Here is a 115,343-nt window from a genome sequence, read left to right on the forward strand (position 1 = left end):
AATAATTCTTTGCAGTACTTCGTTCACTTGATATGTCATTGCTAATCGTTTCACGGCGGCAAAGGTAAGAAGAATAAATTGAATGGGCAAGGAAAAGAAGAAAAAAAACCTCACCCCCAAGAGGGTATGTCAAAATAGAAATACCATTTTGATAATCTTACAGCTTAAAACAATCCAATAAAAAATGACCATTTCTATACTCGATTTTGAGTAAAGAAATGGTCTTTTCTTTGCTTTTAGGAAAACCTACTTATAGTTTGAAAGTTGTCAAGTTATTAATTTGCATTTTGACACACCCTCTAATATTCTTCTATTGATTCACCTTATTTAATAAGGCTAACAGAACGCTTCAAGAACTTGTCTAATGCAGCTCCCTGAAGCATACCATTCTGAAGCAATGCTAAATCAATGAGTTGATGAACAACCTCATTATCTTTTGCACAAGCCTCAATAACGGTCTTCTTCTTATCTTGCAATTCAGAGATAGACTTTTGCGTATTCTGTACATCGTCCTTCTCCTCCTGTGTCAATTCTTCAGCCTTCTTCTTGCTCTGAGACTGTTGTAAAGCTGCAAGTCGAGCCTTCTGTCCCTTCAACTCACTAGAGATAGGCTCTAACTCCTTGGTTGTACCTTCTGTTACCTCATTCAATACTCTCTTAATAAGTGGATGATCGGCATTCAAAACAAAGTTATAAGCATCTGGCATTTGTGCATAAAAGCCCATCCCTTGCTGGAACTGACTCATCTCCTTCATACGGCGCATATACTCGTTCTGTGTAATGAGCACCGGTTGGAAACTCTCACCCAGAGCCTGCACCTCAATATTGAACTCAGCCTTTTGTATCTTAGGCATCTGCGAACGGAAAGTCTCTGACAGATTGTCAGTCTCTTCTTCTGACAAATTATTCTTAGGTGCATCTTCCTTCTGAATGATTCTATCAATAATATCAGAGTCTACACGAACGTAGCGTGTCTTCTCTAGTTTCTGTTCGAGCATTGACAACATTGGTACATCTAGCTGTCCACTTGCGTCAATAATGCTATATCCCTTTTGTTTTGCAGCCTCGATATAGGTGTACTGCTCTTCTTTATTAGTTGTATAAAGATTGACAAGCACTCCTTCTTTGTCTGTCTGATTATCTTTTACGAGAGTCTTGTACTCATCTAACGTAAAGTATTTGCCTTCTGTATCTTTGATGAGCGCAAAGTCTTTTGCACGATCATAGAAATCAGCCTCTGACAACATACCATAGTTTATAAAGAGCTTCAAGTCGTCCCATTTCTTCTCATATTCCTTACGGTCTTCCTTGAAAATGCTTTGCAATCTGTCTGCTACCTTCTTGGTAATGTAAGACGCAATCTTCTTAACGTTAGAGTCGCTCTGTAGGTAACTACGACTGACGTTCAAAGGAATGTCTGGAGAATCAATCACACCATGTAACAATGTCAAGAACTCTGGTACTATTCCTTCCACCTGATCAGTAACGAAGACTTGATTGCAATAAAGTTGAATCTTGTTACGCTGTAACTCAATGTTATTCTTAATGCGTGGGAAGTAAAGAATACCCGTGAGATTGAATGGATAATCAACGTTTAAGTGAATCCAGAACAATGGTTCATCGTTCATTGGGAAGAGCGTCTGATAGAACTTCTTATAGTCCTCATCCTTTAGGCTTGATGGAGCTTTAACCCACAATGGTTCCACATCGTTAATAATGTTATCCTCATCAGTCTCAACACTCTTACCATCCTTCCACTCTGTTTTCTTACCAAAGGCAACAGGAACAGCCATGAACTTGCAATACTTATTCAGCAACTCCTCAATCTTAGACTTCTGCAAGAACTCTTTGCAATCATCATCGATGTAGAGAACAATATCACTTCCTCTGTCCGCCTTATCTGCGTCCTCAAGTGTATATTCTGGACTGCCATCGCAACTCCACTTTACAGCCTTACTACCCTCACGATAGCTCTTAGTAATGATTTCTACTTTCTTAGCTACCATGAATGAAGAATAGAAACCAAGTCCGAAGTGACCAATGATGGCTTCTGCCTTATCTTGATACTTCTCCAAGAAGTCGTTTACACCAGAGAAGGCTATCTGGTTAATATATTTCTCAATCTCTTCTGCAGTCATACCAATACCACGGTCACTGATGGTTAGTGTTCCTGCTTTCTCGTCCAAGGTGATACGAACGGTCAAATCGCCCAACTCGCCCTTAAAGTCGCCTGTTGCTGCAAGTGTCTTCAACTTCTGCGTTGCATCTACAGCATTAGAGACCATCTCACGTAAGAAGATGTCATGATCTGAGTATAAGAACTTTTTGATAACGGGGAAGATGTTCTCTGTCGTAACCCCAATATTTCCTTTTTGCATAGTTATATTTATTATAATTTTATATTCACGCCGACTAAATTACAAATACCATGCCATAACAGGAAAAGAAACTGATTGATAGTTCTTCGATATACTATAACGAAGAAGAGATTTCCCTCGCAGGGAGGAAAGTCTCTTCTGTATCTAAAGGAAGCCTTACCTTATTTATATTCTAACGACTTCCTTCACACCTTTTATCGTACGTAACTTCTTCATCAGAATGTTCAGCTTAGAGTTATCGTCTAGCATAACAATTAGGTTGCCAGAGAACAATCCGTCATGTGAATCAATATTGATTGAACGCATAACGACTTTCTCATCTTTTGAGATAACATTCGTAATGTTACTTACAATACCTATGTCATCATTACCTATGATTCGTAAGGTGATAGCGTATTGTGACGTTCCCTTCCCACTCCATCGAGCTTTCACAACACGATAGCCGAAGCGTTTACGCATTTCTGGTGCATTGGGGCAATCGCAACGATGAATCTTAATACCGCCATTAACTGTCACGAATCCAAAGACTGAGTCACCATAGATGGGATGGCAACACTTAGCAAGAGAGAAGTCTAACCCTTTGAGGTTTTTATCAATAACTAAAACGTCATCATTCTTCTTCAGAATGTCTGGCGTTGGGTTCTCATACTCAAAGTTCTTTGCACTCTCTGCCTCACGTGGTTGGTTAAGGTTATGAAGATGATTATATATCTTCTGATATTCATCAATGACATAGTTAGGATCTAATTTACCATCAGCTATTTGTTGGTAAAATTCAGAACCTTCCTTAAACCCGAGCTTACGAATAAGGTGCCCCATTGAGGCTTCATCCACATCTATCTTCTTGTTCTTGAATCGACGTTCCAGCAACTCCTTTGCATAGAGTTTATCGTTAGCTTGTGTTTCTTTCAACGCAAGACGAATCTTGGATTTAGCACGTGATGACTTGCAGACCTTCAACCACTCTTGTCGTGGTTTCTGTGTAGACGAAGTAAGAATCTCTACCATATCACCACTATGGAGTTCCGTACGGAAGGACACGTTCTTACCATTAATCTTTCCTCCAACGCACTGGTTACCCACACGTGAATGAATGTGATAAGCGAAGTCGAGCACCGTTGCACCCTTAGGGAACTTCAATAAGTCACCTTTCGGTGTAAAGACATATATCTCTTTGTCATAAAGATCAGATTTAAACTGATCCATGACTTCTAAATTATCTCCTGCTTCAAGGGCTGAACGTATAGAGGCTAGCCAGTCATCCATACCGCCCTCCGCCTTTACACCTTTATAACGCCAGTGAGCTGCTAAACCATGTTCGGCAATCTCATCCATACGCTCGGTACGTATTTGTACTTCAACCCACTTCTTCTCTGGACCTAGCACTGTGATGTGCAAACACTCATAGCCATTTGACTTTGGTACTGAAAGCCAATCTCTTAATCGCTTTGGATTAGGCTGATACATGTCGGTGACTATTGAATAAGCCTGCCAACATTGCATCTTCTCTTTGTCTTCTGGTGAGTCGAGGATAATGCGAATAGCAAAGAGATCATAGATACCCTCAAAGCCACATTTCTGTTTCTTCATCTTTTGCCAGATGGAGTGAATAGACTTTGTACGACCCTTTATATGGAACTTCAATCCTGCTGCTTTCAGATGTTCGCTGACAGGCGTAATGAACCGACTAATGTAAGCATCACGAGCCGTCTTAGTAGCATTAAGTTTATCTTTGATCAGATAGTAAGCATCATGCTCTAAGTACTTTAAAGATAAGTCCTCTAGCTCGCTCTTTAGCTGATAGAGTCCTAGCTTATGTGCTAATGGGGCATATAGATAACTTGCCTCTTCTGACACCTTCTGCCTTGCCTCCGTATTCTCAACGTCTCGTATCTGACGCATGAGGTTAACTCGGTCGGCAATCATGATTAGAATTACACGCATATCCTCGGCAAAGGATAGCAAGAGATTGCGGAAATTCTCACTCTCTATGATTGGTGTTCTTTGATAAAGAGTCTGTATATGAATTAAACCATGAATGATTCTAGAAACCCCTTCACCAAAAAGTTTATTTACATCTTCTAATGACAGATTATCATCCTGCACACTTTGATAAAGTAGAATGGCAATGACAGAGTCACGTTTAAGTCCAATGTCCCTTACGGCAATAATGGCTGTTTGTATAGAGCAAAGTATCGGGTTCAAACCAAATACATTGCGCTGAATCTCATTATTAATAACAGATTCATCAAGATGTTTACGCAACTTTGGAAGGTCACTTTCTGCAAATAATGGCTCAAGAAGTCCCTTCAATTCTTCTAGTAATTGGTCGGATAAGAGTCTCTCTTCTTCCGTGTAAATGAATTTATCCTCCATAAGCATACCCATTATAGTTCGCAGACAAAGGTACAAGAAAAATGACACTTAAAGGAATAAAACTAGTAATTACTTGCTTGTTTACAAATTAATTCGTTATTTTTGCAATTACAAAACAATCTTTTTAAAACTTTATCGAATATGATGAACCCAACTGACCTAAGACAGATTACTAGTAAAGGAATAAGTGAAGAACAAATCAATAGACAGCTTGAAGAGTTTAAATTAGGATTCCCCTATTTAAAATTAGAAGCTGCTGCAACACCAACCAAAGGTATCGTTTTGATGAGTGGTGAAGAGCAAGAGAAGGTATGTAATAGCTGGAAGACTTATCAAAGTGGAGATCATAGAGTTGTGAAGTTTGTACCTGCTTCTGGAGCTGCTAGTCGTATGTTTAAAGATCTGTTTGCTTTCCTTAATGGTGTAAACCAGAAGCCTACAAATGACTTCGAAAGGGAGTTCTTTGACAATATACATGATTTTGCTTTCTTCAATGAGTTGAATCAGAAATGTGAGCAGAATGAAGGGAAGAGCGTAGATGAATTAATGAAAGATGGGGACTATAAGTTGATCGTTGACACCTTATTAAATATAAGAGGTTTAAACTATGGGCAACTCCCCAAAGGTCTACTCTCTTTCCACAAGTATGACGATGGCGTACGCACGCCGATTGAGGAACACTTAGTGGAGGCTGCACTTTATGCTGCTAGTAACAAGCAAGCATACGTACACTTCACGATCTCGCATGAACATCTGGAACTCTTTAAACAAAAGGTAACAGAGAAGATAGCACAATATGAAGCTAAATACGATGTTAAACTGAATGTCTCTTATTCGGAACAGAAACCTAGTACAGACACGATAGCTGTAAATCCAGACAACAGTCCTTTCCGCAACGATGATGGTTCTTTGCTCTTCCGTCCGGGCGGGCATGGCGCATTGATAGAGAACTTAAACGACCTCGAGGCTGATATTGTTTTCATCAAGAACATTGACAATGTTGTTCCTGATCGATTGAAGAAAGAAACTATCGATTGGAAGATGGTAATTGCAGGAAAACTCGTGGAACTACAGAAACAAACATTCGAATACTTACACCTGTTGGATAAGGGCTGTTATACACGTACAGAGCTAGAGGAAATACTAAGTTTCTTACAGCATAATTTATTCTGTGAGAGTTCTGAAGCAAAGACATTAGACGACAATGCACTTGCACAATATCTCTATGATAAGTTGAACCGACCGATGCGTGTATGTGGAATGGTTAAGAACGTGGGAGAACCAGGTGGTGGACCTTTCTTAGCTTATAACCATGATGGGACAATTAGTTTGCAGATTCTTGAAAGCTCACAGATTGATAAGAGCAATAAGGATTATGTGAAGATGTTTACCGATGGAACGCACTTCAATCCTGTGGATATTGTTTGTGCCATCAAGAACTATAAAGGCGAGCCATTTGATTTAACAAAGCATGTTGATAAGTCAACGGGATTCATTAGTTCCAAGTCTAAGAACGGACGTGAACTGAAAGCTTTAGAGTTGCCTGGACTTTGGAATGGAGCCATGAGCGACTGGAATACTATCTTCGTTGAAGTTCCACTTATCACTTTCAACCCCGTTAAAACAGTAAACGATTTACTGCGTGAACAGCATCAATAAGGACTTAAAAGTTAATATCTAAAAGTCTTATCAATAAAACAACTATCCAGTAATTGATAGGGCAACCATAGAAATAGTAATTAGGCTATAATCAACTAGAGATTATAGCCTTTTTTCTTGTCAGATTCAAAGCCTTTTATACGCTAAGTTAAACGACACTTGTACTTTAAGTTAAACGCCTAACGTACTTTAAGTTAAACATCAATTATACTTTAAGTTAAACATCAATCGTACTTTAAGTTAGAGCTTCCTCTTTACTTATATCAGTGTAAGAGCTGAGAATCAATAAGGTTTGATTTCTACCCTTTTTATAATTTTCATTGAGGACTAAGGCAAAAAATGATGTCTTTTCTTGTAGGAGTCAAATAATTATTATACCTTTGCAAGCACAAAAAAGACACATTACTGATGTTTCTCTTTAAGAAACACAACAAATCAAAGATATAATTTCCTACATATATTATATATGTTAAGCAAAGAAGAACTATTAGAGAAAGATGTTTCTGAGCTTGAAACTATTGCTCAGAAGTCTGGTGCAGTATATAATCCAGGCGACGACAAGGATAAGTTGGTTTATGCTATTCTTGACCGTCAGGCTGAAGAGCTTAGTACTGCACGACCATCGGAGTCAAAGCGGAAGCGCACAAGAATAACGCGGAAGGATACCGACAGGGTATATTCCGTGCATGGCGATGAAGGGGAGAACTTCGATGTTAAGAAGAATAAGCCTACAGGAGAAGCACAACCTTCACTCTTTAAAGAGGAAGTAGCACCTAAGAAAGCAAGTGAAACCGAGAAAACACCAGAGGAGATTCTAGCCTCAATGCCTAAGCATAGAGGTAGAAAGTCTAAAGCTGAACTCGAAGCTATCGCTGCCGCAGAAGCAGCACTCAAAGCCAAAGAAGAGGCTAAGAAGATGGAAGCAAAAAGTCAGGAGGAGACTGAACCTGTAGTTGAAGAAACTATACCAGAAGCTATGGAAGATAATTTTATTCCTGAAGACCATTTCTCAAGCATGCCAGTTAAAGAGGATGCCGAGAATAAGGAGGAGCTCTTAGCTCGTTTACAAGAAAAGGTCAATGCACACAATAATACAGAAGTAGTACCTGAAGGGGTTTGGGCTGGTGATCCAGGTGATGGAACGGACTTTATACCTATAGTTGACCTCCCTATTGAGGATCAAGGTGCGGTACCAAACTACGATATGTTTGACCAGCCTACTATGCCAACTCAGACGCCTTCAACACCTGCAATGTATGATGCACCAGTGGTTAGTAATGAGGAGGCTTATGACTTCACTAACATTATCAAGGCAAATGGAGTATTAGAAGTTATGCCCGATGGTTATGGCTTCTTACGTTCAAGTGATTATAATTACCTTTCTTCTCCAGATGATGTTTATGTCTCAAACAATCAGATTAAACAATATGGTTTAAAGACAGGTGATGTCGTTGAATGCTTTGTTCGTCCCCCACGCGCAGGAGAGAAATACTTCCCATTGACAAGTATTGAGATGATCAATGGTAGAAAACCAGCTGAGGTACGTGATCGTATTCCATTTGAGCACCTTACACCATTATTCCCAGAAGAGAAGTTCTCTCTCTGTAATGATCCAAAAACTACCAATCTCTCTACACGTATAGTTGACCTCTTCTCCCCTATTGGTAAGGGACAGCGTGCACTGATTGTTGCACAGCCAAAGACTGGTAAAACTATCTTGATGAAGGACATTGCTAATGCTATTGCAGCAAATCATCCTGAGGCTTACCTGATGATGCTATTAATAGACGAACGTCCTGAAGAGGTTACCGATATGGCACGAACAGTTAATGCGGAAGTGATTGCCTCAACTTTCGATGAACCAGCAGAACGTCATGTGAAGATTGCTGGTATTGTTCTAGAGAAGGCGAAACGTATGGTTGAGTGTGGGCATGATGTGGTAATTTTCCTCGATTCTATCACACGTTTAGCACGTGCTTACAATACAGTTGCACCGGCTTCTGGTAAGGTTCTTACTGGTGGTGTCGACGCAAACGCATTGCAGAAACCTAAGCGTTTCTTTGGTGCTGCACGTAATATAGAAGGTGGTGGATCGTTGACTATTATAGCAACAGCTTTGATTGATACTGGTTCTAAGATGGACGAGGTTATCTTTGAAGAATTTAAGGGTACGGGTAACATGGAGTTACAACTCGATCGCAGTTTGAGCAACAAGCGAATATTCCCAGCTGTCAACCTTGTAGCTTCTAGCACTCGTCGTGATGACCTATTGCAAGACCGCACAACACTTGATAGAATGTGGATCCTCCGTAAGTACATTGCTGATATGAATCCTATCGAGGCTATGAACTCTATTCATGATCGTATGGCTCGCACAAAGGATAACGAGGAGTTCCTTCTTTCTATGAATGATTAAACTTTATTCATATTAGTCAAGCACAATAAACGCTATAAATAAAGGTAGTGCCAATCAACATAGCCTTCTCCTGTAAGTTGCTATTTTGATTGGCACTCTTTCTATCATGATTCGTGGAATAAACTATCTCACCAATCTATAAGTATTCGTTCTTTCCTTACTTTTATAATCAGAAGTATATTAAAGGACAATTAGTAAAAGGGTTGTAGACTGAATTGTATCAAGATTATTGAGATAGTAGAGTTATCGTATTGGGCTACTTTAAATATAATAAAAGAAGTCAGTTGAAACCTTCTTCAACTGACTTCTATTCTATTATAAATAAGTAACAATCAAGAAACCCCGATTGATTCTTAGTTATCAATTACTTACCCATTCCCTTATAAGCTTGATTCATACCTTTTACAACCTCGTTTGTAATGTTGTAAGCAGGATCAGCATATAGGATATTGTCTCCGCTCTTTGCAAGGATAATAGCATACTTCTTATCCTTATTGTATTCTTTCAAGTAATTGTGAACACTATCAGAGAGAGCCTTATTGTACTTAGCAACCTCACTCTGATATTCAGCACCCAAACGCTGTTGAAGAGCATCAGCATCCTGAGCTTGCTTCTGAATACTTGCTTGAATCTGTTGAGCCTGAGCCTGAGTGTACTTATTAGCCTGGGCATTCTGTTGGAAGTTAAGAGCAGCAGTTTGAATAGCCTTCTGCTTTCCAGCTAATGTACGTTGAATGTTAGCTTCTTTAGCCTTTATAATCTTAGTTACATCTTTCCAATAAGTATATTGACTCATGATAGAATCTATTTCTACATAAGCAATCTTCTGTGCCCCAGAGGTTGATGCACTTGCAGTTGTACCTGACTGTGTCTCTGTTGTATCGTTCTTCTGTGGCTGGTTGTTACACGCAACAAAAGCGAATGTTGTCATTGCCAGCATTGCAATACTACAAAATGTTTTCTTCATTATTGTATGTTTAAATGATTATTTTAATAAGCTTTGTTCTTTGCACGAGCTTCTTTGTCTTGGTCTATTACACATCTAATACCTTTCTCCTTTAAGTAGGCATTGTCTGATATGTGTTGTGACTGGAAACTCCCATTCTTCTTTAGCATAACACGCACTCCTAAGAGCAACATGGCAATAGCAATTATTAACAATGAGTATAATAATGTTCCGAGCATTTTCTTTATCTTTGCATTGTTTATCGGCGCAAAGGTAATATAAAAGAGCAAGATAACAAAATAAAATATTATTAAATATGGCGAATATAGAATTAAAACCTGCTCGAGTATTCGAGCAGTTTGCGAAAATTAATCAGATACCACGTCCTTCAAAGCACGAAGAGCAAATGATTAAGTATTTACAAGAGTTTGCGAAAGCCCGTAACCTCGATGTTAAGGTAGATAAGACGGGGAATGTACTTATCTCTAAGGCTGCTACGAAGGGTATGGAGCATGTGCCTACTGTTGTTCTTCAGAGTCACATGGATATGGTTTGTGATAAACTTGTTGACGTTGAGTTTGACTTCCATAAAGATGCAATTCAAACTTATGTTGATGGTGAATGGTTGCACGCAAAAGGTACTACTTTAGGTGCTGACGATGGTATTGGTGTTGCCCTAGAGTTAGCTATTCTTGACTCAGATGACATTAAACATGGACCTATCGAGTGCCTCTTTACTCGCGACGAGGAGACTGGTTTAACAGGTGCCTTCGGCTTAGAAGCTAACTTCATGACTGGGAAGTACCTTATCAACTTAGACTCTGAAGACGAAGGTCAGATCTTTGTTAGCTGTGCTGGTGGAAATAGCACAACGGCTACATTCAGTTTTGATCGTGAGCAAGCTCCAGAGGACTACTTCTTTATGGAAGCTAGTTTGAAAGGGTTAGTCGGCGGTCATTCTGGTGATGACATTAATAAGAAGCGTGCGAATGCAATCAAGGTTCTTGCACGTTTCCTCTATATGGAACAAAACAAATTGGATCTACGTTTGAGTCAGTGGAACTCGGGTAAGATGCATAATGCAATCCCTCGTGATGGTAAAATACTCTTTGCTGTCCCAGCAAACCATAAGGATGAGGTGAAGGCTGATTGGAACATCTTTAGCAAGAACGTTGAAGATGAATTTCACGTAACAGATACCTCGATGGAATGGTCACTTCAAAGTGCTGATGCGGCATTGGTTATGCCTAAACAGGTTTCTCACAATGCCATCCTTGCTCTTCAAGCTCTTGATAATGGTTCATTGACAAATTGTCAAGATGAGGCTTTAGCCTATATGGTGGAAACATCAAGCAATGTTGCTAGCATCCAGACTTCAGAAGACAAGCTCGTCATCGTTAGTTCACAACGCTCTAACGTTATGAGTAACCTTGAGAACATGACGAACACTGTTCGTGCTTGCTTCGAATTAGCTGGAGCCGAAGTTGTTGTAAACGACAGTTACCCTGCATGGAAAATGAATCCTAATTCCGAGTTAGTAAATGTCGCCGTTGAACAGTATAAGAAACTCTTCGGGAAAGAGCCACGTGTCCTCGGTATCCACGCAGGACTAGAGTGCGGTCTTTTCTCAGAGAAGTATCCAGAGCTTGATATGATTAGCTTTGGACCAACATTACGATATGTCCACACACCAGATGAATGTTTGCTTATTCCAACCGTTCAAATGGTTTGGGATCATCTCTTAGCCGTTCTTGAGAACATCGATTAAAGTTTTTCTTTATCCTTTATCTGATATCAATCACATCAAGATAAAGGTATAAAATCATAAGTCACCCTACTTACAGCATATTCAGAATGCAAAGTATGGTGACTTTTTTAGATAACTATAAGTGCGTTGCGATTTATTCATTTCAATGGAAAACACAATACTTTAAAGTAGCTTTCATCTCTCATTTCACTCTCTATGAAACACAAAGTAAAACAACATTCAACCTTTAACTTAAAGTACGATTGACCTTTAACTTAAAGTACAAGCCTCGTTTAACTTAAAGTACAAGCCTCGTTTAACTTAAAGTATGAACCACCTTTAAACAGCACCAACAATCGGGTGCTAATACCTATTTAATTCGCTCTGCATTCTTCCTAGCAAAGTCCTTCCAAGAAGAGTAGTGTTGGGCATCAGTTATAGGGCGACTCATTTGCAAAAAGTGGCAATAAGCAGCAGCAACAGCATCGGTAGCATCCATAAAGTGTGGCATTTGATCATCACGTAGGTGAAGGAGTTTCTGTAACATACCTGCAACTTGTTCCTTGGATGCAGAACCATTGCCCGTGATTGCCATTTTAATCTTTAAAGGAGCATACTCTTGTATTGGTATGTCACGATGAATAGCGGCCGCAATCGCTACACCTTGAGCACGCCCGAGCTTTAGCATTGATTGTACATTCTTGCCAAAGAAGGGAGCCTCAATAGCTAATTCGTCAGGAAGGTACTCCGCTATAATACCAGAAACACGATCAAATATCTTACCTAAGCGTAGATATACATCTTTCTCTTTGCGCATATCTATTACACCCATAACAACGAGTTCCGCCTTATTGCCACGAACACGTAAAACTCCATAGCCCATGACATTGGTACCTGGATCAATCCCTAAGAGAATCTTTTCTGGCGTAACACTTTTCTTTTGCATTCAATCGTCTGCTAATTATCTGTCCATATATGGGTTATGGGCAAGTTCAAACCCAATAGAAGTTTGTGGTCCATGCCCCGGATAGACAATCGTCTTATCTGGTAATTGTGCAAGTTCGCGCAGACTACTAATTATTTGAAACATGCTTCCCCCAGGGAAGTCCGTTCGACCTATACTTCCTTTAAAGAGCGTATCACCAGTAAACAATACATTCTCCTCTGCACAATAGAACGATACAGAGCCAGGTGAGTGACCAGGTGTTCGAATGATTTTAAAGGTATGCGAACCAAACTTAACATCCTCATTTTCGGTAAGTTTCAAATTACCAGCAGGAAGGTCTATATTCAAATCCATCCCTAACATTTGCAAGGCAGCTTCTTTCGGGTGCTGCATGAGCACCTTGTCCCCTTCTGCAACCTCTGGTTGTAAGTTAAATGCAGATAGAATTGCAGCATCGCCAAAATGATGATCTAAATGTCCGTGTGTACCAAGATTATGAATAGGTTTTAAGCCCTCCTCATTTATATACGCAATGACAGCATTCTGTTCGGTGTCAGTAAGCGCACCGCAATCAATGATGACACATTCCTTTGTTTCATCATTGATGACATAACAATTCTCATGTAGAGGATTAACCTCAAAAGTCTGGATTCTTAGCATTTCTTTGGATGTTTATTGTAAGATAGAGTCGTTTGAATAAGGTTCCGATATGACCTACCCCGGTACATAAATAAGATATTTCCCTTTAAACCATTCCTCATCAAACCATTGTGATATCTCTGTCTTCTCCACAATATTCTTATAAGGTTTCAACTCTTCATCAAGGTTTCCTCCTTTAAGAACTATTACACCATTGGGCAAGACATTATGCTGATCACGAGCTATATTCTTTTTGACAATCTTCATTAAATCAGGAAGTGGCATGACGGCACGAGATACAATAAAATCGAACTTACCTTTCTCTTCCTCCCCTCTTAGATGTGCAGGAAGAACGTTAGTAAGCCCTATCGCAGTAGCTACTTCTTGTGCAACACGCACCTTCTTGCCAGTACCATCAATGAGTTTGAAATTAGCTTCAGGAAAGAGTATAGCAAGTGGAATACCAGGAAACCCACCACCTGTTCCAAAGTCTAACACATTAGTACCATCCCGAAAGTTTATAACCTTAGCTATTGCAAGAGAATGAAGAACATGATGCTCATAGAGATTATCAATGTCCTTACGAGAGATAACGTTTATCTTCGCATTCCATTCATGATACAAAGCATTAAGCGCATTAAACTGCTCCTCCTGTTCTGTAGTTAAACTAGGGAAGTATTTCTTTATAATATCAATCATTAGTTGTATTGTTATATGCTACGAAGAATACTCATCAACAGCGCCTGTATCCTTCCTAATTATCAATTAGCGAAGGCAAAGTTACAAAAAGTTTTCGTAACTTTGCATTGTATAGAATATTAATAAGGAGAAAGAATGATAAAAGCTTGTTTGTTTGATTTAGATGGAGTTGTCTTTGAAACAGAGTCATTATATACCTCGTTTTGGAGTGAAATGAAGAAGGAATATTGCCCTGAAATAGCCGACTTTGAATATATCATTAAGGGGCAGACCTTAGTCCAAATCTATGATAAATATTTCGCTGGGGAGGAGAAGAAACAACAAGAAATAACAAATAAGCTGAATGAGTTTGAACAGAGTATGCCTTTCAACTATGTAGACGGCTTTGAGACTTTCGTTAAAGTTCTTAGGTCGAAAGGGATAAAGACAGCTGTTGTTACAAGTTCCAATCGTGAGAAGATGCAAAATGTTTATCGTAAACATCCAGAGTTTCAATCCTATTTCGATGCAATCTTAACATCTGAAGACTTTGAAGAAAGCAAGCCTTCACCAGATTGTTACTTAAAGGCAGCAGCACGCTTTGGAGTACAATCCAAGGAATGTGTTGTGTTTGAAGATAGCTTTAATGGATTGCGTTCCGGTGTAGCATCAGGTGCTCGTGTGATTGGCTTAGCTACAACGAATCCTATACATGAAATAAAGAAATACACGGATAAGGTTATCAGCAATTATATTGGTTTTACTTTGCCAAATAACTAAAAACAAGTACCTTTGCACACACAAACTTAAAATAAGGTAAAAGGTATATATGGGATATTTAACAACAGATAAGAAGAAAGTAACTGCCAAGACACTATTAGAAATGAAGGCTGCAGGTGAGAAGATAACTCAGATGACAGCTTACGATTACACAACGGCAGGGATAATCGACGCTGCTGGTATTGATAGTATTCTTGTTGGCGATTCAGCTTCTAATGTAATGGCAGGTAATCAGGACACAACCCCTATTACTATTGATCAGATGATTTACCATGCACGTGCTGTTGTTAGGGCTTGCCAACATTGCCTTGTTGTTTGTGATATGCCATTTGGCTCTTATCAGGTAAGCCGTGAAGAGGGGATTCGCAACGCTATACGCATTATAAAGGAAACTGGTGCGGGTGCAGTAAAGATGGAAGGCGGTCAAGAGATTGCTAACACTGTCAAAGGTATTGTTGATGCTGGTATTCCTGTCATTGGTCACCTTGGTTTAACTCCACAGAGTATTCATAAGTTTGGTGGTTATGGGCTTCGTGCAAAAGAAGACGCAGAGGCACAGAAACTCATTGACGATGCCTTAGCGTTAGATGCCGCAGGTGTTAGTGCTATTACACTAGAGAAAGTACCATCAGCATTGGCAGCAAAGGTAACCTCAATGGTAAAGGCAGCTACTATTGGTATTGGCGCAGGTAATGAAACGGATGGTCAAGTACTTGTATATGCAGATGCTCTTGGAATGACACAAGTTTTCAAGCCTAAGTTTTTACGCCATTTTGCCGATGTCAATAAGTGCATGACAGAAGGAGTACAAGAATATATTAAGTGTGTAAAGGAGAAGACTTTCCCTTCTATTGAAGAGTCTTATTAAGTCACTATTAAGATACCACAAAGCGTTAAGGCTTCGTTGATATTAAAGGCAGGAATTATGGATACACAGAATACCCCTATTCACGTACGATTATGGGATAAGCACTTTTGGACACTGACAATAGCAAACCTGCTGTTGGTTATGTCATCCTATATGTTGATTCCAGCTATACCGATACAACTGAGGAGTGATGGGTATACGATGCCACAGATAGCGTTGGTATTAGGAATCTTCTTTGTTGGAATGTATCTCTTTGGCAATAGTTCGGCTTATCTCGTGCAACGTTATCGCCGTAAGATGGTGTTCTTACTATCAACGCTATTGCTATTAGCAGTGACAGCCATACTCTATTATTTGGCAACAATGCCTAATATCAATATAGACTACATCTTTCTAGTTGGTTTACGATTCTTACAAGGTTCGTTCTATGGCTTATCACAACTAGTCTTGTTGAGTACACTTGTAATTGATAATGTTGAGGCTGTACATCGCACCGAGGCTAATCATGCAGTAACATGGTTCGGACGTTTTGCACTAGCATTAGGACCGATAGTAGGGTTAATCGTTTATCATTCTATGAACTTTGGTTCCGTGCTATTGGTATCATGTTGCTGTGTAGCACTATCCTTTATCCTTGTTAGCTTTATACGTTTTCCATTTAGATTACCTAATGAAGATCTATGCAGATTCTCCTTAGATAGATTCTTATTGAAGGGTAGTCATTGGTTGTTTATTAACACAACCCTCATCACCATTGTCGTGGGCTTGTTGTTAACGATTGAGCAAACCCCAAGGTTCTATGCTTTTATAATGCTAGGCTTCATCCTTGCTCTATTAGCCGAACGATTTGCCTTCAGTAATGCCGACCTTCGTAGTGAAGCCACAACAGGTTTGTTATTTATGGGAGGAGCGGTCTTATTAATGCTCACAAGGAACCAATCAAGTGTAACTTATATAGCACCTATACTTACAGGTTTTGGTGTTGGTATCATAGGTAGTCGTTTCTTACTCTTCTTTATTAAGCTAGCAGGACACTGCCAACGTGGCACAAGTCAAAGTACGTTTATACTAGCTTGGGAGACAGGAATAGGTATCGGATTAGTTATTTCTTTTGCCTTACTTCATTGTAACCGCATATTGGTTTTATGGGTAAGTTTGACAATGCTTATTATCAGCCTTGTCTATTATACATTCTTCGTTCATAAGTGGTATGTAAAGCATAAGAACCGATAATTTGATGATAGAGTAACCACAGCCATTACTCTATCTTAAATGAGGAATTATGCTATAACTTAAACAGCAGTTAGACTTTAACTTAAACAATAAATAGACTTTAAGTTAATGTAGGTTTGTACTTTAAGTTAAACGACGATAGTACTTTAAGTTAGAGGTGAAATGGACTTTTAGTTAGACATCAATTAAGCCCTCAATAAAAGTGCCCAAACACTTTCATTGAGAGCATTTGGGTACATACAACTAATGTATAGAGAAAGAGAGGAAATGAGTTCTTATTCTCTTATTTTTTATCAAACATCCAACTCTTTTTATTCACATCAAGGTTATCCAACAATCTTGTACTGCCTCACGAAATTGAAACGATTTCATAAAGAGCAGTTAGACTATTTAGAATTGGAAGTAAATAAATGGTTGTACGTCTGAACTCTTCACCTGCATGATGATAAATATCACGATGGTGATAGCTACAGCAGAAAGAACAACCCCACCCTTTTGCAAGAGCTTCACACTATTATTTTGCCAAGAGTTAGGCAAGAAATGGGTAATCAATGCAAATGCCATTAGAGCAAAGACATACTTATAAGCTACAAAGACATCGGGGAGAACAGATGGATTGAATTTCGTAAACATTTGCTTGATCATAATCCATGCACTTTCAAAGTCACGACAGCGGAAGAATATCCATGTAAAACAGAGAATGTGGAAGGTGATCAATACAGAGAAGAAGCGACGAATGCCCGCTGGGTGATAGTGCCGATCATGACGCATTATAGTTTGCGACCAGAACTTATGTAGACAAACAAGCGCGCCATGGATAACGCCCCATAGAACGAAGTTAAGGGAAGCCCCGTGCCATAAACCACAAGCTGTCATGGCGATCATTTGATTGATGTACATGAAGAATGTTCCTCTTCGGTTTCCCCCTAAAGATATATAAACATAGTCGCGAATCCATGTCGAGAGAGAGATGTGCCATCTACGCCAGAAGTCAGTCATGGAATCAGCTGTTAGCGGCGCATTAAAGTTCATCGGTATTTCATAACCCATCAATAAGGCAATACCTATAGCCATATCTGAATAGCCCGAAAAATCACAGTAGATTTGAATGGTATAGCCATAAAGCCCCAACAATACCTCACCACCAGAGAATAAGGTAGGGTTATCGAAGATTCGATCTACAAAGTTTTGTGAGATATAATCTGAAATAACAGCTTTCTTGAACAGACCTATAATGATGAAGAATACACCACGTGCAAACATCTCTGGAGAGATGTGTAAAGGCTTACGAATCTGTGGACCAAAGTCGGTTGCACGTGTAATTGGTCCAGCCAACAACGTTGGAAAGAAACTTACATAGAAGGCATAGTCTAACAATGACTCCATGGGTTGTGCTTTCTTCCTATAGATATCAACTACATAAGAGATCGTCTTGAAAGTGTAGAAGCTAATGCCGACAGGTAAGAAGATGTCCCATGGTTGAAAGTTTCCTCCTATCATCTGTGCGATAAGACCAGCAAAGAAGTTTGTGTACTTGAAGTATGCAAGTAAACCTAAATCAATGAGGAGACTCAAAATTAACCATAATCGTGGATACTTCCCACGTGCTACCCGTCGTGCAATATAGAAGTCGCTAACAGTGACAATTAGAAGTAGGAAGAAATAGAAACCACTACTCTTATAAAAGAAATAGTAAGAGAAGAGGGTTACAAACAATAGTCGTGCATCGACCTTCTTACGCAAGCAGAAATAGACAAGCATAAAGAAGAGGAAGATGAACAAGAAAGCCCCAGAAGAGAAGAGTAAAGGCTCGTGGGGATTATAGAGTAAGATGTTAGCAATCTTGCTGAAATCTAGTGATGCGAAATAGGATAATATATCTTGAATCATTCTGGTAATATACTTTGGATTATTATTTCTGTATAAGTTTCATCTTTCTTGCGTAGTTGTTCTGACCAGCAACTATTGATTTGAAGATACGTGGTGCAACATACTTACCACCCTTAAAATTAATATGTACATAGTCCTTTGAACCCATATTCTTCTCATCAACAAGACGCATCATCGTGCCAGGACCACCCATTGCTTTATAGAGACTATAGAAACCAACCTTACACTCTGAAGCCATTTGGTCTTGGTAACCAACAAGCATCTTAACTCCCTCCATTGTACCATCAGGTGAAGACTTCGAGCCCCTATCTGGCGCACCTATCACAAGTATACTTGCTGTTGGGAAGCACTTATGGAAGAGTTGTATGACACTTTTCATCTTAGAGGTATATGTTTGTAACTCTCTTTCCTTAGATGCCGGAGTGATAGCATTTGCTCCAAATTGGAAAACAATGAGATCATAAGGACGAACTTGAGCAAACTGACGGAGTGTGGTCTCTGGTAGTTTTGATAAGGATAGTCCGTTAGAACCACGCATACTAAAGTTATCAAGAACTATACCACCATTGCCCTCTTGTGCTGTAGCAAAGAGAGTTGCATTAGTACCTGAAACATCTATAGAAGCATGAGAGGTTGCTCCGTTGAATCTTACCATCTGAACATTAGGAGAAGGCGAAACCTGTTCGGTAGTAGACTTACCTCCATCAATATGGAAAGTTACACTAGCACCATTCTTCGCACGCAGATAAAGCTGTGTTGTACTCCACTTTTCAGTTCTTGGATATTCATGAGCCATGAAAGGAGCAAGGGTAATGTTTGCACGTCCAGAAAGAGGATAATAACGTTCCGCTATACCTGCTTGAAGAACATCATAAGAATCAGGCTTCTTCACTAAATGTTCTGTTAGTCCGGTGAACTTCTGAGTTGTTGTATGCTTGTATTGATTAAGGTCATTACCTGCATCTAACCATCCAACGCCTTCTCCACCATAATACTTCTGGAGTTCCTCACGAAGGTCTGCCAAGAGAATATCTCCTTCTATAAAAGAGTCGCCAAAGTAAGCTATACGAACAGGACGACCTAAGTTCTTCTTCTCCTTCAGTGCTGTTAATTGCTCATAGAAGTGCTCCATACCACCTGGCTTACCTTCAGAATAGTCGACGATACGTTCTGTTCCTTTTGGCCACTGCTCTTTAAAGTTAATGACTTTTCCATCCTTCTCCAAAGCAAGGGTTGTAGAAGGAGTTTTAGGAGCAGGAATTACATCTTTCAGCTCTTTCTTCTGCCGTGATAAATCACTTAAGATATCAATTTCTCTCAGTTCTGTATCCCCTATCTTGAATGTTGGTAGGAAATGAAGTAACAAGAGAAAGACTACTACTAAGCATGTTAATAGTAGCGTTTTATATGTGTTAGTCTTCATCTAAATTATCTTTTAATGGAAGTTATTCTTACTACATCTTTATTAGTAAAGGCTGTATTAGCTTTCAGAGAAGTATTGATCCAATAGCTTAATACCCTTATCTGTGCAGACACCTCTAACAAACAACATGATCATAATACGACTTAATTCCTTCATATCATATTTTTTGAAGAGGAAGTTATTCATAACAAACTGCTCTGAAGCAAATGATAGATCACGAACTATATTATAGTTTACATTCTCTAGGAAATAGCCTTCTCTCTTACCTCTTTCTATAAAGTCCACCATCTCAGCCTCTCTGTTTTCATGCAATTTCCTCACATAGCTTAATAGGTTGGGATATTTCTGAAGGTCTTCAAAGAAGAGAGGATTAATCGTGATAAACTCTGATGTTCGCACCCTATAGACCTCAAGAATAATGTTGATAACGTTCATACCAGGCTTATCAAACTCTATAACCTGTTGGCGTTCTATATCTGCCCTACGCTGTAAAACTTCAAAGAGTAAGTCCTCCTTTGTCTCGTAAATCTCATATAATGTACGCTTTGATATCTTTAAATCACTGGCTATATCATCCATCTTAACTTGCTTAATGCCATGTTGATGGAATAATGTAGCAGCAACCTTAAGAATCTTCCCCTTTAGCTTCTGTCGATAGACAGTCTCATTATTTGTATTTTGCATTAATAGTTTCAATTTTCTGCAAAATTACAAAAAACTTTGGGAATGGTATCTGCTTTTTAGGTAGTTTTATTATCTTTGTGGCTACGTATAAAATAATTCACGAGAAAAAATTATATAAGATTATGGTCAAGGTAACAAAAGAGGCCGCTTTGGAATACCATCATAACGGTCGTCCAGGAAAGATTGAAGTTAAACCAACAAAGCCCTATAGCACACAGACTGATTTAAGTTTGGCTTATTCACCAGGTGTAGCATATCCTTGTTTAGAGATACAGCAGAACCCTGATGACGTGTATAAATATACTACTAAAGGCAATCTAGTAGCTGTTATCAGTAATGGTACTGCCGTTCTTGGTTTAGGTAATATAGGTGCAATGAGTGGTAAGCCAGTTATGGAAGGAAAGGGTTTACTATTCAAGATATATGGTGGTGTAGATGTCTTCGATATAGAGGTTAACGAGCAAGACCCAGATAAGTTCTGCGAAGCTGTAGAGAAGATAGCACCAACCTTTGGCGGTATTAATCTCGAAGACATTAAGGCACCAGAGTGCTTTGCTATCGAGGAGCGATTGAAGCGTACACTAGATATCCCTGTAATGCACGACGACCAACACGGTACTGCAATTATCTCTGCTGCTGGTTTGAAGAACGCCCTAGAGGTAGCTGGTAAAGATATTAGCAAGATCAAACTCGTAGTGAATGGTGCTGGTGCTGCAGCTATTTCATGTACGAAGATGTACGTAGCATTGGGCGTTAAGAAAGAGAATATCGTAATGCTAGATTCTAAGGGGGTCATCACTTCAGATCGTGAGAACCTCACCCCACAAAAGGCGTTATTTGCTACTGATCGTCGAGATGTACACACTTTAGAAGAGGCGATTAACGGAGCTGATGTATTCGTTGGACTATCAAAGGGTAATATACTCTCACAGGATATGATTCGTTCTATGAACGAGAAACCTATTGTGTTTGCATTAGCCAATCCAGTACCAGAGATTTCATACGATGACGCTATTGCAGCTCGCCCAGACGTAATCATGTCAACAGGTCGATCAGATTATCCCAACCAGATTAACAATGTGATTGGCTTCCCTTATATCTTCCGTGGAGCATTGGACGTACACGCGAAGGCTATCAACGAAGAGATGAAGATGGCGGCTGTACATGCTATTGCCGACCTAGCTAAGCAAACGGTACCAGACGTTGTCAATGAGGTTTATCATGTAAACGACCTCACCTTTGGTCCTAAGTATTTCATCCCGAAGCCAGTCGACCCACGACTAATTACTGAGGTAAGTGCTGCCGTAGCTAAGGCTGCCATGGATAGCGGCGTAGCCCGTACGCCAATCAAGGACTTTGAGGCTTACAAGCAGCATCTGCGCCAGATGTTAGGGCAAGAGACAAAGCTCACCCGCTCACTCCACGCAACAGCCGCTCAGCACCCACAGCGCATTGTCTTTGCCGAAGGTGGTCACCCTACCATGATGAAGGCAGCCGTACAAGCAAAGCAAGAAGGCATTTGCGTACCTATCCTTTTAGGTAATCAAGACCGCTTGAATCGTGTGGCAAATCGCCTGAAGTTGGACATCAGCGACATAGAAATCATTGATATGCGTGCCGATAAGGAGCAAGGTCACCGCGCCACTTACGCTAAGCATTTAGCCGAGAAGCGTGCCCGTGAGGGATACACCTTCGAGGAGGCATACGATAAGATGTATGAGCGCAATTACTATGGTATGTCAATGGTTGAAAATGGTGATGCTGATGCGTTTATTACGGGTCTATACACCAAATACAGCAATACGATTAAGGTTGCAAAGGAAGTTATCGGAATCCGTCCCGAGTATAAACACTTCGGAACCATGCATATTCTGAATACGAAGAAGGGTGTATTCTACATTGCAGATACCTTGATCAACCGCCATCCAGATAGTGATGTCCTAACTGATGTGGCACGTTTGGCAGCCCACTCCGTTAAGTTCTTCAACGACGAGCCAGCTATTGCAATGCTCTCATTCTCTAACTTCGGCTCAGATAATGGAGGCTCTCCAGAGCAGGTGCGTGAGGCTGTTGCGAAGTTGCAAGCCGAGTGTCCAGACCTCGCTATCGATGGTGAGATGCAAGTTAACTTCGCTTTGAACAAGGAGCTACGTGACGAGAAATTCCCATTCACACGCCTAAAAGGTAAGGATGTCAACACACTCGTGTTCCCCGACTTGTCATCGGCTAATAGTGGTTACAAACTCCTACAGGCGTTAAGCCCAGAGGCGGAAGTCATTGGTCCGATTCAGATGGGATTGAACAAGCCAATCCACTTTACCGACTTCGAGAGTTCCGTTCGTGACATCGTAAACATCACAGCGGTTGCTGCGATTGACGCATACGTGGAGAAGTTGAAGAAGAATAAGTAATCTGTTTTCAAGCACATATTAATAAAGCTCAGACTTGCATAAGTCTGGGCTTTATTCGTTTAGTGCTATATACTATTCATACGCTTTTAAATATTCCCCTAATAACCCACTCGCTTACTTGCAATCATATACTAAACCTATAGACTTACACCCTATGTGCGCCCTTTGACTAATAGGTTTCTGCTTTCTTTCTCACCCGTTCCAACATTCTTTCTCACGTGTTACGCATCTCTTTCTCATGCGTCTTGCGTCTTTGTGTTCCGTGTCTATTCTTATTCTCACCATGGTGAAATGAATGTCTCACCATGGTGAAACGAGTGTCTCATCATGATGAAACTAGTGTCTCATCGTGATGAAACTTGTGTCTCATCATGATGAGACTAACTTTACATACGTGTGTAAATGATGCACAACACGTGAGAAAGAGATGGAGAACGGGTGAGTAAGAATGCAGGAACACGTGAGAAAGAGATGCGCAACACGTGAGAAAGGATGCAGGAACAGGTGTATAACGATTCGCAAACAGATGAGAGAAACTGGGCAAACCTGTTAGAACGAATCGGATATAATAAGTCTTCAGAAGGACAAACCTATTAGAACGAATCAGATATAGTAAGTATTCGGAAGATATTACAATAAACTCACGCTCGTAAGTGCTATTTATTAGAAAGAAGATGAGCCTTATTCAACCACAAGCCTACGTAAGTTAGGAGTCCATTCAACATCAGTAGCTCGTAGCCAAACTTATATCCTGTAGTGTTAGAAACAATCATGTCTAAGGCAAAACATAGGAGTGGACTGGCAATAGCGATAAATGGGACATAGCGATCGTTCACCTTGTGTTTCGTTGAAAGACCAAAGGCGAAAAGACCTAAGAGAGGTCCGTAAGTGTAAGAGACGATTGTATAGACTGCATCTATCAGACTCGTGGAATTGACATAACGGAAAATAAGGATAAACAACACGAACACAACGGAAACACCGAGATGAGACCACTTGCGCAACCGCTCGTCCTTACGCTGGTTACAGATATCAACACAGAAGGTTGTGGTTAGGGCTGTCAGGGCAGAATCAGCACTGGAGAAACAGGCTGCAACAATACCAATCGTAAACAATATTACGACCCATGTACCTAATTGACCGCCTGCAATGACCTGTAACATCAAATCGTCTGATACTGCTGGGAGAGCTTGCCCCACCCGTTGGTAATACATCATCAATAAGATTCCCAAGGCTAAGAACAGGAGATTGACGGGGGCGAATGCGAAGCCATAACAGCACATATCCTTTTGTGCCTCACGCAAAGTCTTACAAGTAAGATTCTTTTGCATCATGTCCTGATCAAGTCCTGTCATCACAATGACGATGAAGATACCGCTAAGGAACTGCTTCCAGAAGTTCTGTGTTGATACCCAATCATCTAATACGAAGATGCGCGAATGGCTATCTGCTGCAATGGCTTGCACGGCTTGAGGGAGATTCAATCCGAGTACATCCACTACCTTATATATTATGAGCAACAGAGCAAGGAGCATACAAAGTGTTTGAAATGTATCGGTCAATACAAGGGTGCGTATTCCGCCCCTCCGTGTATAGAGCCATATCAATGCAACCAACACCACAACGGTTACGGGAAACGGAATGGCGTATTTGTCGAGAACGAATTGCTGGAGTATCATGCAGACAACATAGAAGCGAACGGCGGCACTTGCCATCTTTGACAAGAGGAAGAAGGCTGCGCCCGTCTTGTAACTCCTATTGCCGAGACGGGTTTGCAAATAAGTATAGATAGTTGTCAGGCGTAGACGATAATAAACGGGTAATAGCAGATAAGCCACGACGAAGTAACCCACGATAAAGCCCAAACAGGTTTGCATATAGGTCATATCACTCGTGAGTGTCATACCTGGTACACTTACAAAAGTCACGCCCGAGATACTAGCACCTATCATACCAAACGCCACCAAATACCATGGTGACTTACCATTAGCACGGAAGAAAGTCTCGTTATCGGCTTTGCGCCCTGTAAGCAAACTGATGAGTAAGAGTATGCAGAAGTAGACTGCAATCGTAGCAATTATAATCATGATGTAGATAAAGAGAGAAGATGAGTCCCCGTGTGTTCCGTTTATTTGATTCTAGCAACACGAATACCAATATTCGATGGTCGTGACGTCATATACTGATAGAAAGTTTCGGTAGGTTCTACCACCCTATTGCCGTTCTTCTTAAGACTGGAGGCGTTCATGAGATGGAGTCCGTCCTCATGCCAAACGGCAAAGCCGAGATGAGTTGTATCGAGTTCCCGCTTGTTAGTTACAATAGCTATGATGTCGCCATCATGGATAACCTCTCGCAACTCGTTGTTATTATTCAGCAAGGCAGTAGGGATATAGCGCACCTTTGTTCCGTTACTAGCATCCTCTAATTTCTTGAGTTCAGCCACACGCCTCGGGTTATTCTTTAGCATATCATACGCCTTTGCGTTAAGGCTCATATAGTTTATTTTCAATGTTTGTACCGCTGTAAAAGGTGGGTTAGGCGTGTTAATCTCTTTGACAAATCCCATGCGCACATTGTCCTCCAACCACCAATGGAAATAGTGAAGACGGTTCACATAACTCATCTTACCGCCACGATAACGAATCAGTTCTAATTGGTGTACGTAATCAGAGAACTTATGTTTGCCTCGCTCAGCACATAGCGTTAGAGCCGTCACAGCCTCAACATAAGTGGTGCAATCTAAGCCATGTAAATTGACGACGAGCCTTTCCTCATCGTTCTTATCCAATGTGTGCGCAACGTAAGGAACACCTATAAACTTGTGGGCTATCGTGAGGATAAGTTCCTCATGTGATAGACTATGCCTTTGTGCAGCCATATCTTGTAAGATACCACATACCAACGCACTGTCTGCTTTAGAATAAGAATCAATATAAGCAGGTAAGGCGTCTTTGTTCGCATGATATTCAGCACTCACGGAACTATCTTCTATCTTTTCAGCCACTACCCCCTGCTGTTTATGCTTATTCTCTATTGTCTTAGCTCCACATGCAGTCAATGCTATGAGAAACAAACCAATTATGCTATACTTCTGCTTCATCACTTATCCTTTCTGTTCTTGATAGCCTTCCTTCTTCTTCGCCTTCCTCTTTCCAAAGTTAAAGCCTACATAGAGATTGACACTACCAAAGAAGTTATTTGTTGAGAAGTTACTACGCCTGTAATTGTAAGCATGGAGTATCATGCTCATACCTGCATACCACTTACTATTGTTCCATACAAGTCCAAAACGCCCGATACCATCTATGTTGATGTTATTGAACTTAAAGTCACTGATGGAGAAACGCTTATGTGTCACGTCGCCCGAGCTCTGCTTGTAAGCCAGTGCAACAGACAACGAACTAGCAAGAAGCCAGTTGTGGGCGAAGACCCAATTATAGGCATAGCCTCCACTAACAGATACATCCGTGTACTTTATCTTATCGAACATCAAAGTACTATCTACCGCAACGCTTCCTCCTAGACGATTAGCAACAAGGTTGTTTAGCTCCTTCCAATCAACCTCGAGCGTATGTCTTGTGTAACCGATACCTAATAACGGACTACCCGCAGAGCGACGTTGTATAGTGCTTTGACTGAAGGCTGCAGGATAAGAGAAACGGCGGTGATTGAAGATATAATAGATATTGAAACCTTTGATACTTGAGGTTAATCCGTCAAAGCCAGCCCCCTTTATGGGGTCGGTATTAATAGTCTCACCAAGATAGAGTTGCCGTATCTTATAATCGTTACCAGTCCTTCTGTAATATATGTCAATGCCTAGCATTGAACTATACAGACTTAAATCATATTCTTGTCTGCGCTTATCATTAATCTTGCGTAGTAAATGCGTGATATCGACAGTATAACCTAGGAATATCCACCGCCAACCGAAGTAAGGTCCAATGCGGATATTAGCCTCTGGCGCAAAGGTAATGCTTTGCCCTTTATCGCTCGCTATACGATACACCTCGTAAGTGTTCGTATTCTGCAACATTGTTGTGAAGTTATATCGCTGTGGCTCAATATAGCTTGTGTCTATGTCATTGAACTTATAGCCAGTCTTTCTCTTCTTGTGGTATTCCGTCTTATTCCTATAAGCACTAGAATCTATTCGCATCCAGCGTATCGTGTCAAGTGTGTGTTCCAGGTTACCAACCGCCTTTGTAGAAGTATGTGCATTCGCCATCCCTATTCCCATGAAGAACAAGAGGAATGATAACAAAACACAACGATTAATCAGCAGATTCATTGATAACACGGATTTGAATAATATGTAAATGTAGTAAGGCTTCTATATCTTACCAAGAATACGATCTATCACCCAGTTCGTTGGAGTCGCACTGATACTTGTACAATCGCAGGAACCATATCCCTGCATATCTTCTATGACGGACTTAATGATTGGTAACTGAACGTAAGGCGGATTAGCTACTTCTATATCCTTTTCGCCCTCACTTGTACAGAGGTGGATGGGCGTGTATGTATAGACGGAGAACGACAGACGTCCCTTTGTCCCATAAACCTCAATATAATCCTCACGCGCACTCTCATGAGCGACAAAGCACCAAGCACCACTTCCAGTGAGACCATTCTCGAAACGGAAAACAGCATTTACAGTGTCTTCAACATCATAAAGTCCAGCTCGGTTAGCTGTATAACCATGTGCCTTAACAATAATACCAAAGAAGTTCTGAAGCAAGTCTAACTGGTGGGGAGCTAAGTCGTAAAAGTATCCACCACCCGAGATATTCGACTGTAATCGCCACGGATGTTGCACATTGCTCTTATAATCCAGGTCACGTGGTGGGACGGCAAAGCGTACTTGCACGGTTAGGATATCTCCGATAGAACCATTATCTATTATCTCCTTTACCTTTTGAAAGTATGGAAGATAACGGCGGTAATAAGCAACGAAGCAAGGAACATTCGTCTGTTCTGATATACGATTGATACGAACACAATCCTCGTAAGATGCAGCCAATGGCTTCTCTATGTAACAGGGCTTACCAGCACGCATTGCCATGATAGCGAATGTGGCATGGGCAGCAGGCGGCGTCGCAATATATACGGCATTCACATCAGGATCATCAACTAACTCCTGCGCATCTGTGTACCATTTTCTAATATTATGGCGTTCGGCATAAGAACGTGCCTTCAGTTCACTACGACTGAATACAGCTACTACATGTGAGCCCATAACCTCATTAAACGCAGGTCCTGACTTCTTCTCTGTGACCTCCCCACAGACTATAAAACCCCAATTGATTTGCTTCATTGCTCTTTGCTTTTCTGCAAAATTACTAAAAAACTATCAACTAACCAGCCCTAGCTCTTAAGTTTTTAGTATCTTTGCAACATAGGGTACACAATTACACATAAATCGGAATGATAATTAAGAAATCAGAATTTACTATATCATCGCCTAGTTTATCAAAATGTCCTGATGATACTAAAGCAGAATATGCATTTATCGGACGCTCTAATGTTGGTAAATCAAGTCTTATAAATATGTTATGCAACCATAAAGGATTGGCTAAGACATCAGCTAAGCCTGGTAAGACTTTACTCATCAACCACTTCATCATTAATAATGAATGGTATTTGGTTGACCTCCCTGGCTATGGTTATGCCAAGAACTCTAAGACGGTGCGTAACAAGCTGGAGCAGATGATAGCGCAATACATTCTACAGCGCAAACAACTGGTCAATGTGTTTGTTCTCATTGATATTCGACATGAGCAACAGAAGATAGATCGTGAGTTTGTCGATTGGTTGGGAGAGAGCAATGTTCCCTTCTCTATCATCTTCACTAAGGCTGACAAGCTATCTCCTGCAAAGGCTAAGTCTAACGCATTACTATGGATGAAGAAGTTACAAGACAGATGGGAAGTATTGCCTCCTTACTTCATCACCTCATCAGAAGACAAGACTGGGCGAGACGAAGTACTTGATTATATTGACCAGATAAACGCAACACTGGAATAACCCCTAAATACATGGCACAGATACCTTACCTTGATGTCCAAAACTTAACTAAGAGCTTTGGAGCACAGGTTCTTTTCAAAGATATTTCATTTTCGATAGCTGAAGGGCAACACATAGGATTAGTAGCACAGAATGGTACGGGTAAGTCTACCCTATTATCTATTCTAATTGGAAAAGAAAGCTATGATACTGGTTCTATTATCTATCGCAATAACTTACGTGTAGGACTTCTAGAACAGAGCCCGAAGTTTGATCCCGAAGAGAGTGTGCTAGACGCCTGCTTTAACCATGAGGGAAATCCAGAAAGATTATTGAAGGCAAAGCAAATTCTCACAATGCTAAAGCTCACTAATCTTGACCAACCAATGGGACAATTAAGTGGCGGACAGCAGAAACGTGTAGCACTAGCGAATGTTCTTATCCTCGAGCCTGACTTCCTCATTCTTGACGAGCCAACGAACCATTTAGATTTAGAGATGATTGAATGGCTTGAAGGTTATCTATCACGTGGCAATAAAACAATCTTTATGGTTACACACGATCGCTATTTCCTTGACAATGTGTGTAACACGATACTTGAATTAGACAATAACACGATCTACACCTATCGAGGTAATTATTCTTATTACTTAGAGAAGAGACAAGAACGTATTGATAATACACGTGCCGAGATAGCACGTGCCAATAACCTTTATCGCACAGAGTTAGAATGGATGCGTCGTATGCCACAAGCACGTGGTCATAAAGCGCGCTATCGAGAAGAGGCCTTCTATGAGTTAGAGGCAAAAGCCAAACAACGCATAGAAGAACGACAAGTAAGACTAAAGTCCTCTAACGTTTATATAGGTAGTAAGATCTTCGAATGCCAATACGTATCGAAGAAGTTTGATGAGAAAGTTATCCTCAACGACTTCTATTATAACTTTGCACGATTTGAGAAGATGGGTATCGTGGGAAATAATGGAACAGGCAAGTCAACTTTCATTAAGATGCTTCTTGGAAAGGTAGCTCCCGATAGCGGACGATTCGATATTGGAGAGACCGTTCGCTTTGGTTATTTCTCACAGGAAGGATTAAAGTTCCGTGACGATCAAAAAGTTATTGATATCATCACGGATATAGCCGATTACATCGATATGGGAGGCGGTAAACACATGACTGCTTCTCAATTCTTAAATTACTTCCTCTTCTCTCCTGAAGAGCAGCATAATTATGTTTACAAGCTATCTGGCGGAGAGAAACGTAAGCTATATCTCTGTACAGTACTCATGAAGAATCCTAACTTCCTCGTACTGGACGAGCCAACTAACGACTTAGATATTCAAACCTTACAGATTCTAGAAGAGTATTTGCAAGACTTCCCCGGCTGTGTTATAGTAGTTTCGCACGACCGCTATTTTATGGATAAAGTCGTTGATCATTTGCTCGTATTCAAAGGTGAAGGAGAAATACAAGACTTCCCTGGTAACTACACGCAATACAGAGATTATCAGAAGATGAAATCCAAAGAAGATAATCAAACAAAGCCAGTAAAGAATACGAAACAGGTTAATGCAGAAGCTAAGAACAATTCTTCGATAAATGGGAAGCACAAGATGACCTTCAAAGAGAAACGAGAATACGAACAAATATCAGAGAAGATCAATCAACTAGAAACAGAACAGAAACAACTAGAAGAAGAACTTTGCTCTGGTAATCTCTCGGTAGAAGAATTAACCGAAAAGAGTAAACGATTGCCAATATTAAAAGATGAACTCGATGAGTTAGAACTTAGATGGCTAGAACTTTCGGAGTTAGTTTAACCCGTTTGAGTACAAGTGAAGTTCTTTTATCACACTGGTTATCATTAAATTATTGAAAGCTTTTTCTTACGAAAGAGCTTTCTTTTTTATATATCAGATAATCAGGTAGTTACATATTCACAATAGCTTCCTCCAAAAAGGTACTATCGTTTTCGAGAAAAAGTACTATCGTTTTCATTGAAAAGTAGTATCGTTTTCAGGAAAAGATACTATCGCTTTATTCAAAACATATATACATTTCGATTGTACTTATTCTATTAGTTTCTTCTTTCCTATATTTGAAGTCAGAATAATGTACTATCGGGACATCATTTTCATTACAATTTATGTAACCCTTTACCATTAAGAACGCACACGAATAACATTAAGTAAGCCTTCTGACACACGGAAAAATACTTCCTTTCCTCCAAAAGGCATTATATAAACACGCTCTGGATTGTGTTGATATTGTGGACGAGGATCTTGCGCAAGGACTTCCTTTAAGGCAGAAAGTTCCTCTACTCCAAACTTAGCTGCTATCTCATCAGGAATATAAACCGAAAGTTTCTGCCACTCCTTCTTGTCCGTAAAGCCACCTTTAGCCTCTGGATGACTATCGACATACGGAATATAAGGCTTTATGTCATATATGGGCGTACCATCCATAAGGTCGGCACCAATAACTTCAATTTCACTTTCGGTGATTTGCTTAATAAGAACAGAAGATAAACCAAGTCCGTTAGGGCGGAAAGGTGACCTAGTAGCAAAGACACCCAAGCGCTTATTCCCTCCTAATCGTGGTGGGCGAACAGTAAATTTGATTTCATTAGACGAAGGATTAGCCGAAAATCCCCATATCAACCACAAGTAATCAAAATCTTCTAAGCCACGTAAGGCTTCTTCTCTTTGATATTTCTTTTCAAAGACAATACGCCCCACAAGATTATGGACTAATCCGCTCTGTCTAGGTATCCCAAACTTTGAAGTTAAAGGAGAACGGAAGAAGGCTATAGGTTCTATTTCTTTCACAGTTGCAAAGTTAATATTTTGCTTTTTATTAGGCATTAAATAAACGATTTTATTTATCTTTGCAAACAAATAATACTATTAAACAATGGAAAATAAAACAGAACAAAGTATTGAAATTCCTGAGAATGCTTTCAGAGAATTGAAGGAAGGTGAGGAGTATCACCCTATCATGTCTCCTCAACAAACTTACAGAGAAGTAAGCCCATGGTCTATCACTTGGGGTATCCTAATGACAGTATTATTCTCCGCAGCCGCAGCTTACTTAGGTTTGAAAGTTGGACAAGTATTTGAGGCAGCTATACCAATCGCTATTATTGCTATTGGATTGTCCTCTGCCACTAAACGTAAGAATGCACTTGGCGAGAATGTTATCATCCAAAGTATTGGTGCTTGTTCAGGAGCCGTTGTTGCGGGTGGAATCTTTGTCATGCCAGCTATCTATATGTTAGACTTGCAAGCTGACTTCCTAAAGATTTTCATTGCAGCGGCACTGGGCGGTGTATTAGGAATCTTATTCTTAATTCCCTTTCGCAAGTACTTTGTTAAAGATCAACATGGCAAGTATCCTTTCCCTGAAGCAACAGCTACAACACAAGTTCTTGTCAGTGGTGAGAAAGGTGGAAGCCAGGCAAAACCATTACTTCTTGCAGGACTCGTTGGTGGTTTATACGATTTCATTGTAGCAACATTCGGTTTCTGGAACGAAAACGTAACAAGCAGAATGATTGGTTTTGGTGAAACAATCGCAGAGAAAGCAAAACTAGTATTCAAAGTAAATACAGGAGCTGCTGTACTCGGACTTGGTTATATCATCGGACTAAAGTATGCTTTCATCATTTGTTTAGGTTCACTGGCTGTATGGTGGCTTATTGTTCCTGGTATGGCTCTCCTATTCCCTGACACTGTATTGAATCAGTGGGATCCAACCATTACAACAGCTGTTGGTCAGATGGCACCTGAAGTTATCTTCAAGTCTTACGCACGTTCTATTGGTATTGGTGGTATTGCTATGTCAGGTATCATTGGTATAGTGAAATCATGGGGAATCATCAAGAGTGCTGTTGGATTAGCAGCCAAAGAGATGAAAGGTAAAGGAGGTAATCAGTCAGAGGTTCTTCGCACACAAAGAGACATATCCTTCAAGATTATAGCCTTCGGAAGTATTGCAACGCTGATTATCACCTTCTTGTTCTTTTACTTCGGAGTAATGAACTTTAACCTGCTCCATGCTGTTGTTGGTATTATTCTTGTGACCATCATAGCTTTCCTCTTCACCACTGTTGCCGCTAATGCCATTGCTATTGTAGGAAGCAATCCTGTTTCTGGTATGACATTAATGACACTTATCTTAGCCTCAGTAGTCATGGTTGCTGTAGGTTTGAAAGGCAACGCAGGTATGTTAGCAGCACTTCTCATGGGTGGCGTTGTTTGTACAGCCTTATCAATGGCGGGATCTTTTATAACAGACTTAAAAATTGGTTATTGGCTAGGAACAACTCCAAAGAAACAAGAAACATGGAAGTTCCTCGGCACAATAATTTCTGCAGCAACTGTTGCGGGTGTGATGATTGTCTTAGATAAAACTTATGGTTTCAATTCTGGTAAATTAGCTGCTCCACAAGCGAATGCTATGGCAGCCGTCATCAAACCATTGATGAGCGGTCAAGGTGCACCTTGGATTCTCTATGCTATTGGAGCTGTGATAGCTTTAGTCTTAGACCGCTGCAAGATTCCTGCTCTAGCTTTTGCCTTGGGTATGTTCATACCTCTTGAGCTAAACATTCCTTTGTTAGTTGGTGGTGCTATTAATTGGTATGTGACAACTCGTTCTAAGAGTGAAACCATCAACAAGGCTAGAGGTGAGAAGGGAACATTGATTGCTTCAGGTTTCATTGCTGGTGGAGCATTGATGGGAGTCGTCTCTGCCTTACTGAAGTTTGGTGGTATTGAGTTCCAATACGGTACATGGTGGGAGAATCATCTATCAGAGCTCCTTTCACTCATTGCTTACATTGCACTCATTCTCTACTTTATCGCTGCAACGAAACTAAGTAAGAAGGAGTTAGAATAAATCCTAAGTCATACTGATTGTACATAAAGCCAATTACAATCAGTATGAAAACAAAAGAGGATATGTCTAAATGACATATCCTCTTTTATTATATACATATTATATAAGGTGAATCTTACTCCTCTTCTGCAGGCTTCATATTAGTGTACACATTCTGTACATCGTCAAACTCTTCAAGTCGCTCCACCATCTTATCTATAGTTTCACGCTGTTCAGGAGTAACATCTTTCAAGTCGTTTGGTATACGTGTAAACTCTGCAGAAGTTATCTCGAAACCATTATCCTCTAAATGTTTCTGAATGTCACCAAAGCTAGTTGGCTCACCATAGATGGTAATCTCATTCTCTTCTTCATCTTCATCAAACTCATCATCAACTCCATAGTCAATCAAGTCGAGAATCAATTCCTCCATATCTAAGCCGTCCTTCTTTTTGAATGAGAAGACTGCTTTGTGATCGAAGAGGAAGCTCAAAGAACCTTGAGTACCCAAGTTGCCATTGAACTTATTGAATACAGAACGAACATCGGCAACGGTACGTGTGGTATTGTCTGTCAATGTGTCAACAAACACAGCAATACCATGAGGACCATACCCCTCATAAGGTACCTCCTTATAATCGCTTTGATCCTTACCCATTGCGTTCTTGATAGCTCGCTGGATATTATCCTTTGGCATATTCTCACGCTTACATGTAGCGATAATTGCACGAAGACGAGGATTGTTTTCAGGCTCTGGTCCACCTGCCTTTACAGCAATAGCGATTTCCTTACCTAACTTTGTAAATGTGCGAGCCATGTGGCCCCATCTCTTGAGCTTAGTAGCTTTGCGATATTCAAATGCTCTACCCATTGGATTTTCTTATTAACGGAGTTCTGCTCCTAGTTTATTTGTTAAATTCTTAATTAATTTCTGCATGATAGCATCGATAGCCTTATCGTTGAGCGTCTTTGTCTCATCCTGAAGAATGAAGTTGACAGCGTAGCTCTTCTTGCCTTCTGGTAAGTTCTTACCCTGATAAACATCGAAGAGTTCCACACGCTTCAACTGTTTCTTATCTGTCTGACGTGCTATCTCTTCTATCTGAGCAAACTCTACATTATTATCAACTAATAATGCAAGGTCACGACTTACTGCAGGGTACTTAGAAATCTCGTGGAACTGCAACTTATTCTTACGAGTTGCTTTCATCAAGCCAGTCCAATCAAGTTCTGCATAATAAACCTTCTGGTCTATATCAAAACTCTTCAGAACCTTATGATTAACGATTCCCATTTCTACCAACGCCTTGCCTGCACGTGTCTTCAAGACAAGTGCCTTATCGAAAGCATTATTGTCCGAATTAGTACAAACCAACAAACCTTGTGGTACACCTATACGGCGAAGGATATTTTCAACATAAGCCTTCAACTCATAGAAAGAACTATCCTCGTCAGGATGTGCCCATGATCCTTGAATATGTTTACCTGTTACCCATAAGGCAATGTGATGATCTTGTACATAAGCCTTTACTGGGCTTTCTTCTGACCATTTCTCCTTATCGTACTTATAGACATTGCCCACCTCAAAGAAGCGGAGGTTCTGTGCCTTACGATTAACGTTACGAACAATGCTCTCCAAACCACCAAAGAGTAAGGTCTGACGCATTACCCCCAAGTCAGCTGATAGTGGATTCATCACCTTTACTGTTTCTTCCCAAGGATAAGCATTAAAACCAGTCTCCTCATAGTAAGAAGCCTTAGTTAAAGAGTTGTTCATAATCTCTGAGAAGCCCTCGCCTACAAGCTGCTCACCAATGATATTCTCCTTATGGTACTCTTTATCAGCATCCTCTGCTATCGTCAACGAAGACTTCAATGTGGTTGGGATCTCTACATTATTATATCCATAGATACGAAGTATATCCTCTACAACATCACAAGGACGCTGAACATCCACACGATAGGCTGGAACCAATAAATCTAAACCTTCTGCATCTTCCTTCACTACCTTCATCTCAAGGCTTTCGGCAATTCGCTTAATAACATCATTGCCAAGTTTCTTACCAATGAGGCGATCACAATACTCGTAATTTAAACGAACTGGGAAGTCGGACATCTTTGTAGGATACTCATCACGAATCTCCATACTGATCTTGCCTCCTGCCAATTCTTTACAAAGAATAGCTGCTTGCTTGAGTGCATAGATAACGCCATTTGGATCAATGCCACGCTCAAAACGGAAGCTAGCATCAGTAGATAACCCATGACGACGAGCACTCTTACGTATCCATGTTGGATGGAAGTAAGCACTCTCTAGAACCACGTTACGGGTGGTCTCATAAGTTCCACTACCCTTTCCACCAAAGACACCAGCAATACACATCGGTTCGTCCTCATTACAAATGGCAAGGTCATGCTCACCTAGAATGTGCTCCTCACCATCGAGTGTAACGAACTTCTTTCCCTCGTTATTGTCTTTTACGATGATATGGTGACCCTTCACCATGTCTGCATCAAAGCAGTGCATTGGCTGACCATACGCCATCATGATATAATTAGTAATGTCTACGATGTTATTGATGGGGCGCAAACCAATGACATTCAACTTATCTTTCAACCATTGTGGGCTTTCCTTAACCTCGCAATCGGTAATACTCAAACAAGCATAGCGACGGCATGCCTCGGGATTATCGATAGTTACCTCGATTGGAAGATCATGATTATCAACTACAAAGGCATCACAATTAGGACGATGAAGCGATGTCTTATAGCCGTTCTGTGTGAGCCAAGCATAAAGATCACGAGCCACTCCATAATGACTAAGAGCATCGGCACGGTTAGCAGTGATATCTATATCAATTAGCCAGTCGCTATCCAAATGATAATACTCTGCAGCAGGCTGTCCTACTGGTGCATCTTCTGGTAAAACTATTATTCCATCGTGAGCTGTACCGACACCTATTTCGTCCTCCGCACAGATCATGCCAAGACTTTCAACGCCACGCAGCTTACTCTTCTTAATTACAAATTCCTTGTCGCCATCATAGAGCACACAACCAAGATCAGCTACAATAACCTTCTGTCCTGCAGCTACATTGGGAGCGCCACAAACAATTTGCTGTGGTTCCCCTTTGCCTAAGTCTACGGTTGTAACATGAAGATGATCTGAATTAGGGTGCGCCTCACAAGTCAATACTTTACCAACAAAGAGGCCCTTGAGTCCTCCACGTATCGTTTCAACCTCTTCCAATGCGTCAACTTCCAAACCAGTAGATGTCAGCGCGTCCGCCGTCTCCTGTGGAGTAAGGTCAAAGTCAACGTATTCCTTTAGCCATTTGTATGAAATCTTCATTATCTAGATATATTGTTTATTCCAAAAATACATGCAAAATTACTAAAAAATTAAGATATGGCAAAGGGATGACTGAAAAAAGCCACCAAAGTAAGAGGATTCTACCCGTAAGCAACATCCATACTTAATAAGCAGAAGCATCCACACTATTCTATGAAATGGGTAAGAACATAGTTTACTCTAAATGATTTTTTATTACAGCTAAAGATAATAAAAGTAACTTTCTTAACTATCAAAAGGATTACGAAAGTGCAACAGAACACATGATTAGGAGACAAAAGAACTTCAAAATAAAATACGTTCATATAGTAACATATTGTCCTCTATTTAATTATAACAGATACTTGAGAGAATCAATTACAACACTATTCAATAATCAACTAAAGTTTAGTTAACTTCTAACTTTGAGTACTATTAACGTTTAACTTAAAGTACGGGGGACGTATAACTTAAAGTATAATCAAGGTTTAACTTAAAGTACAAACGACCTCTAACTTAAAGTACAAACCAGTATGAGATATAACTTCAAAAGATATTAGATATAAATAGAACAAGAAAATTAATTTATCCTATCAATCAAGTATTTATAACCTATTTGTTTTACTTTTACTATAATAAAGAAATGATATTCATTTAGCACCTATTTACTCTTCAACTTTAACTCTTGAAATGACACAACGTAGGCTGGAATATTAGTGATAGTTATTGAATATAGTGTAATAAATAATAAACAATTACCCCTTTAACTTGGAAGCGAATCATCCCCTAAATAAAGAGTTTATATAACGCTAATAACATAAAAAAGGTAGTTAGGAAAAACCTAACTACCTTCTATATATAGGATGACAAATTATAAAGTATGACCATCTAAGAAATCCTGTAACTTACTCTTATAACTATCAGATATTGGAAGAACAGCATTACCAATAACGACACGAAGACGATCGACTCCGTCAATATTCTTCATGTGTACAATGTAAGATCTATGAATACGCATGAATTCTGGTCGAGGCAGAGACTCCTCTATCTTCTTCATATTCATAAGGCTCATGATAGGCTCATGATTACCTGTGAGATATATCCTTACATAATCTTTCAAGCCTTCTATGTAAAGAATATCGTCAAACATGATCTTAACTAACTTATAATCACTCTTTACAAAGATGAAACGATCACCGGAAGCGTTCTCTGACTGATGAAGACTATTGAACCAATCTAACGCACGATTAGCTCCAGCCAAGAAATCATCATAGCTAATAGGCTTCATTAAATAGTCAACAGCATTAGCTTTGTAACCCTCTATGGCATATTGACTGAATGCTGTTGTAAATATTATTTTGGTTTCTTTTGGTAGAATCCTAGCAAACTCTAACCCACTTAGTTCAGGCATTTGAATATCTAAGAAAATAAGGTCTACCTTATTTTCACGAATACACTTTATCCCTTCTACAGCACTATTAAATACTCCAACCAGATTTAAAAATAGAGTCTTCTTCGCATAGCTAGCTAATAAACCTGCTGCTAATGGCTCATCATCAATGATTATACAATTTAGTGTCATAGATAATTATTTTAGACGAATATATGTTCATTTTACTATCGTATTTCTTTTTCCATTGATACTTACCTGGGTAAGCTAGCTCTAAACGACGCTCAACTTGCTTAAGCCCTATACCATGTCCACTTCTTTCTTCTTTGGTCTTCGGATGATGACTGTTCTCTATAGCAAAAACTATACGTTCGTCATTCGCATCCAATAAAATGTGAATAAAATTCTTATGACTAGGACTGATTCCATGCTTAAATGCATTCTCAAGAAGAGATATAAATATCATTGGAGCAACTTGTATATTACAAGGCTCAGGAAGGTTGCACTCTCGTTTGATATCAACATTATCGGGTAAACGAATCATCATTAACTCAATATAGTTGTTCAAAAATTCTACCTCCTCCTTCAAACTTACGTAGGGTTGCTGATAATCATAAAGTATATGGCGCAACATCTTTGAAAGATCAATGATTGCTTTCTGCGCTTTCTCCGTATCAAAAGCTGTAAGCGCATAGATATTATTCATTGTGTTAAGTAAGAAGTGTGGGTTCACCTGCTGACGAAGATTAATCAGCTCAGCTTTTGTCATTGCAGTTTCTGCTTCTCTCTTCTCTTCTTCAGCCTTTGACCAGCGTTGCGCCATCAATACAGATGTTGCCGCACCTGCACATATACTAAGATTAAAGATATTGCGAGTAATAAAGAAAAGATGTGGGTTTATGTTTTCTTCCTCACTCTGTAATAACAATTGATAGGAGAATGATATAATATATCGTTCTGTACCTGTATAGTACAACCACTCATGTTGTGCTATGGACAAAAATAAGATGAGGATAACATTATAAATCCAGAATTCTCTCTCATCTCCTTTTAACAACTTGGGAGCAAAAACAAAATAATTGACGTAAGCCACTATCATCATTGACAATGGAACAATATATTGATATAAGCTCTCTTGCCATGAAAATAAACCAAAAGGTGAGTATATGATAGGCACGAGGAACAATGGAAGCCAAAGTACTATCTGACTCCAAAATACCTTTGATGTATAAATTTGTTTCCTCATTATTACTACTTATTAATCGTATCTATCACAAATTCGCAAACAAAGATAATAAAACTTTCTGTAAAAAAAATGTATTATCTGAATATGTGAGTTTATTTTACATTAATCATCTTGAATGTCTATACTAAAACCCCGTAATTAACTAATTTTTATATTATAAGACCTTATTCATACAAAAAACGCATGCCAAAAGACATGCGTTTTTAGACTAAATAACTTGTTTGTTATTTTGATAAATGATATTGTATGCGACTATCATTCATAGTGCTGAAGTCTTGCAATATATTTACCGATTATATCAAACTCAATATTAACGATTGAGCCAAGTTTTATATCCGCAAAGTTCGTATTTTCCTTTGTGTATGGTATAATCGCTACTTTAAAACTATTATCAGTAGGATTACAAACGGTGAGAGACACTCCATTTACTGTTATTGAACCTTTATCTACAGCGAAATAGCCTCTTTGAGCCATTTCACGATTAAGGGGATACTCAAAAGTATAGTATGTACTCCCATCAGCATCCTCCATGTTGATACATTTAGCAGTTTGATCTACATGACCTTGCACGATGTGACCATCTAAACGTCCATTCATCATCATTGAACGCTCAATATTAACCCTATCTCCTACTTTTAGTAAGCCCAGATTTGAACGCTCAAGTGTTTCTTTCATCGCTGTAACAGTATATGTTTCGTTTTCAAAACGAACTACTGTGAGACATACTCCATTATGAGCTATACTTTGGTCTATCTTTAATTCATTTGTAAATGAACAACGAAAAGTAAAATGGATATTTTCCTGTTCGTGTTCTATACGAACCAATTGAGCCATCTCTTCTACAATACCTGAGAACATATAATTAATTCCTTTCTTTTCTCCTTTAGAGGATAGTAGTTGTGCTTATGTCATCTGCCATATAATATAAGGACAACTATCTTTCACATGGAGCTTTTAAGATTTAGTTAATAAATTAGACACATATAAAAAGGTGAGACTCCTATGTAGGAATCTCACCTCAATTCCCTCATCTTGTATAGTTGGGAAATGGAAGAGTCGTATCGATGATGTGATGAAAAGTCCGAGTATCAATGATAAGAGAGCTCCTCGTCTTTGTAATCCACTGACCTTGCGGCTTAGTCGCATAATGCGATTTATGTGGCCCGCCATTAACAAAAGAAGTCATCTCGGGTTTTCTAATTTATTTGATGACTATCCCAATCGAATCGATACGACTAAATCTGTATCCTTTCGGTGTGCAAAGTTAGTATAAAGTTCCTGATCATCCAAACAATTTGTAATTAAATTGTTTATATCTTTATAGGACTTACACTTAATAAACCTCTTATTTCAACCGATTAATGTATCTTGTAATATTTCACTAAGGGTTGGATGAATATGAATAATATCACATATTTCGTCTAATGTAGTATCACGATTCATTAGAGCAGAGAGCTCTTGTATGAGATCTGCAGAATGACTTCCATAAGCATGTCCACCAAGGATTAGACCATCTTCTCCTATCAGGATTTTAATCATACCTTCCGTTTCATTCATACTTAGCGCTTTACCATTTGATCGATAGAAACCTTTTCGTATTGTATAATTAATACCAGCTTCTTTACATTGTTCTTCCGTCTTACCCACACACGCAGCCTCTGGATAAGTGAAGATTGCAGAAGGCATAATCTCAAGACAGATATTGTCCTGCTTACTTAAAATATGATTAACAGCACGGAATCCTTGGAAAGTAGCTGCATGCGCTAACATCTGACGAGCATTTACATCTCCAATAGCATAAACGCCATTAATGTTGGTTTCCATGTTCTTATCAACAGGGATTCCTTTGAGAGAATATTCTATATTTGTTGAATCTAGCCCAATATCCATCACATTAGGTTGTCTACCAGTAGCTATAAGGACTAGGTCTGCCTCTAATTTTATCTCTTTGTCTTTTTTATTAAATACTACAACTGTATCCACATTATCCTCCTCTGTTGGAGGAATAACTTTTTCAACAGCACTTTGCATATAGAATGTTACTCCTCGCTTCTCTAGCATTTTCCTCAGACGTTTTGCAATATCACTATCTATCATAGGAAGACACTCCTTCATGTATTCTACAACAACCACCTGACATCCGAAAGCTGCAAATGCTGAAGCGAACTCCATACCAATAACTCCTGCCCCTATAATAATAAGTCGTTTTGGTAGTTTATCAATAGAAAGAAGTTCTGTAGAAGTAACAACCGAACGCTTAAGCGTAGGATTATTTAAATAATCTTCTCTATTTATAAAAGGTGGCAGCTTTGCTTGAGATCCAGTTGCTATAATAATATTCTTTGCTTCTATTTTCCTGTCACCAACTTCAACAATATGATCAGAAACAAAATGTGCTTCACCTTTTATTAAATTGATATTTGGCTGATTAAGTAATGTATTTATCCCCTCCCTTAACTGGCTAAGTACCCCATTCTTTCTTTCCATCACTTTCACAAAATCAAGTGAAGGAAGAGTGTCAAAAGAAGAAAGAGCTGCTATACGAACCTCTGCATCATGTGCAAGACATTTAGTAGGAATACATCCTGCGTTAAGACATGTTCCTCCTAGTTGATCTTTTTCGATAATAGTTACATGTAAACCATTCTTAGCAGCGTAAGAAGCGGTTCGGTAACCGCCAGGTCCCGAACCGATAATCAATAAATCTGTTTTATCCATATAAATCCTTATTAAATAGATTTATTATATTCAATATAGACTTTTCACAAACACAAATTAAGATTCTTCACTCTCATCATTAATAAGCTGTTGATAGGTCAAGATAGGATGTTTTGCTGCAAGGACATCATCCACTCTTCCAATAGGAGTATTGTGCGGAGCCTCTTTCAAAAGTTCTGGACTCTCTATTGCTTCCTTAGCTATGATATGCATTGTCTTAATGAATCCATCTATGGTTTCTTTACTTTCATTCTCTGTTGGTTCAATCATCATGGCCTCATGGAATAAGAGAGGGAAGTAAATTGTAGGAGCATGATAACCATAATCCAAAAGACGTTTAGCAACATCCATCGTCGTTATTCCCGTACTCTTATCTTTTAATCCATCAAACACAAATTCATGTTTACAGAGCATATCTATAGGAAGCTCATAATCATCTTTCAGGCTTTCTTTTATGTAATTAGCATTTAATGTCGCCAATAAGCCTACTTCCTTTATATGATTCTTTCCTAAAGTAAGTATATATGTATAGGCACGAAGAATAACAAGGAAATTACCTAAATAACCTCCAATATGGATATTACCAAGAGATTCCTCTTCGTCCAACTTTGATTCTGCTATATAAAAACCCTCATCGCTTTTACATACGTGAGGCTTAGGAAGGAATGGTATTAACTTCTCACAAACACCGACAGGACCAGAGCCAGGACCACCACCACCATGAGGAGTCGAGAATGTTTTGTGAAGGTTAAGATGGATAACATCAAATCCCATATCGCCTGGACGCGCTATTCCTAACAATGGATTAAGGTTAGCACCATCATAATATAATAATCCTCCACAATCATGCACTAGTTGTGCTATTTCAGGAATATCCTTTTCAAACAATCCAAGAGTATTGGGATTCGTCATCATCATACCAGCAATATCATCCCCCAATAGTTTCTTAAGATCATCAAGATCGACGAGTCCATTCTCTGTACTTTTCACTTCAACGACTTCAAGACCACATACAGCTGCAGAAGCAGGATTTGTTCCATGAGCAGAATCCGGTACTATAACTTTTTTGCGCTTAGTATCTCCACGTTGAAGATGATAGGAAGAAATAATCATCAATCCTGTTAATTCACCATGAGCACCTGCATAAGGGTTGAGCGTTACATCAGCCATACCCGTAATTGATGCTAATGCACGCTGAATATTATATTCAATTTCCAAAGCACCTTGCACCGTTTCAATAGGTTGACGAGGATGAAGTCCTGTAAAGGAAGGCATTGCGGCAATTTCTTCATTAATCGTTGGATTATACTTCATTGTACAAGAACCAAGAGGATAGAACCCGTTATCCACTCCGAAGTTATTTCCACTATGATTTGTATAATGCCTAACTACTGTGAGTTCGTCACATTCAGGAAGTTCCGCATCCTTTTCTCGTTTACATGATAATGGCAAATTATAACTTCCAAAATTATTTTCAGGTAAACTATAAGCACGTCTACCGGGATGAGACAACTCAAATATTAGATTGCCATATAACTTATTATTCATTGCAACTTATGATTTAGACATTATATAACTAGAATAATTCAATAAAGGAATCGACCTCATCCTTTGTACGCTTCTCTGTAACAGCAATAAGGAGCTTATCTTTCCCAACTTTTATACCTGGGAGAAAACCTTTTTCTATTGCCTTATCAAAGAAAGCATCCCTATCTTGTATTTCAACGAGGAACTCATTAAAGAATTCTTTATTGTAAACTAACTTAGCTTTACCCGTACTAATAAGCTTTTCACAAAGATAATGAGCACCATCATAACTTAACTGAGCCGCCTCTTTCATACCTTCTTTCCCCATAAGACTCATATAAATTGTTGCATATAGAGCCATCAAACTTTGGTTCGAGCAGATATTTGATGTTGCTTTCTGGCGACGAATATGTTGTTCGCGTGCTTGAAGTGTAAGAACAAACACACGTTGTCCACGATTATCACGCGTCTCACCAACAATACGTCCTGGAAGTTTACGCATTAACTTCTGAGTAGAACACATATAACCAGCATAAGGTCCACCAAAGCTCATTGGTAATCCAAGACTTTGAATATCACCAACAGCAAGATCTGCTCCCCATTCTCCAGGAGTCTTAAGCAAAGCTAGATCAGAAGCAACACTGTTGATAATAAACATAGCTTTATTCTCGTGACAAACATCAGCGAAACCAGTAAAATCTTCTATTATACCATAGCGATTAGGCTGTTGAACGATAACACCCGCAATACCTCCTACTGCCATTTGCTTTTTCAATTCATCAAGCGAGGTGGTACCTTCTGTCGTCTCAATAGCCTTAAGTTTAACTCCATGAAAGAACGCATAAGTCTTTAATACCGCTATAATATTCTCATTCAAAGCAGCAGAATAAAGGATAGTATCAGCTTTTTTACTATTATCGAAAGCCACCATCATGGCTTCAGCTGTAGCGGTAGTTCCTTCATACATTGAGGCGTTGGCAATATCCATACCTGTTAACTCCGCCATCATACTCTGAAATTCAAAGATATAATGAAGTGTTCCTTGAGAAATTTCGGCTTGATAAGGCGTATAAGAAGTGAGGAATTCTGAGCGACTCACAAGATTTGGAACAGCACTTGGGGTATAATGGTCATATACTCCCCCACCAGCAAAGCAAGTAAGCATATTGTTCTTTTTTCCGAGTTTATCAAAAAAAGAACGTATCTCAAGTTCGCTCATAGCATTCGGAATATCGTATTCTCCTGTAAAGCGGATCTCTTCAGGTATTTCCGAATAGAGCATTTCAAGATCATTGAAGCCGATTCGCTCTAGCATTTGCCGAACCTCTTCATTTGTATGAGGAAAAAACTTATGGTTCATTTCGTATAGAGTTGTTTAGGTGTATGATATAGATAAAACCATTTATCTGGTATTCTTCTTAATAAGAACGTAATTAGAAAATAATCCTTATCTATCTTTAATCTTCAGAACAGAACTCTTCGTAAGCTTTGGAATCCATAAGATCTTTCAATTCTGATGTATCAGAAAGTTCCACCTTTATAATCCAATTATCAAAAGCATCTTTGTTTAGCAAACCTGGTTCATCCTCTAAAGCCTCATTGATTTCTAAAACTTTACCAGAAACGGGAGCTTTAAGGTCGGATGCTGCTTTCACACTCTCTATTGCGCCGAAATCTTCATCAACTTCAATCTCATCATCTACTTCTGGCATATCGACATAAACGATATTACCTAACGCATGCTGTGCATAATCAGTGATACCGATATAACCAACATTACCTGCAACTTTAACGAACTCGTGTGACTCTGAATAATAGAGTCCTTCAACTACTTTAGTCATAATAATTTATTTTTTAGGTTTTTAATTCAAATCATATCTTATAAAAGCATTACTTCTTATAATGCTTATCGTAGAATTTCTTTTTAGCAACCACTCCAGAGAATGATTTCTTTCGGATTTGTATCTCTAACTTATCGCCCAACTGGATAGAACCATCAACCAAAGCTACAGCACAACTCTTTGGTGTGGATATTAAGCGATAGCCAGTTGTTACCACGCCTACCTCTTCTCCATCCTTCAGCACCTTATATCCATGACGAGGAATAGCGTTGGCATCTAGAACAATACCACGAAGACGCTGGCTTACTCCCTCTGTTTTCTGCTTTTGAAGTGCTTCTTTTCCTATGAACTCTTCTTTATCCAACTTAACAAACATAGATAAACCTGCCATGACAGGAGAGATTTTATCTGTTAATTCATTACCATACAAAGGGAGTCCTACCTCAAAACGCAATGTATCGCGACAGCCAAGCCCACAAGGTGTAACGCCAGCTGCTATGAGTTTATCCCATGCTTCATTGATATATTGGGGAGAACCATAGATTTCAAAACCATCTTCTCCTGTATAACCCGTGCGAGAAACAATAATAATTTCGTCACCTACCTTTACTTGTCTCACTTCATAGAACTTCAATTCTTTCGTACTAAGTCCTAAGACGCTCTCCATTTTCTCTTCTGCTTCTGGACCTTGCAAAGCTAATTGTCCGTAAGCCTCACTCTTATTTTCTAGAATAACATCATATCCTTTCGCGTTTTCCTCAATCCATGCCACGTCCTTTTCTATATTTGACGCATTGATTGTCATGAGAAATACTTGATCATCTAGTTTGCAAATACAAGTATCATCTACTACTCCACCATCTGGATAACACATCATTCCGTATAACACCTTGCCTGCAGGTAGCCCCGTCACATCATTTGTGAAGATATGATTGATATATTTCTCTGCATCATGCCCAGTAACAAGCACTTCTCCCATGTGAGAAACATCAAAAACTCCACAGTGTTCTCTTACAGCGTTATGTTCTTCCGTAATGCCAGTATACTGAATTGGCATATCAAAACCAGCAAATGGTGTGATTAGTGCGCCCAATGCGACATGTTTGTCATATAGGCAAGTTCTTTTGTTATTCATATTTGTTTAGGTTTTAATTTGTACTTCTCAACGATAAATTATCGATTTAGGTATTCATCTTATGGATTGCGCAAATGTACAAAGAAATAAACTCACCAACAAGCTTAACCTGTTAAAACATCGTTAACAAAGTTAAACTATGAATAAGCAAACTTATATCTATATAATAATAAAAGGTGAGAAATTATTAATTTGTATTTTTGCAACGCAATTCTTAGATGTTTAGGATATATTTATGAAGAAGTTACAGCAAGTATTTATATTGATTACATGTATTTTGGTAATCGCGGTTGCAGCCGTACAACGAGATGGAAAGCTATGGGGAGATAGCTTATTTAATAAAGAAAAAACTGCAAAAACCAATAAAATTGATACGCTCCGAACATTAGATGATGGCACAATCATTATTAATACCACTTATCTTGCTAAGGACGTAAAGGGATTCGGCGGGGCTGTTCCACTAGAAATCTATATAAAGAAAGGTAAAATTGATAAGGTAAAAGCATTAAAAAACTCTGAGACACCTGATTTCTTCCAAGAGGCTAGCGAGTTATTGACCCGTTGGAATGGCAAAACGCCGAAGCAAGCACTCGCAATGAAAGTAGACGGTGTGACAGGAGCTACCTATTCGTCTCGTGGAATCATAGGAAATATGAAGGCGGGACTATTATATGCTTCTAAAAACATGGAACGCCCTTCGCTCTTCGATAAGATGGATTTGCGGGCAAAGTCGCTTATCGGTTTGCTGGTCGTCCTAATGGCGGCTATCATTCCTCTGTTTGTAAAAAATAAACGCTATCGCATTTTCCAACTTTTATTAAATGTTGCCATCTTAGGACTATGGAGCGGAACCTTCATTTCATGGTCGGTTCTTGTCGGATTCATGTCTGGTGGTATCAATTTTTGGCTATCACTCATTCCAATCGTAATGCTCATTACCGCCTTTATCTACCCCCTATTTGGCAAAAAGAATTATTACTGTTCAAATGTTTGTCCCTATGGTGCAGCACAAGAATTAGTAGGAATGACGAATCATCATAAATGGAAAATGAGTAAACGACTGGTGCAAAACCTAGATCACTTCCGTAAAATTTTATTCTGGGTTCTAATGATTCTGATGTTAGCAGGCGTATGGTCGAAATGGATGGACTATGAATTGTTCGTTGCCTTCATCTTCCAATCAACAGGTTGGATTGTCATTCTCATTGCAATCCTATTCCTTGTATTGTCAATCTTCGTACCGCGTCCCTACTGCCGCTTTGTTTGTCCGATGGGAAGCCTATTTAAACTTTCTTCGACAACATCGGTTAAAAAACTGATTTGATTTATCAAACTCGACTGGCAAACGGCAGGGATTGTCAGTCGAGCCTCATCGAATAATAACTTCCCAAGGGAGGATTTTTACAAAAGGATAGCTCTCGCACTTTGTAATAATATATTGCTAATTGCAACGCTGTATTTGCGTTTTTAATCAACCAACCTTTATTCCCGTTCAAATATACAATTTTTGAGAGGATTTCATTAGTCCTTTATAACAATCTGATATACAATATTTTACAAAAATCATGCTTACTTCTGAATAAAACATACTATCATTTTGGGCAAAAAGTAGTATCGTTTTAGGTAAAAAGTACTATCGTTTTATTAAAAACGGAGGTATGTTTTACTAAAAATGGAGGTACGTTTCATCAAAAACGGAGGTACGTTTTACTAAAAATGGAGGTACGTTTCACTAAAAACGGAGGTACGTTTTACAAAAAGCCAATATATACGCCAGAAAAATCCTATAATTGCGTTACAAAAATGCTAGAATGGAAAAACTGAATGTAAAAGATATTTCAATCATATCCTGTATGAATTAAGGGCAGACGAAACCGTCTGCCCTTGATTTTAATCGTTACTAATCGCTGGTTTGGGAATGATGAAATTCTATTCATCTATTACGAATTACACCTTTTATATATTGGCGATACTCATAATGTTCGCAAAAACACCTGCAGCCGTCACTGAGGCTCCTGCACCATATCCCTGTATTTGCATGGGATACTCCTTATAACGTTCCGTCGTCAATAGGACGATATTATTTGAACCTTCTAGATTATAGAACGGATGATTAGCAGCTACCTCCTTTAACGCTACACTCGTCCGACCATTATCCATAGTCGCTACGAAACGCCATCGCTTGCCTTCTTCGGAAAGTCTTTGTCGGCGTTGCTCAAAATCAGTATCAAGATTGGGCAAATTCTTCCAGAAATCCTCCAAAGAGCCCTTGAAAAACTCGTCAGGCACAAAGAGATTTTTCTCAACATCCTCTTGATTTACCTTGTAACCAGCCTCACGCGTAAGGATAACCAGCTTGCGAATGACGTCCTTTCCACTCAAATCTATGCGAGGATCAGGCTCACTATAGCCTTGTTCCTTTGCTCGTTTCACGGTTTCGGAGAAAGGAACATCCGCATTAATCTCATTAAAAATAAAATTAAGTGTGCCCGATAGGACTGCTTCTATCTTTAGAATCTTATCACCCGAATTACGTAAATCGTTGATCGTACCAATGATTGGCAAACCAGCACCAACGTTTGTCTCAAAACGGAATTTCACACCACGTTGTAAGGCGGTACGTTTCAGTAATTCATATTCTTCAAATGATCCCGAAGCAGCTATCTTGTTAGCTGCAACGACGGATATATTATTCTCTAACAAAGATTGATACAAGTCGGCAACATCCTTTGAGGCAGTGCAATCCACGAATACAGAATTAAAAATATTCATCTGTAAAATCGAATCACGCAGCTTCTCTGGGTTCGAAGGTTCGCTCGCTTTTAGCTCTTCCGAATAATGATCAAGGTCTAAACCTTCACGATTAAAGATAGCATTACGGGACGAAGCAATGCCAACAACATTCAGTTTCAGATTAGAATGTAGCTTCAATTCTTCGTATTGTTTCTTTATTTGTTCGATAAGCTTACCACCAACAGTTCCAACACCACATATAAAAAGGTTGAGAACCTTGTATTCGGATAGGAAAAACGAATCATGTAATACGTTCAAAGATTTCCTCAAATCGGAGCCTTTCACTACAAAAGAGATGTTCATCTCTGATGCACCTTGGGCAATGGCAATAATGCTTATACCCGAACGTCCTAGCGTTCCAAACAATTTTCCTGTTATGCCCGGCGAGTGCTTCATATTCTCTCCAACGATAGCAACCGTCGCTAAGCCGCTTTCGGCATACATCGGGAACATACGCCCATCCTCAATTTCGAGTTTAAATTCCTCATTTAAGACGTTAACGGCATTGACAGCATCCTCATCCTTAACACCAATTGACGTGTTATTCTCTGACGCTGCTTGAGAAACTAAGAATACGCTGATACCATTTGCAGCCAGCGAACTAAAGATACGACGATTCACACCGACAACTCCCACCATTGAAAGTCCGGTGACCGTAATGACGGTTGTGGCTTTAATAGAGGAGATTCCTTTGATAGGCTTCTGATTGTTCTCTATACTCGATTTGATAATCGTCCCTTTTCCCTGAGGATTGAAAGTGTTTTTCACCCTGATGGGGATGTTTTTTACGCATACGGGATAGATGGTTGGCGGGTAGATTACCTTTGCACCGAAGTTGCTTAACTCCATCGCCTCCGCATAAGAAAGTTCGTTGATGGTATAGGCTTCCTTGATAACACGTGGGTCGGCGGTCATAAAACCATCCACATCTGTCCAAATCTCTAAGACTTCTGCATCGAGCGCAGCAGCAAGAATGGAAGCCGTATAGTCACTTCCGCCCCTTCCTAAGTTCGTTATATCTCCCGTATCACGATCTTCTGCAATAAATCCCGGGACAATCGAGATACGTGGTAGGCTTTTGAAAGTATCTTTTACTAATTGATTGGTGAGTTCTGTATCAAGCCTTTGCCTTCCATGTTCCTTCTCAGTCTTAATAAACTTACGTGCATCCATCCATTTAGAACCACGGATAAGTGATGCCACAATATTAGAACTCAATCGTTCACCATAACTTTCTATCGTATCTTGCGTTTTATGACTGAGATCATGTATGAGGAATACACCATAATATATAGACTGAAGTTGCTCAAAGAGGGTATCAACCTTATTGAATAACAGCTCTCGCTCGCTAGTATCAGTAATGATTGTGTCTATCATCTTATGATGACGATCGACCATCGCATCAAATTCTTTGCGCCAACTTTCGTCTCCTTCACGAGCTAGCAACGAGGTTTTAATCAACTGATCAGTTATTCCCCCCAAAGCACTCACTACAACAATAATTGATTGGTGCTTTGCTTCTTTCTCAACTATCTGCTTTAAACTAAGAATACTTGATACGGAACCTACGGATGTTCCACCAAACTTTAATACTTTCATTACTGATTTATGTGTTGGTTATTATTTGGTATCCGCCTTACAATGGAGGAAATACAAAACTTATGGGCAAAAATAATAAGAAATATTGCAATAGCCAACGATTTTCTCGATATATTTACCTAATTTTGCGCTAAAAAGAAAGCAATATGACAGAGGAATTCCAGATACGAGTCTTACCACAAGTTGCATACAATGAGGCTAATTTAAAGGCATATCTTGCTCAAGAAAAAGGATTTGATCCCGAAACTATTTATCGAGTAAGGGTTCTAAAGCGGTCGATTGATGCACGACATCGTGATATTTATGTGAATCTGAAGGTGCGTGTCTATGTAAATGAGTTCCCACAGGATGATGCTTATGTGAAGACAGAATATCAGGATGTTAGCAATAAACCCTCTGTTATAGTCGTTGGTGAGGGACCTGGTGGCTTGTTCGCATCTTTAAAACTCATCGAACTAGGTTTGCGCCCTGTGGTTTTGGAGCGAGGAAAGAATGTGCGTGATCGTAAGTTGGATATGGCTTTAATTACCAAAACGCAGGAAGTAGACCCCGAATCGAATTATTGCTTTGGTGAAGGCGGTGCTGGCGCATATTCTGATGGCAAATTATATACACGCAGCAAGAAACGTGGTCCCGTTGATAAAATTCTAAATGTATTTTGCCAACATGGAGCGTCGACTTCTATTCTTGCTGATGCTCATCCACATATTGGTACAGATAAGCTCCCACGTGTGATTGAGAATATGCGTAATACGATTCTCGATTGTAGTGGTGAGGTGCATTTCCAAACCAAAATGACATCTTTGATACTAGATGGCAACAAGGTTGTAGGTGTGAAGGCTATTGACAATCGCAATGCGATTAGCGTTACACGAGAGTTTTTTGGTCCTGTTATCCTAGCCACGGGACACTCTGCACGTGATGTTTATCGTTATCTTGCCGACGCTAATATCGAAATGGAGGCAAAAGGTATTGCTGTTGGCGTTCGTCTTGAACATCCTTCACATCTGATTGACCAAATTCAATACCATAATAAGAATGGTAAAGGTAAATATCTCCCTACAGCCGAATATTCTTTTGTCACACAAGCACAAGGGCGCGGGGTTTATTCTTTCTGTATGTGTCCCGGTGGCTTCGTCATTCCTTCGGCAACAGGTCCTGAACAAACAGTAACAAATGGTATGAGTCCTGCCAATCGTGGTACGCAATGGTCTAATTCTGGTATGGTTGTACAACTTAATCCAGAGGATGTTGAAGGCGACGACTTACTTAGAATCATGCATTATCAAGAGAAATTGGAACATGACACATGGTTACAAGGTAACCGCAAGCAGACTGCTCCAGCACAACGTATGGCTGATTTTGTGAATAACCGCCTATCTTATGATCTGCCTAAAGCAAGTTATGCGCCAGGTCTCATCTCTAGTCCACTCCACTTCTGGATGCCGTCATTCATTACCAAACGTCTTCAAGAGGCTTTTAAAACTTTCGGAAAGCAAGCACATGGCTTCTTAACAAATGAAGCGGTTATGATTGCGTCCGAGACACGAACAAGTTCGCCCGTCCGTATCCTACGTAATCGTGAGAATCTCATGCACATTCGATTAGAAGGACTCTTCCCTTGTGCCGAGGGAGCGGGATATGCAGGTGGAATCGTAAGTGCAGGCATTGATGGTGAACGCTGTGCAGAAATGGCATCCGCCTATCTCGAACAAATATAGAAATATATTGCTGGTTGATAAAAAAGAAAAAGTGTCTAAAACAAATGTTTTAGACACTTTTTTCAATAGGTGATTCCGTTGGGGTTCGAACCCAAGACCCACAGCTTAGAAGGCTGTTGCTCTAATCCAACTGAGCTACGGAACCATCATTATGGGTGCAAAGGTACTGATTTAATTCCGTACAGCCAAATTATCAAATATATTTATTGATATTTCTTCAAGAAAGAGTCAGCCTGCGAATTACCTAATTCTTTTGCTTTCTGTATATTCTTGAGCCCCTCTTCTTTCTGCTTATTCTCACATTGGGCTATACCAAGAATCAAATAAGCATCAGCTTGTGAAGGGTCAAGTTGGATAGCTTGTTGAGCTGCACTGATAGCTGCATCCATTTTATTAAGTCGTAACAACAGACTACCAGCCTCAGTTGGATACAATGCTTCTTTGGGATCTAGGCGAGAGGCTATAAGAATATCTTGTAAGGCTTGCTGCCATAAACGCCCCTTTATCTCACATTGTTCACGCATATAATAGAAATCGGCTGATAGGCGTCCTTGATTGAAGTATTCATAAGTGTAATAATCTTGCATTGCTTTACGATACTCTCCCATTTTTTCAAGTTGCTGACCACGCATATAGAAATAAGGTGCAGAAGTTGCAACATAAGGAGTATCGCAAAGTTCTATACTCTTATTGAGCAAATCAAGGAGTTCTTTATCAGAGGCACCAAGATGTTGACGGCTCTGTGCCATTTCAAGATAGAGTTCTGGATTATTAAAATCTGTCTTCGTCAGTGCGTCAAACTCATTATAGGCATTTGCATAATCACCTTTTGCGAAAATAATTTGTGCTTGCAGATGACGATAAGCATTAAGAGGTTTGATTGCATAAGCCCTTTTAACCTGATCTAAAGCCTTATCAAGCGTCCAATCAACTCCCTTCATCTTGTCTTTATTTGCTGGATTTACAGCATTATAATAGATTGCTCTGGCATAATTATAATAAGCCTCATCCTTCATATTTGCTTTCGCAATAGCCATTTGTAGCACTTTATCAGCCTCTATAAAATTTGATTTCCCAATCAATACATTAGCTTGTGAATTGTAGCCATCAGCAACCTGTGGGAATTTAGAAATGAAATCATTGATAGTTTCCTCATGAATATTTGCCGACTTCTCTGAAGATAACATCAACGCAACAAGAGCATCCTCTAATTTACTTGGTAAACCGATTCGAAGATTACACTGATTCATTGTGGCATCATTTTGAGATAGTCCCGTCAATGTGAAGTCCTTTGCATAGTTGACATCAACTGCACTCTTATTTGAGCCAGAAGCATTAAAGAGTCCTATGACCTGCCCTTTAGTATTTACGACAGGAACACCATTCAACTTATCCGTTGCAGAAGATGAAAGGATAGTATAATTATACTTATCTATGAACTTCTCAACACTTGACACGTTAGCCTTTGCTGGAGTTCCACTCTTTGCCATTGGTACGATCCAAGCGTCTTCACCAGTAGAAACAGTATTGGTAAGAGTAGCAGCATTCGTCTTTCCACTAACGCAGAACTTCACAATATCATAGATCTCATTAGCACCAAGTAAACAAGTGACATCATGTTTCTGTCCTTTAGCATCAATGATTACAGCTTTATCAGCCCCTATAAAAGGTCTCCAAGGACTCACTGCAACACCATCAGTACTAATGCAAATACCATTTGAGGTAGCCAAGATACTACCATCAGCTTTGAAGGTTGTTAATGTAAAAGCAGCATCGCCCACTTTCTTCACAGCTGAAGATTGTGCCAAGACATTGAGAGAAACTCCCAATAGTAAGATAAGAGATAGTATGAAACTTCCTGTTCGCATGTTCATTCTTTCTTTCATTGCGTATGTTTAATTAAGGACTATATATTTACTTCTGACCAAGATTTAATAATTCACGGGCATTCTGAAGAGCAGCATCAGAGATATCTGCACCTGAAAGCATTTGTGCTATCTCACTGACACGTTCCTCTTGATTTAATTCTCGCATGTGACTGCGCGTTCCTTCTGCCGTCTCCTCCTTCTCAACCTTATAATGTGATCTACCTAATGCCGCAATCTGTGGTAAATGCGTAATCGAAATAACCTGACGATTATTATTACCCATCTCTTGCATGATAAGTGCCATTTTCTGAGCAATCTTACCACTCACACCAGTATCTATTTCATCAAAGATAATCGTTGGGAGTTTTACAGTTCCACTAATCATTGCTTTCAAAGACAACATAACACGGGCTATCTCACCACCAGAGGCAACTTGTGCAACAGGTTCCATAGCTGTACTTGTGTTGGCAGAGAATAGGAATTGCACTTTATCAGCACCATCCATTGACAAAGGCTTTGAGGTTATATCGACTTTGAAACGGACATTTGGAATACCAAGAGGTATCAATCGTTGACTCATTTCTTTCTCTACAATCCTACCAGCTTTAAGACGTAATTCTGTTAACTTAGCAGCTTTCTCCGTGCATAACTTGAGTTCCTCATCTACTTTCTTTGTCAAGGATTCAAGTTCTTCATCGCTATTATCAATACTCTGTAATTGCTCTGCAATGTTATCACGAATCTCTATCAACTCCTCTTCTGTAGAAACATGATATTTCTGCTCAAGTGTGTTTAACTGATCAAGCTGCTGGTTGATACTATCCAGACGAGATGGATCAAATTCTATATTCTCAACCTCACTACCAACTTCAGTTGAAATATCTTTTAACTCTATATGAACAGACGATAAACGTTGTACCACTTCCTTTGCTTTTGAATAGACATTCTCTATATTACTAAGACTATCTAGACATTCTCCTAACTTATTAATAATTCCATTATCGTCATCATTCAATAAATGATCTGCCTTAAAGTATGCTGTCTTTATATCTTCCGAATGAGATAGAGTCTCACTCTCCTGTTCTAGTTCCTGCTGTCTTCCTTCTACAAGTCCAACACTCTCTAGTTCATTAAACTGAAAGCGCATAAACTCTTCATTCTCCTGTGCTTTTGCAATCTGCTCTTTTAGGTCAGACAAACGCTGTAAGGACTCCTTATAATGTTGATAAGAAGAATGATAAGCTGAGAGAGCTGTACTATCCTGTGCTATAATATCAACAACATTCAATTGGAAATCATCCTTTTGCAAAAGTAAGTTCTGGTGCTGAGAATGGATATCTATCAATTGCTCCCCTAGTATGCGCATCATTTGTAAGGAGACGGGAGTATCATTAATAAAAGCACGTGATTTGCCACTAGCAGTTAGTTCACGACGTATAATAGTATCTTCTGGTTCGAAATCAATATCATTGTCTTCAAAGAAAGATTCAAAACCATAATGAGATAAGTCAAAATGCGCTTCTATTGTACATTTCTTCTCACCTTGTTTAATCTGTTTACTATCTGCCCTATTGCCCAGCAATAAACCTATAGCACCAAGGATAATACTCTTTCCTGCTCCAGTCTCACCTGTTATAACTGAAAAACCAGAGTGAAAGGCTATATCTAACTGATCTATTAAAGTGAAGTTCTTTATATATAGATGTTTCAGCATATACTTGCTAGTTATATTTAATACTTTAGATAATTGTTAAGTTCAGAGATTGAAAGAGATAACTTATTGCTTTATCTTATCCCACGTTATATTCTGACTGGCATTAATTCCGAAGAGAATATCATAAACTTGTTCTTTCTCTTTCTGTGTACCTTTACCTTTATATATATTAGCTAACTCGTCCTTCTTATAGTCTGTCCATATTTGAGGAAGAAGACTTATCGGACGATTCTCATGTGCTTTCTTCAAATCGTTCTCTAATGCAGTCGTAATATTCGTTCTGCCACGTTCAGCATTATTTGCCATTTCGTCTAATCCTGTTCTATAGTAATCATATTGTAGTTGACGAAAGGGCTTCATAGCCCCATCTAAATAATCATTAATGAAAGCAAACCGGTTACGAGAACTATCAAAGGCCTTCCAACCAGTGAAGCTCAGATTCTGTGCATTATTCGTTAAATTCATACAACGAAGTAATACATCTTCTCCGCCCATCGGTGAGAAAGAATCAAGATCTAATCCTATAATGAGATAAGCATAATAAGCAATTAAAGCTGTTAGTTGGTTATCTATATTCTCCTCATTAAAGTCTAGCTGTTCATATTGAGCAAAGGTAAAATTGAAATCACCATCTTGATTATTATAAAGTGTAGAAGTATAGGCGGAATTATAAACAGGACGATTGGCTTGTATCAATGCTGTACAAGTAAACATATTACTGCTTACATCATATTTGCTTATTGTAATATTGAAGTTACAAGCAATACGCTCATTCTTTTGAAACTGATAATGAGTCCATTGCCTCGTATTGATAAATTGTTCCAGTGTCTGTTGAAGATTCTCGAAGACAGACGCATCTGTGCCCTCAATTTGATTATGATTGATGGTTACTTTCGCTTGTAGTTCCTGTGCAGTAATATCCTTGCTAAAGCAAACTAACAAGCTCGTCAATAATATCACGAGCCACTTCTGCCTTTGGTTTCTTGTCATAAACCTTCTTTCTATCTTTACTAATTATTGTGATTTGATTATCATCCGATTGAAATGTTGTACCAGGATTCCTTGTTGAGTTCAACACAATAAAATCAGCCTTCTTCCTCTCTAACTTCTTGCGTGCATTATGCTCTTCTTCATTTGTTTCTAATGCAAATACCACAAGACGTTGCTTCTCGCTTTTCATCTTACCAATAGTAGCAGCAATATCTTGTGTCGGTATCAATGTGAGCGTTAAATTATCCCCTTCTCGTTTAATCTTATGATTTGCTATTTGCTGTGGACGGAAATCGGCAACTGCGGCACACAAGATAGCTGCATCACATTTAGGATACTCCCTAACCGTAACATCATACATTTCATTACAGCTTTCAACATCTATTCGCTCTATAGCAGCAGAACAAGTCAAACTTACAGGACCAGCTATAAGGATAACCTTTGCACCACGCTGAAGACAATCTTCAGCTAAAGCAAATCCCATCTTACCTGAAGAATAATTACCGATGAAGCGAACTGGATCAAGTCTCTCATAAGTTGGACCAGCCGTAATAAGGATTGTCTTACCTTGTAAATCCTTCCTTTCTGTATATTTAGAAGTAATACTTTCTGAGAAGAAATACTCCAAAGACTTCACTATATTCTCTGGCTCCTCCATTCTACCCTTCCCTTCTAATCCACTCGCAAGAAAGCCATTAGCAGGCTCAATAATATAATTACCATAGCCACGTAATGTCTCAAGATTCTTCTGCGTTGAAGGATGTTTATACATATCCAAATCCATTGCAGGGGCTATGAATACTGGTGCCTTCATTGAAAGATAAGTCGTTATAAGCATATTATCAGCAACACCATTTGCCATCTTGCCTAATGATGCAGCTGTACATGGAGCTATTACCATTGTATCAGCCCATAAGCCTAAATCCACATGAGAGTTCCAAGTACCATCCTTCTGAGAAAAGAACTCACTAATGACGGGTTTATGTGTAAGTGCGGAGAGGGTTATAGGCGTTATAAACTCCTTTCCTGCAGGAGTAATGACGACCTGTACCTCGGCTCCTTTCTTTATTAGCTCACGTATAAGCAAACAACTCTTATATGCGGCTATAGAACCTGTTATACCTAAAACTATTTTCTTTCCTTCTAACATCACATTATTTGTTACTGAATTCACGTAAACGAATACGTGTCAACACCTGCTTTGTGTTATAAGTAAAATCACTTGCCAACATCCAACTATAATAACCAGGATCTTTGTGTAATACTTCTGCTACATCCCAACCTTTATACTTACCAAAGTTGAATACTTCATGCTTACGAGCTTTACCAGTGGCATCAAGAAGTGTCTTACCATCTTTATCCTTCATATCTTCCCATACGATACGCCCAGCAAAATCAACAAAGTCATTCATACGCGAAAACTCTGCTAACTCGTCCATATCATTATTGAGGACACGCTCTTCCTCTTGATTGCCAGGTGCATACATGGCAACTTCACCTTGTAACACGCGCCAAGTAGCTTCTGTATCTTGATCTGCCCTATGTGCTACGAAGTCTTCTTCCATCTTCCTTCCACAATAGAACTTATATGCGGCGGCAAGATTACGGCGTTCCATCTTATGATAGATATTCTGTGCATCAATCAACCTACACTTAGAGAAGTCGAAATCAATCCCAGCTCGCAAGAACTCCTCTGCGAGCATTGGCACATCAAATCGATTAGAGTTAAATCCTGCAAAGTCGCAACCTGCGAACTTATCGGCTAACTCCTTTGCCTTCTGCTTGAATGTTGGTGCGTCTGCGACATCCTCATCGGAGATACCTGTCAATTCTGTTACAAGTGCAGGAATGGGTTTACCAGGATTAATAAAGAAATTCTCTCTCTCCTCTTTCCCATCAGTATATACTTTAATATATGAGATCTGAATTATACGATCAGCTACCAAATCAAGCCCCGTCGTTTCCAGATCAAATACTATTAAAGGTTTCGTCAAATTCAATTTCATACGCTTGCTTATAAGCCCTACTACAATTAGAAAGGAGATGGCTATCTATTAGAGATATAGCCATCCCCCAGTAAGATGTATATTAGTAGAATATCCTATTATTCGTTCAACAGCATTGGCATAATCAACATGAGTACATCCTCATTCTCTGGTTGTACGCCAGGAACAATAACGCCAGCTCGTGAAGGATCAGCCAACTGAATAACTACATCATCACTCTCAAGGTTATTTAATATCTCAAGCATGCTTGAGCCTTTGAAGCCTATACTCATTGCATTACCATCGTATTCACAAGTAACACTCTCCTTTGCGCTTGTAGAGAAGTCTATGTCTTCAGCATTCAACTCTAATAAGCCAGTAGAAACATGGAAACGGATAAGCTGTGACGAATCACTTGCAAATGGTAACACACGACGCAGAGCACCAATCAGTGATTTGCGATCAATCGTAATTCTATTAGGATTGTCCTGTGGGATAACACTATTATAATTAGGATACTTTCCTTCTATGAGTCGACAAGACAAATTACCATCAGCAAATGAAATGTCAGCGAAGCGATTGTCGAAGCGAATCACAACATCACCTCCATCCTTAGCTAGGACTGTCTTCAACAATGTTGCAGGTTTCTTTGGCAGAATAAAAGCTGACGGAGTCTCGCTCTTAATAGAGTAGTTCTTATTTCTAACGAGCTTATGACCATCACTTGCTACAATAGCTAGGCTATCACTTGTTAGATCAAAATAAATACCATTCATCACTGGGCGAAGCTCATCTTGCGCTGTTGCGAAGATTGATCGATTAATACTATCGGAGAGTTTCGCAGCATCTATCGTGATAGAAGACGCATTATCAGAGATTGGCTGCACTCTTGGATATTCATCAGCACCGAGAATTGGGAAGTTATAAGAGCCATTCTGATAAGTGATATAAATCTTCATCTCATTGAAATTCACATCAAGGGCGAGAGGCTGATCAGGGAGTTCTTTCACAGCATCAAGGATGGTCTGATTGTTAACTGCGAAGTCTCCTTCCCCTTCACAACTATCAAGAATCAAAGTTCCACACATCACATTCTCACTATCAGAAGATGTAATCGTTAATTGTCCGTTATGTACCTCGAAGAGGAAACAATCAAGAATCGGAAGTGAATTCTTGCTATTAATTACTCGTGAGAGTGTCAACAATCGGCTGCTCAAAGCAGTGCTTGAAAGGTTAAACCTCATTGGTATCTTATTTTAGTTAATATTTCAATCTTTAATATCACGAAGGTAGAACCATTAACAAGTAATATCATAGGCTCTTCGCTTCAACGCACAAAAATACAAAAAAGGATGTGAAAAACAAAATTTAAGTATGAAAGTTTCCGTTTTTAGAACTATTTTATTAATTTCGCAAGCACATTTAAACAAATAAGAAACATATAACAAAGTAGACTATGGAGTTACAAGGAAAAATTATTGCGGTTCTTCCTGCCCGTGAAGGCACATCTGCTCGTGGACCATGGAAGTCACAAGAATACGTAATAGAAACACATGATCAGTACCCAAAGAAGATGGTCTTCAACGTCTTCGGAGCCGATAGAATTGAGCAATTCGCTATTAAGACTGGTGAGGAGGTTATCGTAAGTTTTGATATTGATGCCCACGAATATAATGGTCGTTGGTTTAATAACATCCGTGCTTGGAACATTCAGCGTGTAGATGCTGCCGCTGTTATGGCTGGTGCACCAGCAACGGCTGCCCCTGTCACACCACAACCAGCACAACCTGCTGCACAACAAGCTCCATTCCCTCCTGCACAGGAGAGTACAGGAAGCCCAGAGGATGATCTTCCTTTCTAAGATTAGAAATTAATGCACTATAACGATAAGAGACAGAGCTCAAACATAGAACTCTGTCTCTTTTTTAATTAAACCACTATTGGTGTCCAATAAGTTATCCTGCCACTGGACCAGGGTGCTCTTCACTCCCTTCTCCTTTTGGAGAAGGGTCGGGGCTTTCTGGCTTCTTTCCTTTCTTCCTCGCAGGATTATCCACATCCACCTGCAACTCCTTTAACGCCTTACGCACCGGACTCTTCCAAGTCAATGTTAGCCTCGGAGCTTTAAGGCTCTTAGCACATACGTCCTTCTCTTTTTCCTCCATCTTTGAGGGCACGTTGACCCGCAAAGAGAAGATGTCGCCGAGGTCTAAGCCTGTCCCCATGCGTGCACAGTCCGAGATAATGTTACGCAGCGTGATAATCACGTTCCGTGCATCACCTTCCGTCAATGAGGTTTCACGAACAATGCGTTCCAACACCATTTCGGGCGAGATCTTTTGCTGACCTTTCGGTACGGCAATATACACCGTCTTACCCTTCATTTTTCCCATTGTCGCCTTACGAGGCGCAACTTTGAATTCAATCATTTTGATTTGGTTTTTAATTAAACATTAGATTAATATATCAACATCATTTTGATGTCTTTTTTCATGTGTTTTATACCCAGCGGTTGGGTCGTCTTGTACCCAGCTGCTGGGTAGCATCGTACCCTGCCCGTTGGGTAGACTCCTACCCATTCGCTGGGTACGATCGTACTTCTTCGCTGGGTACAACTCTACCCATTCGTTGGGTACAAAACAAGCCACGAACAACCGCAAGAATCACTCAAACGCCCCGTCAGTCCTGTACCCACCGGTGCGGTTGCTGTTACCCAAGACGACGACCCCACTGTCGAAGTACAGGTTGTACGCATCGCTGGCAAGTGCCGGATTAGCACTTGACGACCAATAGTAACCCCAATCGCCAACATGCTCCAGCTTACCAAAGAAGTAGCACCCCAAGGCGGGCAGGTAGAAGTAATTATCTGCGTCAGCTACGGATGGGAGACCTGAATTGATACTACTGCTGGAGTTAACGTACCGCTTGAAAGATGTACGAACATCGGTTGAACCGTCGGCGGATTTCTCAGTGTCGTAATGATTCTCTGCCTGCAATACTGATTTCTTCTTAAACCACATACCACCTTTATATAAATGACCCATAGTAGTCCATAACTCATCACCATCCCAACGTGGATCACCGTGCATTATATACCAAGACATTTCGTTTGCGTTTGGAAATCCTACGCATGACTGGGTACCATCGAATCTACCCGAACTGCCGACCTCGTGATACCAACGAGAGACATCACCGTTGCTCTGGGCGTAATTAGAGGAACTGTTGTTGTTAAGTGTTGGCTGACCTGTGTTTCCTGGCAAGTTCTTTGTCCATTCATAACCATACCAGTATTGCTGCTGTGCATCCCACATATAGTAATGATCACCGTCATAGGCGCGGATATCAAGGTTGGCTGTCATGTCGTAGTAGGTATTCTTATCGTAAACGAATGAGCCAGGAACTTTTGTGATGGTGCCCTCTGTACCGGTGACGAGGTCTTTCAACCAATAACGAATCTTTAACTTGTGTGTGCCTGGTTTGATAAACATATAGAGCTTGTCAGCTGTGGTGCTGTTGGTAGAGTTGTCCAACTTAAAACCATCAGCGTATGCACCGCTACCTTTAGTGGTGAGGATGATTTGCTTGTCGCTACCTGTGCCCGTAATCTCGCCATTGCTAGGATCAAGGGTGTAATTACCCGCAATATTATTATCGGCTGTAACCTCGACCTTGGTTAGATAACAGTTCTTGAATACAGTATCCTTCGTAAAAGGTTCGAATACGAGAATTGCAGTTTGATGGTCAAGTGTAAAATGGAAATTATTTGCTCTTTTTGCATCAGCAGTACCGCAATCGCCAGATACGCCAAAGTGTGCAGTGCTATTGGGGTCCGTCTGGCTTTGTGCTGCTGGGATAGTTACGTTGTTGTTCGTTCCACTTTTACCTGGGTAATAAACCTTGTAAGATGTCTTATCAGTGAATTTACCAGGAACTTTAAACTTAAAAGATGCGACCTTGCCAGTTGGAGCATTATTACTTACCTGCCAATCACCGTTATCGTCCTGCACGTAAATCTTGTCGCCCGCTTCCCAATAGAAAGCACCATCATTATAGTTCATCGCTGTACGCGTTTCTGGTCTACCACCAACAAACTCGGTGAAATTCTCGCCATTGTCAGAGCCTGTACCACTCTGTACTACATCTTCGCTAACACAAGAAACTACCGACAGTACCATACTACAAAATGCTACAAGTGACAATAGATATGTTTTTAATAATTGCTTTGTTCTCATCATTATTTTGTCTTTTTAGATTCTGTTTATAACTCTCGTTTCTTAATCTTCCCAAGAAAGGATGTTTTGTTCGTCGCTACTCTCTTCTTCCTCTTGCCACATTGTTGCTGCTTTCGCTCCAGCAGGACCAGTTCCATGATGGGCTGGATTATGCTGACCTGGCATAGACGTATCCATCAAATTAGTGGCTTCATTTACCTGAATTATCATACACTCTGGTGCAGAATAACTCTTCTTTACTTGCTTTTTTCTCATTACTTCATTGATTAAAATAGTTGTTATTTCGTTCTTATTTTGCTCTAAACGGAGTTCAAAAAAGGGCATAAAAAAGCGAACAAAGGAAACTCCTAGAAGTCCTTTGTTTACAGGGGTTACGGCACGCTTCGCGCGCGCGTATGCGAGAAGAAAAAATGTGTTATTAGACGCTAGGTGCGAATGTGTGTGTGTGTGTGTGTTAGCAAATTATTTGGATTGACCAAAGATAAAGTGCAAAAAGATGCAAAGAATCGGATAATTCTTTGCAGTACTTCGTTCACTTGATATGTCATTGCTAATTCTTTCACGGCGGCAAAGGTAAGGCTTTCTTTTAATTCAGCCAAATAATCTTAATAAAAACTTTGTTTTATATCGGGATTCAAACAAAAATGCCCAAGACTATTAAAGTCCTGGGCATCTTATAATAAGATTCTAATTATATACTTTATGCAGCTGCTGCAATCCACTCATATACGAAACTGCAAACTCCGAAGAGAAGAATGCCTGCCATACAAACTGCCAAAGCGAACTTCGTATTGCAATCGCTCTTGAAGGTTGGCAATGGATTGTCTGTGCGTACGATATACATTGCTTTCACTATCTTCAAATAGTAGTAGAGCGAGATAACTGTATTAATCAATGCTATGAAGACAACAGCGTATGACCAGGCTCCCATCGTGGTATTAATATCAGCGCCATTAACGCCAGACATAAATACGAAGAACTTTGAGAACATACCTGCGAATGGAGGAATACCACCAAGTGAGAACATTGCTAAAGTCATCAAGAAGCTCAGACGTGGGTTGGTCTGATAGAAACCATTATAGTCGTCAATGTTAGTCTTACCGCCATTATTCTGCTCTACAACAGAGATAATCGTGAATACCGCCATATTAGCAACAACATAAATCAGAACGTAATAGCTCAATGCACTCACCGAGCTAGCCCAGTCGTTGCCGATAGCTGTCAACATGATATAACCTGCCTGAGAGATAGAACTGAACGCCATGAAGCGTTTCAACTCATTCTGACGCACAGCGAAGAGGTTAGCAATGGTGATAGAAAGTACAACGACTATCATCAACAATACGTGCCAATACTCAACGATTGCACCAAAGACATGGAACAGGATACTCAACAATGTAAAGGCGGCTGCGCCCTTTGATATCACGCTCAAATAACCAGTAACGGTTGTTGGAGCACCTTGATAAGTATCGGCAGTCCAGAAGTGGAATGGAACGAGAGATATCTTGAAGCCAAGACCACTAAAGAAGAATACGAGTCCCATGATAGTTAGTGGGGTTGCATGCATCTTAGTTGCTATATCAGCAAAATAAAGCGTACCGAACTCACCATAAAGGAAGCTAATACCATAGAGCATTACGCCACTTGAGAAGGTAGCTGTCAAGATAAACTTAGCTGCAGCTTCCGCAGAGTCATTACGATACATATCGAAGGCAACCGCACATGCCAAAGGAACTGATGCCATCTCAAGCCCGAGGAAGAACATCAAGAAGTTACCTGCACTCATCATGGTGAACATACCGAGCAATGTTGAAACGATGAGCATATAGAACTCACCCTCCTTACCGCTCTTCGCAGCCCATACACGACTCTGAAGGACAACAATGAATGTACCCATAGAAAGGATAGCCTTCATCACGTTTACAGCAGAAGAGGTAACATACATACCACCAAATGCAGTCTGTGCTTCCATAGGGAGCAAACAAACAAAAGTATTTATCAGAAGGAGCACCGAAGCCAGCGGATTGAACCACTTGCGCTCTTCAGTCTTTGCCGTTGCAAAGTCAGCAACGAACAAAACAATCAGGATGGCAACGAGACTTGCCTCCGGAATCATCTTAAAGAAATCACTATAATTCATTACGCTAGTTTATTAAAGATTACCTAATGTTGGTACGTATGTTATGATGTGGTCAAATATAGGATGAACAGCATCAATAATCATATTCTCGAAGAAGAGTGGGCAGAGACCTAAGCCTGCAACGCAGAAGATCAAGCAACCAATAGCGAATCGCTCGTCCCATGTAGCATCGTGTAACTCATAGAACTTCTTGTTAGGTATGGTCTGGAATAGTATCTTACCAACAACACGAAGAATATAAACCGCTGTGATTACAATCGCTGTACAAGCAATGATTGTTGCTACGCGATGGAACATGCCTGCATTCTCAAACGAACCCACGAAGATAGTCATCTCAGCTACGAATCCAGAGAAACCAGGAAGACCAAGGTTAGCAAGACCTGCTACTACATAAGAGACTGCAAGGAATGGAATAACCTTCATCAAACCACCAAGATAACGTACGTCACGTGTTCCAGCACGATGATAAATCATACCAATACATGCAAAGAACAGGGCTGTCATCAAACCATGAGAAAGCATCTGAAGTATTGCACCCGTGATGGCTGTCTGTGTGGTCATAACCAATGCAAAGAGTACCATACCACAATGGGATACTGATGAATAAGCATTGATATACTTCAAGTCAGTCTGTACACATGCAGAGAGCGCACCATAAACAACCGAAATAGTTGTCAGAACTAGGAAGATAGGAGCCCATGTCTGCAAAGCATCAGGCATCAAGAACATAGCAATACGCAAGCAACCATAGCCACCAAGCTTCATCAACACACCAGCATGGAGCATTGATACGGCTGTAGGCGCTGAAGCGTGACCGTCAGGAGACCATGTATGGAATGGGAATAAAGCTCCAAGAACACCAAAGCCAATGAATACGAATGGGAAGAAGATGTTCTGAATATTCTTAGGCATCGCATGCATACGTGCCAACTCTATTACATCCATCGTGGTAGCACCACTGAAGTAATAGATACCAAGAATACCCAATATCAAAAGAGCTGAACCACCCATCAACATCAAAGTAAGCTTCATTGCTGAATATTCCTTTGGACCTGTTCCCCATACACCGATGAGGAGGTACATAGGTATAAGGGCAACCTCATAGAACATGAACATCGTGAACATATCCGTTGAGATAAAGAAGCCAAATACACCCGAAGCCAAAAGTACAAACCAAAGGAAATACTCTTTCTTCATCGGCTCAAGTTGCCAGCTAGCAAAGGTTCCTGTAAAGACAATAATCGCTGAAAGCAAGATCATCACAACAGAGATACCATCGACACCCACCGAGAAGGCAATATGCATAGGCTTGAACCACATCACAGAGTTTGCCAGTAGCATTGCATCATGGTTACCAGCATTACGCTGCTGAACAAAATAGACAGTCAACCAGATAGCACCAATCAAAAGTGCCGTTGAGCCGGCTACCATCACACCACGTACCTGATTATCGTTCTTGGCTACCCATAAGCCACAGAGCATCAGGACGGGGATTATTACAAATACAGTTAATATCCAACTCATTTTATTATATCAAACAAAGTAAGATTAATGTTAATGCTACAGTTCCGGTAATAAACCATACGGCATATTGACGTACATCGCCACTCTGCCAAGAACGGATTGACTCGCCAGCTTCTTGTGTACCCCAAGCCATAAAGTTGAATGTACCATCAATAACATGACGATCGAACCATGCGATTGGAATAGAGAAGCAACGGAATACTATCTTATGTGTGAAGAATTGCCATGCGTTATCTATATAGAATCTATTAAGGGCTGCCTTGTGCAGACGTGGGAAGGTACGCTGTAAGGCATCAGCTACTGGCTGCTTCTTACCCATGTACATCCAAGTAGCAAGGGCTATACCGATAACGGCTGCAATGATACTTGTTGTTGCAATGCTCCAATCTATATGAATATCATAGTTTAAGCCATTGGCACTTACGAAGTGACCAAATGGTATCCAACCAGCACATACAGAAATAGCAGCGAGGAATACCAATGGTCCCCACATTACGAATGGAACCTCTTGTGGACGACGACGATTCTCTGGATCCTGCTCATAATAAGACTCACCCCAGAAGATTACGTAGTAGAGACGGAACATATAGAATGCTGTCATACCAGCTACAAGTGTCATAATCCACTTCAAAGCCTGTCCTTCTACTCCTGGTAAGGTGTTACAAGCTGAGATAATCTCATCCTTAGAGAAGAAACCTGCAAATGGTGGAATACCAGCAATAGCTAAACAACCAATCAAGAAGCAGATGTTTGTAATTGGCATGTACTTGTGCAGCCCCCCCATATACTCCTTGAAGTTGCTACCAATGATAACAATGATAGCACCAGAGCAAAGGAAGAGCAGAGCCTTAAACATTGCATGAGTGAAGAGGTGGAACATTGCTGCCATATAGCCAAGACCACCATGATGGAGGAACTCTGGACTATTAAATGAACCTTCTTTACTATCATAGAAGCAAACTCCAAGTGCGACAAGCATGTAAGCAATCTGTGAAATGGTTGAGAATGCCAAGCCACGCTTAATATCACGTTGAGCACAAGCTACTGCTGCTGCATAGAAGGCAGTAAATGCTGCTATCCAAGCAATCCAATGGAGCTGTTCCTGTGCGCCAAACTGAACATAGATAGGCAACAACGATGCTACTTGGAATACACCAGCAACAACCATCGTAGCTGCGTGAATCAATGCAGATACAGGTGTTGGTCCCTCCATTGCATCTGGCAACCAGATATGCAATGGGAACATTGCAGACTTACCAGCACCACCAATGAACATCAAGAATAGTGATGTTGGAAGTACCCAAGTCAATGCTGAATTTGAAGCTAATGCCGTCAACTTACCAACTAGTTCTGGATTTGTATGAAGGTCATAGTTGAAAGTTCCTACATAGAAGCTGAAGAACAAAATACCTATCAAGAAGAACAAATCAGCAAAACGTGTAACGATAAAAGCCTTCTTACTAGCATGTACTGCAGTATGCTTTGGATAATAGAAACCTATCAACAGATATGAACATACACCTACCAACTCCCAGAAAAGATACATCTGAAAAATGTTGGTTGCCACAACGAGTCCAAGCATAGACATCGTAAAGAGTGACAAGTAAGCATAGAAACGCTGGAAGCCGTGCTCATACTCCTCAAACTTGTAGTTCTCATCACGTTCAGCCATATAACCGAATGAATAGATGTGAACCATAAAGCTGACAGTAGTAATAACGATTAACATCATCACACTGATTGGAGAAAGACGGAAACCAATATTAAAGGTCAAAAGCTCAGTAAACTTTAACCATGTTAGATTAAAGACGGTAACTATTGGATAAGTACCATTAGTTAAACGACCGTCAGTAACATGGAAAGTCTCTCCCATTGCTGTATACTCTCCCGTATAAAAGAAATAGTGATAAGCTGTATAGAGACTGAGCACAAATAACGTTCCCAACACACAGGTGCCAATAATACCAGCAACCTTGCGTGGCATCTTCATTCCGAACAGACCAAGTACAATAGCACTTAGGAACGGGAGAAGAAGTATCAAAAATGCGTAATCAAACATATTTGTTTTCTCTTTATAATTTCATATTTTCAATACTGTTCACCTGATCGCTGTGGAAATGACGGTAAACATTGACAATAATAGCGAGTGCAACAGCTGATTCTGCTGCACTTACACCAATAGAAAAGAGCGTAAAGAACATACCCTCATATCCATCAGGGAAAAGCAGACGATTGAATGCTGCAAAATTAATATCAACGCTATTAAGAACTAACTCTACGGAGATTAGCATTGCAACAAGGTTACGACGAGTTACGAAACCAAATACTCCGATAAAGAATAAGAGTCCACTAAGGACAAAGAAATATCCAACAGGTATCATTTGCTTCCCTCCTTCTTTTTATTATTAAGAATAACTAGGCCACCAATAATACATGCCAAAAGGAATACAGAAATAAATTCAAAAGGAAGTACATATCCATATTTATCTGCACTCATCAAGTTCTGACCAATGGTATCCATCGTTACTTCTTTTGACAACGTATCACCATTAACTATAGTACTATTGATTAAAGCATTCTTTAGCAATACAACAACAACAGTTGCAAAACCTACTAATGCTATTGCTGCTGCAAGAAAAGTACGCTTACCTAACCAGCGTTCAGAGAGTCCTTGCAATGTACGTTTGCTCACCAATTGGATTGCAAAGATATACATCATAGTAATACCACCAGCATAAATACTTATCTGAGCGGCACCAAGGAAAGTATAATCTAGCAGGAAGTAGAGACCTGCAACACCAAAGAGCACAAACAGCAATGCTGTTGCTGCTCGCATGATACGTTTCGTCGACACGCAGAATATAGCTGAAGCTAATATTACAACGGCGAGAATCGCAAACATAATTAATCTTGCCATATCCCTTACTCCTTATTTCTTTTTAGTATTGAATGTTCCAACTTTCCAATCTGCTCCACCCTCAATAAGTTTTGGTAGCGAACCACCATTATATATTTCCTTATCAAGATGAAGAACTAGCTTAGAACGATCAAACACAGCATTTTCAAAATCATTTGTAAACTCAATTGCATCGAAGTTACAAGCATTCACACATAACTCACAAAACATACAATCGCCCAAATCATACTCATAATCGAGAAGTTGCTTCTTCTTCTTACCAGTTTCTGGATTAGTAACCATCTCTGAAGCAATCTTGATGGTTCCATTAGGACAAGCCTTCTCACACATAGTACAAGCTGTGCACTTGTAGTTTTCATTTTCGTCACGTTTAAAGACCAAACGACCACGATGACGTTTAGCAACGTGAAGGGTTGTCTTACGATTCTCTGGATACTGCTCGGTAGACTTTGGTGTGAAGTATTCCTTCATTGTCACCTTCATACCTGTAGCAAGAGTCTTGAGCGCAGAGCCAACCTCACCAAAATATGATTGTTTTTTCTCTTCCATTCTCTTTAACCATTAATAGTGAATGTCCAACCGAATGCTACACAAATAGTCATCAATACAAGGATGACAAGTGACAATGGCATAAGGTACTTCCACTCTAATTTCAGAATCTGATCAATGCGAAGACGTGGGAAAGTCCACTTAATCCACATCAACAAGAATACCACAACGAATGTCTTACCAAGGAACCATACAATACCTGGAATATAGTTCATAACGGCATCAAAGCCTTCAAGACCAATATTCAATGGAGCCCAGCCACCCAAGAAAACAGTAGTAGCTATTCCAGATACAACAAATAGGTTAAGGTATTCTGCAAGGTAATAGAAACCAAATCCCATACCACTATACTCAGTATGATAACCCGCAGTCAACTCACTCTCAGCCTCAGCTAAGTCGAAAGGACCACGATTTGCTTCTGCATTACCGGCAATACAAAATACGAGGAAAGCCAATATTGCAGGGATATGCCCTTGTATAATCAGCCATTGCCAAGGACCTGTTTGTGCTTCAACAATACCTGAAATCTGCATTGTACCTGTGAGAATAACTGCAGAAATTAAACAGAGTCCCAACGACAACTCATAAGAAATCATCTGTACCGCACCACGCATAGCAGAGAGAACAGAGTACTTATTATTACTTCCCCAACCTGCAAGGAAAATACCAAGAACACCAATTGAACTAATAGCCGTTACAAGGAATATACCCACATTAAAGTCTAAGATATTAGCTCCATTATTCCATGGAAGGAAAGAGAAAGTTCCTACTGAAGCAATAATAACCAAAAATGGAGCAAGATAATAAAGCAATTTATCAGCCTTATCAACTGCAAAAATCTCTTTGATTAACATCTTCAATACATCAGCAAAGACCTGTAAGGTTCCCCACCAACCTACTCTAACAGGACCTATACGGCACTGGAAGTAAGCACAAACCTTACGCTCCATAAAGATAAGTACTATTGCAAGTAAAGCATAGGCAAGAAGTATTGCCAGTCCCACCGCAACGCACTCAATCAGAACGGTCCAGAAGTTACTCAAGCCACAAGTGACGCGGAGTAACTCATCGAACCATGTTGTTACTATTCTAAAATCGAACATAGTATGATTTTAATTCTTAATTGATTACTTTAAAGATAACCTTGTTAGCGGTCAATATCTGGAATAACGAAGTCGAGTGCGGCACCAGTAGTCACCAAGTCGGCAATCTTCTGACCACGAAGCATCTTATCCATAGCACCAACAAGTGTCAGACCCATAGGGCGGAACTTCAAACGATATGCAGTCTTGTCACCACGTGAATCCAGATAAGCACCAAACTCACCACTTGCACCCTCAACAGAGAAGTACCACTGACCTTCTGGAACTTTAATAATTGGCTTCTGCTTGATATAGAACTCACCCTCAGGAATATTATCAATCAATTGCTCTATAATATTGAGACTCTGATAGATTTCCTTAATATGACAGAAGTAACGATCCATAGAATCACCATTCGTCAACGTAATCTCTTCAAAGTTCACCTTATCATACATCGCATAAGGATGATTCTTACGAACGTCATTTTTCCATCCGCTAGCACGACCAGCAGGACCAGTCACACCATAGCTAATGCAATCCTTCTCGTCCATTACGCCAACACCCTCAAAACGCTGATGTGTAATCACGTTATCACCAAAGACATCAACATACTCCTGAATCATTGGACGAAGATACTTACAGAGTTGCTTTACATTTGATACAAAGTTTGGGTCAATATCAGCCTGCAAACCACCTATTCTATAATAGTTCTGTATCAAACGACCACCTGTTGTCTCCTCCATTACATTGAGGACATGCTCACGGTCACGCATACCATAAAGGAATGCAGTAAGAGCACCTAAGTCCTGTGCACAACAAGCTGTATAAAGAAGGTGATTGTCTATACGCTGTAACTCATCCATAATAGTACGGATATAGAGAATACGCTCAGACAATTCAATTCCCATACCCTCTTCTATCACACCCACAAGTGCATGACGATGCATCATAGCTGACAGGTAATTCATACGATCAGTCAATGCCAATGTCTGAGGATAAGTAAACTGTTCACAAAGTTTCTCTATACCACGATGGATATAACCTAAGTGTGGATAGATATTAGTAACAGTCTCACCATCTAATACTGTTTGTAAACGAAGTACACCATGAGTAGAAGGGTGCTGAGGACCAATATTAACAACAAAGTTGTCATCAGTAAACAAAGCATGTTGTGTTCCTACGAGTTCACCATTCTTGTTTAAGTTCCACTCTGTTGTTGTATCAAGTTCAACATCGTCTTCCGTAGTATACATATTCTTTGCAGGATCCATATCGTAATCCTTACGAAGAGGATAACCCTTAAAGTCATTGCGTAAGAAGAGACGACGCATATCTGGATGACCAAGGAACTTAATACCATAGAAGTCATAAACCTCACGTTCCAACAAGTCGGCATCAGCCCATAACTTAATAACAGAAGGAATTACATATTCCTCTCCTACCTTCTTTGCAAGCTGCTTTACAGAACAACGCTCATGTGTTTTTGTATTCTCAAGAATATAAATACATCCAAGCCCTTCTTCTGCACCAAAGTCTTCACCGACAACAGTTACAAGGTAATCGAAATGCTTCTCATTCTTCAACCTTGCCATCTCTGTAGCAAAGCTATCAAAACCGAATTCTTTATTTTCTAGTTTCATTCTCGCGTACCTTATATATTATATGTTAGTTGCACTTTCGTCAGCAGCCTTCTTTGCAGCATCTATCTGATCGATTTCCTTACCCAACTTCTCAACATCTTCTTTTGTTACAGGCTGGTTAACGACAATCGTTTCCTTCTTAGGTGCTGCCTCTACTGGAGCAGCAGAAACAGGCTTTGCTGCAGGTTTTGCTGCAGGGCGAGCAGGCTTAGGAGTCGGCTTATGTGCCTCTTCCCATGCAGTTTCACGCTTCTCTTTAATCTCTTCAGGATCAATACCCAATTTCTCCTTAAATATCAGTTCAGCATTACTCTTACCCAACTCACGCTCTTCAGCTGTCTGCTTATGATTAACACCACCAAAAAATTTCTCAACTTTAACCTTACGTTGAAGTTGCATCATTCCGTAAATAATAGCCTCTGGACGAGGAGGGCAACCTGGGATATATACATCCACTGGGATGATCTCATCAATACCACGCATAACATGATAGCTATCTTTGAAAGGACCACCAGAAATAGCGCATCCACCAACAGCTATAACATACTTAGGTTCTGCCATCTCATCATACAAACGTTTCAATGCTGGTGCCATTTTATTAGTAATAGTACCTGCACACATAATCAAGTCTGCCTGACGAGGAGAGTTACGTGTAACCTCAAACCCAAAACGAGAGAAGTCGTAACGTGCACAACCAACAGCCATAAACTCAATACCACAACAAGAAGTAGCGAAAGTCAATGACCACAGAGAATTACTACGCCCCCAATTTATAAGTTGATCCAAGTTACCAAGAACGAGGTTAGTACCACCATCGTTCAGTTCGCTTGCCATCTTACTGAGCGTATCATTGTCCTTCCATTCATCGTATGGAAGAGACTTGATTTTTGGCTTCCTTATTTCCATTCAAGCGCTCCTTTCCGCCATGCATAAGCAAGGCCAAATACTAATACCAACATAAAGAACCCAATGGTAGCTAGTGCTAAAGGTCCAAATGTCTTAACAACAACAGCCCATGGGTATAAGAAAACTGTTTCCACGTCAAACATCAGGAAGAGGATCGCAAAGAGATAGTATCCGATATGCACTGGTAACCAAGAGGTTCCATAAGTCGGAATACCACACTCGAAAGGCTCACCTTTCACCGGATTGTACGAACGCGGACCAATCAACTTAGCTATGGCATACGCTGCCACTACCAAGAATGCGGCCGTTATCAGAACGGTAACAAAAAGTGTGAAATACATAAACTTTATATAGCTATAATTTAAATATGCAATCTTGTTCTTGTGAAACTTGTTTTAAAACAAATGCAAAGATACAAAAATATTTGAAAAGCAAAGCAATTCTATTAAAAAACATACTCTTATTGCAAACTCCACTTTACAAATAATCTGCTAACGGCTCCTTATTACTCATTCATCTTTCTTATTTTTAGCTCACTTTATAGCTAAAGGTAAGAGAGGAAAGACAGAATAAATTAACTATGATAGTCTATCAGTCCATCAATCGGAGAAGCAAGTACTTTAGCAACACTATAACCGAATGATTTAGCGCATTTCCTCAACTGCGTTTCATAAGCAGCAGCAACACCTCCTACAGCCGATATAGAATATACTGAAGCGTTAGAATATCTCATAATATTCTTTTCAAAGAAGTTAGCTAAATTAGACAATACGAGTTCTTCTAACTCTGCCTTCTCCAAATTAGCATGAATAAACTTTGAGATACTAGCTAAATAGCGATTAGCTAAAGGTTGACGATAGACTTTACTGATTATATCTGGATAAGTCAAGCCTGACCATGACAAGTAAGCGTCACCAACTTCTTTGGACAAGCTCCCTTTAAAGATACCATTCAGGAACAGCTTTCCTAACACTGCTCCACTTCCTTCGTCACCGAGGATATAACCCAAAGGTGGAACATTCTCTACAATCTCTTTACCATTGTATAGACAGCTATTAGCTCCCGTCCCTAAGATACAAACTATACCTGCATGATGACCACAAGTAGCTCTTGCTGCACCTAATAAGTCGCTCTGTACCTCTACGTTAGCTAAGGGAAAGGATTTTGAAAGTGCTTTACACACTTTTATTGACAAATCAGCAGTACAACCAGCACCATAAAAGGCGACACTAGTAACCTCACTAATAAGATCAAAAGGCTCGCTGAGTTCCGCACCTCTTATGCTCTCTTTTAACGCAGGTTTCAGCTCCGTTTCTAATACGTTGAAAATTATATCCTCCGATTGATGAAAAGGATTTAAGCCCTGTGTACGAACTTTAAGGACAACATTAAAACCATCATTAGGTGTACCCACTAATGCCCAATCCGTTTTCGAGCCACCACTATCAGCTATTAATATCATTGTATCTTTTTGTATGCAAACTTACACTTTTTTATTGATTTATAAGCATTATGGTAACAGAAATAAGTCCCATGACATATCTTTAGTATCATTTTACATAAACAGCAACTGCAAAATCATAAACTTTGCTTATCTTTGCATCAATTATTGTTTAAACAAACTGTTTATCACCACAACCCAGAAGTATGTATAAAAAGATATTCTTCATTACTATCTTGCTGTTTATCATTACACTCCCAGCAAGTGCCGTATTACAGGAAGATTCATTGAAGAACTCACTCTCCGTTCTCCGTCATGAGTTAATTGCACAACATCTTGAACAAACAAAGCAATTAAACAACTCTAAGTTTATTAGTGAGCAAGTGATGAATCAGCTAAAAGAGATTGGAGAGCACTCTGCCCAGGTGTCGCTCATGCTTTATTCTCAAAAGACGGATAACATCTTTGATTTAACTTATGCCTGCCAAGAGGCTACCGAACTATGGAAGGATTTTCAGAGTAAGTCGCGCCCCTTTCATGACCTTATCACCCAGAGTAAGGAGGAGATTGCTCGTTATGATTCTCTTATCAACGTGCTCAGTACAATGTACACCTTTGGCATGACAGACAAGATGAAGACTGACCGCAACGTTTGTTTAACGCTTGCCGTTAGCATACGTCGAATGTTGCAAGAGCGTAACGACTCTTATCAAGAATATATACAATATTACCAATACAACCAACAACAACTTCAATCGCTCGATACGTATGCACAAAAGAGATATGAAGAGATACAGACGAGCATCTTTACAAATAGCGGAGAAAATTACTTTAAATTCCTACGCAATGCTCCAACACTTATCTCTCAAATGAGTTCTAACCTTTCTGAGAAATACACGCCACAACGAGTCGTGCAATCTCAATGGGATGTAAGGTGGCTCATTACGCTCTTTTCCATGATACTCATCTATGGCTTAGTGGCAATACTCATCAATTATTTAAGCATTCGTTTCCTTGTTACAAAAGTAATGAAGACGAATCGGTTTGAGCAGAAGAACAGTGCTTTTCTTGCCAAGCGAACATGTATTATTATGGTGACATCAATCATTACTTTTAGTATCATTCTCGTCATCATCAAGATTCTTTCGCCCTCCAACTTTGTTCACATGGCATGCAACCTTTTGCTTGAATACACATGGTTACTTACTGTTATCTTTGCCTCATTGTTATTGCGTGTTAGTGGTGCACAAACACACAACACCTATCGCATATATTACCCTCTTATCTTTGTTGGGTTTACCGTCATCACCTTCCGTATTGTGATGTTGCCAAGCTCCATAGTAACACTCGTCTACCCTCCCCTCTTATTGCTCAATGCTTTGTGGCAGGCAAGGATGATTTACAAGCACCGCTTGCAAATTCCTAAATACGACTTATACCTTGCTTATTTATCACTCACGGTATTCGTATTCTCTTTGGTTAGCTCAATAATAGGCTATACCATGCTGGGCGTGCAAGCCTTTATTTGGTGGATGATGCAATTAGCATGTATATTAACAATCGCGTTCTTCCATGATTATCTTGATCAATATAGGGAGAGGTATCCTGAAAAGAAATTGTCAATCGTAAAGACTTGGATTATCAGATTTATATACAATGTATTCATACCATCATCATTGGTATTGTCTTTCATCATCTCAATTTATTGGGCAGCAGATGTCTTCAACCTTAGTGATATAACATGGAGGTTATTCCGTGCTAACTTCATTGATTCTGATAAGTTCAAGATCAGCATCTACTCTATAGCCATGGTTACAGTCCTTTGGTTCATCTTTAACTATCTCAATCATACAATTAGGGACGCTATAAAACAATTCTTAAAGAAGAGTGACCCTACAACAGCTGCAGCTAGAAGTACGATGTTTATCAACGTCTTACAAGTAGTTGTATGGGGCGCATGGTTATTGACAACTTTAAGTATATTCCAAATCAGCAACACATGGCTAGTTGTTGTAACTGGCGGCTTATCAACTGGTATCGGTTTCGCCATGAAAGATATTCTCGAGAACATCTACTATGGTATATCATTGATGACAGGACGAATCAAGATAGGCGATTACATTGTATGTGATGGCATACGTGGACGTGTAAGTTCTATCAGCTATACCTCAACGATGCTTGAAGCACTAGATGGATCAATCATAGCCTTCCAAAACTCACAGCTCTTTACGAAGAACTATAAGAACATGACAAAGAATCATGGATATGAGCTTGACATCCTAGAAGTGGGCGTAGCATACGGTAGTAATATCAATGAAGTTAAGAAAATGCTGATTGATGCCATCACCGCACTAGACATTACTTACAAGGAAAAGAAGGTAATGGTCTTACTAAAGAGTTTTGATGATAGCTGCATTACACTAAAAGTACTTGTATGGGTTAACGTTTTCACACAAGGACTTGATGATAGCATTATCATGGAATGTATTTATGATACGCTCAATAAGAATGGTATTGAAATTCCATTCCCACAACGTGAGATTACAATTAAGAATCAATAGACTCTGAAATATTCACACAATACAAGTCGTATAAACCGAAAGGGTATCCATCAGTTGGATGCCCTTTTTCTAATTGATTTTATGGATAGTCATCGCATTACCATACTTATCCTTTAGAATGAATAAATAGCTTTTCTGAATCAAGGAAGAGGTAAAATTAAGGCTATACTTCTTATTGAACTATTTGTTGATAACTACTTTAAAACAAAGTATTTAACCTCGTTTCATTAATAGTAGATTATCCTATTAATGTCGTTTGCAAGAAAGACAAATAATAGTATAAAACTTTAGGTAAAATAAAGCCAAATTGTCCTAGGAGTTTTTATAAGTATCGACCTTAATTGAACCGAAAAATGACTACTAAATTTAAGTACAGCCGACCTTTAACTTAAAGTACGATTGACCTTTAACTTAAAGTATAATTGACCTTTAACTTAAAGTATGATTGGCGTTTAACTTAGAGTATGGTTTGCGCTTAACTTAGCGTACAAATAAGGTTTAAGTTAAACGATAAAAAGAAGAGGAATATATCACTTAAAGTATCTGAACCTTGAGAGTAATGACTCTACTGGTTTCACTTTAAAGCGATATATTCCTCTCTTTAAATGTTATCTTCTATAACAGAATAATCTTTGTCTTAGAAGTTGTAGTAAACACCGAATGTAACGTTGTTACCATCAAGGTCAACACCCCATGCGTGGTTGTCCTTGCTTTCGCCATCATACTTTACTGACTTCCAGCCAGCGAAACCTACGTGAGCAACGAAGCTAACCTTCTTGTTGAGGTTTACAGATATACCTGGTTTCAAACCAACAGACCATGCATCAGCAGAAGCACCACCTACATGAGCGTGGTTCATATGTGCATAACCGAAACCACCATCAACGAATGCGTTAACGTACTTAGTACGAACGAAGGTGTAACGAGCGTATGGCTCAACTGTAACGTAGTTTTTAGACTCACCCTCAATGCTTACAGGGTTACCCTTACCGAAACCTACTGTTGTACCAATAGCCCAGTTCTCATTGATATTGTAACCAATCTCAGGGAGAACCTTGTAAGTTGTAACAGCATCAGCATTACCTTCCTTTGAAGAAGCAATACCAACATTACCACCAACATAAACTTGAGCGTTAGCAGCCAAAGATACAAAGGCTACAGCAAGTGACATCAAAATCTTTTTCATCTTAAAAGCTTTAATTGTTAATACTAAATATAAAATCTTTCTACCTATAATTATAACCCACATACGGGGTACATAATAACTTAAATCCGCTGCAAAGGTAAAGTGTTTTAATCGGAAAATCCAAATTTTATCAATAAGATTTGGTACATTTACGTAAACAAAGGTTAAAACCTTGTGCGGTAACCTTATTATATATAACTTTGCACAAACACTTACAAGGAGAAGTTCAATTAAGTTATGAAACAGAAGTAGTCCTACTGAATTATGAACAATAAACCCACTTTCATTGCAGGTCCCTGCGTAATTGAGAGCTCAGAGCTCCTCTGTTCTGTTGCAGAAGAGTTGGTTAGGCTTAACGAGAAATACAATATTAATATCATTTTTAAGGCTAGTTTTGATAAAGCTAACCGCACAAGTATAAACTCTTTCCGTGGTCCAGGATTGGAGAAAGGATTGAGTATGCTTTATGATATTAAGCAGAAGTATGGTTTAAAACTACTTACTGATATTCATGAGAGCTATCAAGCAGAACCTGTAGGCGAAGTGGTTGATGTTATTCAGATTCCTGCCTTCCTTTGTAGACAAACAGATTTGTTAGTAGCTGCGGCAAAGACGGGCAAAATTGTGAATATCAAGAAGGCACAATTCTTAAGTGGACGAGACATGAAATATCCCGTGCAGAAATGCTTAGAAAGTGGTGCAAAAGAGATATGGCTTACTGAAAGAGGTAACTGCTTTGGTTACAACAATCTAGTTGTAGACTTCCGTAACATTGCAGATATGAAGGAGATTGTTCCGAATGTTATCATGGATTGCACGCATAGTGTACAACGTCCTAGCGCAGGAGATGGTAAGACAATCGGCGATCGAAAGTTTGTTCCTTCTATGGCATTAGCAGCTAAGGCTTTTGGTGCTACAGGTTATTTCTTTGAAGTACATCCAACACCAGACCAAGGCTTGTCTGATGCAGCCAACATGCTAGAGTTAAATAAGTTAGACGAATTAATTAGCAAGTTAATATGATTGGAGCAGAAGAAAGATTAACACATGTAAGAGACTACGCTATACAATGTATCAAAGAAGAAGCTGATGCGACAATCAATCTTATCAATCAACTTGATGATAACTTTGAGAAAGCTGTCGACTTGATGTATCATTGTACAGGGAAAGTCATTGTGACAGGAGTTGGTAAGAGTGGAAATATTGGAGCGAAGATAGCTGCAACACTTTCTTCTACAGGTACACCTGCTTTCTTCGTTAACCCATTGGATGTATATCATGGTGACTTAGGTGTAATGAAAGAAGAGGATGTCGTACTGGCGTTGTCAAACTCTGGTCAGACTGATGAGTTACTTAGATTTATACCGATGGTTCTTCACATGAATATTCCAATCATAGGAATGAGTGCGAATCCCCATTCACTTCTAGCTAAATATTCCACAGCCCATCTCAAGGTTTGGGTTGAGAAAGAAGCGTGCCCGCTAAACCTAGCACCAACAAGTTCAACAACAGCAGCTTTGGTTATGGGTGATGCACTTGCAGTGGCTTTGATGCGGGTAAGAGACTTTAGACCGCAGGATTTTGCTCAGTTCCATCCAGGAGGTGAGTTAGGTAAGCGCTTATTGACAACTGCACAAGATGTCATGATATCAGAGAACTTACCTGTTATCCCTAAGGAGATGCACTTAGGCGAAGCAATTATCCATGTTAGCAAGGGGAAATTGGGCTTGGGTATAGCTTTATCTGGAAAGAAGATTGTAGGTCTGATTACAGATGGTGATATCCGACGGGCTATGGAAAGATGGCAAGCAGAGTTCTTTAACCATACAGTCAAAGATATTATGACAACAGAGCCTAAGATGGTTCTTCCCAACATTAAAATTACAGAAATACAACAGATTATGCATAGATATAAAGTACATACAGTCTTAGTATGTGATGAAGAAAAGAATCTTCTGGGAGTTGTCGACCATTATAGTTGTATGATTTAACACCTTATATTCTCATTGAGTTAATACCAAGAAAGGAGTATTCCTACAAGAAAATGGCAAAAAGGAAACAAGAAAGTTATAGAAAACTTATCATTACTTGCATTTGTACATTCATAGCCCTACTCTTCCCTTATCATCTAACGGCTAAGACCTTTGAGTATAAGGGTAATGGTAAGGAATTAGCAAATAAGGACGGGAGAGCAGACTCAATGCTTGTATGCCAATTACGTCACAAAGGAATAAGCTTTTCACATAATAACTCGGTTACTCTTCTTTGTACTGGTCAGGAGAAGTTCGACGACTTGTTCAAAGCAATAGACCAAGCACGTTCGAGCATTCACTTAGAATACTTCAATTTTCGTAACGATTCAATCAACGATGAACTCATACGCCATTTAGAGAAGAAGGTGAGACAAGGTGTTGAAGTGAGAGCTATATTTGATGGATTTGGGAATGCCAGTAATAACCAACCCATGAAGAAGAGTACTTTGAGGGCGATTCGCAAGAAAGGAATCGAAATATATGAGTTTAAGCCTATAGAGTTCCCTTGGATACATGATATCTTCAATCGAGACCACCGAAAGATTGTTATCATTGATGGTAAGATAGCCTATACAGGTGGGATGAACGTGGCTGACTATTATATAAAAGGTACGAAAGTCGTTGGCTCATGGCACGATATGCACTGTAGAATAGAAGGCGATGAGGTAAACACTTTACAGAACATCTTTCTAAGAATGTGGTATCTTGTTTCTACGAAACAGGTGCATGGAGCAAAATATTATCGCGGTATATCGAACGCTGACTATATCAAAGGATTAAAACCAGATACTTGTAAAAGTGCTGGTAAAAAGATGGTTGGTATCATCAATCGAGAGCCACAAGTTAGTAGAGATATTATCCGTTACTTCTATGTTAATGCCATTAATGACGCAAAGGATAGTATAAAGATCATCAATCCTTACTTCACATTAAGTCCTACTTTAAAGAAGGCTTTGCGTAAGGCTGTAAAGAGGGGTGTAAAGGTTGAGATATTGTTGAGTGTAAGGAGCGATATACCTTTAACGCCAGATTGTGGATTCTATAATGCTCATCAGCTGATGAAAGACGGATGTACGATATGGTTATACAAGGCAGGTTTTCATCATACAAAGATTATCACAGTAGATGGACAATTATGTACTGTTGGGTCTGCAAACCTCAACTCACGAAGTCTAAGGTGGGACAGAGAGGAGAATGCAGTTATCGTTGATAAATGTACAACCCATGAATTGGATACTCTCTTTGAGAATCAAAAGAAAGATAGTTTCAAGCTAACAGAGAAGCTATGGAAACAATGGCGAACTCCATGGCAACGCTTTAGAGGATGGTTTGCACATCTTCTGTCACCTTTCTTATAAAAGGAAGGGGAAAGTTGATTAGTATTAATAAGGTAAAAAAAAGACAAGACTTAATAGAAAAGTCTTGTCCAGGAACTATAAGAATTTATCATTCTATATCTTATTAATGTCAATGTAACCATGCATAACAGCATAGATAGTCAGTGCTGACACGCTTTTCACACCTAACTTATCCATAATATTCTTTCGATGTGAAATAACCGTTGTCAAGCTTATGTTAAGTTTCTCGGCAATCTCTTTATTAATCATTCCTTGAACTATCAAAGATAAGACTTCTATCTCACGATTGCTCAATATCTTATTCTTCAACACTTGTGGAAGTTCAGGTAAGTTCTTTCCACCCGAATGTCCATACTGTTCTATCTTTAAAATTGCTTTAACAAGTTCCTCCTCGGGCACATTAATACAGAAACTATGAAAGCCTGATAATTGAGAATTAGGGTTCTTGGTAATTGTTAGTACAATTGTCTTATGTATGCGTTGAGAAAAGAACTGCCTATTTTCTAAGACTATTACTTGTGCTACAAAATAGTGATAGAATGAATCTGGTTGAGCCTCTTCAAACTCTTGGAATGAAGAAAAGGTCTCTACAGACATGATTGGTATCACATTCTGCAATATCTGTTTTAAGCCTAGGACTGCAAGTGTATTAGGGTCTACGATAGCCATCTTTGGGCGACCCATTTTCTTCATTTCTACATTCTCCATACACACTGACCAAGATATAAATTAATTTTAGAAAAGGATAGTAAGAAGAAACATCATATACCCTATCTATAGATAATTATAATTTCACACTACTTATATCCACCAAATTGTTGACAATAGCATAGATAGTCAAACCCGCAGGAGAATGTATCTGTAATTTCCTTGCTATATTCCGACGATGCGTAATGACAGTATTCGTTGATATACAAAGATGGTTGGCAATCTCTTTATTAGTCATTCCTTGAGCAACAGAAACGATAACATCTTTCTCACGATCGCTAAGAACTTCATTCGATTCTGGACTCTGTGTTATCATGTTAGAGATCTTTACACTAACATCATTTTGCTTACTCTTCTGTTCTAATCGTCTAATAACAGGAATAAAGATATCATCCTCAACTAAAGCATGCTGGTCGAGCCATTCCTCACAATTATATATATCATATAATGTGGCAGTGAGACGATTATTATGATGGGAGTCAGAAGGAAGATACTTTATGATAATACTCTTTAACTCACGCAACTTATCATCTGTTTGGCTATGATGTTTAGAGTAGGTTTCTACATCATAAGTATCATTAGTCTCACCTTTCAATAAAGAGTCAACATAAGGGAAAACATTCTTTTCCTCATATTGCATATGATTACGAATAGAATGGGCATACTCGTCATAAAGGCGAAGTATGAGTCGAGCAAGGTTATCATTTTCATCCAAAGCACCCGTCAATTCTCTTCGAATGAAAGGCAATTCGTAGTCAAGATAATAAGTGTGACTCGCTCTGAGATACTGCATAAGAGTGGGTATTGATAACCTATCAAGATCATCAAACCCTTTATAACCATTAATAGTATAATTCACAACTGACAAGAACGTATATGTATCAACATTCTGGTCATTACAAACTTCTCTTACCGTTTTATCTCCAAAGCCTAAGCTAATGCCAAAACAACCTAAACTCTGTAATAGACTATAGTTGTCTTTGATAAGGTTGATCATCTTATCATCAGGCTCATACATCTTTTGATTCTTCATCTTGTCTTTCCGTAATGATATCGTATGCAAAATAACAAAAAAAAGTTCAATAACACAATAGGAATCATCAAGTATTTAACCTAATATCCTAATTTATTAGTATAAAAAGCAGAAACAACCTTCCCTAACACATGACTTGTATAGCTCAAAACGTACAACAAAGTACAAACATTTAGCGAAGTAATCTAATACTATATCTAGTTAAAAGACAACATAATACATTGGATCTCATGAAGAAAAGCCTTACAATAAACAAATACAACAAAATCATGAAATATTAAAGGTACTCTTTTACGTTAGAAAAGAGTACCTTCTAAAGGCAAAAAGAGCATCTCTTTGCCCTAAAAAGAGCATATATACGAAAGAATAACAATATTATCAATCCCAAAGTTTAAAATGGAACAAATACAACAATACCTATTAATTGTGACTCAACAAATGAGTTTTTCGGTCTAAAGTAATACTAAAATAGATAAAAATTCAATAGATATAGGTATTGCCTTATTCAATAAAAGAAAGTAACTTTGCAAACGAAATAATAATAAATAATAGACAAGAACTCTATGAATAATTTTACATTCGGGATTATCTTTGGAGCACTCCTAGCAGGAACGACTACTGCACAAGCACAAGTAAACGCTGCTGACTCTGTAATGAATCATGTCAAAGGAAACAAATTAAGTCTTGGTGGTTATGGTGAGGCTGCTTACTCACGCAACTTCTATAGCGATAATGGTAATCGTTATACAACACCTAGTCTCTATAAGAAAGACCCAAGTCATGGTCGATTTGATATTCCTCATGCAGTTATCTACCTTGGTTACGACTTCGGTAAAGGCTGGTCAATGGGTAGTGAAATAGAGTTTGAACATGGTGGTTCTGGTTCTGCTATTGAATATGAAGCAGATGAAGCTATTGAGTTTGAGCACGAAACAGAGAAAGGTGGAGAAGTAGAGCTGGAACAGTTCTGGTTACAAAAATCATTCGGAAAAGCTTTCAATATCCGTGCTGGTCATATCGTTGTGCCATTCGGCTTAGTGAATGCTCATCATGAGCCATTAAACTTCTTCACTGTTTATCGTCCAGAAGGAGAAAACACAATTCTTCCAAGCACATGGCATCAAACCGGTATATCTTTCTGGGGACGTAAGGGTGACTTTAGTTATGTAGCACAAATGATTGCAGGATTGGATGCCTATCACTTTAGTCGTGCTAACTGGATACAGAAAGGTACGTCAAGTCCTTTCGAGTTTGAGGTCGCAAATAAATATGGTTTCCTTGCACGTGTAGACAACTACACTATCCCTGGTCTTCGCATTGGTATCAGCGCATACGCTGGACAGGCGATGCACAACAACGTACCACACGATAGCGAGAAGGGTGCAAAGAAGAAGATTAAGGGTAACGTCTATCTTGGTAGCTTAGACTTCACCTATAATAAATACAACTGGATTGCAAGAGGTAACATCGATTATGGTTACGTTAGCAATGCAAAAGAGATTACACAGCTTTCATACCCTAATGTACAATATGTTAAGCCTTATGAGTCAGGGAATGGTAAATACTTCGGAAGTCATGCAATGGCAATGATGTTTGAGGTAGGTTATGATATCTTCTCTCAGATTCACAAGATGCGTGCCGACAATCAGAAGCTTTATGTCTTCGGTCACATTGAACATTATGATTCTTATATTCACGCTACAACAAAGCAGTGGACTAACAGAACTATCCTTGCAACAGGTATCAACTACTATCCTATCCCACAGATAGCTATCAAGGCAGAGTACAACTATCGTAATCTTAAGAAAGGATACAACGATGAACCTTCTATAAATATAGGTATTGCATACGAGGGCTTCTTCCTATAAGAGAAAACACTATTATAAATTATCATTAAATAAAGATTGTAATGAAAAAAGTAACAAAACTCGCAATGTTCCTTCTTGCAGGAACATTAGCTACAGGCTTCGTATCATGTAGTAGTGATGATGATGAGCCTATTAACACAACAATTCTCACACCTGAACAGCAATCTGCTTTAAGCCAGGCTGCAAGCGAAAGTAGAGCAAACGCTAATAAAACAGAGATGGGCAAGGTTGTTGCCAACTACATTAATGAAGTTGTTAAACCTACATATTTAGACTTGGCAGAGAAGTCTGATATCCTTTATAAGGCTTGCCAGAATCTTTATCAGAAGCGTAAAGCAGGTACTTTGACTCAGAGTGATATTGATGCAGCTTGTGAGGCTTTCAAAGGAGCACGTAGAGATTGGGAGCAGAGTGAGTCATTCCTTTATGGCGCAGCTTCTGACAATGAAATCGACCCACATATCGACTCATGGCCACTCGACCATGATCAGTTGACAAGAGCATTGAATGATGCTTCCGTTATTGCTGGTATCAATGGTGAGAACCCAACCAAGTATGTTTATGACAACAATGGTAACTTCGACTCTGTGTTAGGTTTCCACGGATTGGAGTTCGTTCTCTTCCGTAATGGTAAGAATCGTACAGTAGCAGACTTCAATGCTGAGAAAGAGACAGAACAAGGTCTTACAAGTGTAAGTACTGTAAACGAAGCAGCCTTTGCAGCAGCTGTCGCAGGTGACCTCCGTAACATGACTTACCTTTTGGAATATGGTTGGTTAGGTACAAGTATCCCAACATCACACTTGAATCAGCTTGCAAATGCAATGTGGGTAGTTAATGGAACACGTCACAAAGGACTTTCTCCAAAGTTTATTCCATACCGTGATTACTCACAGTTCGCCACAAAGGAGAATGGTATGTTTGCTTCATGGCATGAGACATTGAACAATATATTCATTGGCGGATGCTCTGGCATCTGCGAAGAAGTTGCTTCACAAAAACTTGGTCAGGCTTATCGTAAGGCTACAGGTACTGGTACGGCAGACGATGCAGCTAACTACATCGAGTCACCATACAGTAAGCGTTCATTCCAAGACTACCAAGATAACATCTATTCTATCAAGAATTCACTCTATGGCGTACGTGGTACAGAGACAATCTCTACCCCAGCCAAGTACTCTATCATGAACTTCTTGAAGAATAACAACTATCCTAATTATAATGAATTGAACACTGCTCTTAACGAGGCAATTGCAGCCTTGGAGACAGCTAAGAAGAGCGGTATTGCATTCATTGACCAACCAGGTAATCCACAGGTTAAGACTTGCATTGATAAGGTTGATGCCTTGAACGAAGCACTTAATGCAGCTGGTACATGGATTAATCAGCAGACTGACAAGTAAATCAGTACTTGTATATCTGAAAATCAAAGATAATTAAAAACGTAGCTTTGTCCTCTTTAGGCAAGGCTACGTTTCAAACGTAAATTTAACTATAAAACATTATGAGACACAACAGCTATAGCAAATTCTTACTTGCTGGAGCGCTATTATGTGCATTTGCTGCTTGTTCTGACGACAATGTTTCGCCAGAAAAGCCACAGCAACCATCAGAACCTGAGACAAAGTACATTGGTCAGGCAGTAGGTAATTTCTCTGCAGACGAATGGTACCCAGGTGGCAAACTTGGTACAACTGAGAACACCGCAGCAGGTGGTTATGAGGACAACACACCAGCTATCGACGAACAAGGGCTAACAGATCTCTTCAACCAAGGAGATATGATGGCAAGTGCTAAGTACACCCTCAGCACCGAGCCATACAAAGGTTGGGGCCCTGTTGCATCCCGTCGTTCATGCGAGTATTGCCATTCTGGAGGTTATGCTCACGGTCATAGCCGCAATGACATGGAGCCAGTAAAGGGCAACGGTTACATTGTTTCTGTTTATACACCTGATGCTCCAGGCAGCAACAATGGTACTCCTATCAATCAGCTCACAACATTCACAATGTTGCAAGCCGTTGAGCCATTCTTGCCTCCTGTTGATCCGAAGCAAATACACATCACATGGCATGACGTAACATCTATGCCAAGTGGTTTGCCAATGCAGTTCCCTGATGGTGAGAAATATAATCTTCGTTATCCATCAGTATCTATTCCACAGTCAGCATTCAACACAGACCCAGTACCAAGCAACTATGAGGTACGCTTGATAGCATCTTGTAACTTCCAAGGACTTGGTTTGATTGATGCTATCTCTAATGAAGACCTAGAGAAACAATACAAGGCAGAAGGAAAGTACGTAGAGTTGAACCCAGAGTTCTTCGATAATACAACAAAGCAGTTGAAGCCTGAGGCATGGGCAGAAGATGCTTTTGGTAATAAGTTTGTAAAGCGTTTCAACTACGACTTACTCGATGGTTGTCTTGAGAACGACGTTGCTCTTTGGGACGAGTTGAATGTTCTTCGTTCAGATATCAAGCACATCTGTTCTACAGAACCATGGGCAAAGGCAATGTCAGAGAACGAAAACGTAATTAGTTACATCCAACAGCATGGTAGTGATCCAAACTCTTACGTACATCCATACTACAACGATGGAACTCGTGAAGGTATCAAGAAGGCTGTTCGTTATTTGCTTTCACCAAGCGACAACGTAAACCTCTACAACAATCCTTACTTCAACTTCAAGCCAGAGGTGAGCGATGATGCCTATCACGCATTCATGGTATGGCATAGAGGTATCGCTGTTCCACGTGCAAGAAACTTGAACGACAAGGACGTACAGCGTGGTAAGGAACTCTTCACAGGAGAGTTAGGATGTGCACACTGCCACAAGGCATCTTGGACAACAGGTGCTGATAACCACGGTTCTTCAGTAATCCTTGGCAACAAGCAGTTGCCTAAGTATGCTAATCAGAAGATTTATCCATACTCTGATTTCATACAGCACAAGCTCGATATGAAGAACGACATCCACGGATCATGGTGCCGCACTACTCCACTGTGGGGCAGAGGTCTTTCACTAATAAACTCTGGTGTAGAAGACCGTCTACATGATGCTCGTGCTCGCAATGAGATTGAAGCAATCATGTGGCACGCTTATAGCAAGAACAGTCAGGCTTATAAGGCAGCTGTCAAGTTCTACAACTTGCCAAAGAAAGATAGAGACGCTGTAGTTAAGTTCATACGTTCTATCTAATGAATAGCAATTAACCAAACATTAATAAGAAGAAGATGGGATTCGCAAAAGAATTCCGTCTTCTTTTATCTTACAATAATGCGAACAAAAAGATTACTTGAGATTGTGTATATTCTCATTGTTGCCATAATGGCGATAGGAACAGTTATAGGGAAATACACAAGTCTTGATTATGTTTCAGATAATATCTTCGGTTCTTGGTGGTTCATCCTATTATGGGCAATAGGTACAGCTACAGGAATCATTTATTTTATTAAGCGGAAAGTCCGCCGCCCTATCATCGTCTTATTACATTTGTCATTCGTCATCATTCTCCTTGGTGCTTTACTCACTCATCTAACAGCACACAAAGGAATGATACATCTAAGACAAGGGAAGCCCGTAAGTACATATATAACAAAAGATGGTAATAAGGCACAATTACCATTCTCGGTTGTTCTAAATAGATTCAATATTACCTATCACGCAGGCAATATGGCTGCAATGGATTATGCTTCTGTGATTACTATAATAGAAGGTGAAAGGAAAGAGGAGTTTCAAGTATCTATGAATAAGATATATTCAGGCTATGGCACACGTCTTTATCAAAGTAGTTTCGATGAAGATATGAAAGGCTCATACTTATCCGTCAATTCTGATCCATATGGAATCCCCGTAACATATATAGGTTATGCCCTACTCTTCCTTGGACTCATTGCCATGCTTATCGAACCCAAAGGGAACTTCCGTCGCTTACTTCGTAGTAATAGTGGTAAAGCCATTGCGTTACTCTTACTACTCCTAGCAGGAACATCACCTATCAGTGCACAACCATCATTAACACGTGAGACTGCAGATGAGTTCGGAAAGGTTCTTATTGTTTATAATGGTCGTATCTGTCCTATGCAAACCTACGCTATTGACTTCACAAAGAAACTATATGGTAAAAAGAATTACAAGGACTTCACTCCCTGCCAAGTACTAACTGGCTTCATGTTCTGGGGTAAGGAATGGATGAAAGAACCTATCTTCAAGATAAAAGGAAGTGAGCTACGTAATAAATTAGGGCTCAATGAGTATATATCCCCTATGAGTCTTTTCGGACAACAAGGATATATCCTCGGTCCATATCTTGAAGATGCACAGAGTCAACCTAACGATGCTGTCGCTAAACAGATTCTTGACACTGATGACAAGATGATGTTATTAATGGATCTTATGCAAGGCAAAACGCTCAAGATATTCCCTTATACATCAAACAAAGGAAATATTGACTGGTTTGCACCTACCGATCGTATGCCCAAAGCTATGCCTAAGGCACAACAGCAATACATTCATACGATTCTCTCCTTAGCAAGACAATTAGCCAACCAAGGAAACACTGGAATGCTGAACGAACTTGCTCTAAAGTTGCAGAAATATCAACAAGTTTATGGTGGTAATACGATCCCTACACCAACAGAAATAAAAGCAGAGAATATCTATAATGCTTGCTCGTTCGCAACGATTCTCTTCATCGCCAATCTGACGTTAGGACTTTTATCCATCTTATTCTTAAACAAAAAGAAGAGATACAGAATTTTCACCTGTCTCATGGGCTTATCATGGCTTGTCCTCACATTTACATTAGCTTTAAGATGGATTATCAACGGGACGATTCCTATTGCAAATGGCTATGAAACAATGCTTTTACTCTCATGGCTCATTATGATTGTATCAATCCTTACAACCCATAAGATGCAACTAATGACCACTTTCGGACTACTCATGAGTGGATTCATGCTACTCGTAAGTCATCTTGGTGAGATGGATCCGAGCATCACGCCACGTATGCCCGTACTAAATAGTCCGTTGCTGAGCATACATGTCGGTATTATCATGATATCTTATGCCCTATTTTCTTTGACATTCATCAGTGCTATTGCCTATTTCTTTACAAAAAAAAGTAAAAAAGCAAGTATCATTCAGATTAATAAGCAACTGACAACGCTCTCACAAATATTCCTCTATCCTGCTATAACCACCCTTGGATTAGGAATATTCATAGGTGCAATTTGGGCAAATATCAGTTGGGGTACTTATTGGGGATGGGACCCGAAAGAGACATGGGCACTCATAACATTCATGATTTATGCTATTCCATTGCATAAAGCAAGTTTACAATCATTAAGAAGTGAGAAGAAATATCACATCTTTATGTTTATTGCATTCTTAAGTATCCTAATGACTTATTTCGGTGTCAATTACATTCTTGGTGGTATGCACTCTTACGCTTAGAAAAAGCATAGTAGCATCAAGTGCTTTCGTTCTACCTTACAGACTTTCAGTGAGTAAGTTCTGAGACGATTCCATAAGATAAACAAAGAAAAGTTCGCAAACAAAATCGAAATTGTTTGCGGACTTTTTTCATATTGTCTGTAAACAATTCTCCGTATTTCATAGCTCTATTATCATCCTTCTAATGATTGAATTTCTTATTACAGCTTAGCAAATATCCGCCACATCGCTAGGTTCATTTTTCATGCTAATAGATGTACCATGAATGGTAACAGAAATCGTCCCGCTTAATTCTGGAGAGGAGCTTAGCGAAATCCTATCTTCATCACAAAAATATATTACATTTAATTTTATTATTCTAGTGTATTCTAGAAAAAGATTTATCAATCAAACACGTAAAATAGGACTTAAAAATAAAAAGTAATTACATTTTAAGAGATTTCCCAGTACTTTTCACCCGAAAAATAAGGACTTTTCATAAAAAACGATACTACCTTTTGATGAAAACGATAGTACTTTTTGACGGAAACGATAGTACTTTTTAATCAAAACGATAGCACATTTCAGTAAAATAGATAGTATTTTCTTCTCAAAACAATCAAACTTTTTGTAACTCTATGACTATCAGATTATTACAAATAGTAGGAAGAATTATCTCAAAAATCGTGTATTTCAGACGGAAATATAAGTTGCTTTCGAATAACGAAATTATAGGTATCAAAAATAACAATATTACTTTACATTTATTTCTCCATAGGAACACAACACCATCGGGAAATCTTTAACATTACACCGATACCAGGAATCTCCTTTAATAAATAATACTTTTTGTTAGAACGAACCAATCGTCCTGTCATTCCTTTCATGGGTCCGAACTTGACCAATACCTCATCACCAGCTTTTAGATGTGCCTCGTCTGAAGAAACGAACTTTCGCATTGTCACTTCAGGATTACACATAAGACGAAATTCATACATCTGGTTGTGCGGAATAAGGCAATATTCCTGAGAACTGATTGATTTGCGCAGAACACTTATCTTATAGTTCATCTCGCTAACAATATGGCGAAACTGCTTTTCATCAATGGACTGTTTCACAAAAACAAGATTACGAACGACAGGACGTAATACTTTACGTGGCTTGCCATCACGCCCTTCTATCGTAATATATTGCTCGGGAATGAAACATTCTAAGCCTTTTTCCTCAAAATAGGTTCTTACTTCTTGCTGACGAATGGTAAAGAGTTTTACTGCATACCATGATAATCCGTCGTCAATAATTGTATCTATATATTTAGTTGTCTCTACCATCGATGATTATAGATGTAATAAATATTGTTCAAAGAACTAACCAGTTGTGAAGAATCCTATTGCCTTGTGGCGTTAAAACACTTTCAGGATGGAATTGAATGCCATATAAATTATAGTCACGATGCCTCAATGCCATGATAATCCCATCAGACGTTTCAGCTATTATCTCTAAACAATCGGGAAAATCATCCTTTGAAACCGCCCAACTGTGATAACGCCCTACGATGATTGGACGCTTTAATCCTGCAAATAAAGGGGAGTTGATGGGCTGAATTATCTCTGCGGAAACTCCGTGAAATACGTCTGAAAGGTTCTCCAGCTTAGCCCCGAAGCTCTCCGCAATAGCTTGATGTCCCAAACAAACACCTAAGATTGGTTTGTGACCAGCATAATGACGAATGACATTCATTAATTGACCCGCTTGAGAAGGTAGCCCTGGTCCAGGACTAAGTATTATCTTGTCGAAGCATTCTAACTCATTAAGTTGGAAGTCATCATTATGAAAAATGGTTACTTCTCCCCCAACTTCTTTGATAAGATGCGCTAGATTATAGGTGAATGAATCATAGTTATCAATGATAACACACTTCATTTTCATAAGTTTCATTTATGCGTCCCCGTTTATCTTCGCACGCCTTCTAAGAAAGTCTTAAGCAGAGTAATATCTTTCATGGCTGGTTCTTTCTCAAACTTCTGATCAATGTTAATGCCATAGAACTGAGGATGAGAAAAATCGTTAATGCTTGATAGATCCTCTATGCCAATATTTCCTGACAACAGAAAAGGAATATTCCCATCGTATTCATTTAAAATTGTCCAATCCTTAGAACAATCTTCCGAAGTTTGCATATCAAATAGGAAATAATCTGCACTATTTACATACGGCTTATACTGGTTAATATCCTCACGAGTCCTAACCGAAATAGTCTTCATAATCTTTATTCCAGCATGAATGTCGGGATCAATCGTGCGACGAAGATTATCTAACATGACAGGACTTTCCTCGCCATCAAGCTGAACGATATCAAGATTAAAATTATAGACACACGTAACTATGTTCTGTGGCATATCATCTTTAAAAATACCACATAACTTCGGGCGATTACTTTCAGATGTATCCACCTTTAACGAACCATAATCTGGGATAATACCAGCGCGCGAGGAGATTTGACTGACATAACGTTTATCTGATGGGCAGAAGTTTAATCCTAACCACTCAATACCTAATTGCGATACATCATGTATATTCACGGCATCACGCATGCCACATATCTTTACTATCATAGTTATATTTTTTGTGCTACAAAGATAATCAAAAAAAAGATTGTACCCGTAGTATCGCTATAAAAACATTGCGAATGTGGGAGATAAAAGGAAATAATGTTTCTATCAGATATAATAATCTTTAGACAAGCACGTTTAAAAAACAAAGAACTCTCTAATTAATAGCATAATTTAAGCCTATGGTGAATATTTTTACTCCTGAGGAATTAAAGCCTTCTGAGAAGACTTTAGCTCTTATCCGACAGATAGCTTACACCTATCGTACATTTAAAATGAATGGGAAAATACAGTCTTATTGCTTGAATTAAGAATAAAAAAGTATGGAAACAATAGTATCTCCTTCCCTTCTCTCTGCTGATTTTTTGCATTTAGACAAAGAGATTGAAATGATTAATGAGAGCGATGCCGATTGGCTTCACATGGATGTTATGGATGGTGTATTCGTTCCTAACATTTCCTTTGGATTTCCCATCTTGGAAGCAGTGGGTAAGGCTTGTAAGAAACCTATGGATGTACACTTTATGATAGTTCATCCTGAGAATTACATCCAGCAAACTGCAGCGACAGGAGCTGCAATTATGAACGTACAATATGAGGCTTGTGTGCACCTTCACCGAACAATACAAGCAATTCATAGTGCAGGAATGAAAGCGGGAGTAACACTTAACCCATCTACTCCCGTGAATGTGCTTGAAGATATTATTTGTGATGTGGATATTGTACAACTCATGAGCGTTAATCCTGGCTTCGGTGGTCAGAAGTTTATAGAACATACGATTAAAAAGGTTCAACGACTTCGCCAAATGATCGATAACGAAAATAGCAAAGCTCTCATTGAAGTTGATGGCGGTGTACAACAAGAAACAGCACCGCGCCTTGTAAAAGCTGGAGTTGATATCCTCGTTAGCGGTAGTTATGTCTTCAAAGCGGCTGATCCGAAAGCCACAATCCATTCGTTGAAGACTTTGAAACGATAAAATGAAAAGGTGTTGAATATTAGAAGTATATAAAGGTTATGGTTACATAACGTCTAATATTCAACACCTTCTTATATTAAGCAAACTGTAAATTTAGATTATATTCACGCACCATCCTTCTCAGATTAAGGATTGCATAACGCATACGTCCAAGACTTGTATTAATGCTCACACCAGTTGTCTCGGCAATCTCCTTAAATGACATCTCCTGATAAAAACGCATGTATACAACTTCTCGTTGTGGTGCAGGCAATAAGTTCATTAAACGCTTAACTTCTGAAAGAGTTTGGGTATTAATAAACTGACATTCAATATCCCCTATGGTAGTTTCACTGCCAGCTATGTTAGAAAGATTATTTTCTTTTGGCGCATCAACAATCTTGTCTGCACGCTGAGCACGATACCAATCCATTATCACATTGTGAGCAATACGCATAATCCAAGCATAGAACTTTCCCGTTGGAGAGTACTTACCTTGTTGTAGTCTAGTTATAACCTTCACAAATGTTTCCTGAAATAAATCATTAGCAGCATCTTGGTCATGCACTACAAAAAGAATATATGAGAATAGTTTTGATTGATTACGTAAAAGCAATAAATCAAAAGCCTCATTACTTCCATTAATATATGACAATGCCAACTGCTCGTCGGTCATATCACTTAGATTCTTCATTTATATGTTTATTGTTTTATGAAGTATAATTGTTCCGATAGGCTTTTATTGCTTTATCTTAATTTAAAAATAATCATTCTGTACTCACTGAAAAAACTTAGGCAGATAAAGGTAAAATCATTCTCTTTCATCTTACCCATTACAGTTAAAGTTTTGCAAATATAGCAACTTTTATCCTTTACAGCAAACTTTTCATACAAAAATCATTCATCTAGCCATTGTCCGCCCACAACATTCTTCTTCATTCCTGGTACACCAAGATACTTTTGCTTTGTACCATAGAACGCAACACTACGCCCATAATTATCAGGCGTTGCAGCTAAACCAAACTCAGCCTTCATTGCTTTTGTCCTTAACTGAATAGCAATAACTCTCTCTGGAGTACAATCTCCTAAACTATCTGCTAATAAAATTGCATTATCATAGGTGAATGGATCCATCCATTCTGCATATTTAATACTCTTACTACAAGCTCCTACAATAATTCCCTTCACCCAAACATACCTATCGCCTAATTCCGTATTACGAAATTCTTCGACGCTATAAACTTTCTGTTCTGAAGAAGGATCGTCATCCTCCTCTTCATATCTAGGTAAAGTCTCACTATCATCTGCAGGACTTGTTTTCTGACATCCAAAGCAAATAACACAAACTAAAAATAGTATTATCAATCTATTCATTTTCATAGAATCAAGTTTATATTAACTCCACAAAGATATGAAAAGATTCAGATAATGTCAAGGGAATCAATAAAAAAGAGGTTGGTGCAGGAAGCTACCAACCTCGAACTAGATTTAGCAAAACATCTAAATCTGTGAAAAACACGCTACAAATATAGCGTATATAAAGGAATAAAACAAATTTTATTGATATAAAAAGGAGAATTTAACATTAAAAGCGCACACATGAAGAAAACGAGGAAAGAAATATCGTTATTTATCAATTCAAGTTCAAATTATAATAAGAAACTTAATTGCAAATATCATATCAAATACCTAAATTTGCATTGTTATTTATTCTTTTAATCATTAAACAATTTTATTATGAACAAAACTTTACGCTTAATTCTCACTATTGCTTTCACGGCAATCAGTTCTTTTTCATTTGCACAGAAGAAAGTTGTTATCAGTTCTGAGGAACTACAAGGTCCGAAAGCTGGCAAAGACATCAGTATTAATAAAGATGGAATAACTATAACGATGTCAAACGGAGCAATGAATAACAAGTTTTCATATCGCCTCTATCAGAAAGCTACAATGACTATCACATCTGCCAATTATAATATGACAAATATCATCATCGAATGTGATACACACGAAAGTGGGGGAAAAAGATTTCTTGCCGATGGGTTTGCTGATAATATGGAAGGAGTCACTATTTCTAGTGATAAAGTTATAGTTACATGGATTGGTGATGCAAAAACAACTTCTTTCACTGCAGCAAAGAAACAAGTACGCATTAAAAAGTTCACCATAACTTTAAAGGATACACCTAATGATATCACAGGAATAAATGTAGAGTCTAATAATAACGCACAACCAATGTATAACCTTTCAGGGCAGCGTGTAGACAAAAACTACAAAGGAGTTGTTATTCAGAATGGTAAAAAATTTATCAACAAATAAGACTGTCTATACATAAAGTTCTAACAAATTAAATTTCAGAAGAGCCTTTTCTCCAACGAAGAAAAGGCTCTTCTCATGTAAAGCAAGGTACTATGTCACATCAAAGAGAGCCTTCTTTCAATATTTAATAAACAGCTTAATCGAAATTAATAGGTATTAATGTAAAAAATGATAGGTACAGATGAATCTTTCCGTACCTATCATTTATTTTAGTAAACCATTATAACTTATAACGGATAAGTAATATTTTACTTACTTTGTTGCAGTTTTTGCTTTCTTTGAAGTGGCCTTCTTTGTCGATGTCTTTTTGGTAGAAGTCTTCTTAGTAAGCTCTGCTCTCAACTCTTCTTCCTGTATCTCTAACTTTTGAACCTTAGACTGAAGATGAGAGATCTCCTTTGTTTTAATATCAATCTCTTCACCTTGATTACGGATAGTTGTAAGTAAGCCATTCAACTCTTCATTATCAATTTCTGCAGGATAGAGGCTATTGACACGACTAATGAAATCACCAAGAATGTTCATATAATTGGTAAAGGCATCAAAAGGACTCGCATATATCCCTCGATCCATTCCAACACGTGAAGGCTTGGTTGACATGAATCGGAAGTTATCACTAGCTTGCAAATAATCCCAATCTTGATTTATCTTAGGGTCATTGGCAATACGGACACGATCAGCAATACCATAAAGTTTATTGAAGGCTTCACGTTGCATTGCGTTTCCTAACCATGTACTAACATCACGTTCTTCATCCATCCAACTTAACGTATCTGGTACAGAGAGACTATCAACACTCTTCAACTTCATACAAATCTCCGTTGGAGTTGAGAATGTTATGCCACGCTGTTTAGCACACGCAGGCAATGCCTTGAGGAATTCTAAGATATTACTTGATAATGGCTGTTCTATACCCAAAGCCGAGAGATTCATAAAGATACCTATTACCTGTTCTTCGTTGGGTAGCGCCGCGATCTCATCCATATAAGTATCAGCAAACAAAGGATAGCCTTCCCAGTCAGAATTATTAAAGCGAAGAGAGATATCATCACTCAATTTGACATCACGCAATAGTAGTTTTAGATTAGGATCTAATGCACAATTATATACATAATGTGGACTCTTCCAGCCTAAAACATGTTTTGCTCCTTCAGTCAACATCGCCTTAAAACCCATTTGCGAAGCAAGTAAACCAATTTCGTCACTATAGATAAGCGAAGAGTTACGAAGAACCTTTGGTGTTTGACCAAAGTATTCCTTTATCTTATGTGCTTGACGCTTTACTTCAGACTTAAAACTTTCCTCATTAGCCAATGAGGCAAGACCATGCGAATAAGGTTCTGCCAAGAACTCTACACAACCAGTATTATTTAATTCTTGCAATTTCTCAAGAACTTGTGGGGCGTGCATTTCAAGTTCCTCTATTCCTACTCCTGATAATGAGAAAGCCACCTTGAAAGCTTTTCCATGTTCATGAACCATTTGTAACATAGCCTCCAATGCTGGCATATAACTCTTCTCAGCTATATCTGTTATCGAACGTTCATTCTCAAAGCTATCATAATAATAATGGTCAGTCCCAATATCAAAAAAACGATAACGCTTTAAGTGAATAACCTGATGTATCTCGAAATATAAACAAATTGTCTTCATTGCTAATTATTTTGGTTTTTAAAGATTATGGTTTTTTATTTTGCTTTTATTGCCAACCTAATGTGCGGAGATAGAGTTCACGAATCCATGCACCAACTTTCTCCCACGTAATCTGATCGACTTCTCTCTTCCCTTCTACAGATAAGTAATCAAAGAGACTCTCATTATGACAAATAGAATAGATGGCATCGGCCATTGCATTAATATCCCAATAATCAACCTTTATACAATTATCGAGAATCTCAGCACATCCACTTTGTTTTGATATAATCGTTGGTGTTCCGCACTGCATAGCCTCTAAAGGAGAAATTCCGAAAGGTTCGCTGACTGATGGCATAACATAAACATCTGAGGCTTTTAAGCACTCATAGACTTGTTTACCACGCATAAAACCAGGGAAATGGAATCTATCAGCAATCCCACGTTCTGCCACTAAAGTTATCATTTGCTCCATCATATCCCCCGAGCCTGCCATACAGAAACGGACATTACGCGTACGATGGAGAACCATATTAGCAGCCTCAACAAAGTATTCTGGTCCTTTCTGCATCGTTATTCGACCGAGGAAAGTAACAACCTTCTCTTTACCTTTATGGTCAGGGCGTAGTATATCAGCAATCTCTTTATCTAATGGATAAACAGCATTGTGTACTGTAAATACCTTTCGGGGATCTTGATGATACTGATGTATAACTGTCTGTCGTGTCAATTCTGATACACACATGATACAATCCGCATTATCCATACCATCTTTTTCTATACCATACACGATAGGATTTACTTTACCACGCGAACGGTCGAAATCAGTTGCATGTACATGAATACACAAGGGCTTACCACTAACACGTTTCGCATGTATACCAGCAGGATAAGTCAGCCAATCGTGTGCATGAATAATATCGAAATCGTATGTACGTGCAACAACACCTGCTATAATCGAATAATTATTAATCTCCTCATGCAAATTTGAAGGATAACCACCAGCAAAGTCCATTGCACCAAGCTCGTTTACATGCATATAATTGAAGTCGGCATAGATATGCTCACGTAACTTGAAATAAAGTTCTGGAGTCATGACATTGCCTAATCTATTCTTCACATAATCATAACTGAGCTCACGATAAGCAATAGGAACACGATTCATTGCTACAATTTCAGCATAGTTATGGTCTTCATCACCGAAAGGATGAGGCAAACAAAGAATTGTCTCAATATCACCTTGCGCATGGAGTCCCTCAGAAATACCAAAATTAGCAGTTGCAAGACCGCCATATACATGAGGAGGATACTCCCATCCAAACATTAAAACTTTCATACTTGTTCTGCCTTTTAATATTTATACTTCTCTAGCAACTCTAATGTACGCAGAACTTCGGCTACATTCATAGCAAAAGAGATTGCACCACGACCACTGAATGGAGGATTGCCATCGAATAGTTCTGGTAATGTACTTAGACAATGATAGAACATTTCATCTTCATAACCAACCAACTGTCGCTCAACAAAGCTTAATCTAGTTTGCTTATAGAGCTTTAAACAAGCCTCAAGATAGAAACCTTCTAGCCATGGCCAAGCTGTTCCCTGATGATATGCCTGATCACGTTGCGCTTGTGGTCCAGTATACATTGGATTATAACCACCACTCTTTGGAGAAAGCGAACGAAGCCCCTTTGGAGTTAACAATTCACGTGTACAAATATCTAATACACCTCGCTTTTGTTTCTGATCAAGTGGAGAATAATCAAGAGCTACGGCGAAAACCATATTAGGGCGAACGCTCCAATCAATCATCTTACCATCTACAAAATCGTAAAGGTAACCATACTCATTTAAGAAGGTATCAATGAAGGAGGCTTTACACTTATCTGCTAGTGTGTCCAGTTTCTCCGCATATTCTTCATTACCTGATTCCCGCTCTATTGTTGCTACAAAGCGTAACGCATTATACCAAAGGGCATTGAACTCAACAATATATCCGGAACGGGGAACAACAGGCTGACCATTATTCATAGAGTTCATCCACGTAATAGCCTCTCCCTTAGCGTCTGCATAGAGTAAGCCGTTCTCATCTAGAACAAGATTCGGATGTTTGTCTGTGGCAAGATAATCTATAATGTCATGCAAGAAAGTTCCATAAAGTTCTTTACAACGAGCTTTACCAGCCTTCTTTGCATATTGTTGTATTGCCCAAATACACCAAAGAGGGACATCCGGTTTATCCATCTCATAGATGTCTACACTAACAGGTTTGTCATTCATAAACTCGCGTAAACCTTTCTCTGCAGTCTGCATAACAAGTTCAAAGTAGTCCTGTTCTTCTATGCTCAATGTTAATCCTGGCAATGAAATAAATTGATCACGAGCACGGCATTTAAACCATGGATAACCAGCAAGAATATAGCGTTCATCATTCTTTGTACGATTATGAAATTGATGAGCTGCATTAACAAGACAATGGAAGAAATTGTCTCTCGGACTTCTTGTCTCAACTTCTTTATCAAATAAATCTTGTAAAGTTGATGTGTCGCATTCTGCCGTTGACGCCGCAAAAACGATACTTTCCCCTTTACTAATATTCATCTCAAAGTAGCCTGGAACATATAAATCTTCATTAGAATCATAGCCTCGTTCCTGCTCTTTTGGGTATTCTAAGCCACGATACCAATAAGGTTCAAAATGAAACTCATTACTCTTTGAAAATTGCATAAATAGCAAGGGGTAACCAGCATACATACAAGTACTAATACCATTATCTACTTGTTCATAAGAGCGATTTACAGCCGAATTCTCATGTGTAAACTGTCGAACACTACGAAAAGCTAAAAATGGGCGGAATTGTAAAGTAGTTTGAGAATGAGCTTCTAATAATGTATAACGAATTAAGATGCGATCCTCATAGTGTTGGAAAACTACTTCTTTCTTTAACAATACACCGCCAACACGATAAATCGTGGTCGGAACAATATCACAATCAAACTCTCGAATATATTTGTGTCCTTGCGGACTAAAATTCCCTCCTTGGTACTTATGCAATCCTAAATTGAAAGCAGCACCATGCTGAATAACCGTCGGATCAAGCGAGCTCAGCAGTACATGATTCTCATCATCCAGTTCAGGGACAGGGACAACAAGTAATCCATGGTACTTGCGCGTGTTACAATCAACGATTGTGGAACAAGAATAGGCACCAGAGCGATTGGTTCGTAATAACTCTCTAGGAAGCGAGTCCTGAAGATTTGCCATGAGGGCTTTTTCAAATTTTAAGTAGCTCATGTCTGTTAAGGTTTACTATTTGGTTTTTATATCATTCGGGTAGAATCCTTTACTGATTTTACCATTTGGCACTTCAAAGATACAAATATTTTTCATAACAGCATTAAAAGTAAGATATTATTTTCAAGGTTAGATTTATCTTATAACAGTTATACGAAAAAGTTTTAAATTCCTTTGCTTTAAAAGCTCTTATAAACAATAGGAAAAGCTTAGGAACTTTTTAGGAAAAGCTTAAGAACTTTTTAGAGAAAGCTTAAGAGCTTTTTGGAGAAAGCTTAGGAGCTTTTTGGAGAAAGCTTAGGAGCTTTTTGGAGAAAGCTTAAGAGCTTTTTAAGAAAAGCTTAAGAGCTTTTGAAGGAGTAATTAGGATCTACCTATAATTTGCATAAAAGGAAAAAAGATTTCCTTCTATAAAAAGCAAGAAAATAGATAGAACCTATATAATATATAAGGTGTATTAACTCGGTATGATAAAGTTAATAACTTCCTTCTCCACACTAATTCTAAATGTACCAACAGGCGTACCATTCAAGAGTCTACCATCAACACTGACTGGTGTATGCGGGGCTATCTGTGCGCTCAATTCTTGTGTTCTATAAGGTAATACACTACGATGATTCAAAATCTTGTCCCGTAATAAAAGATACATACCCTCCATTGCTTGTAACATCTTTGGCTGAGAAACAATTGAAACATCTAACAAACCATTATAAGGAACAGCATTCGGCGTCTGTCCATAACCTTGAGCATTACCAATACAAACAGTCATCAGACGCTGTTTAATAGTATCAGTATTAATTTTCAATGACATCAAATAATCCATACGCTGAAACAAAAGTAGGAAGAATGAGAGGATAAAAGAGATTGTACGAGAAATAAAGAGATGACGCATACGACGACGCATACTCATAATATTTGCAACCATACCAATGTTCACACAGTTAAGAAAATATCTACGACAACGTTCTTTCTTTTTATTTTCATAGTGAATACATCCAATATCTACTCGTCTTACACGCTTCTGCTTGAGCCAAGCAATCGTCTGTTCCAAATGCGACTCATCAAATCCCCAAAAATGTGCAAAATCATTCAGTACACCATTTGGAATAACTCCCAACGTTATACGATTACGCTCTTCAGGCTTCAAGAGCATGAGATAGTTGACCGCGTCATTCAGCGCCGAATCGCCACCATAAATGATAATGGTCTTGTAACCATTACTAATCAGCATGCGAACCAAACGATCCACACCTCGAGGATTCTCGCTCTGTACCATATCATATTGTATACCATGTTCTAGCAGGCAACGTTCAGCCTGCTCCCAACGCTTTACAGGATTAGTAAACAATCGACCTTTTGGACAATAAATAATGCCCCATCTTCCTTCCTCTACCATAATTTCAATATTTCTTCTACTTTATCTTCCATCTTCCACGCAGCATTTACCCAATGAATCGTAAAGCCACGACGCTCCATACCACGAAACCACGTCATCTGCCGCTTAGCAAACTGATGAATAGCAATCTCTAACTGTTGGAACATTTCATCATAAGACAATTTTCCTATAAGATATTCCGTCACAAATTTATATTCCAAGCCATAATAGATAAGATCTTCTGCAGGGATGCCACGCTTCAATAATCCATCTATCTCGTCAACCATACCCCCTTCAAGGCGTGTTTTCAAACGATGAGTAATCTTTTCTCTTCGCACTTCTCGTTCAATATCCACTCCTATTATTAATGAATCAATTGGTGGACATTGCCGCTCTTCTGTTGGCTTTGTGAGATTATAGGTTTCAATCTCTATCGCACGAATAGCACGCTGACATGAATCAACATCAGTCTTATTGTGCATAACAGAATGATTTCTTCTCTTCAAATCTACCAATATGTTTGTAAGTTCTTCGAGATTCTTACCCTCTAATTCAGTACGTAAGGCTGGATTCTGAGGTACGGGCGAGAGGCTATAACCTTTCAATACAGCTTCTATATAAAGACCTGTACCACCGCAGAGAATAGGCAACACTCCCCTACTCCGTATATCTACATACCTATCAAGGAAATCCTGTTGATAGCGAAAAAGATTATACTTCGTACCTGGTTCACATATATCTATAAGGTGATAAGGTATTGCATGCCCCTCAACTGTGTAATCAGCCAAGTCTTTACCCGTACCAATATCCATGCCACGATAGACCTGACGGCTATCTGCACTGATGATCTCAGCGTTAAGCCGAGCAGCCAAATGTGCAGCAAGATCGGTCTTACCCGAAGCCGTAGGACCAAGAATGGTTATCATACGCTTGTCAAGAGCTATACCTGCAGCCGTACCCTCACCTATCTGTTCGTTCTTCATGTCGCAAAGATAACAAAAAAATCCCTGCCAGCAAGCTGACAGGGACTATTATTTTATCCGTCAATCACTCTCTACGCAAGAGAGGATTGCAGATGACCTTTCGGTTGGTATTACTTCAACTCTGCGAAGTACTTGATTGTACGAACCATCTGAGAAGTGTAAGAGTTCTCATTATCGTACCAAGAAACAACCTGTACCTGATAAGTATCATCGTCAATCTTGCTTACCATAGTCTGAGTTGCATCGAACAAAGAACCGAAACGCATACCGATAATATCAGAAGATACGATCTGATCCTCATTGTAACCGAAGCTCTCTGTTGCAGCAGCCTTCATTGCAGCGTTGATACCTTCAACAGTTACGTCCTTACCCTTAACAACAGCAACAAGGATAGTTGTTGAACCTGTTGGAGTTGGAACACGCTGTGCAGAACCAATCAACTTACCATTCAACTCTGGAATAACAAGACCGATAGCCTTAGCTGCACCAGTTGAGTTAGGAACGATGTTGCAAGCACCTGCACGTGAACGACGGAGGTCGCCCTTACGCTGTGGACCATCAAGAATCATCTGATCACCAGTGTAAGCGTGGATTGTTGACATGATACCTGACTGGATTGGAGCATATGCATTCAAAGCAGCTGCCATTGGAGCCAAGCAGTTTGTTGTACAAGAAGCTGCAGAAATAACAGTATCAGCTGCAGTCAAAGTCTTGTGGTTTGTATTGAAAACGATTGTAGGAAGATCGTTACCTGCAGGAGCAGAGATAACTACCTTCTTAGCACCAGCCTTCAAGTGAGCAGAAGCCTTCTCCTTTGATGTATAGAAACCTGTACACTCGAGTACAACGTCTACCTTATTAGCAGCCCATGGGCAGTTTGCAGCGTCCTTCTCAGCAGAAATCTTAATCTCCTTACCATCAACGATAATTGAGTCCTCAGTAGCCTCTACAGTGTGCTTACCCTCGCCGAACTTGCCAGCGAAACCACCCTGAGCGGTATCATACTTCAACAGATGAGCAAGCATCTTAGGACTTGTCAAGTCGTTGATTGCAACAACCTCATAACCTTCAGCCTCAAACATCTGACGGAATGCGAGACGACCAATACGGCCAAAGCCGTTAATAGCTACATTTACCATTTTTACTTTAATTTATTTATAAAAGTTTATAAAACTAGTTGTCTTTTTACCTCCTAATGAACATTATTCTATGTTACGATTGCAAAGATACAATATTTTTTTTATTTTTGCAGTCGCTTTGCGTTTAAATATTATAAAAAAATGGTTCGTTTCAGTTGCATGATAGAATCAACGATAACACTATAATCCATGTTTGTAATATCTATGTAGCAAAGCACATAAAAAGAACATATAATCAATAAAAGAACAAATTAATAACATTTAGAATCATGGGTAAATTCATTCAAGAGTTTAAAGATTTTGCAGTTAAGGGTAACGCAGTTGATATGGCTGTTGGTGTAATCATTGGTGGCGCATTCGGCAAGATTGTTTCGTCTATCGTTGATGACATCATCATGCCTCCTATTGGCTGGTTGATTGGTGGTGTAAAGTTCACAGATCTTAAGTACACCCTCCCAGCAGTTCAACTTCCTGGAATAGAGAAGATGGAAGCTGCTACCATTAACTATGGTAATTTTTTACAGACAACACTAGACTTCATCATCATTGCATTCTGTGTATTCCTTCTAGTAAAGGGTATCAACAAACTTTCAAAGAAGAAGGCGGAAGAACCTGCAGCACCAGCTCCTGATCCAGAGCCAACAGCAGAAGAGAAGCTCCTTACAGAAATTCGAGACTTACTTAAGAAAAAGTAATAGTAATCATATAAATGAGAAGTCCGAGTCTATGATAGACTCGGACTTTTTATTTATAAAGATTTACTTTATCATTCCTATTCCTAAAAGGGAGACTCTCCTTCTTTCAGAGAGAGCCTTTGCTATCCTCGAGAATAGCCTTTGCTAAACTATAAACAATACTTCCTTCAAATTATGATTATAACTAAGTGGAAATCAGCTAAGATACTTTTCTATAATTCAAAAGAGCACTCCCCATTTAGCAAGAGTCTTTATTCCCATTCAATGGTCGAAGGTGGTTTTGATGAGATATCGTAACATACACGATTAACTCCCTTTACCTTGCGAATAATCTCATTAGAGACATCTGCCATAAAGTCGTATGGAAGATGTGCCCAGTCAGCTGTCATTGCATCCATAGAGGTAACAGCACGCAGAGCAACTGGATGTTCGTAAGTGCGCTCATCGCCCATCACTCCTACCGAACGGATTGTAGAAAGCAATACGGTGCCTGCCTGCCAAACATGATCATAAAGACTCGAACCATCTGGCAATGTATAATCGTGCATCTTCTCGATATAGATATCATCCGCATCTTGAAGAATACGGACTTTCTCACGAGTAATATCACCTAAAATACGAACAGCTAGTCCAGGGCCAGGGAACGGATGACGCTTAATGAGACGTTCTGGCATTCCCATCTCATGACCTACACGACGCACTTCATCTTTAAACAACCAACGAAGTGGTTCACAGAGCTGCAAGTGCATCTCCTTTGGCAATCCGCCAACATTATGGTGGCTCTTAATAACCATACCCGTTATGCTCAAGCTCTCAATGCGATCAGGATAGATTGTTCCTTGTGCGAGCCATTTAGCATCAGTAATCTTCTTCGCCTCTGCATTGAATACCTCAACAAAGTCACGACCTATTATCTTGCGTTTCTCCTCTGGGTCACTTACTCCCTCAAGATCTTTAAAGAACTTTTCGGAAGCATCCACACCGATAACATTCAATCCAAGTCCCTTATAAGCATCCATCACCTTTTGGAACTCATTCTTACGCAACATACCATGATCAACGAAGATACAAGTAAGATTCTTGCCAATAGCTTTATTCAATAAGGTAGCACAAACAGATGAATCTACACCACCAGAAAGTCCAAGAATAACACGATCATTACCAACTTGCTCTCGAATCTCTTGCACTGCGCTCTCTACGAATGAGGCTGCACTCCACTCCTGTTTACTACCGCAGATATCTACAACAAAGTTCTTCAGAAGCTGCTTACCTTGTAATGAGTGATAAACTTCAGGATGGAACTGAACAGCCCATACTGGTTGTGTCTTTGAAGCAAAGGCTGCATACTTAACATCACCTGTAGAAGCGATGATCTCATAATCTGAAGGAATAGCCGTAATGGTGTCACCATGGCTCATCCATACTTGAGAGCCCTTTTCAAAATCTGCGAAGAGGCGGTTATCAAGATTGATTGTCTCTAGATTCGCACGACCATACTCACGTGTACCAGTCTGTTCCACCTTACCTCCATTAGAATAAGAAATGAATTGTGCACCATAGCAGATACCAAGCACAGGTACCTTTCCAATGAATTGGCTAAGATCAACCTTAAAGGCTTCTGCATCATGTACCGAATAAGGCGAACCAGAAAGGATTACACCTATCACGGACGGATCATCTTTTGGGAACTTGTTGTAAGGTAGGATTTCGCAGAAGGTATCCAACTCGCGTACACGTCGACCTATCAACTGTGTTGTCTGCGAACCGAAATCCAAAATGATTATCTTCTGTTGCATGTTAGTGATGATATGTTTTAAAAAGTATCATTGCTCCACTTTGGGGCTTTGATAACCTAAATTTACAATAAAGTCTTCTGCTGCTTGCAGTGTATCAAGCTTACCTACATCAAGAAGTTGTAGGTCGCTCTTCAATTCTCCATAGATATTCAACTTACCACAATTACTAAGATAGAAGTCCATTATGGGGAACTTATCCTCATCAACAGCCTCAACCGCCTGTATAGCAGTGGGAGCTAAGACATGAATACCCGAGAAAGCATAGAGATAATGACCCTTCTGATGATAAGAAGTAGTATCATCGGTTGGTTGCACAAAATGTAATTGTCGCACATCCTCATACGGCGATTTCACCTCTCCTGTAGCAACATTCGTCCAACCAACAAGGCGCATATCTGAATTAAAGACAAGATAACGCTGCGTGATACGACGGCTTACCAACAGAAGTGCATCCGTTTTACTATCTACGGCATGCTGATAGAAAGCCTTCAAATCAACATTACTCAGAATGTCTACATTATGAATGAGGACAGGCAAGCTATCGTCAAAAAGCGAAGCAGCTCGCTTGATACCACCACCGGTATCAAGGAGCTGCTTTGTTTCGTCAGACACAAGAATATCCACCCCATAATCGTGCATATTCAGATAGTCAATAATCTGATTAGCGAAGTGATGGACATTAACAACCATACGCTTGCATCCTGCGTCTATCAATCTATTTATTACATGTTCAAGCAGCGGCGCACCCCCTACCCTTACTAACGCCTTTGGCATTGTGTCAGTAAGCGGTTTCAAACGAGTGCCGAGACCGGCTGCAAAAATCATTGATTGCATTAGCTTTTCTTTTATATCTGCAAAATTACGGCTTTTATTTCAGTTGACAAAGGAATCACAAGCCTAATCTTCTCCCGTTGCTCTTATTGCTTCTTGTCTATTCTATAATAATAAAGGTGGGAGGAGTTAGGCTGAAGCCTTCTTACTTTGCCGCCAATACTTGCTCAATACCCTGTTCTCTATGCGTTATCCGTACCTCAATGCCATATTTCTTATTGAGATGTTCGGCAAGATGTTGCGCACTATAGACGGAACGATGCTGCCCACCTGTACAGCCAAAACTGAACATTAAATCCGTAAAACCACGTTGCATATAACGTTCTACATGATGATCAGCCAACTGATAAACGGGTTTCAAGAACTCAAGTATCTCACCATCATCCTCTAAGAAACGAATAACGGGTTCATCCAAACCAGTGATCTTCTTATAGGGTTCATACCGACCAGGATTATGCGTGCTCCGACAATCGAACACATAACCGCCCCCATTACCAGTTGTATCCTCGGGAATACCTTTCTTAAACGAGAAACTAAACACCCGAACTACCAACGGACCTTTCCCATCATATTTAGAGAATGTAGCAGGACCATCCAAAGGATTCGCCTGATAGACATCCTTCTCTGCCGTTTTAAATCCATCGGTTCTATTAGCCGCTGGCTTCTCAATGTGCGCAAATTGTGGTAATTGTGTGAGTCGTTTCAGCATATCAAGCATATAAGGATAAGGGAAAACCTCTTCGCCTAATGCCAATATGTCACGCAAATTCTGTATTGCTGGAGGAATAGAATCAATAAAATGCTTCTTACGCTCAAAGTAACCACGGAATCCATAAGCCCCAAGCACTTGCAACGTTCGGAACAAAACGAAGAGAGAAAGGCGATTGACAAAGTGACGTTTTGAGGGTACTTCAGTATAATTCTTCAAACTTTGATAGTATTCAAACACAAGTTCACGACGCAACTTGAAGGAATACTTCGCACTTGCTTGCCACAAGAACGATGCTAAATCGTAATAAAATGGTCCCTTACGTCCCCCTTGAAAGTCTATAAAATAAGGATTACCAGCAGTATCTAACATGACATTCCGAGCCTGAAAGTCACGATAAAGGAACGAATCCATCTTTTCGGACGTTAGGTCTTTGGCAAACATTCGGAAGTTCGCCTCAAGTTTCAACTCATGGAAATCAAGCTCCGTTGCTTTGAGAAAGCAGTATTTAAAGTAATTCAAATCGAAAAGGACGCTCTCTTGATCGAATTCTGGCTGTGGATAACACTGACTAAAATCTAGCCCGCGCGCACCACGAAGCTGTATATTAGGCAACTCACGGATAGTCCTTCGAAGCAATTCCTGCTCTGCAAGATTATATCGCCCACCTGCTTCACGCCCGCCTCGTATAGCATCGAAAAGAGAAACAGTGCCTAAATCCGACTGTAAATAACAGGTTTCGTCAGCCGTAACTGCCAACACATGAGGCACAGGCAACTGACGTTTCTCAAAATGTTTCGCCAGATAAACAAAAGCATGATTCTCGTCACGACTCGTACCAATAACACCTATCACTGCCGAGCCAGCATCATCTGTCAATCGATAATACTCGCGATTACTACCAGCACCAGCAAGTTTCTCCACATTGACTGCTTCTGCACCCTTCCACGTCCTATACAATTCCAATAATTCCTTCATGCTTTTTATTGATTGCTTATCCAATCATCCTATAAAGTTACGGCAACGAATCATATCTCATCAGCTAAAACTAATCTTCTAGCTTCTTTTTTATCTCTTCCGCCTGCCTCTCGCCCTTCTTTTTATTATCATATTGACGCAAAAGACCATCTATAAGCAAAAGAAGAACAAGGATGCCGCTTGTAATCCACAACGACCTCGTTATATAATATAAGCATCCAATAACGATGAAGAGTACTATAAATTCTTTCCAGTTGACTAATCTTTTCATGCTACAAAGTTAAGCAAAAGATTAGATATAGGACGTGAAAGTAGGAAGTTTTTAGTCTTTTTCAAATCCATTCCTAATATGTTAATACCAACACAAATACTTGTTGCAAATCAAATCAATCCATTCCTACATCTTATTAGAACTAAGAAACAAAACAGATACAGCCCACTCACATAGCTGAAAGATAGAACTTTCTACACAAAAAAAACTTACATTTAAATCTTTCTATCTATCCTTTTCTAGAACGTAACAGAGCTTTAAAACGAAACGAAATGAGCTTTTTATAGAAACGTATATAGGTTTTTAGTAAAACCAACCTCCGTTTTGAGCAAAACCGACCTCCGTTTTGACTGAATCGTACCTCCGTTTTGAGTAAAAAGTACTATCGTTTTGGGCAAAAAATACTATCACTTTAGGTAAAAACTAGCCCATTTCCCTATATTTTGACTATTCCTTTCAGTCAACAAAATGCTTCATTCCTTACAACCTACTAGTAATCAATCTATTACAAGTCTAACCATTTCCTTCTCTCTATTTCCCATATTTCCGAGCAAACACCAATGCTTTTCAGAAAAACGCAAATACAAACCATCAAATTTGCTATATTTTATTACAAAATAAATCCTATTGATAAATTCAAAATGAAGAATGGTAAAGGCTTTTTTATACTATAAGGAGGACACAAAAATCAGCTATTTTCAAATAGAAACAAATAAAAAAAGGAAGATACTCTCAGAGCATCTTCCCTTTTTTGATTGTATGATTTAATCTGAAATTACATCATTCCGCCCATACCTGGAGCTGCTGGCATTGCAGGAGTTTCCTCTGCCTTGTCAACAATGAGGCATTCGGTTGTCAAGAACATTCCTGCGATTGAAGCTGCATTCTCCAACGCTACACGAGAAACCTTAGCAGGATCAATAACACCTGCAGCACGCAAATCCTCGTAAACATCCTTGCGAGCATTGTAACCATAGTCACCCTTGCCCTGACGAACATTGTCAACTACAACGGCACCTTCGCCACCTGCATTCGCAATGATCTGACGTAAAGGCTCCTCAATAGCACGGCAAACAATGTTAATACCAGTCTGCTCGTCCTGATTATCGCCCTTGAGATCCTTCAATGCCTCTTGAGCACGGATGTAAGTGGTACCACCACCAACAACAACGCCCTCTTCCATTGCGGCACGAGTAGCACAAAGAGCATCGTCAACACGATCCTTCTTCTCCTTCATCTCTACCTCAGAGTTAGCACCGACATAGAGAACAGCTACGCCACCAGCCATCTTTGCCAGACGTTCCTGCAACTTCTCCTTGTCATAAGAGCTTGTTGAAGCAGCAATCTCATTCTTGATTTGTGCCACACGCTCCTTGATAGCTTCCTTATCGCCAGCACCATCAACGATGGTTGTATTGTCCTTTGATACATTAACCTTCTTAGCAGTACCCAACATCTCGAGTGTAGCCTTATCCAATGATAGACCCTTCTCCTCACTAATAACAACGCCACCAGTCAATGTAGCAATGTCTTCTAGCATAGCCTTACGACGATCACCGAAGCCAGGAGCCTTCACTGCACAAATCTTCAAGCCTGCACGTAGGCGGTTTACAACCAATGTTGTCAATGCTTCAGAATCAACATCCTCTGCAATAACCAACAATGGACGACCACTCTCAGCAGCTGGTTGGAGAATTGGCAAGAAATCCTTCACATTTGAAATCTTCTTGTCATAGAGAAGGATGTATGGATTCTCCATTACACACTCCATCTTATCAGTGTCGGTAACGAAGTAACCTGATAAATAACCGCGATCAAATTGCATACCCTCTACTACGCCAATGCTTGTCTCACGGGTCTTGCTCTCCTCAATCGTGATAACTCCATCCTTAGAAACCTTACGCATTGCATCAGCCAACAGCTTACCAATCTCAGGATCATTATTAGCACTAACGGTTGCAACCTGCTCAATCTTGTCATAGTTATCGCCGACAACCTCAGCTGATTCCTTGATATGCTCAACAACCTTTGCTACAGCCTTGTCTATACCACGCTTGAGATCCATAGGATTAGCGCCAGCTGCAACATTCTTCAAGCCTTCTGTTACGATAGCCTGTGTTAGGATTGTGGCAGTTGTGGTACCATCACCAGCATCATCACCAGTCTTACTAGCTACACTCTTTACTAATTGTGCACCAGCATTCTCGAAGTTATCTTCAAGTTCCACCTCCTTAGCAACGGTTACACCGTCCTTTGTTATCTGTGGAGCACCGAACTTCTTACCGATAACAACATTACGACCTTTAGGACCTAGCGTTACCTTTACTGCATTTGCTAACTGATCAACACCACTCTTCAAGAGCTCACGTGCATCTGTATTGAATTTTATCTCTTTTGCCATTTTACTTTTACTTTGATTTTATATCTTTTTATATCCTTCTCTCCCCTCCTTTCGGAGGGGCAGGGGGAGGCTTTTTATTCTACTACAGCGAGAACATCGCTCTGACGCATCATCAGATACTTCTCACCTTCATTCTCTAATTCCGTACCAGCGTACTTCCCATAGAGAACCTCATCACCAACTTTGAGAATCATCTCTTCATCCTTTGTACCATTACCAACTGCAACAACCTTACCACGCTGTGGTTTCTCTTTAGCTGTATCAGGGATAATAATACCACCAACTTTCTCCTCTGCTTGTGCAGGAAGAATCAATACTCTGTCTGATAAAGGTTTAATTGTCATAATCTCTTTATATTTTTAGATTTTAATCTTTTGTTTATCTACTAAACTAGTAGTTCCGCTTTGCTTTATACGAAAACCATGCCAAAGAAACATACATATAAACATTCAAAACAATATCTGACATCCTGTCAGCATACACATACGACATTAAGAATTTATAGAAGAACCCCCATCAATTTCTATTGAGCCATAACATAAATGTAGTATCTTTGCAACAAAAACAAATTTATACAAGTATGACAGAAAGCATAAGCCCAACAGTGAAAATGATTATTGACGAACTCCAAGCGTTATCAAATGCTGAAAAGAGAGAAGTATTCCCACGCTTCTTCAAAACAGGAAAAGGAGAATACGGTGAGGGCGATCTCTTTTTAGGTGTCACAGTTCCCAACATCCGCACTATAGCCAAACAACATAAAGATATATCCTTGGATGTAATAAGAGAACTAATGCTGTCAAAATGGCATGAGGTGAGACTCTGCGCACTGCTAATCATGGTAGAGAAAAGCAAGAAAAAGGACGAAACACTTCGCAAACAGCTCTTTGACCTCTACCTCGCCATGACCGA

At 39.4% G+C, this 115,343-nt stretch carries 93 protein-coding genes and 1 tRNA gene (1 of these 94 running past the window's edge); 26 read left to right on the forward strand and 68 right to left on the reverse strand.

Features of this window, described 5'->3' with window-relative positions; translation table 11 throughout:
* Window positions 1-323: 323 nt before the first annotated feature.
* Entirely contained in the window at window positions 324-2,378 is a 2,055-nt protein-coding gene (gene htpG, locus O3603_RS05005; protein WP_371521181.1) for a molecular chaperone HtpG, read from the reverse strand.
* A 165-nt stretch (window positions 2,379-2,543) separates the two neighbouring features.
* A complete protein-coding gene (locus O3603_RS05010) occupies window positions 2,544-4,754 on the reverse strand; it encodes a bifunctional (p)ppGpp synthetase/guanosine-3',5'-bis(diphosphate) 3'-pyrophosphohydrolase (RefSeq protein ID WP_371521184.1) in 2,211 nt (736 codons plus the stop codon).
* A 141-nt stretch (window positions 4,755-4,895) separates the two neighbouring features.
* On the opposite strand from O3603_RS05010, the gene O3603_RS05015 reads away from it, so the two are divergent.
* Both O3603_RS05015 and rho read left to right on the forward strand, forming a co-directional pair.
* Window positions 4,896-6,413, forward strand: a complete 1,518-nt coding sequence (locus O3603_RS05015) for a DUF4301 family protein (protein ID WP_314572533.1) — start codon at window positions 4,896-4,898, stop codon at window positions 6,411-6,413.
* A 466-nt stretch (window positions 6,414-6,879) separates the two neighbouring features.
* Entirely contained in the window at window positions 6,880-8,829 is a 1,950-nt protein-coding gene (gene rho, locus O3603_RS05020; protein ID WP_314572532.1) for a transcription termination factor Rho, read from the forward strand.
* Between the two features lie 364 nt (window positions 8,830-9,193).
* Here rho and O3603_RS05025 read toward each other — a convergent pair whose 3' ends face one another.
* Together O3603_RS05025 and O3603_RS05030 are read right to left on the reverse strand one after the other, a co-directional pair.
* A complete protein-coding gene (locus tag O3603_RS05025; protein ID WP_155715972.1) occupies window positions 9,194-9,796 on the reverse strand; it encodes an OmpH family outer membrane protein in 603 nt (200 codons plus the stop codon).
* 23 nt (window positions 9,797-9,819) lie between these two features.
* Entirely contained in the window at window positions 9,820-10,014 is a 195-nt protein-coding gene (locus O3603_RS05030) for a hypothetical protein (protein ID WP_009434048.1), read from the reverse strand.
* Window positions 10,015-10,091: 77 nt separating this feature from the next.
* On the opposite strand from O3603_RS05030, the gene O3603_RS05035 reads away from it, so the two are divergent.
* Entirely contained in the window at window positions 10,092-11,543 is a 1,452-nt protein-coding gene (locus tag O3603_RS05035; RefSeq protein ID WP_371521189.1) for an aminoacyl-histidine dipeptidase, read from the forward strand.
* A 349-nt stretch (window positions 11,544-11,892) separates the two neighbouring features.
* On the opposite strand, the gene ruvC is transcribed toward O3603_RS05035, so the two are convergent.
* From ruvC to rsmG, 3 genes are read right to left on the reverse strand one after another with little or no spacing between them, the layout of a single operon-like run.
* On the reverse strand, window positions 11,893-12,468 hold the full coding sequence (gene ruvC / locus O3603_RS05040) for a crossover junction endodeoxyribonuclease RuvC (RefSeq protein ID WP_009434230.1): 576 nt from the start codon (window positions 12,466-12,468) through the stop codon (window positions 11,893-11,895).
* A 15-nt stretch (window positions 12,469-12,483) separates the two neighbouring features.
* Window positions 12,484-13,128, reverse strand: coding sequence for an MBL fold metallo-hydrolase (locus O3603_RS05045; protein ID WP_371521193.1), 645 nt, complete (start codon window positions 13,126-13,128; stop codon window positions 12,484-12,486).
* 54 nt (window positions 13,129-13,182) lie between these two features.
* Complete coding sequence (gene rsmG, locus O3603_RS05050; RefSeq protein ID WP_371521196.1) at window positions 13,183-13,806, reverse strand: 16S rRNA (guanine(527)-N(7))-methyltransferase RsmG; 624 nt, start codon at window positions 13,804-13,806, stop codon at window positions 13,183-13,185.
* Between the two features lie 135 nt (window positions 13,807-13,941).
* Between rsmG and O3603_RS05055 the strand changes: the two genes are divergently transcribed.
* From O3603_RS05055 to O3603_RS05065, 3 genes are read left to right on the forward strand one after another with little or no spacing between them, the layout of a single operon-like run.
* Entirely contained in the window at window positions 13,942-14,565 is a 624-nt protein-coding gene (locus O3603_RS05055) for an HAD family hydrolase (RefSeq protein WP_371521198.1), read from the forward strand.
* A gap of 49 nt (window positions 14,566-14,614) precedes the next feature.
* Window positions 14,615-15,433, forward strand: coding sequence for a 3-methyl-2-oxobutanoate hydroxymethyltransferase (gene panB / locus O3603_RS05060; protein ID WP_371521201.1), 819 nt, complete (start codon window positions 14,615-14,617; stop codon window positions 15,431-15,433).
* Window positions 15,434-15,490: 57 nt separating this feature from the next.
* Window positions 15,491-16,666 (forward strand): MFS transporter, encoded by a 1,176-nt coding sequence (locus tag O3603_RS05065; RefSeq protein ID WP_371521203.1) that lies wholly within the window; start codon window positions 15,491-15,493, stop codon window positions 16,664-16,666.
* Window positions 16,667-17,056: 390 nt separating this feature from the next.
* Here the strand turns inward: O3603_RS05065 and O3603_RS05070 are convergent, their stop codons facing one another.
* The 3 genes from O3603_RS05070 to O3603_RS05080 are packed head-to-tail and all read right to left on the reverse strand — an operon-like array spanning window position 17,057 to window position 20,663.
* Window positions 17,057-18,556: an MBOAT family protein gene (locus O3603_RS05070; protein WP_371521206.1), complete on the reverse strand. Its 1,500-nt coding sequence runs from the start codon at window positions 18,554-18,556 to the stop codon at window positions 17,057-17,059.
* A gap of 22 nt (window positions 18,557-18,578) precedes the next feature.
* The gene (locus O3603_RS05075) at window positions 18,579-19,979 is read right to left on the reverse strand and encodes a hypothetical protein (protein WP_371521209.1); all 1,401 of its coding nucleotides are present in this window, start codon (window positions 19,977-19,979) and stop codon (window positions 18,579-18,581) included.
* Window positions 19,980-20,036: 57 nt separating this feature from the next.
* On the reverse strand, window positions 20,037-20,663 hold the full coding sequence (locus O3603_RS05080; protein ID WP_371521212.1) for a TetR/AcrR family transcriptional regulator: 627 nt from the start codon (window positions 20,661-20,663) through the stop codon (window positions 20,037-20,039).
* A gap of 122 nt (window positions 20,664-20,785) precedes the next feature.
* On the opposite strand from O3603_RS05080, the gene O3603_RS05085 reads away from it, so the two are divergent.
* Window positions 20,786-23,074 carry an NADP-dependent malic enzyme gene (locus O3603_RS05085; RefSeq protein WP_273539522.1) on the forward strand — a complete coding sequence of 763 codons (2,289 nt, stop codon included), beginning with the start codon at window positions 20,786-20,788 and terminating at the stop codon, window positions 23,072-23,074.
* Between the two features lie 656 nt (window positions 23,075-23,730).
* Here the strand turns inward: O3603_RS05085 and O3603_RS05090 are convergent.
* Genes O3603_RS05090 through O3603_RS05105 form a run of 4 tightly spaced genes read right to left on the reverse strand, consistent with a single transcriptional unit; the run spans window position 23,731 to window position 28,394 of the window.
* A complete protein-coding gene (locus tag O3603_RS05090; RefSeq protein ID WP_371521215.1) occupies window positions 23,731-25,161 on the reverse strand; it encodes a sodium:solute symporter in 1,431 nt (476 codons plus the stop codon).
* A 41-nt stretch (window positions 25,162-25,202) separates the two neighbouring features.
* Window positions 25,203-26,177 carry an N-acetylmuramoyl-L-alanine amidase-like domain-containing protein gene (locus tag O3603_RS05095; protein WP_371521217.1) on the reverse strand — a complete coding sequence of 325 codons (975 nt, stop codon included), beginning with the start codon at window positions 26,175-26,177 and terminating at the stop codon, window positions 25,203-25,205.
* Between the two features lie 3 nt (window positions 26,178-26,180).
* The gene (locus O3603_RS05100; protein ID WP_371521220.1) at window positions 26,181-27,368 is read right to left on the reverse strand and encodes a DUF4421 domain-containing protein; all 1,188 of its coding nucleotides are present in this window, start codon (window positions 27,366-27,368) and stop codon (window positions 26,181-26,183) included.
* 42 nt (window positions 27,369-27,410) lie between these two features.
* Window positions 27,411-28,394 carry a Gfo/Idh/MocA family protein gene (locus O3603_RS05105; protein WP_371521223.1) on the reverse strand — a complete coding sequence of 328 codons (984 nt, stop codon included), beginning with the start codon at window positions 28,392-28,394 and terminating at the stop codon, window positions 27,411-27,413.
* A 110-nt stretch (window positions 28,395-28,504) separates the two neighbouring features.
* On the opposite strand from O3603_RS05105, the gene yihA reads away from it, so the two are divergent.
* Together yihA and O3603_RS05115 are read left to right on the forward strand one after the other, a co-directional pair.
* Complete coding sequence (gene yihA, locus O3603_RS05110) at window positions 28,505-29,104, forward strand: ribosome biogenesis GTP-binding protein YihA/YsxC (protein ID WP_009434207.1); 600 nt, start codon at window positions 28,505-28,507, stop codon at window positions 29,102-29,104.
* A gap of 11 nt (window positions 29,105-29,115) precedes the next feature.
* Window positions 29,116-30,906, forward strand: a complete 1,791-nt coding sequence (locus O3603_RS05115; RefSeq protein WP_371521228.1) for an ABC-F family ATP-binding cassette domain-containing protein — start codon at window positions 29,116-29,118, stop codon at window positions 30,904-30,906.
* A gap of 342 nt (window positions 30,907-31,248) precedes the next feature.
* Here the strand turns inward: O3603_RS05115 and tsaA are convergent, their stop codons facing one another.
* The gene (gene tsaA, locus O3603_RS05120; protein ID WP_371521231.1) at window positions 31,249-31,914 is read right to left on the reverse strand and encodes a tRNA (N6-threonylcarbamoyladenosine(37)-N6)-methyltransferase TrmO; all 666 of its coding nucleotides are present in this window, start codon (window positions 31,912-31,914) and stop codon (window positions 31,249-31,251) included.
* 85 nt (window positions 31,915-31,999) lie between these two features.
* Between tsaA and O3603_RS05125 the strand changes: the two genes are divergently transcribed.
* Window positions 32,000-33,985 carry an OPT family oligopeptide transporter gene (locus O3603_RS05125; protein WP_287315959.1) on the forward strand — a complete coding sequence of 662 codons (1,986 nt, stop codon included), beginning with the start codon at window positions 32,000-32,002 and terminating at the stop codon, window positions 33,983-33,985.
* A 115-nt stretch (window positions 33,986-34,100) separates the two neighbouring features.
* Here the strand turns inward: O3603_RS05125 and O3603_RS05130 are convergent, their stop codons facing one another.
* The 10 genes from O3603_RS05130 to gcvT all read right to left on the reverse strand — a co-directional run bounded on the left by O3603_RS05130 (window position 34,101) and on the right by gcvT (window position 47,152).
* Complete coding sequence (locus O3603_RS05130) at window positions 34,101-34,835, reverse strand: YebC/PmpR family DNA-binding transcriptional regulator (RefSeq protein ID WP_009434046.1); 735 nt, start codon at window positions 34,833-34,835, stop codon at window positions 34,101-34,103.
* Between the two features lie 12 nt (window positions 34,836-34,847).
* The gene (pheT, locus tag O3603_RS05135; RefSeq protein WP_371521235.1) at window positions 34,848-37,316 is read right to left on the reverse strand and encodes a phenylalanine--tRNA ligase subunit beta; all 2,469 of its coding nucleotides are present in this window, start codon (window positions 37,314-37,316) and stop codon (window positions 34,848-34,850) included.
* An 850-nt stretch (window positions 37,317-38,166) separates the two neighbouring features.
* Window positions 38,167-38,877 (reverse strand): LytTR family DNA-binding domain-containing protein, encoded by a 711-nt coding sequence (locus O3603_RS05140; protein WP_155715956.1) that lies wholly within the window; start codon window positions 38,875-38,877, stop codon window positions 38,167-38,169.
* Window positions 38,852-39,931 carry a sensor histidine kinase gene (locus O3603_RS05145; RefSeq protein ID WP_371521238.1) on the reverse strand — a complete coding sequence of 360 codons (1,080 nt, stop codon included), beginning with the start codon at window positions 39,929-39,931 and terminating at the stop codon, window positions 38,852-38,854. The genes O3603_RS05140 and O3603_RS05145 overlap by 26 nt, the downstream gene beginning before the upstream one ends.
* A 255-nt stretch (window positions 39,932-40,186) precedes the next feature.
* Window positions 40,187-40,789, reverse strand: coding sequence for a riboflavin synthase (locus O3603_RS05150; protein ID WP_315088502.1), 603 nt, complete (start codon window positions 40,787-40,789; stop codon window positions 40,187-40,189).
* A gap of 492 nt (window positions 40,790-41,281) precedes the next feature.
* On the reverse strand, window positions 41,282-42,649 hold the full coding sequence (gene lpdA, locus O3603_RS05155) for a dihydrolipoyl dehydrogenase (protein WP_371521241.1): 1,368 nt from the start codon (window positions 42,647-42,649) through the stop codon (window positions 41,282-41,284).
* 57 nt (window positions 42,650-42,706) lie between these two features.
* Window positions 42,707-44,197: an aminomethyl-transferring glycine dehydrogenase subunit GcvPB gene (gcvPB, locus tag O3603_RS05160; RefSeq protein WP_371521244.1), complete on the reverse strand. Its 1,491-nt coding sequence runs from the start codon at window positions 44,195-44,197 to the stop codon at window positions 42,707-42,709.
* Between the two features lie 28 nt (window positions 44,198-44,225).
* On the reverse strand, window positions 44,226-45,536 hold the full coding sequence (gene gcvPA, locus O3603_RS05165; protein WP_371521247.1) for an aminomethyl-transferring glycine dehydrogenase subunit GcvPA: 1,311 nt from the start codon (window positions 45,534-45,536) through the stop codon (window positions 44,226-44,228).
* A gap of 97 nt (window positions 45,537-45,633) precedes the next feature.
* Window positions 45,634-46,017: a glycine cleavage system protein GcvH gene (gene gcvH, locus O3603_RS05170; protein WP_009434089.1), complete on the reverse strand. Its 384-nt coding sequence runs from the start codon at window positions 46,015-46,017 to the stop codon at window positions 45,634-45,636.
* A gap of 49 nt (window positions 46,018-46,066) precedes the next feature.
* Window positions 46,067-47,152, reverse strand: a complete 1,086-nt coding sequence (gene gcvT, locus O3603_RS05175; RefSeq protein WP_314517327.1) for a glycine cleavage system aminomethyltransferase GcvT — start codon at window positions 47,150-47,152, stop codon at window positions 46,067-46,069.
* 235 nt (window positions 47,153-47,387) lie between these two features.
* Here gcvT and O3603_RS05180 point away from each other — a divergent pair, with 235 nt between their 5' ends.
* Entirely contained in the window at window positions 47,388-48,476 is a 1,089-nt protein-coding gene (locus O3603_RS05180) for a 4Fe-4S binding protein (protein WP_371521251.1), read from the forward strand.
* 632 nt (window positions 48,477-49,108) lie between these two features.
* Here O3603_RS05180 and thrA read toward each other — a convergent pair.
* The gene (gene thrA, locus O3603_RS05185) at window positions 49,109-51,544 is read right to left on the reverse strand and encodes a bifunctional aspartate kinase/homoserine dehydrogenase I (protein WP_311453344.1); all 2,436 of its coding nucleotides are present in this window, start codon (window positions 51,542-51,544) and stop codon (window positions 49,109-49,111) included.
* Window positions 51,545-51,690: 146 nt separating this feature from the next.
* Between thrA and O3603_RS05190 the strand changes: the two genes are divergently transcribed.
* Window positions 51,691-53,265 (forward strand): NAD(P)/FAD-dependent oxidoreductase, encoded by a 1,575-nt coding sequence (locus O3603_RS05190; protein ID WP_371521254.1) that lies wholly within the window; start codon window positions 51,691-51,693, stop codon window positions 53,263-53,265.
* Window positions 53,266-53,335: 70 nt separating this feature from the next.
* Here O3603_RS05190 and O3603_RS05195 read toward each other — a convergent pair.
* The 7 genes from O3603_RS05195 to dnaN all read right to left on the reverse strand — a co-directional run bounded on the left by O3603_RS05195 (window position 53,336) and on the right by dnaN (window position 61,066).
* Window positions 53,336-53,410 (reverse strand) — tRNA-Arg (locus O3603_RS05195).
* A 58-nt stretch (window positions 53,411-53,468) separates the two neighbouring features.
* Window positions 53,469-55,151, reverse strand: coding sequence for a serine protease (locus tag O3603_RS05200; RefSeq protein WP_371521257.1), 1,683 nt, complete (start codon window positions 55,149-55,151; stop codon window positions 53,469-53,471).
* Window positions 55,152-55,179: 28 nt separating this feature from the next.
* A complete protein-coding gene (recN, locus tag O3603_RS05205) occupies window positions 55,180-56,847 on the reverse strand; it encodes a DNA repair protein RecN (RefSeq protein WP_371521260.1) in 1,668 nt (555 codons plus the stop codon).
* A gap of 63 nt (window positions 56,848-56,910) precedes the next feature.
* Complete coding sequence (locus O3603_RS05210) at window positions 56,911-57,837, reverse strand: DUF4835 family protein (RefSeq protein ID WP_371521263.1); 927 nt, start codon at window positions 57,835-57,837, stop codon at window positions 56,911-56,913.
* A complete protein-coding gene (gene coaBC / locus O3603_RS05215; protein WP_371521265.1) occupies window positions 57,773-58,987 on the reverse strand; it encodes a bifunctional phosphopantothenoylcysteine decarboxylase/phosphopantothenate--cysteine ligase CoaBC in 1,215 nt (404 codons plus the stop codon). The genes O3603_RS05210 and coaBC overlap by 65 nt, the downstream gene beginning before the upstream one ends.
* Before the next feature lie 4 nt (window positions 58,988-58,991).
* Window positions 58,992-59,843, reverse strand: a complete 852-nt coding sequence (locus tag O3603_RS05220) for an exonuclease domain-containing protein (protein WP_371521268.1) — start codon at window positions 59,841-59,843, stop codon at window positions 58,992-58,994.
* 98 nt (window positions 59,844-59,941) lie between these two features.
* Window positions 59,942-61,066, reverse strand: a complete 1,125-nt coding sequence (gene dnaN, locus O3603_RS05225; protein WP_371521270.1) for a DNA polymerase III subunit beta — start codon at window positions 61,064-61,066, stop codon at window positions 59,942-59,944.
* Between the two features lie 212 nt (window positions 61,067-61,278).
* Here dnaN and O3603_RS05230 point away from each other — a divergent pair, with 212 nt between their 5' ends.
* Window positions 61,279-61,683: a DUF3127 domain-containing protein gene (locus tag O3603_RS05230; RefSeq protein WP_371521273.1), complete on the forward strand. Its 405-nt coding sequence runs from the start codon at window positions 61,279-61,281 to the stop codon at window positions 61,681-61,683.
* A gap of 94 nt (window positions 61,684-61,777) precedes the next feature.
* Here O3603_RS05230 and O3603_RS05235 read toward each other — a convergent pair whose 3' ends face one another.
* From O3603_RS05235 to O3603_RS05305, 15 genes are all read right to left on the reverse strand, one after another.
* Window positions 61,778-62,251, reverse strand: coding sequence for a DNA-binding protein (locus tag O3603_RS05235; protein ID WP_371521276.1), 474 nt, complete (start codon window positions 62,249-62,251; stop codon window positions 61,778-61,780).
* 24 nt (window positions 62,252-62,275) lie between these two features.
* Window positions 62,276-62,470 (reverse strand): hypothetical protein, encoded by a 195-nt coding sequence (locus O3603_RS05240; RefSeq protein ID WP_371521279.1) that lies wholly within the window; start codon window positions 62,468-62,470, stop codon window positions 62,276-62,278.
* 15 nt (window positions 62,471-62,485) lie between these two features.
* Entirely contained in the window at window positions 62,486-64,057 is a 1,572-nt protein-coding gene (locus O3603_RS05245) for a hypothetical protein (protein WP_371521283.1), read from the reverse strand.
* A gap of 39 nt (window positions 64,058-64,096) precedes the next feature.
* Window positions 64,097-64,309, reverse strand: a complete 213-nt coding sequence (locus O3603_RS05250; RefSeq protein ID WP_371521285.1) for a hypothetical protein — start codon at window positions 64,307-64,309, stop codon at window positions 64,097-64,099.
* Between the two features lie 445 nt (window positions 64,310-64,754).
* A complete protein-coding gene (locus tag O3603_RS05255; protein ID WP_371521287.1) occupies window positions 64,755-66,194 on the reverse strand; it encodes an NADH-quinone oxidoreductase subunit N in 1,440 nt (479 codons plus the stop codon).
* A 12-nt stretch (window positions 66,195-66,206) separates the two neighbouring features.
* A complete protein-coding gene (locus O3603_RS05260) occupies window positions 66,207-67,718 on the reverse strand; it encodes a NuoM family protein (RefSeq protein WP_155715940.1) in 1,512 nt (503 codons plus the stop codon).
* 4 nt (window positions 67,719-67,722) lie between these two features.
* Window positions 67,723-69,777 carry an NADH-quinone oxidoreductase subunit L gene (locus O3603_RS05265; RefSeq protein ID WP_371521290.1) on the reverse strand — a complete coding sequence of 685 codons (2,055 nt, stop codon included), beginning with the start codon at window positions 69,775-69,777 and terminating at the stop codon, window positions 67,723-67,725.
* A gap of 13 nt (window positions 69,778-69,790) precedes the next feature.
* Entirely contained in the window at window positions 69,791-70,099 is a 309-nt protein-coding gene (gene nuoK / locus O3603_RS05270; protein ID WP_371521292.1) for an NADH-quinone oxidoreductase subunit NuoK, read from the reverse strand.
* A complete protein-coding gene (locus tag O3603_RS05275; RefSeq protein WP_009434127.1) occupies window positions 70,096-70,635 on the reverse strand; it encodes an NADH-quinone oxidoreductase subunit J in 540 nt (179 codons plus the stop codon). Before O3603_RS05275 ends, nuoK begins: the two co-directional genes overlap by 4 nt.
* 12 nt (window positions 70,636-70,647) lie before the next feature.
* Window positions 70,648-71,184 (reverse strand): NADH-quinone oxidoreductase subunit I, encoded by a 537-nt coding sequence (locus tag O3603_RS05280; protein WP_009434224.1) that lies wholly within the window; start codon window positions 71,182-71,184, stop codon window positions 70,648-70,650.
* Between the two features lie 5 nt (window positions 71,185-71,189).
* Window positions 71,190-72,287 carry an NADH-quinone oxidoreductase subunit NuoH gene (nuoH, locus tag O3603_RS05285; protein WP_371521295.1) on the reverse strand — a complete coding sequence of 366 codons (1,098 nt, stop codon included), beginning with the start codon at window positions 72,285-72,287 and terminating at the stop codon, window positions 71,190-71,192.
* A gap of 44 nt (window positions 72,288-72,331) precedes the next feature.
* A complete protein-coding gene (locus tag O3603_RS05290; protein WP_371521298.1) occupies window positions 72,332-73,906 on the reverse strand; it encodes an NADH-quinone oxidoreductase subunit C in 1,575 nt (524 codons plus the stop codon).
* A gap of 18 nt (window positions 73,907-73,924) precedes the next feature.
* Window positions 73,925-74,812: an NADH-quinone oxidoreductase subunit B gene (locus tag O3603_RS05295; RefSeq protein WP_273540853.1), complete on the reverse strand. Its 888-nt coding sequence runs from the start codon at window positions 74,810-74,812 to the stop codon at window positions 73,925-73,927.
* Complete coding sequence (locus O3603_RS05300) at window positions 74,803-75,153, reverse strand: NADH-quinone oxidoreductase subunit A (protein WP_008822630.1); 351 nt, start codon at window positions 75,151-75,153, stop codon at window positions 74,803-74,805. The genes O3603_RS05295 and O3603_RS05300 overlap by 10 nt, the downstream gene beginning before the upstream one ends.
* Before the next feature lie 233 nt (window positions 75,154-75,386).
* The gene (locus O3603_RS05305; protein WP_371521302.1) at window positions 75,387-76,274 is read right to left on the reverse strand and encodes an ATPase; all 888 of its coding nucleotides are present in this window, start codon (window positions 76,272-76,274) and stop codon (window positions 75,387-75,389) included.
* A gap of 185 nt (window positions 76,275-76,459) precedes the next feature.
* Between O3603_RS05305 and O3603_RS05310 the strand changes: the two genes are divergently transcribed.
* Complete coding sequence (locus tag O3603_RS05310; RefSeq protein WP_371521305.1) at window positions 76,460-78,814, forward strand: mechanosensitive ion channel family protein; 2,355 nt, start codon at window positions 76,460-76,462, stop codon at window positions 78,812-78,814.
* A gap of 637 nt (window positions 78,815-79,451) precedes the next feature.
* On the opposite strand, the gene O3603_RS05315 is transcribed toward O3603_RS05310, so the two are convergent.
* Window positions 79,452-80,000 (reverse strand): outer membrane beta-barrel protein, encoded by a 549-nt coding sequence (locus O3603_RS05315; RefSeq protein WP_371521308.1) that lies wholly within the window; start codon window positions 79,998-80,000, stop codon window positions 79,452-79,454.
* Between the two features lie 264 nt (window positions 80,001-80,264).
* On the opposite strand from O3603_RS05315, the gene kdsA reads away from it, so the two are divergent.
* From kdsA to O3603_RS05330, 3 genes are read left to right on the forward strand one after another with little or no spacing between them, the layout of a single operon-like run.
* The gene (kdsA, locus tag O3603_RS05320; protein ID WP_314518572.1) at window positions 80,265-81,023 is read left to right on the forward strand and encodes a 3-deoxy-8-phosphooctulonate synthase; all 759 of its coding nucleotides are present in this window, start codon (window positions 80,265-80,267) and stop codon (window positions 81,021-81,023) included.
* A complete protein-coding gene (locus tag O3603_RS05325; protein ID WP_315088555.1) occupies window positions 81,020-81,991 on the forward strand; it encodes a KpsF/GutQ family sugar-phosphate isomerase in 972 nt (323 codons plus the stop codon). The genes kdsA and O3603_RS05325 overlap by 4 nt, the downstream gene beginning before the upstream one ends.
* Window positions 81,979-83,391: a phosphatidylserine/phosphatidylglycerophosphate/cardiolipin synthase family protein gene (locus O3603_RS05330; RefSeq protein ID WP_371521311.1), complete on the forward strand. Its 1,413-nt coding sequence runs from the start codon at window positions 81,979-81,981 to the stop codon at window positions 83,389-83,391. Before O3603_RS05325 ends, O3603_RS05330 begins: the two co-directional genes overlap by 13 nt.
* A 93-nt stretch (window positions 83,392-83,484) precedes the next feature.
* Here the strand turns inward: O3603_RS05330 and O3603_RS05335 are convergent, their stop codons facing one another.
* Both O3603_RS05335 and O3603_RS05340 read right to left on the reverse strand, forming a co-directional pair.
* Window positions 83,485-84,099, reverse strand: a complete 615-nt coding sequence (locus O3603_RS05335) for a response regulator transcription factor (protein WP_155715930.1) — start codon at window positions 84,097-84,099, stop codon at window positions 83,485-83,487.
* A 76-nt stretch (window positions 84,100-84,175) separates the two neighbouring features.
* A complete protein-coding gene (locus O3603_RS05340) occupies window positions 84,176-85,132 on the reverse strand; it encodes a LuxR C-terminal-related transcriptional regulator (protein ID WP_009434169.1) in 957 nt (318 codons plus the stop codon).
* A 563-nt stretch (window positions 85,133-85,695) separates the two neighbouring features.
* Here O3603_RS05340 and O3603_RS05345 point away from each other — a divergent pair.
* From O3603_RS05345 to ccsA, 4 genes are all read left to right on the forward strand, one after another.
* Window positions 85,696-87,000: a hypothetical protein gene (locus O3603_RS05345; protein ID WP_371521314.1), complete on the forward strand. Its 1,305-nt coding sequence runs from the start codon at window positions 85,696-85,698 to the stop codon at window positions 86,998-87,000.
* Between the two features lie 41 nt (window positions 87,001-87,041).
* Window positions 87,042-88,403 carry an imelysin family protein gene (locus tag O3603_RS05350; RefSeq protein WP_371521317.1) on the forward strand — a complete coding sequence of 454 codons (1,362 nt, stop codon included), beginning with the start codon at window positions 87,042-87,044 and terminating at the stop codon, window positions 88,401-88,403.
* A gap of 101 nt (window positions 88,404-88,504) precedes the next feature.
* Window positions 88,505-90,202 carry a di-heme oxidoredictase family protein gene (locus O3603_RS05355; protein ID WP_371521319.1) on the forward strand — a complete coding sequence of 566 codons (1,698 nt, stop codon included), beginning with the start codon at window positions 88,505-88,507 and terminating at the stop codon, window positions 90,200-90,202.
* A 78-nt stretch (window positions 90,203-90,280) separates the two neighbouring features.
* Window positions 90,281-92,458 (forward strand): cytochrome c biogenesis protein CcsA, encoded by a 2,178-nt coding sequence (ccsA, locus tag O3603_RS05360; RefSeq protein ID WP_371521322.1) that lies wholly within the window; start codon window positions 90,281-90,283, stop codon window positions 92,456-92,458.
* 743 nt (window positions 92,459-93,201) lie between these two features.
* Here ccsA and O3603_RS05365 read toward each other — a convergent pair.
* Genes O3603_RS05365 through O3603_RS05375 form a run of 3 tightly spaced genes read right to left on the reverse strand, consistent with a single transcriptional unit; the run spans window position 93,202 to window position 95,052 of the window.
* Window positions 93,202-93,768, reverse strand: coding sequence for a UpxY family transcription antiterminator (locus tag O3603_RS05365; RefSeq protein WP_371521324.1), 567 nt, complete (start codon window positions 93,766-93,768; stop codon window positions 93,202-93,204).
* A 28-nt stretch (window positions 93,769-93,796) separates the two neighbouring features.
* A complete protein-coding gene (locus O3603_RS05370; RefSeq protein WP_371521327.1) occupies window positions 93,797-94,375 on the reverse strand; it encodes an aminodeoxychorismate/anthranilate synthase component II in 579 nt (192 codons plus the stop codon).
* A gap of 14 nt (window positions 94,376-94,389) precedes the next feature.
* On the reverse strand, window positions 94,390-95,052 hold the full coding sequence (locus O3603_RS05375) for a phosphoribosylanthranilate isomerase (protein WP_287317479.1): 663 nt from the start codon (window positions 95,050-95,052) through the stop codon (window positions 94,390-94,392).
* A 179-nt stretch (window positions 95,053-95,231) separates the two neighbouring features.
* Between O3603_RS05375 and O3603_RS05380 the strand changes: the two genes are divergently transcribed.
* Both O3603_RS05380 and rpe read left to right on the forward strand, forming a co-directional pair.
* Window positions 95,232-95,360, forward strand: a complete 129-nt coding sequence (locus tag O3603_RS05380; protein ID WP_009434083.1) for a hypothetical protein — start codon at window positions 95,232-95,234, stop codon at window positions 95,358-95,360.
* A 12-nt stretch (window positions 95,361-95,372) separates the two neighbouring features.
* Window positions 95,373-96,029: a ribulose-phosphate 3-epimerase gene (gene rpe / locus O3603_RS05385; protein WP_273541203.1), complete on the forward strand. Its 657-nt coding sequence runs from the start codon at window positions 95,373-95,375 to the stop codon at window positions 96,027-96,029.
* 76 nt (window positions 96,030-96,105) lie between these two features.
* Here rpe and O3603_RS05390 read toward each other — a convergent pair whose 3' ends face one another.
* Together O3603_RS05390 and O3603_RS05395 are read right to left on the reverse strand one after the other, a co-directional pair.
* On the reverse strand, window positions 96,106-96,702 hold the full coding sequence (locus O3603_RS05390) for an RNA polymerase sigma factor (protein WP_155715920.1): 597 nt from the start codon (window positions 96,700-96,702) through the stop codon (window positions 96,106-96,108).
* A gap of 203 nt (window positions 96,703-96,905) precedes the next feature.
* Window positions 96,906-97,388 carry a DUF6359 domain-containing protein gene (locus O3603_RS05395; RefSeq protein WP_315088562.1) on the reverse strand — a complete coding sequence of 161 codons (483 nt, stop codon included), beginning with the start codon at window positions 97,386-97,388 and terminating at the stop codon, window positions 96,906-96,908.
* A 357-nt stretch (window positions 97,389-97,745) separates the two neighbouring features.
* Between O3603_RS05395 and O3603_RS05400 the strand changes: the two genes are divergently transcribed.
* Window positions 97,746-98,327: a hypothetical protein gene (locus O3603_RS05400; protein WP_371521331.1), complete on the forward strand. Its 582-nt coding sequence runs from the start codon at window positions 97,746-97,748 to the stop codon at window positions 98,325-98,327.
* A gap of 252 nt (window positions 98,328-98,579) precedes the next feature.
* On the opposite strand, the gene O3603_RS05405 is transcribed toward O3603_RS05400, so the two are convergent.
* The 6 genes from O3603_RS05405 to gap form a co-directional block, all read right to left on the reverse strand.
* Entirely contained in the window at window positions 98,580-99,980 is a 1,401-nt protein-coding gene (locus tag O3603_RS05405; protein ID WP_371521333.1) for a glycoside hydrolase family 57 protein, read from the reverse strand.
* 46 nt (window positions 99,981-100,026) lie between these two features.
* Window positions 100,027-101,295, reverse strand: a complete 1,269-nt coding sequence (locus O3603_RS05410; RefSeq protein ID WP_371521336.1) for a glycosyltransferase family 4 protein — start codon at window positions 101,293-101,295, stop codon at window positions 100,027-100,029.
* Window positions 101,296-101,309: 14 nt separating this feature from the next.
* Complete coding sequence (locus tag O3603_RS05415; protein ID WP_311454073.1) at window positions 101,310-103,253, reverse strand: glycogen debranching enzyme N-terminal domain-containing protein; 1,944 nt, start codon at window positions 103,251-103,253, stop codon at window positions 101,310-101,312.
* 457 nt (window positions 103,254-103,710) lie between these two features.
* Window positions 103,711-104,649 carry a diacylglycerol kinase family protein gene (locus tag O3603_RS05420; protein ID WP_371521339.1) on the reverse strand — a complete coding sequence of 313 codons (939 nt, stop codon included), beginning with the start codon at window positions 104,647-104,649 and terminating at the stop codon, window positions 103,711-103,713.
* Window positions 104,643-105,611 (reverse strand): tRNA (adenosine(37)-N6)-dimethylallyltransferase MiaA, encoded by a 969-nt coding sequence (gene miaA, locus O3603_RS05425; RefSeq protein WP_371521342.1) that lies wholly within the window; start codon window positions 105,609-105,611, stop codon window positions 104,643-104,645. The genes O3603_RS05420 and miaA overlap by 7 nt, the downstream gene beginning before the upstream one ends.
* A 110-nt stretch (window positions 105,612-105,721) precedes the next feature.
* A complete protein-coding gene (gene gap, locus O3603_RS05430) occupies window positions 105,722-106,750 on the reverse strand; it encodes a type I glyceraldehyde-3-phosphate dehydrogenase (RefSeq protein ID WP_009434068.1) in 1,029 nt (342 codons plus the stop codon).
* Between the two features lie 269 nt (window positions 106,751-107,019).
* Here gap and mscL point away from each other — a divergent pair, with 269 nt between their 5' ends.
* Entirely contained in the window at window positions 107,020-107,445 is a 426-nt protein-coding gene (mscL, locus tag O3603_RS05435; protein WP_009434147.1) for a large-conductance mechanosensitive channel protein MscL, read from the forward strand.
* Window positions 107,446-107,696: 251 nt separating this feature from the next.
* Here the strand turns inward: mscL and guaA are convergent, their stop codons facing one another.
* The 6 genes from guaA to O3603_RS05465 all read right to left on the reverse strand — a co-directional run bounded on the left by guaA (window position 107,697) and on the right by O3603_RS05465 (window position 114,775).
* Complete coding sequence (gene guaA, locus O3603_RS05440) at window positions 107,697-109,241, reverse strand: glutamine-hydrolyzing GMP synthase (protein ID WP_004383348.1); 1,545 nt, start codon at window positions 109,239-109,241, stop codon at window positions 107,697-107,699.
* A 27-nt stretch (window positions 109,242-109,268) separates the two neighbouring features.
* Complete coding sequence (locus O3603_RS05445; RefSeq protein ID WP_371521346.1) at window positions 109,269-110,075, reverse strand: sugar phosphate nucleotidyltransferase; 807 nt, start codon at window positions 110,073-110,075, stop codon at window positions 109,269-109,271.
* A 142-nt stretch (window positions 110,076-110,217) separates the two neighbouring features.
* Complete coding sequence (locus tag O3603_RS05450) at window positions 110,218-111,759, reverse strand: phosphotransferase (RefSeq protein WP_314519732.1); 1,542 nt, start codon at window positions 111,757-111,759, stop codon at window positions 110,218-110,220.
* A 70-nt stretch (window positions 111,760-111,829) separates the two neighbouring features.
* The gene (locus O3603_RS05455) at window positions 111,830-112,030 is read right to left on the reverse strand and encodes a hypothetical protein (RefSeq protein WP_009434160.1); all 201 of its coding nucleotides are present in this window, start codon (window positions 112,028-112,030) and stop codon (window positions 111,830-111,832) included.
* A 775-nt stretch (window positions 112,031-112,805) separates the two neighbouring features.
* Window positions 112,806-114,431 (reverse strand): chaperonin GroEL, encoded by a 1,626-nt coding sequence (gene groL / locus O3603_RS05460; RefSeq protein WP_371521350.1) that lies wholly within the window; start codon window positions 114,429-114,431, stop codon window positions 112,806-112,808.
* Window positions 114,432-114,505: 74 nt separating this feature from the next.
* Entirely contained in the window at window positions 114,506-114,775 is a 270-nt protein-coding gene (locus O3603_RS05465; protein ID WP_009434220.1) for a co-chaperone GroES, read from the reverse strand.
* Between the two features lie 236 nt (window positions 114,776-115,011).
* On the opposite strand from O3603_RS05465, the gene O3603_RS05470 reads away from it, so the two are divergent.
* Window positions 115,012-115,343, forward strand: the 5' portion of a protein-coding gene (locus tag O3603_RS05470) for a DNA alkylation repair protein (RefSeq protein ID WP_371521352.1). 388 nt of this gene lie beyond the right edge of the window; 332 of the gene's 720 nt are visible here — the first part of the coding sequence; the start codon lies at window positions 115,012-115,014; the stop codon falls past the right edge of the window.

Origin of the sequence: Prevotella sp. 20925_1_30 (assembly GCF_041433025.1) — a bacterium.
In the GTDB taxonomy this organism is placed as follows: Bacteria; Bacteroidota; Bacteroidia; order Bacteroidales; family Bacteroidaceae; genus Prevotella; species Prevotella vespertina.

Bases quoted from the DNA above. Each gene is read 5' to 3' on its own strand.
- O3603_RS05140 (WP_155715956.1), bottom strand. From the start codon at position 38,877: ATGACACTAAATTGTATAATCATTGATGATGAGCCATTAGCAGCAGGT.
- O3603_RS05025 (WP_155715972.1), bottom strand. From the start codon at position 9,796: ATGAAGAAAACATTTTGTAGTATTGCAATGCTGGCAATGACAACATTC.
- rho (WP_314572532.1), top strand. From the start codon at position 6,880: ATGTTAAGCAAAGAAGAACTATTAGAGAAAGATGTTTCTGAGCTTGAA.
- O3603_RS05350 (WP_371521317.1), top strand. From the start codon at position 87,042: ATGAAAAAAGTAACAAAACTCGCAATGTTCCTTCTTGCAGGAACATTA.
- O3603_RS05335 (WP_155715930.1), bottom strand. From the start codon at position 84,099: ATGGAGAATGTAGAAATGAAGAAAATGGGTCGCCCAAAGATGGCTATC.
- O3603_RS05035 (WP_371521189.1), top strand. From the start codon at position 10,092: ATGGCGAATATAGAATTAAAACCTGCTCGAGTATTCGAGCAGTTTGCG.
- O3603_RS05415 (WP_311454073.1), bottom strand. From the start codon at position 103,253: ATGAGCTACTTAAAATTTGAAAAAGCCCTCATGGCAAATCTTCAGGAC.
- O3603_RS05075 (WP_371521209.1), bottom strand. From the start codon at position 19,979: ATGAAGACTAACACATATAAAACGCTACTATTAACATGCTTAGTAGTA.
- htpG (WP_371521181.1), bottom strand. From the start codon at position 2,378: ATGCAAAAAGGAAATATTGGGGTTACGACAGAGAACATCTTCCCCGTT.
- O3603_RS05380 (WP_009434083.1), top strand. From the start codon at position 95,232: ATGGTGAATATTTTTACTCCTGAGGAATTAAAGCCTTCTGAGAAGACT.
- ccsA (WP_371521322.1), top strand. From the start codon at position 90,281: ATGCGAACAAAAAGATTACTTGAGATTGTGTATATTCTCATTGTTGCC.
- O3603_RS05015 (WP_314572533.1), top strand. From the start codon at position 4,896: ATGATGAACCCAACTGACCTAAGACAGATTACTAGTAAAGGAATAAGT.
- O3603_RS05085 (WP_273539522.1), top strand. From the start codon at position 20,786: ATGGTCAAGGTAACAAAAGAGGCCGCTTTGGAATACCATCATAACGGT.
- O3603_RS05055 (WP_371521198.1), top strand. From the start codon at position 13,942: ATGATAAAAGCTTGTTTGTTTGATTTAGATGGAGTTGTCTTTGAAACA.
- O3603_RS05115 (WP_371521228.1), top strand. From the start codon at position 29,116: ATGGCACAGATACCTTACCTTGATGTCCAAAACTTAACTAAGAGCTTT.
- O3603_RS05455 (WP_009434160.1), bottom strand. From the start codon at position 112,030: ATGAAAAGATTAGTCAACTGGAAAGAATTTATAGTACTCTTCATCGTT.
- O3603_RS05235 (WP_371521276.1), bottom strand. From the start codon at position 62,251: ATGATTGAATTCAAAGTTGCGCCTCGTAAGGCGACAATGGGAAAAATG.
- guaA (WP_004383348.1), bottom strand. From the start codon at position 109,241: ATGCAACAGAAGATAATCATTTTGGATTTCGGTTCGCAGACAACACAG.
- O3603_RS05080 (WP_371521212.1), bottom strand. From the start codon at position 20,663: ATGCAAAATACAAATAATGAGACTGTCTATCGACAGAAGCTAAAGGGG.
- O3603_RS05130 (WP_009434046.1), bottom strand. From the start codon at position 34,835: ATGGGTAGAGCATTTGAATATCGCAAAGCTACTAAGCTCAAGAGATGG.
- O3603_RS05190 (WP_371521254.1), top strand. From the start codon at position 51,691: ATGACAGAGGAATTCCAGATACGAGTCTTACCACAAGTTGCATACAAT.
- gcvH (WP_009434089.1), bottom strand. From the start codon at position 46,017: ATGACTAAAGTAGTTGAAGGACTCTATTATTCAGAGTCACACGAGTTC.
- O3603_RS05260 (WP_155715940.1), bottom strand. From the start codon at position 67,718: ATGAGTTGGATATTAACTGTATTTGTAATAATCCCCGTCCTGATGCTC.
- O3603_RS05395 (WP_315088562.1), bottom strand. From the start codon at position 97,388: ATGAAAATGAATAGATTGATAATACTATTTTTAGTTTGTGTTATTTGC.
- yihA (WP_009434207.1), top strand. From the start codon at position 28,505: ATGATAATTAAGAAATCAGAATTTACTATATCATCGCCTAGTTTATCA.
- O3603_RS05100 (WP_371521220.1), bottom strand. From the start codon at position 27,368: ATGAATCTGCTGATTAATCGTTGTGTTTTGTTATCATTCCTCTTGTTC.
- O3603_RS05315 (WP_371521308.1), bottom strand. From the start codon at position 80,000: ATGAAAAAGATTTTGATGTCACTTGCTGTAGCCTTTGTATCTTTGGCT.
- O3603_RS05295 (WP_273540853.1), bottom strand. From the start codon at position 74,812: ATGGAAATAAGGAAGCCAAAAATCAAGTCTCTTCCATACGATGAATGG.
- O3603_RS05150 (WP_315088502.1), bottom strand. From the start codon at position 40,789: ATGTTCTCAGGTATTGTAGAAGAGATGGCTCAATTGGTTCGTATAGAA.
- O3603_RS05105 (WP_371521223.1), bottom strand. From the start codon at position 28,394: ATGAAGCAAATCAATTGGGGTTTTATAGTCTGTGGGGAGGTCACAGAG.
- O3603_RS05180 (WP_371521251.1), top strand. From the start codon at position 47,388: ATGAAGAAGTTACAGCAAGTATTTATATTGATTACATGTATTTTGGTA.
- O3603_RS05325 (WP_315088555.1), top strand. From the start codon at position 81,020: ATGATTGGAGCAGAAGAAAGATTAACACATGTAAGAGACTACGCTATA.
- O3603_RS05220 (WP_371521268.1), bottom strand. From the start codon at position 59,843: ATGAAATTGAATTTGACGAAACCTTTAATAGTATTTGATCTGGAAACG.
- O3603_RS05390 (WP_155715920.1), bottom strand. From the start codon at position 96,702: ATGAAGAATCTAAGTGATATGACCGACGAGCAGTTGGCATTGTCATAT.
- O3603_RS05420 (WP_371521339.1), bottom strand. From the start codon at position 104,649: ATGGTAGAGGAAGGAAGATGGGGCATTATTTATTGTCCAAAAGGTCGA.
- O3603_RS05375 (WP_287317479.1), bottom strand. From the start codon at position 95,052: ATGATAGTAAAGATATGTGGCATGCGTGATGCCGTGAATATACATGAT.
- O3603_RS05125 (WP_287315959.1), top strand. From the start codon at position 32,000: ATGGAAAATAAAACAGAACAAAGTATTGAAATTCCTGAGAATGCTTTC.
- O3603_RS05065 (WP_371521203.1), top strand. From the start codon at position 15,491: ATGGATACACAGAATACCCCTATTCACGTACGATTATGGGATAAGCAC.
- O3603_RS05265 (WP_371521290.1), bottom strand. From the start codon at position 69,777: ATGTTTGATTACGCATTTTTGATACTTCTTCTCCCGTTCCTAAGTGCT.
- O3603_RS05045 (WP_371521193.1), bottom strand. From the start codon at position 13,128: ATGCTAAGAATCCAGACTTTTGAGGTTAATCCTCTACATGAGAATTGT.
- nuoH (WP_371521295.1), bottom strand. From the start codon at position 72,287: ATGTTCGATTTTAGAATAGTAACAACATGGTTCGATGAGTTACTCCGC.
- O3603_RS05310 (WP_371521305.1), top strand. From the start codon at position 76,460: ATGTATAAAAAGATATTCTTCATTACTATCTTGCTGTTTATCATTACA.
- thrA (WP_311453344.1), bottom strand. From the start codon at position 51,544: ATGAAAGTATTAAAGTTTGGTGGAACATCCGTAGGTTCCGTATCAAGT.
- lpdA (WP_371521241.1), bottom strand. From the start codon at position 42,649: ATGGATAAAACAGATTTATTGATTATCGGTTCGGGACCTGGCGGTTAC.
- recN (WP_371521260.1), bottom strand. From the start codon at position 56,847: ATGCTGAAACATCTATATATAAAGAACTTCACTTTAATAGATCAGTTA.
- O3603_RS05365 (WP_371521324.1), bottom strand. From the start codon at position 93,768: ATGGTAGAGACAACTAAATATATAGATACAATTATTGACGACGGATTA.
- O3603_RS05465 (WP_009434220.1), bottom strand. From the start codon at position 114,775: ATGACAATTAAACCTTTATCAGACAGAGTATTGATTCTTCCTGCACAA.
- groL (WP_371521350.1), bottom strand. From the start codon at position 114,431: ATGGCAAAAGAGATAAAATTCAATACAGATGCACGTGAGCTCTTGAAG.
- pheT (WP_371521235.1), bottom strand. From the start codon at position 37,316: ATGAAGATTTCATACAAATGGCTAAAGGAATACGTTGACTTTGACCTT.
- O3603_RS05010 (WP_371521184.1), bottom strand. From the start codon at position 4,754: ATGGAGGATAAATTCATTTACACGGAAGAAGAGAGACTCTTATCCGAC.
- nuoK (WP_371521292.1), bottom strand. From the start codon at position 70,099: ATGATACCTGTTGGATATTTCTTTGTCCTTAGTGGACTCTTATTCTTT.
- O3603_RS05255 (WP_371521287.1), bottom strand. From the start codon at position 66,194: ATGAATTATAGTGATTTCTTTAAGATGATTCCGGAGGCAAGTCTCGTT.
- O3603_RS05345 (WP_371521314.1), top strand. From the start codon at position 85,696: ATGAATAATTTTACATTCGGGATTATCTTTGGAGCACTCCTAGCAGGA.
- miaA (WP_371521342.1), bottom strand. From the start codon at position 105,611: ATGAAGAACGAACAGATAGGTGAGGGTACGGCTGCAGGTATAGCTCTT.
- O3603_RS05275 (WP_009434127.1), bottom strand. From the start codon at position 70,635: ATGGCAAGATTAATTATGTTTGCGATTCTCGCCGTTGTAATATTAGCT.
- panB (WP_371521201.1), top strand. From the start codon at position 14,615: ATGGGATATTTAACAACAGATAAGAAGAAAGTAACTGCCAAGACACTA.
- O3603_RS05305 (WP_371521302.1), bottom strand. From the start codon at position 76,274: ATGATATTAATAGCTGATAGTGGTGGCTCGAAAACGGATTGGGCATTA.
- gap (WP_009434068.1), bottom strand. From the start codon at position 106,750: ATGGTAAATGTAGCTATTAACGGCTTTGGCCGTATTGGTCGTCTCGCA.
- O3603_RS05370 (WP_371521327.1), bottom strand. From the start codon at position 94,375: ATGAAACTTATGAAAATGAAGTGTGTTATCATTGATAACTATGATTCA.
- O3603_RS05210 (WP_371521263.1), bottom strand. From the start codon at position 57,837: ATGACAAGAAACCAAAGGCAGAAGTGGCTCGTGATATTATTGACGAGC.
- O3603_RS05090 (WP_371521215.1), bottom strand. From the start codon at position 25,161: ATGATTATAATTGCTACGATTGCAGTCTACTTCTGCATACTCTTACTC.
- O3603_RS05070 (WP_371521206.1), bottom strand. From the start codon at position 18,556: ATGATTCAAGATATATTATCCTATTTCGCATCACTAGATTTCAGCAAG.
- O3603_RS05030 (WP_009434048.1), bottom strand. From the start codon at position 10,014: ATGCTCGGAACATTATTATACTCATTGTTAATAATTGCTATTGCCATG.
- O3603_RS05230 (WP_371521273.1), top strand. From the start codon at position 61,279: ATGGAGTTACAAGGAAAAATTATTGCGGTTCTTCCTGCCCGTGAAGGC.
- O3603_RS05300 (WP_008822630.1), bottom strand. From the start codon at position 75,153: ATGTATTTCACACTTTTTGTTACCGTTCTGATAACGGCCGCATTCTTG.
- O3603_RS05400 (WP_371521331.1), top strand. From the start codon at position 97,746: ATGAACAAAACTTTACGCTTAATTCTCACTATTGCTTTCACGGCAATC.
- dnaN (WP_371521270.1), bottom strand. From the start codon at position 61,066: ATGAGGTTTAACCTTTCAAGCACTGCTTTGAGCAGCCGATTGTTGACA.
- gcvPB (WP_371521244.1), bottom strand. From the start codon at position 44,197: ATGAATAATAAGTTATATGGCAATCTAATATTTGAGTTGTCTCATCCC.
- ruvC (WP_009434230.1), bottom strand. From the start codon at position 12,468: ATGCAAAAGAAAAGTGTTACGCCAGAAAAGATTCTCTTAGGGATTGAT.
- O3603_RS05095 (WP_371521217.1), bottom strand. From the start codon at position 26,177: ATGAAGCAGAAGTATAGCATAATTGGTTTGTTTCTCATAGCATTGACT.
- O3603_RS05250 (WP_371521285.1), bottom strand. From the start codon at position 64,309: ATGAGAAAAAAGCAAGTAAAGAAGAGTTATTCTGCACCAGAGTGTATG.
- O3603_RS05355 (WP_371521319.1), top strand. From the start codon at position 88,505: ATGAGACACAACAGCTATAGCAAATTCTTACTTGCTGGAGCGCTATTA.
- gcvPA (WP_371521247.1), bottom strand. From the start codon at position 45,536: ATGAACCATAAGTTTTTTCCTCATACAAATGAAGAGGTTCGGCAAATG.
- mscL (WP_009434147.1), top strand. From the start codon at position 107,020: ATGGGTAAATTCATTCAAGAGTTTAAAGATTTTGCAGTTAAGGGTAAC.
- O3603_RS05450 (WP_314519732.1), bottom strand. From the start codon at position 111,759: ATGAAGGAATTATTGGAATTGTATAGGACGTGGAAGGGTGCAGAAGCA.
- O3603_RS05280 (WP_009434224.1), bottom strand. From the start codon at position 71,184: ATGGAAGAGAAAAAACAATCATATTTTGGTGAGGTTGGCTCTGCGCTC.
- gcvT (WP_314517327.1), bottom strand. From the start codon at position 47,152: ATGAATAACAAAAGAACTTGCCTATATGACAAACATGTCGCATTGGGC.
- O3603_RS05245 (WP_371521283.1), bottom strand. From the start codon at position 64,057: ATGATGAGAACAAAGCAATTATTAAAAACATATCTATTGTCACTTGTA.
- coaBC (WP_371521265.1), bottom strand. From the start codon at position 58,987: ATGTTAGAAGGAAAGAAAATAGTTTTAGGTATAACAGGTTCTATAGCC.
- O3603_RS05200 (WP_371521257.1), bottom strand. From the start codon at position 55,151: ATGAAAGAAAGAATGAACATGCGAACAGGAAGTTTCATACTATCTCTT.
- O3603_RS05405 (WP_371521333.1), bottom strand. From the start codon at position 99,980: ATGAAGACAATTTGTTTATATTTCGAGATACATCAGGTTATTCACTTA.
- rsmG (WP_371521196.1), bottom strand. From the start codon at position 13,806: ATGATTGATATTATAAAGAAATACTTCCCTAGTTTAACTACAGAACAG.
- rpe (WP_273541203.1), top strand. From the start codon at position 95,373: ATGGAAACAATAGTATCTCCTTCCCTTCTCTCTGCTGATTTTTTGCAT.
- O3603_RS05445 (WP_371521346.1), bottom strand. From the start codon at position 110,075: ATGCAATCAATGATTTTTGCAGCCGGTCTCGGCACTCGTTTGAAACCG.
- O3603_RS05290 (WP_371521298.1), bottom strand. From the start codon at position 73,906: ATGAAACTAGAAAATAAAGAATTCGGTTTTGATAGCTTTGCTACAGAG.
- kdsA (WP_314518572.1), top strand. From the start codon at position 80,265: ATGAACAATAAACCCACTTTCATTGCAGGTCCCTGCGTAATTGAGAGC.
- O3603_RS05340 (WP_009434169.1), bottom strand. From the start codon at position 85,132: ATGAAGAATCAAAAGATGTATGAGCCTGATGATAAGATGATCAACCTT.
- O3603_RS05410 (WP_371521336.1), bottom strand. From the start codon at position 101,295: ATGAAAGTTTTAATGTTTGGATGGGAGTATCCTCCTCATGTATATGGC.
- O3603_RS05145 (WP_371521238.1), bottom strand. From the start codon at position 39,931: ATGAGGAAACAAATTTATACATCAAAGGTATTTTGGAGTCAGATAGTA.